General features: G+C 67.2%; 111 protein-coding genes and 2 tRNA genes (2 of these 113 cut by a window edge). 47 read left to right on the top strand and 66 right to left on the bottom strand.

Annotation, left to right across the window (positions count from 1 at the left end; all coding sequences use genetic code 11):
• Positions 1-2,134: the 5' portion of a methyl-accepting chemotaxis protein gene (locus CCR98_RS18705; protein ID WP_087923771.1), read on the bottom strand. It extends 404 nt beyond the left edge of the window; 2,134 of the gene's 2,538 nt are visible here — the first part of the coding sequence; it begins with the start codon at positions 2,132-2,134; its stop codon lies off the left edge, out of view.
• A gap of 202 nt (positions 2,135-2,336) precedes the next feature.
• Here CCR98_RS18705 and CCR98_RS18710 point away from each other — a divergent pair, with 202 nt between their 5' ends.
• A complete protein-coding gene (locus tag CCR98_RS18710; RefSeq protein ID WP_087923772.1) occupies positions 2,337-3,179 on the top strand; it encodes an arylamine N-acetyltransferase in 843 nt (280 codons plus the stop codon).
• Between the two features lie 19 nt (positions 3,180-3,198).
• Here CCR98_RS18710 and CCR98_RS18715 read toward each other — a convergent pair whose 3' ends face one another.
• On the bottom strand, positions 3,199-3,570 hold the full coding sequence (locus tag CCR98_RS18715) for a VOC family protein (protein WP_087923773.1): 372 nt from the start codon (positions 3,568-3,570) through the stop codon (positions 3,199-3,201).
• 82 nt (positions 3,571-3,652) lie between these two features.
• Here CCR98_RS18715 and CCR98_RS18720 point away from each other — a divergent pair, with 82 nt between their 5' ends.
• A complete protein-coding gene (locus CCR98_RS18720; RefSeq protein WP_087923774.1) occupies positions 3,653-4,369 on the top strand; it encodes a transporter substrate-binding domain-containing protein in 717 nt (238 codons plus the stop codon).
• Positions 4,370-4,403: 34 nt separating this feature from the next.
• On the opposite strand, the gene CCR98_RS18725 is transcribed toward CCR98_RS18720, so the two are convergent.
• Positions 4,404-5,303: a LysR substrate-binding domain-containing protein gene (locus CCR98_RS18725; RefSeq protein ID WP_087923775.1), complete on the bottom strand. Its 900-nt coding sequence runs from the start codon at positions 5,301-5,303 to the stop codon at positions 4,404-4,406.
• Positions 5,304-5,401: 98 nt separating this feature from the next.
• Between CCR98_RS18725 and CCR98_RS21220 the strand changes: the two genes are divergently transcribed.
• Complete coding sequence (locus CCR98_RS21220; RefSeq protein WP_198361034.1) at positions 5,402-5,545, top strand: hypothetical protein; 144 nt, start codon at positions 5,402-5,404, stop codon at positions 5,543-5,545.
• A gap of 7 nt (positions 5,546-5,552) precedes the next feature.
• Here the strand turns inward: CCR98_RS21220 and CCR98_RS18730 are convergent, their stop codons facing one another.
• Complete coding sequence (locus CCR98_RS18730; protein WP_087923776.1) at positions 5,553-6,119, bottom strand: GIY-YIG nuclease family protein; 567 nt, start codon at positions 6,117-6,119, stop codon at positions 5,553-5,555.
• 42 nt (positions 6,120-6,161) lie between these two features.
• Positions 6,162-7,715 carry an alkaline phosphatase gene (locus CCR98_RS18735; protein ID WP_087923777.1) on the bottom strand — a complete coding sequence of 518 codons (1,554 nt, stop codon included), beginning with the start codon at positions 7,713-7,715 and terminating at the stop codon, positions 6,162-6,164.
• A gap of 118 nt (positions 7,716-7,833) precedes the next feature.
• Here CCR98_RS18735 and CCR98_RS18740 point away from each other — a divergent pair, with 118 nt between their 5' ends.
• The gene (locus CCR98_RS18740; RefSeq protein ID WP_087923778.1) at positions 7,834-8,628 is read left to right on the top strand and encodes a D-alanyl-D-alanine carboxypeptidase family protein; all 795 of its coding nucleotides are present in this window, start codon (positions 7,834-7,836) and stop codon (positions 8,626-8,628) included.
• A 5-nt stretch (positions 8,629-8,633) separates the two neighbouring features.
• Here the strand turns inward: CCR98_RS18740 and CCR98_RS18745 are convergent, their stop codons facing one another.
• Both CCR98_RS18745 and CCR98_RS18750 read right to left on the bottom strand, forming a co-directional pair.
• On the bottom strand, positions 8,634-9,227 hold the full coding sequence (locus CCR98_RS18745) for a TetR/AcrR family transcriptional regulator (protein ID WP_087923779.1): 594 nt from the start codon (positions 9,225-9,227) through the stop codon (positions 8,634-8,636).
• Between the two features lie 16 nt (positions 9,228-9,243).
• The gene (locus tag CCR98_RS18750) at positions 9,244-9,840 is read right to left on the bottom strand and encodes an NAD(P)H-dependent oxidoreductase (RefSeq protein WP_087923780.1); all 597 of its coding nucleotides are present in this window, start codon (positions 9,838-9,840) and stop codon (positions 9,244-9,246) included.
• Between the two features lie 126 nt (positions 9,841-9,966).
• Between CCR98_RS18750 and CCR98_RS18755 the strand changes: the two genes are divergently transcribed.
• Positions 9,967-10,500, top strand: coding sequence for a hypothetical protein (locus CCR98_RS18755; RefSeq protein ID WP_087923781.1), 534 nt, complete (start codon positions 9,967-9,969; stop codon positions 10,498-10,500).
• A gap of 33 nt (positions 10,501-10,533) precedes the next feature.
• Here CCR98_RS18755 and CCR98_RS18760 read toward each other — a convergent pair whose 3' ends face one another.
• Positions 10,534-11,388 carry an isocitrate lyase/phosphoenolpyruvate mutase family protein gene (locus CCR98_RS18760; RefSeq protein ID WP_087923782.1) on the bottom strand — a complete coding sequence of 285 codons (855 nt, stop codon included), beginning with the start codon at positions 11,386-11,388 and terminating at the stop codon, positions 10,534-10,536.
• A gap of 166 nt (positions 11,389-11,554) precedes the next feature.
• Between CCR98_RS18760 and CCR98_RS18765 the strand changes: the two genes are divergently transcribed.
• From CCR98_RS18765 to accC, 5 genes are all read left to right on the top strand, one after another.
• The gene (locus tag CCR98_RS18765; RefSeq protein WP_087923783.1) at positions 11,555-12,277 is read left to right on the top strand and encodes a DOPA 4,5-dioxygenase family protein; all 723 of its coding nucleotides are present in this window, start codon (positions 11,555-11,557) and stop codon (positions 12,275-12,277) included.
• Between the two features lie 391 nt (positions 12,278-12,668).
• Entirely contained in the window at positions 12,669-13,118 is a 450-nt protein-coding gene (gene aroQ, locus CCR98_RS18770) for a type II 3-dehydroquinate dehydratase (RefSeq protein ID WP_087923784.1), read from the top strand.
• Complete coding sequence (locus CCR98_RS18775) at positions 13,115-13,540, top strand: lysozyme inhibitor LprI family protein (protein WP_087923785.1); 426 nt, start codon at positions 13,115-13,117, stop codon at positions 13,538-13,540. Before aroQ ends, CCR98_RS18775 begins: the two co-directional genes overlap by 4 nt.
• Positions 13,541-13,594: 54 nt before the next feature.
• Entirely contained in the window at positions 13,595-14,074 is a 480-nt protein-coding gene (gene accB, locus CCR98_RS18780; RefSeq protein WP_005411252.1) for an acetyl-CoA carboxylase biotin carboxyl carrier protein, read from the top strand.
• Between the two features lie 10 nt (positions 14,075-14,084).
• Positions 14,085-15,452 carry an acetyl-CoA carboxylase biotin carboxylase subunit gene (gene accC / locus CCR98_RS18785; protein ID WP_006473295.1) on the top strand — a complete coding sequence of 456 codons (1,368 nt, stop codon included), beginning with the start codon at positions 14,085-14,087 and terminating at the stop codon, positions 15,450-15,452.
• Between the two features lie 126 nt (positions 15,453-15,578).
• Here accC and CCR98_RS18790 read toward each other — a convergent pair whose 3' ends face one another.
• On the bottom strand, positions 15,579-15,953 hold the full coding sequence (locus CCR98_RS18790; protein ID WP_014038687.1) for a hypothetical protein: 375 nt from the start codon (positions 15,951-15,953) through the stop codon (positions 15,579-15,581).
• Positions 15,950-16,921, bottom strand: a complete 972-nt coding sequence (locus tag CCR98_RS18795; RefSeq protein WP_087923786.1) for a hypothetical protein — start codon at positions 16,919-16,921, stop codon at positions 15,950-15,952. The genes CCR98_RS18790 and CCR98_RS18795 overlap by 4 nt, the downstream gene beginning before the upstream one ends.
• Before the next feature lie 164 nt (positions 16,922-17,085).
• On the opposite strand from CCR98_RS18795, the gene prmA reads away from it, so the two are divergent.
• From prmA to fis, 3 genes are all read left to right on the top strand, one after another.
• Complete coding sequence (gene prmA, locus CCR98_RS18800) at positions 17,086-18,006, top strand: 50S ribosomal protein L11 methyltransferase (protein WP_087923787.1); 921 nt, start codon at positions 17,086-17,088, stop codon at positions 18,004-18,006.
• A 42-nt stretch (positions 18,007-18,048) separates the two neighbouring features.
• Positions 18,049-18,816: a DUF3426 domain-containing protein gene (locus CCR98_RS18805; protein WP_087923788.1), complete on the top strand. Its 768-nt coding sequence runs from the start codon at positions 18,049-18,051 to the stop codon at positions 18,814-18,816.
• Positions 18,817-18,931: 115 nt separating this feature from the next.
• Complete coding sequence (gene fis / locus CCR98_RS18810; protein ID WP_005419706.1) at positions 18,932-19,207, top strand: DNA-binding transcriptional regulator Fis; 276 nt, start codon at positions 18,932-18,934, stop codon at positions 19,205-19,207.
• A 98-nt stretch (positions 19,208-19,305) separates the two neighbouring features.
• Here fis and CCR98_RS18815 read toward each other — a convergent pair whose 3' ends face one another.
• The 6 genes from CCR98_RS18815 to CCR98_RS18840 are packed head-to-tail and all read right to left on the bottom strand — an operon-like array spanning position 19,306 to position 25,106.
• A complete protein-coding gene (locus CCR98_RS18815) occupies positions 19,306-20,301 on the bottom strand; it encodes a phosphatidate cytidylyltransferase (RefSeq protein ID WP_087923789.1) in 996 nt (331 codons plus the stop codon).
• Positions 20,298-20,927 carry a lysophospholipid acyltransferase family protein gene (locus tag CCR98_RS18820; RefSeq protein WP_087923790.1) on the bottom strand — a complete coding sequence of 210 codons (630 nt, stop codon included), beginning with the start codon at positions 20,925-20,927 and terminating at the stop codon, positions 20,298-20,300. The genes CCR98_RS18815 and CCR98_RS18820 overlap by 4 nt, the downstream gene beginning before the upstream one ends.
• 13 nt (positions 20,928-20,940) lie before the next feature.
• On the bottom strand, positions 20,941-21,378 hold the full coding sequence (locus CCR98_RS18825; protein WP_087923791.1) for a hypothetical protein: 438 nt from the start codon (positions 21,376-21,378) through the stop codon (positions 20,941-20,943).
• Entirely contained in the window at positions 21,375-22,703 is a 1,329-nt protein-coding gene (locus tag CCR98_RS18830; protein WP_087923792.1) for a phosphatase PAP2/dual specificity phosphatase family protein, read from the bottom strand. The genes CCR98_RS18825 and CCR98_RS18830 overlap by 4 nt, the downstream gene beginning before the upstream one ends.
• Entirely contained in the window at positions 22,703-24,454 is a 1,752-nt protein-coding gene (locus CCR98_RS18835) for a bifunctional alpha/beta hydrolase/class I SAM-dependent methyltransferase (protein WP_087923793.1), read from the bottom strand. The genes CCR98_RS18830 and CCR98_RS18835 overlap by 1 nt, the downstream gene beginning before the upstream one ends.
• 34 nt (positions 24,455-24,488) lie before the next feature.
• Positions 24,489-25,106: a CDP-alcohol phosphatidyltransferase family protein gene (locus CCR98_RS18840; RefSeq protein WP_087923794.1), complete on the bottom strand. Its 618-nt coding sequence runs from the start codon at positions 25,104-25,106 to the stop codon at positions 24,489-24,491.
• A gap of 209 nt (positions 25,107-25,315) precedes the next feature.
• Here CCR98_RS18840 and purH point away from each other — a divergent pair, with 209 nt between their 5' ends.
• Both purH and purD read left to right on the top strand, forming a co-directional pair.
• Entirely contained in the window at positions 25,316-26,899 is a 1,584-nt protein-coding gene (gene purH, locus CCR98_RS18845) for a bifunctional phosphoribosylaminoimidazolecarboxamide formyltransferase/IMP cyclohydrolase (protein ID WP_087923795.1), read from the top strand.
• Positions 26,900-26,960: 61 nt separating this feature from the next.
• Entirely contained in the window at positions 26,961-28,244 is a 1,284-nt protein-coding gene (purD, locus tag CCR98_RS18850; RefSeq protein WP_087923796.1) for a phosphoribosylamine--glycine ligase, read from the top strand.
• Between the two features lie 151 nt (positions 28,245-28,395).
• On the opposite strand, the gene rpoH is transcribed toward purD, so the two are convergent.
• From rpoH to rhlB, 7 genes are all read right to left on the bottom strand, one after another.
• A complete protein-coding gene (gene rpoH / locus CCR98_RS18855) occupies positions 28,396-29,271 on the bottom strand; it encodes an RNA polymerase sigma factor RpoH (protein ID WP_006473441.1) in 876 nt (291 codons plus the stop codon).
• Positions 29,272-29,549: 278 nt separating this feature from the next.
• On the bottom strand, positions 29,550-30,263 hold the full coding sequence (gene ung / locus CCR98_RS18860) for a uracil-DNA glycosylase (protein ID WP_087923797.1): 714 nt from the start codon (positions 30,261-30,263) through the stop codon (positions 29,550-29,552).
• A complete protein-coding gene (locus CCR98_RS18865; RefSeq protein WP_049424094.1) occupies positions 30,260-31,102 on the bottom strand; it encodes a response regulator in 843 nt (280 codons plus the stop codon). The genes ung and CCR98_RS18865 overlap by 4 nt, the downstream gene beginning before the upstream one ends.
• Positions 31,103-31,109: 7 nt before the next feature.
• On the bottom strand, positions 31,110-32,057 hold the full coding sequence (gene ftsX, locus CCR98_RS18870; protein ID WP_087923798.1) for a permease-like cell division protein FtsX: 948 nt from the start codon (positions 32,055-32,057) through the stop codon (positions 31,110-31,112).
• 3 nt (positions 32,058-32,060) lie between these two features.
• Positions 32,061-32,747 carry a cell division ATP-binding protein FtsE gene (gene ftsE, locus CCR98_RS18875; protein ID WP_014648630.1) on the bottom strand — a complete coding sequence of 229 codons (687 nt, stop codon included), beginning with the start codon at positions 32,745-32,747 and terminating at the stop codon, positions 32,061-32,063.
• A 47-nt stretch (positions 32,748-32,794) separates the two neighbouring features.
• Positions 32,795-33,538 (bottom strand): class I SAM-dependent methyltransferase, encoded by a 744-nt coding sequence (locus tag CCR98_RS18880; RefSeq protein ID WP_087923799.1) that lies wholly within the window; start codon positions 33,536-33,538, stop codon positions 32,795-32,797.
• A 238-nt stretch (positions 33,539-33,776) separates the two neighbouring features.
• Complete coding sequence (gene rhlB / locus CCR98_RS18885) at positions 33,777-35,498, bottom strand: ATP-dependent RNA helicase RhlB (RefSeq protein WP_087923800.1); 1,722 nt, start codon at positions 35,496-35,498, stop codon at positions 33,777-33,779.
• A gap of 509 nt (positions 35,499-36,007) precedes the next feature.
• On the opposite strand from rhlB, the gene trxA reads away from it, so the two are divergent.
• From trxA to CCR98_RS18905, 3 genes are all read left to right on the top strand, one after another.
• The gene (trxA, locus tag CCR98_RS18895) at positions 36,008-36,337 is read left to right on the top strand and encodes a thioredoxin (protein ID WP_005411275.1); all 330 of its coding nucleotides are present in this window, start codon (positions 36,008-36,010) and stop codon (positions 36,335-36,337) included.
• A 227-nt stretch (positions 36,338-36,564) separates the two neighbouring features.
• Complete coding sequence (gene rho / locus CCR98_RS18900; protein WP_087923801.1) at positions 36,565-38,316, top strand: transcription termination factor Rho; 1,752 nt, start codon at positions 36,565-36,567, stop codon at positions 38,314-38,316.
• A gap of 209 nt (positions 38,317-38,525) precedes the next feature.
• Positions 38,526-40,100: a sensor domain-containing diguanylate cyclase gene (locus CCR98_RS18905; protein ID WP_087923802.1), complete on the top strand. Its 1,575-nt coding sequence runs from the start codon at positions 38,526-38,528 to the stop codon at positions 40,098-40,100.
• 39 nt (positions 40,101-40,139) lie between these two features.
• Here CCR98_RS18905 and CCR98_RS18910 read toward each other — a convergent pair whose 3' ends face one another.
• On the bottom strand, positions 40,140-41,030 hold the full coding sequence (locus CCR98_RS18910) for an energy transducer TonB (protein WP_087923803.1): 891 nt from the start codon (positions 41,028-41,030) through the stop codon (positions 40,140-40,142).
• An 80-nt stretch (positions 41,031-41,110) separates the two neighbouring features.
• Positions 41,111-42,841 (bottom strand): bifunctional isocitrate dehydrogenase kinase/phosphatase, encoded by a 1,731-nt coding sequence (gene aceK / locus CCR98_RS18915; RefSeq protein WP_087923804.1) that lies wholly within the window; start codon positions 42,839-42,841, stop codon positions 41,111-41,113.
• A gap of 164 nt (positions 42,842-43,005) precedes the next feature.
• Here aceK and CCR98_RS18920 point away from each other — a divergent pair, with 164 nt between their 5' ends.
• A complete protein-coding gene (locus tag CCR98_RS18920) occupies positions 43,006-43,743 on the top strand; it encodes a KilA-N domain-containing protein (RefSeq protein ID WP_232463048.1) in 738 nt (245 codons plus the stop codon).
• Positions 43,744-43,818: 75 nt separating this feature from the next.
• Here the strand turns inward: CCR98_RS18920 and CCR98_RS18925 are convergent, their stop codons facing one another.
• The 12 genes from CCR98_RS18925 to CCR98_RS18975 form a co-directional block, all read right to left on the bottom strand.
• Positions 43,819-44,178, bottom strand: coding sequence for a hypothetical protein (locus CCR98_RS18925; protein ID WP_049440370.1), 360 nt, complete (start codon positions 44,176-44,178; stop codon positions 43,819-43,821).
• Between the two features lie 53 nt (positions 44,179-44,231).
• Positions 44,232-44,648, bottom strand: a complete 417-nt coding sequence (locus CCR98_RS18930) for a roadblock/LC7 domain-containing protein (RefSeq protein WP_087923806.1) — start codon at positions 44,646-44,648, stop codon at positions 44,232-44,234.
• Positions 44,641-45,189: an ATP/GTP-binding protein gene (locus CCR98_RS18935; RefSeq protein WP_087923807.1), complete on the bottom strand. Its 549-nt coding sequence runs from the start codon at positions 45,187-45,189 to the stop codon at positions 44,641-44,643. The genes CCR98_RS18930 and CCR98_RS18935 overlap by 8 nt, the downstream gene beginning before the upstream one ends.
• A complete protein-coding gene (locus tag CCR98_RS18940) occupies positions 45,182-46,147 on the bottom strand; it encodes a hypothetical protein (RefSeq protein WP_087923808.1) in 966 nt (321 codons plus the stop codon). Before CCR98_RS18940 ends, CCR98_RS18935 begins: the two co-directional genes overlap by 8 nt.
• A gap of 308 nt (positions 46,148-46,455) precedes the next feature.
• Entirely contained in the window at positions 46,456-48,678 is a 2,223-nt protein-coding gene (locus CCR98_RS18945; RefSeq protein WP_087923809.1) for an NADP-dependent isocitrate dehydrogenase, read from the bottom strand.
• Positions 48,679-48,907: 229 nt separating this feature from the next.
• Entirely contained in the window at positions 48,908-49,333 is a 426-nt protein-coding gene (locus CCR98_RS18950; RefSeq protein ID WP_232463049.1) for a hypothetical protein, read from the bottom strand.
• Positions 49,334-49,463: 130 nt separating this feature from the next.
• Positions 49,464-49,844 (bottom strand): hypothetical protein, encoded by a 381-nt coding sequence (locus CCR98_RS21145; protein WP_157721547.1) that lies wholly within the window; start codon positions 49,842-49,844, stop codon positions 49,464-49,466.
• The gene (locus CCR98_RS18955; protein ID WP_087923810.1) at positions 49,845-50,333 is read right to left on the bottom strand and encodes an RHS repeat-associated core domain-containing protein; all 489 of its coding nucleotides are present in this window, start codon (positions 50,331-50,333) and stop codon (positions 49,845-49,847) included.
• Between the two features lie 134 nt (positions 50,334-50,467).
• Positions 50,468-50,980: a hypothetical protein gene (locus tag CCR98_RS18960; protein WP_087923811.1), complete on the bottom strand. Its 513-nt coding sequence runs from the start codon at positions 50,978-50,980 to the stop codon at positions 50,468-50,470.
• A 45-nt stretch (positions 50,981-51,025) separates the two neighbouring features.
• Positions 51,026-51,319 carry a LysM peptidoglycan-binding domain-containing protein gene (locus CCR98_RS18965; protein ID WP_005419771.1) on the bottom strand — a complete coding sequence of 98 codons (294 nt, stop codon included), beginning with the start codon at positions 51,317-51,319 and terminating at the stop codon, positions 51,026-51,028.
• Between the two features lie 304 nt (positions 51,320-51,623).
• The gene (queF, locus tag CCR98_RS18970; RefSeq protein ID WP_087923812.1) at positions 51,624-52,442 is read right to left on the bottom strand and encodes an NADPH-dependent 7-cyano-7-deazaguanine reductase QueF; all 819 of its coding nucleotides are present in this window, start codon (positions 52,440-52,442) and stop codon (positions 51,624-51,626) included.
• 518 nt (positions 52,443-52,960) lie between these two features.
• Positions 52,961-54,280, bottom strand: a complete 1,320-nt coding sequence (locus CCR98_RS18975) for a M20 family metallopeptidase (RefSeq protein ID WP_087924239.1) — start codon at positions 54,278-54,280, stop codon at positions 52,961-52,963.
• Positions 54,281-54,466: 186 nt separating this feature from the next.
• On the opposite strand from CCR98_RS18975, the gene CCR98_RS18980 reads away from it, so the two are divergent.
• The 10 genes from CCR98_RS18980 to CCR98_RS19025 all read left to right on the top strand — a co-directional run bounded on the left by CCR98_RS18980 (position 54,467) and on the right by CCR98_RS19025 (position 71,011).
• Positions 54,467-55,708: an efflux RND transporter periplasmic adaptor subunit gene (locus CCR98_RS18980; RefSeq protein ID WP_087923813.1), complete on the top strand. Its 1,242-nt coding sequence runs from the start codon at positions 54,467-54,469 to the stop codon at positions 55,706-55,708.
• Between the two features lie 74 nt (positions 55,709-55,782).
• The gene (locus CCR98_RS18985; RefSeq protein ID WP_087923814.1) at positions 55,783-59,016 is read left to right on the top strand and encodes an efflux RND transporter permease subunit; all 3,234 of its coding nucleotides are present in this window, start codon (positions 55,783-55,785) and stop codon (positions 59,014-59,016) included.
• A 31-nt stretch (positions 59,017-59,047) separates the two neighbouring features.
• Positions 59,048-62,170 (top strand): efflux RND transporter permease subunit, encoded by a 3,123-nt coding sequence (locus tag CCR98_RS18990; RefSeq protein WP_087923815.1) that lies wholly within the window; start codon positions 59,048-59,050, stop codon positions 62,168-62,170.
• Positions 62,171-62,414: 244 nt separating this feature from the next.
• Positions 62,415-64,472, top strand: a complete 2,058-nt coding sequence (locus CCR98_RS18995; protein ID WP_087923816.1) for a TonB-dependent receptor — start codon at positions 62,415-62,417, stop codon at positions 64,470-64,472.
• A 136-nt stretch (positions 64,473-64,608) separates the two neighbouring features.
• Positions 64,609-66,786, top strand: coding sequence for a YccS family putative transporter (gene yccS / locus CCR98_RS19000; protein WP_087923817.1), 2,178 nt, complete (start codon positions 64,609-64,611; stop codon positions 66,784-66,786).
• A gap of 142 nt (positions 66,787-66,928) precedes the next feature.
• A complete protein-coding gene (locus CCR98_RS19005; RefSeq protein ID WP_087924240.1) occupies positions 66,929-67,723 on the top strand; it encodes an SDR family oxidoreductase in 795 nt (264 codons plus the stop codon).
• A 97-nt stretch (positions 67,724-67,820) separates the two neighbouring features.
• Entirely contained in the window at positions 67,821-69,710 is a 1,890-nt protein-coding gene (locus tag CCR98_RS19010; protein ID WP_087923818.1) for an MFS transporter, read from the top strand.
• 230 nt (positions 69,711-69,940) lie between these two features.
• Positions 69,941-70,228, top strand: a complete 288-nt coding sequence (locus tag CCR98_RS19015) for a CD225/dispanin family protein (protein ID WP_005419784.1) — start codon at positions 69,941-69,943, stop codon at positions 70,226-70,228.
• A gap of 34 nt (positions 70,229-70,262) precedes the next feature.
• Positions 70,263-70,541 carry a CD225/dispanin family protein gene (locus CCR98_RS19020; protein WP_087923819.1) on the top strand — a complete coding sequence of 93 codons (279 nt, stop codon included), beginning with the start codon at positions 70,263-70,265 and terminating at the stop codon, positions 70,539-70,541.
• Between the two features lie 44 nt (positions 70,542-70,585).
• Complete coding sequence (locus CCR98_RS19025; protein WP_087923820.1) at positions 70,586-71,011, top strand: DUF2752 domain-containing protein; 426 nt, start codon at positions 70,586-70,588, stop codon at positions 71,009-71,011.
• A 521-nt stretch (positions 71,012-71,532) separates the two neighbouring features.
• Here CCR98_RS19025 and ampE read toward each other — a convergent pair.
• The 5 genes from ampE to CCR98_RS19050 all read right to left on the bottom strand — a co-directional run bounded on the left by ampE (position 71,533) and on the right by CCR98_RS19050 (position 75,217).
• Complete coding sequence (ampE, locus tag CCR98_RS19030; protein ID WP_087923821.1) at positions 71,533-72,420, bottom strand: regulatory signaling modulator protein AmpE; 888 nt, start codon at positions 72,418-72,420, stop codon at positions 71,533-71,535.
• Between the two features lie 134 nt (positions 72,421-72,554).
• Positions 72,555-73,460 (bottom strand): NAD(+) diphosphatase, encoded by a 906-nt coding sequence (gene nudC / locus CCR98_RS19035; protein ID WP_087923822.1) that lies wholly within the window; start codon positions 73,458-73,460, stop codon positions 72,555-72,557.
• Positions 73,461-73,580: 120 nt separating this feature from the next.
• Positions 73,581-73,973, bottom strand: coding sequence for an iron-sulfur cluster insertion protein ErpA (gene erpA, locus CCR98_RS19040; RefSeq protein WP_087923823.1), 393 nt, complete (start codon positions 73,971-73,973; stop codon positions 73,581-73,583).
• Between the two features lie 31 nt (positions 73,974-74,004).
• Positions 74,005-74,469, bottom strand: a complete 465-nt coding sequence (locus tag CCR98_RS19045; RefSeq protein WP_014038728.1) for a polymer-forming cytoskeletal protein — start codon at positions 74,467-74,469, stop codon at positions 74,005-74,007.
• A gap of 4 nt (positions 74,470-74,473) precedes the next feature.
• Positions 74,474-75,217: a DUF6776 family protein gene (locus tag CCR98_RS19050; protein WP_087923824.1), complete on the bottom strand. Its 744-nt coding sequence runs from the start codon at positions 75,215-75,217 to the stop codon at positions 74,474-74,476.
• Positions 75,218-75,396: 179 nt separating this feature from the next.
• Between CCR98_RS19050 and CCR98_RS19055 the strand changes: the two genes are divergently transcribed.
• From CCR98_RS19055 to CCR98_RS19065, 3 genes are read left to right on the top strand one after another with little or no spacing between them, the layout of a single operon-like run.
• On the top strand, positions 75,397-76,014 hold the full coding sequence (locus tag CCR98_RS19055; RefSeq protein WP_005419792.1) for a DUF4126 domain-containing protein: 618 nt from the start codon (positions 75,397-75,399) through the stop codon (positions 76,012-76,014).
• Positions 76,015-76,058: 44 nt separating this feature from the next.
• Positions 76,059-77,948 (top strand): EAL domain-containing protein, encoded by a 1,890-nt coding sequence (locus CCR98_RS19060; protein ID WP_087923825.1) that lies wholly within the window; start codon positions 76,059-76,061, stop codon positions 77,946-77,948.
• A gap of 1 nt (position 77,949) precedes the next feature.
• Positions 77,950-80,169, top strand: coding sequence for an ATP-binding protein (locus CCR98_RS19065; RefSeq protein WP_087923826.1), 2,220 nt, complete (start codon positions 77,950-77,952; stop codon positions 80,167-80,169).
• Position 80,170: 1 nt separating this feature from the next.
• On the opposite strand, the gene bfr is transcribed toward CCR98_RS19065, so the two are convergent.
• The 3 genes from bfr to CCR98_RS19080 all read right to left on the bottom strand — a co-directional run bounded on the left by bfr (position 80,171) and on the right by CCR98_RS19080 (position 81,730).
• Positions 80,171-80,641 (bottom strand): bacterioferritin, encoded by a 471-nt coding sequence (gene bfr / locus CCR98_RS19070; RefSeq protein WP_005419804.1) that lies wholly within the window; start codon positions 80,639-80,641, stop codon positions 80,171-80,173.
• 142 nt (positions 80,642-80,783) lie between these two features.
• Positions 80,784-80,993: a bacterioferritin-associated ferredoxin gene (locus CCR98_RS19075; protein WP_087923827.1), complete on the bottom strand. Its 210-nt coding sequence runs from the start codon at positions 80,991-80,993 to the stop codon at positions 80,784-80,786.
• A gap of 116 nt (positions 80,994-81,109) precedes the next feature.
• Positions 81,110-81,730, bottom strand: coding sequence for an RNA pyrophosphohydrolase (locus CCR98_RS19080; protein WP_087923828.1), 621 nt, complete (start codon positions 81,728-81,730; stop codon positions 81,110-81,112).
• Between the two features lie 120 nt (positions 81,731-81,850).
• Here CCR98_RS19080 and CCR98_RS19085 point away from each other — a divergent pair.
• Positions 81,851-81,927: transfer RNA gene (locus tag CCR98_RS19085), tRNA-Met, on the top strand.
• 55 nt (positions 81,928-81,982) lie between these two features.
• Positions 81,983-82,057, top strand: a tRNA-Gln gene (locus CCR98_RS19090).
• Positions 82,058-82,368: 311 nt separating this feature from the next.
• On the opposite strand, the gene rpsI is transcribed toward CCR98_RS19090, so the two are convergent.
• Positions 82,369-82,761, bottom strand: a complete 393-nt coding sequence (gene rpsI / locus CCR98_RS19095) for a 30S ribosomal protein S9 (RefSeq protein WP_005411311.1) — start codon at positions 82,759-82,761, stop codon at positions 82,369-82,371.
• A 2-nt stretch (positions 82,762-82,763) separates the two neighbouring features.
• Positions 82,764-83,192, bottom strand: a complete 429-nt coding sequence (gene rplM / locus CCR98_RS19100) for a 50S ribosomal protein L13 (protein ID WP_005414692.1) — start codon at positions 83,190-83,192, stop codon at positions 82,764-82,766.
• Positions 83,193-83,388: 196 nt separating this feature from the next.
• Here rplM and coq7 point away from each other — a divergent pair, with 196 nt between their 5' ends.
• Entirely contained in the window at positions 83,389-84,033 is a 645-nt protein-coding gene (coq7, locus tag CCR98_RS19105; RefSeq protein WP_087923829.1) for a 2-polyprenyl-3-methyl-6-methoxy-1,4-benzoquinone monooxygenase, read from the top strand.
• Between the two features lie 92 nt (positions 84,034-84,125).
• Here coq7 and sugE read toward each other — a convergent pair whose 3' ends face one another.
• Positions 84,126-84,446, bottom strand: a complete 321-nt coding sequence (gene sugE, locus CCR98_RS19110) for a quaternary ammonium compound efflux SMR transporter SugE (RefSeq protein ID WP_005419816.1) — start codon at positions 84,444-84,446, stop codon at positions 84,126-84,128.
• Positions 84,447-84,612: 166 nt separating this feature from the next.
• A complete protein-coding gene (gene speD / locus CCR98_RS19115) occupies positions 84,613-85,407 on the bottom strand; it encodes an adenosylmethionine decarboxylase (protein ID WP_006473908.1) in 795 nt (264 codons plus the stop codon).
• Between the two features lie 149 nt (positions 85,408-85,556).
• Here speD and crp point away from each other — a divergent pair, with 149 nt between their 5' ends.
• The gene (crp, locus tag CCR98_RS19120; protein ID WP_010482649.1) at positions 85,557-86,246 is read left to right on the top strand and encodes a cAMP-activated global transcriptional regulator CRP; all 690 of its coding nucleotides are present in this window, start codon (positions 85,557-85,559) and stop codon (positions 86,244-86,246) included.
• Between the two features lie 62 nt (positions 86,247-86,308).
• On the top strand, positions 86,309-87,070 hold the full coding sequence (locus CCR98_RS19125; protein ID WP_087923830.1) for a sulfite exporter TauE/SafE family protein: 762 nt from the start codon (positions 86,309-86,311) through the stop codon (positions 87,068-87,070).
• Between the two features lie 86 nt (positions 87,071-87,156).
• Here CCR98_RS19125 and CCR98_RS19130 read toward each other — a convergent pair whose 3' ends face one another.
• From CCR98_RS19130 to CCR98_RS19175, 10 genes are all read right to left on the bottom strand, one after another.
• Positions 87,157-87,873 carry a haloacid dehalogenase-like hydrolase gene (locus CCR98_RS19130; RefSeq protein ID WP_087923831.1) on the bottom strand — a complete coding sequence of 239 codons (717 nt, stop codon included), beginning with the start codon at positions 87,871-87,873 and terminating at the stop codon, positions 87,157-87,159.
• Entirely contained in the window at positions 87,870-88,664 is a 795-nt protein-coding gene (gene trpC / locus CCR98_RS19135; protein WP_014038737.1) for an indole-3-glycerol phosphate synthase TrpC, read from the bottom strand. Before trpC ends, CCR98_RS19130 begins: the two co-directional genes overlap by 4 nt.
• 74 nt (positions 88,665-88,738) lie before the next feature.
• A complete protein-coding gene (gene trpD, locus CCR98_RS19140; protein WP_087923832.1) occupies positions 88,739-89,770 on the bottom strand; it encodes an anthranilate phosphoribosyltransferase in 1,032 nt (343 codons plus the stop codon).
• Between the two features lie 16 nt (positions 89,771-89,786).
• Complete coding sequence (locus CCR98_RS19145; RefSeq protein ID WP_087923833.1) at positions 89,787-90,374, bottom strand: aminodeoxychorismate/anthranilate synthase component II; 588 nt, start codon at positions 90,372-90,374, stop codon at positions 89,787-89,789.
• A gap of 2 nt (positions 90,375-90,376) precedes the next feature.
• The gene (locus CCR98_RS19150) at positions 90,377-91,156 is read right to left on the bottom strand and encodes an SIMPL domain-containing protein (protein WP_087923834.1); all 780 of its coding nucleotides are present in this window, start codon (positions 91,154-91,156) and stop codon (positions 90,377-90,379) included.
• Between the two features lie 67 nt (positions 91,157-91,223).
• A complete protein-coding gene (gene trpE, locus CCR98_RS19155; RefSeq protein ID WP_087923835.1) occupies positions 91,224-92,699 on the bottom strand; it encodes an anthranilate synthase component I in 1,476 nt (491 codons plus the stop codon).
• Between the two features lie 197 nt (positions 92,700-92,896).
• Positions 92,897-93,850, bottom strand: coding sequence for a lipid kinase YegS (gene yegS / locus CCR98_RS19160; RefSeq protein ID WP_087923836.1), 954 nt, complete (start codon positions 93,848-93,850; stop codon positions 92,897-92,899).
• 301 nt (positions 93,851-94,151) lie between these two features.
• Positions 94,152-94,634 carry a GNAT family N-acetyltransferase gene (locus CCR98_RS19165; protein ID WP_087924241.1) on the bottom strand — a complete coding sequence of 161 codons (483 nt, stop codon included), beginning with the start codon at positions 94,632-94,634 and terminating at the stop codon, positions 94,152-94,154.
• Positions 94,635-94,646: 12 nt separating this feature from the next.
• Entirely contained in the window at positions 94,647-95,324 is a 678-nt protein-coding gene (gene rpe, locus CCR98_RS19170; protein WP_087923837.1) for a ribulose-phosphate 3-epimerase, read from the bottom strand.
• A gap of 57 nt (positions 95,325-95,381) precedes the next feature.
• A complete protein-coding gene (locus CCR98_RS19175) occupies positions 95,382-95,711 on the bottom strand; it encodes a DnaJ domain-containing protein (protein ID WP_005411327.1) in 330 nt (109 codons plus the stop codon).
• Between the two features lie 144 nt (positions 95,712-95,855).
• Between CCR98_RS19175 and CCR98_RS19180 the strand changes: the two genes are divergently transcribed.
• The 8 genes from CCR98_RS19180 to CCR98_RS19215 all read left to right on the top strand — a co-directional run bounded on the left by CCR98_RS19180 (position 95,856) and on the right by CCR98_RS19215 (position 103,663).
• Entirely contained in the window at positions 95,856-96,782 is a 927-nt protein-coding gene (locus CCR98_RS19180; RefSeq protein WP_198361035.1) for a phosphoribosylaminoimidazolesuccinocarboxamide synthase, read from the top strand.
• Between the two features lie 140 nt (positions 96,783-96,922).
• The gene (locus tag CCR98_RS19185; protein WP_087923839.1) at positions 96,923-97,408 is read left to right on the top strand and encodes an Mpo1-like protein; all 486 of its coding nucleotides are present in this window, start codon (positions 96,923-96,925) and stop codon (positions 97,406-97,408) included.
• 332 nt (positions 97,409-97,740) lie between these two features.
• The gene (locus CCR98_RS19190) at positions 97,741-100,569 is read left to right on the top strand and encodes a monovalent cation/H+ antiporter subunit A (RefSeq protein WP_087923840.1); all 2,829 of its coding nucleotides are present in this window, start codon (positions 97,741-97,743) and stop codon (positions 100,567-100,569) included.
• Positions 100,569-100,961: a Na+/H+ antiporter subunit C gene (locus CCR98_RS19195; protein ID WP_049401674.1), complete on the top strand. Its 393-nt coding sequence runs from the start codon at positions 100,569-100,571 to the stop codon at positions 100,959-100,961. Before CCR98_RS19190 ends, CCR98_RS19195 begins: the two co-directional genes overlap by 1 nt.
• Positions 100,958-102,493, top strand: coding sequence for a monovalent cation/H+ antiporter subunit D (locus CCR98_RS19200; protein ID WP_087923841.1), 1,536 nt, complete (start codon positions 100,958-100,960; stop codon positions 102,491-102,493). The genes CCR98_RS19195 and CCR98_RS19200 overlap by 4 nt, the downstream gene beginning before the upstream one ends.
• On the top strand, positions 102,490-102,996 hold the full coding sequence (locus tag CCR98_RS19205; protein WP_014038751.1) for a Na+/H+ antiporter subunit E: 507 nt from the start codon (positions 102,490-102,492) through the stop codon (positions 102,994-102,996). Before CCR98_RS19200 ends, CCR98_RS19205 begins: the two co-directional genes overlap by 4 nt.
• Positions 102,993-103,277, top strand: coding sequence for a K+/H+ antiporter subunit F (locus tag CCR98_RS19210; RefSeq protein WP_006399171.1), 285 nt, complete (start codon positions 102,993-102,995; stop codon positions 103,275-103,277). The genes CCR98_RS19205 and CCR98_RS19210 overlap by 4 nt, the downstream gene beginning before the upstream one ends.
• Positions 103,274-103,663 (top strand): Na+/H+ antiporter subunit G, encoded by a 390-nt coding sequence (locus CCR98_RS19215; protein WP_049443927.1) that lies wholly within the window; start codon positions 103,274-103,276, stop codon positions 103,661-103,663. Before CCR98_RS19210 ends, CCR98_RS19215 begins: the two co-directional genes overlap by 4 nt.
• An 87-nt stretch (positions 103,664-103,750) precedes the next feature.
• On the opposite strand, the gene CCR98_RS19220 is transcribed toward CCR98_RS19215, so the two are convergent.
• Positions 103,751-104,716 (bottom strand): sodium:calcium antiporter, encoded by a 966-nt coding sequence (locus tag CCR98_RS19220; RefSeq protein ID WP_087923842.1) that lies wholly within the window; start codon positions 104,714-104,716, stop codon positions 103,751-103,753.
• Positions 104,717-104,789: 73 nt separating this feature from the next.
• Entirely contained in the window at positions 104,790-105,443 is a 654-nt protein-coding gene (locus tag CCR98_RS19225; protein ID WP_087923843.1) for a hypothetical protein, read from the bottom strand.
• Positions 105,444-105,568: 125 nt separating this feature from the next.
• Here CCR98_RS19225 and CCR98_RS19230 point away from each other — a divergent pair, with 125 nt between their 5' ends.
• Entirely contained in the window at positions 105,569-106,117 is a 549-nt protein-coding gene (locus tag CCR98_RS19230; protein WP_087923844.1) for a hypothetical protein, read from the top strand.
• 208 nt (positions 106,118-106,325) lie between these two features.
• Here CCR98_RS19230 and hmgA read toward each other — a convergent pair whose 3' ends face one another.
• Together hmgA and hppD are read right to left on the bottom strand one after the other, a co-directional pair.
• Positions 106,326-107,633 carry a homogentisate 1,2-dioxygenase gene (hmgA, locus tag CCR98_RS19235; RefSeq protein ID WP_087923845.1) on the bottom strand — a complete coding sequence of 436 codons (1,308 nt, stop codon included), beginning with the start codon at positions 107,631-107,633 and terminating at the stop codon, positions 106,326-106,328.
• Positions 107,634-107,736: 103 nt separating this feature from the next.
• Positions 107,737-108,849, bottom strand: a complete 1,113-nt coding sequence (gene hppD / locus CCR98_RS19240; RefSeq protein ID WP_014038757.1) for a 4-hydroxyphenylpyruvate dioxygenase — start codon at positions 108,847-108,849, stop codon at positions 107,737-107,739.
• Between the two features lie 129 nt (positions 108,850-108,978).
• Here hppD and CCR98_RS19245 point away from each other — a divergent pair, with 129 nt between their 5' ends.
• Positions 108,979-109,473, top strand: coding sequence for a MarR family winged helix-turn-helix transcriptional regulator (locus tag CCR98_RS19245; protein WP_042359011.1), 495 nt, complete (start codon positions 108,979-108,981; stop codon positions 109,471-109,473).
• An 81-nt stretch (positions 109,474-109,554) separates the two neighbouring features.
• On the opposite strand, the gene CCR98_RS19250 is transcribed toward CCR98_RS19245, so the two are convergent.
• From CCR98_RS19250 to CCR98_RS19260, 3 genes are all read right to left on the bottom strand, one after another.
• The gene (locus CCR98_RS19250; RefSeq protein WP_087923846.1) at positions 109,555-110,694 is read right to left on the bottom strand and encodes a hypothetical protein; all 1,140 of its coding nucleotides are present in this window, start codon (positions 110,692-110,694) and stop codon (positions 109,555-109,557) included.
• A gap of 222 nt (positions 110,695-110,916) precedes the next feature.
• A complete protein-coding gene (locus tag CCR98_RS19255; RefSeq protein ID WP_087923847.1) occupies positions 110,917-111,516 on the bottom strand; it encodes a thioredoxin family protein in 600 nt (199 codons plus the stop codon).
• A 19-nt stretch (positions 111,517-111,535) separates the two neighbouring features.
• Positions 111,536-112,560 carry the 3' portion of an oligopeptide:H+ symporter gene (locus tag CCR98_RS19260; protein ID WP_087923848.1) on the bottom strand. It continues 475 nt past the right edge of the window, so the window shows 1,025 of its 1,500 coding nt (coding positions 476-1,500); its start codon lies off the right edge, out of view; it ends in the stop codon at positions 111,536-111,538.

A 112,560-nucleotide genomic window follows, 5' to 3' on the forward strand; every position in this document is an offset into this window, starting at 1 on the left:
GGCCCTGCTCGCCGGCGCGCGCCGCTTCCACCGCCGCGTTGAGTGCGAGGATGTTGGTCTGGAAGGCGATGCCATCGATCAGCTGGGTGATGTCGCCGATCCGCCGCGAGGCCTCGCTGATGCCGTGCATGGTCGCGACCACCTGGCCAACAGCCTCGCCACCACGCTGGGCCACCGCTGCCGCGCCCTGCACCAGGGCATCGGCGCGACCTGCGGCATCGGCGTTGCGGCCAACGGTGTCGGTCAGCTCATGCATCGACGCTGCGGTCTCTTCCAGGTTGGCGGCCTGTTGCTCGGTGCGCTGCGACAGATCGTGATGGCCGGCAACGATCTCACCGACACCGGTATCGAGGCTGGACGTGGCCTGCTGGATGCGGGTGACGATGCGGCCCAGCTGCGCGACGGTGGCATTGGCATCGTCCCGCATGCGCGCGAACACGCCCTGCAGCTCCCCCTCCATGCGCACGCTGAGGTCGCCGCGGGCCAGCGCAGCCAGCAGTGCCTGCAGGTCACCGAGGTTGGTTTCAAAGGTGGCCAGCAGGCGATTGATGCTGGTCGACAACGTGCGCACGAAGCCCTGCTTGCCTTCCAGCGCGATGCGGCCATGCAGGTCACCGTGTGCCGCCGCATCGACCAGGGCAGCCACTTCGGTTTCCAGCAGGGTCTCCAGTGCACGACTGCGCCATTCCACCGCTACGCCGAGGAACTGCCCTTCGTCGATGATCGGGTTGGCAATCAGCTGGTAGCGCACACCGGCATGACCGATCTCGCGCTCCTCGCGCTGACGCGCGCCGGCCAGGCTGGCCAGCGCCGGATGCAGGCGCACTGCATCGCTGCCCACCAGGTCTTCGAGCTGGCGTTCGAGTTGCTGCAGCAGTGCCGGATTGACGTAGGCCACCTGGCCCTCGGCATCGATCACCATCAGCCCGGTCTGCGCGCTGTCCAATGCCTGGCGCACCCGGGTGTTGCCGCGCGCAACGGCACGCTCGGTCCCGATGCGCGCACGCAGGCGCTGCTGCATGTCGACCAGGCGCTGTGCCAGCTGGCCGATCTCATCATTGGCGTTGTGCACGCGCAGGGTAGTGTCGAGGCGATCGTCGGCGATGTCGCTGGCGAAGCGCAGGGTGTCCTGGATCGGCTGGCGCACCGCACGTAGCACCAGCACCAGGCTGGTGATCAACACGCCGGCGACCAGCAGCAGGGTCACTGCGAACAACACGCTCATGGTGCGTGCGCTGGCCTGCTGGCGCGCCTGTGCCTTGGCCAGCGCCGCCACCTGGGCCTGCTGGAAGGCGGACAGCGCCGGCGCCACGCCAGCGGCGGCATCCAGCAGCGATTGCGCCTCCACATCCAGGCCAACGCGGGCGGCGGTATAGCCCAGCAACGCGGCCTGATAGGCCTCCATGCCGTTGCGAAGGGCATCCTGCGCATCGGTCGGCAGGCCCACCAGCGCGAGATCGAACGGCAGCTTCTCTTCGCTCGCACGGTCGGCATGGGTGGAGTCGCCATCAAGCAGCAGCAGTGCCTCCTGTCGGCGCATCTTCTGCAGGGACAACGCCAACGAAGGCCGCTGCAGCGCATCCACCTGCGCCTGCAGGGTATCGGCGGCCTGCTGCAGCTGGGCGGCGAGGCCGGCATCGCCACGACCCATCTCGTCGACGCGTTCAAACAGGGCGGCCACCCCCTGCGAGAACGCGCCGGCGGCTTCGGTCAGCGCCTGCAGCGCCTTGCGCCGACCGGCATCCATCGGCATCGCGCGCAGGGCCTGAAGATCGGCCTGCAGCGCCTTCTGCGTCGCCAGCAGCTGGGCGCGGTCGGCGTCGTCGAAACTGCGTGCATACTGGGTCTGCAGACGTCGCGCCTCGGCCACCCGCGTGGCCAGGCTCGCGGCCAGATCGCTGCCGTGCTGGTAGCTGGCCTGGCTGCGCGCCGCCTGTGTGCTGGCATGGGCGGTCCAGGCGTAGACGGCGGCGATCGCGACCAGGCCCAGGCCACAGACCCACAGGGTCGCCTTGAGCTTGTTGGCCACGCTGAGCCGGTGCGGCTGCAGCCACAGCAGCAGGCCGGGGGACGCCGAGCGCAGCGCGGCAAGCCGCATGCGCAGGGACCGGAGGTGGGGGACGACGGCCGACATGACAGACTCCAGGCGGAAGGACGCACCTGTATCGGCTGGAAATGGAGCAACTTTAGGGCGTTCCTGCTTCAGTCCCACCGATTGCTGGCGGACGCGGCCTTTGTACCCGGCACAGGCGACGGGGGGATGACACCCGCGCCGCGCTTGACCTCAACCCCGGTTGGGGGAGCACAGTGGACGTCCCTCCCCCGCCCGGTGCCCCATGCCGACGCTCGATGTCCCCCGCTACCTGCAACGCCTGCAGCTGGATGCACCGCCACCGCTGACGCTGGCGGGCCTGACCCTGCTGCAGCAGCGCCACAACGCATTGCTGCCGTTCGAAACCCTCAGCTGCCTGCTGCGCGATGCGGTGCCGATCGACCTGGACAGCATCCAGCGCAAGCTGCTCGACGACCGCCGTGGCGGCTACTGCTTCGAACTCAACGGCGGCCTGCTGGCGCTGCTGCAGGCGCTGGGCTTCGATGCGCAGCCGTTGAGCGCGCGCGTGCTGCTGGCCGCCCAGGACGGCGAACTGACCGCACGGACCCACCTGCTGCTGCGCGTGCAGGTGGACGGCGACGACTGGCTGGTGGATGCCGGTTTCGGCAGCCTGACCCCGACCGTGCCGCTGCGGCTGCAGGATCCGCAGCCGCAGGCCACGCCTCACGAGCGCTTCCTGCTGCAGCGCCTGCCCGGCGAGGGGGATTTCGTGCTGTCCGCCGAGTCCGGCGACGGCTGGCGGGCGATGTATCGCTTCGACCTGCACACGCCGGCACCGATCGACAACGTGGTGGGCAACTGGTACGTGTGCACCCACCCCGATTCCAGCTTCCCCGGCCAGCTGCGCGCGTCACTGACCGGGCCGGACTGGCGACGCACCATCGGCAGCGGCAGCTACACCGAGTACCGCCCTGGCCAGGCACCGGACAAGCGCCTGCTGCATGATGCTGGCGACGTGCGCGAGGTATTGCAGCTGCGCTTCGGCATGCAGTTGCCGGACGACCCACGGCTGGATCCGGCGATCAACGACTGGCTGCAGCGCTCACGCGCCGCGACCCACGTCTAGCGTCGAGCCATGCTCGGCGCTACAGAACAGCGCGCGCCTGCAATGCGATCCGGTTGCCTTCGCTGTCGCGGATCTCGGCCACGCGCCAGTCGCCGGCATCGGCCGGGCCGAAGCGCAGCTCGGCCCCGGCCTGCAGCGCACACTCAAGGCTGGCATCCAGGTCATCGACACCGATATAGATGCGCGCGCCCTGTTCGGAGGGCCGGTAGTCCGCACCCTGCACCAGCGACATGCTGGCGCCGACGGCCTCATCGGCAAACGGCAGATACGCCATCGTGCAGTCGTGCAGCAGGATCGGTTCGTCCACCGCCACCCGCAGCCATTGCTGGTAGAAGGTGATGGCCCGGGCCAGGTCGGTGACCGGTATCTCAACGTGCAGGATGGGGTTCATGGCCGCAGGATAGCCGGATACTGACATTGCCTTGCAGGACGACACTGGCATGCTGGAGCACCCTTTCCCCACGGAGTCCTGCATGTCCCTGGCCGATCATCGAAGTGCGCTGGCACCGCTGGGCGTCCTGCGCGTGGCCATCAACCTGGGCAATCCGGTACTGGCGCAGGGTGACGCGCGCTCACCGCGCGGGCCGTCGCTGGAACTGGCCACGGCATTGGCGCAGCGCATGGGCGTGCAGGCACGCTTCACCTGCCACGACGCCGCGGCCTCAGTGGTCGCTGCAGCCAACGAGGATGCCTGGGACCTGGCCTTCCTGGCCATCGATCCGGCGCGCGCCGACCGCATCGCCTTCAGTGCCCCCTATGTGGAGATCGAAGGCACCTACCTGGTGCGCGAGGACAGCCCTGCGCAGCAGGTGGCCGACCTGGACCGCGATGGCCTGCGCATCGCGGTCGGTCGTGGCGCGGCCTACGACCTGTTCCTCAGCCGCGAACTGCGCCACGCCAAGATCGAGCGGGCCGAGACGTCGTCGGCGGCGATCACCCTGTTCGAGCAGCAGCGCCTGGATGCCGCCGCCGGCGTGCGCCAACCGTTGGTGGCATGGGCACAGGCCCATCCCGGCCACCGCGTACTGGCCGACCGCTTCACCGCGATCCAGCAGGCGGTCGCGGCGCCGGCCTCGCGCCCGGCCGATGCATTGCAGGCGCTGTTCGAGGACGTGGAGGCGATCAAGGCAGGCTCGTTGCTGGGCGAAGCCTTTGCCCGTGCCGGGCAGGCGGTTACGTTGGTACGGTGAATGCAGCGCACACGCAGTCGAGCATGGCTCGACGCTACGAATGCGCGTCTGCCATGTGCCGCACGTGCTCGGCGGCCTGGGCGTGCAGCCAGTCGCGGAAGGCCAGGAAGCCGCGATGGTGGGCCGAGCGCTGCGGGTAGACCAGCCAATGTGGCCAGGCGGTTTTCAGTCGCAGGCTGGACAGCGCGACCAGTTGGCCGGAATCCAGCAGCAGGCGCGCCCGCGTCACCCGTCCCAGCGCCACGCCTACCCCGTCCAGCGCCGCGCGGTGATGCGCCTCCGAATCATCCAGCACCGCCACGAAGCGTGGCGGCGGGTTCTGCCCGCTCAGCGCGAACCAGGCGCCCCACGCGCCGTCGGGATCACCCAACAGCGGCCACTGGTTCAGCGGCACGCGGCCGATCCCTCCCATGCGTTCGATCAGTGCCGGGCTGGCCATCGGCAGCAGCCACTCGTCGAACAGCGGCTCCACCACCAGGCCCGGCCACTGCCCGCTGCCCAGCCGCAGCGCGGCGTCGAACTGGCGCTGCCGCTCGAAATCAATCAGGCGCTCACTCGACTGCAGGTTGATCTCGATCTGCGGGTACTCGGCCACGAAGTGCCCCAGCCGCGGCACCAGCCACGCCGACGCCATCGACGGTACCGCGCTGATCGTCAGCACGTGCTCGGCGCGTGCGGCATAGGGCTGGAAGGCCTCGTTGATCGCATCCAGATGCGGGCCGACCTGGTCGAGCAGGCGCTGCCCTTCCGGGGTGAGGGTGACGCCACGCGGCTGGCGGACCAGCAGCGGCTGCCCCAGCCGCTCTTCCAGCTGGCGCATCTGATGGCTGAGCGCACTGACGGTCAGGTTCATCGACGCCGCTGCGCGTGACAGGTTGCCGAGCCGGGCGGCAGCCACGAAACCCTGCAGGGCATGAAGGGGCGGACGGGACATCAGGCTTGAATTCCTCTCAAGGCATGCTTGCGGAAATGTCGCTTTTTGCCCGTCCATGCTGCCCGTATCGTGCAATCCACTCAAGTGGAGGCACGCTCATGAACATCTACGGCAGCCTGTTGTTCCTGCACGGCCACGTGGCCAGCGTCGAGTTGGCACGTCAGCTGGCCAGTCCGTCCACACCTGCCCCGCAGTGCGCGCGGCAACCGGCTGCGCCGGTTCAGCCGCCGCGAGCCCGTTGAGCGCTCCTCAGCCTGCATACCAGCGCTGGACGTGTTCAGGCAGCCACGGCATCGGATCGATTTCCAAAGCCCGACAACCGTCGAGGGTGTCACGCAGCACGCCCTCGCCGGGGCCGCCGGGCATCCGCAGGCCTTCCTCTTCCGGAAGCTGCACCGCAGCCCAGTCGTGCAGCCGGTCCATGCGCAGGCGCAGGGCGGCCCGCAGCCACGCCTTCAGTGGATAACAGCGATAGCCTTGTTCGCCCAACGCGGCAATCGCAAGCGACAAGGCCTGGTTGGCACCACGTACCCATTCGGTGCGACCTCCAGCCTTGTCCGGGATCGTCATCGGCGCCGGTGCGCGGTGCGCCTTGAACGGCGAGCGCAGCTGCAGCTCAAGATCCCGCGCATCGCGCTCGCTTTCCGCTTCCACCAGTGCACCGGCGTCCAGGTCGAAGAACTCGAACCAACGCCGGTGCAATGCGCTGATGCGTCCGAGCGGATCACGCGAAAAACCGATCTTCGCGTAGTCTTCCCACGCACAGGGGAAGATGTAGGCGAAGACACGACCATCGATGCGGATATCCGACTGCATGTGCGCAGGCTGCCTCGACAACAGCCCGCGTGCAACCGGGCGTTACCGTGGACGCTGCAGCGCCTCCTGCACCGCCGCAGCCACGTCGGTGTTGTCGATGTAGCTGCCGTCATTCCAGCGCACGTGCTGGCGGTAGCCGGCATCGACACCCCGCACGCGCTTGCCAAGCAGCTCCGCACCTGCGCCCTTGGCCCACAGCGGCACCAGCGCATTGGAGTGGTTGCCGGTGGGCCGGAAGCTCATCCCCGGCAGGCGTCCGCGGCCGTTGTTGCGTACCGGCTCGAAGGCAACGTTCTGTGCATCCGGGCCCATCGGCATGCTGTTGTCGTGGTCGGTGGTGACGATCAGCAGGTTGCGCTCCCAACCACCGTTGCGCTCGATCCATTCAACCACAGCCGCCACTGCGTCGTTGAATTCCACGGTTTCCTCGATCAGGCGGCCGTACTGCGGCTGGTCGCTGCACTGGCCGTAGTGCCATTCGGTGCCGCAGGCGCTGGTATGCGCGGCCCAATCAGTGGCGCCGCCTTCCACCATCAGGAACAGGCCCTTGGCCGAGCGCTGCTGCAGGAACCGCAGCGCGCCACGCGTCATGGTCGCAAGATCGGGCACGCTGTCGATCTTCCTTACCCCGGAAGGCGTGGCCGCATCCTTGCCCAGCACCTGCAGCTGGCGCGCCTGCTGGAGCGTATTGGCCACGCGCGGTACACCGATCAGCGGCCGGTCGGCCGGCAACCGCCCCTGCGCCAGTGCAGTGAACGCTTCCTTGCTGCGGATCAGGCGCCACGGTCCCGTCGGATTGCCGGCAATGGTGCTGCCCGCTTCCAGCTGCTGCCAGTCCTGCTGCGATACCCATTCCCACGGGTTCGCGCAGCCCTCGGCCTTCGACGCTCCGGCACCCTCATCACAGGCGCGACCATCAACGCTGTAGCCGGGACCGCCGGTGCCCATCACCAGGTCCATGTGGCCCTGCGCCAGCATCTGGTGCGCAATGGCGTGATAGTTGTTGCGCGACTCGTTCTGCGCCGCGAACGCCGCCGGCGTGGCGTGCGCGAACGGCACTGAGGTCACCACACCGGTCGCCATGCCCAGCCGCTTGGCGCGCAGCGTATTGAACTCGACCGGATTGCCATCGTTGTTGTAATTGATGGCGTTGTTGTAGGTCTTGATGCCCGAGGACAACGCTGTGCCCGCTGCGGCGCTGTCGGTCGCGACCGCCGCCAGGTACTGGTAGCCGACGAACGGCAGGTCCTGCGCCGGTACCGGTTCGCTGTCCCAGGCCTTGCCCGCGTCGTAGCCCAGGGTCTGTGCGTTGTCGCGGGTCGGCCGGCTGCTGGCGTTCAACGGGAAGGTGCTGACCGCCAGGCGCTGCGGGAAATCCGCATATGGCGCGCCTTCGCGGCTGCCGTATTGCCAGTAGGCGGCGGCGTCCCAGGTGCCCCAGCCGGCACCGTCGTTGATCATCACGATCACGTTGTGCGGGCGCGCTTCGCGGGAAGCAACGGCCTCGGCGCGCAGGTTGGGCTGGCAGCCACCCAACGCGGCCAGCGCAAGCAGCAGCGAGGAAGGGAGCCATCGGCGTGGCATGCGTGCGGTCATCGGAGATCCCGTCGGGCCAACAGCGGCCCACAATTACGATACGTTATATCGTTTCAATATTGCAGCTTCATGCAGCCGCTGCGGGCTATCCTGCAGGCCCTCATCCATCGCCGCATCCATGCCGTCTCCTGCTCCTGCGCGCGCGCCGCTGTCCTCCATCACCATCGAAGCCAGCACCTTCGCGGTGATCCACCAGCACAACGCGGGCATCGCGCGGCAACCGGCCTCGCTGACCAAGCTGATGACCGCCTACGCCGCTTACGAATGTGTCGAAGAGAACGGAAGGGCGTGGGACGAAGCGGTCATCATCGCCGCCGAGGATGTGCATGCGGTGGCCGGCGATGAAACGCGCATGGGCCTGCTGCCCGGCGAAAGGGTCAGCCTGGCACGCCTGCTGGAAGGGTTGATGATCGTCTCCGGCAATGATGCGGCGCTGGCCATCGCGCGCCATCTGGACGGATCACAGCCTGCGTTCCTGGACCGCATGAACCGGCACGCGCACCAGCTTGGCCTGCGCAGCACGTGGTTCGCCAGCGTGTCCGGCATCACCACCCCGCACCATGCCTCCAGCGCGCGCGACATGGCGGTACTCGCCGCCTGCCTGCTGAACGACCATCCGCAGATCCTGGCGATCACCGCACAGCGCGCGTTCGCGCATGGCAGCTTCAGCCGCAGCAACCAGAACGCCCTGCTTGGCGAAAACGGCGTGGATGGATTGAAGACCGGCTACACCCAGGCAGCAGGCTTCTGCCTGGCCGCCACCGCATGCCGGTCAGTGCCCGGGCGTGATCAGCCGGTACGCCTGATCACCGTGGTCCTGGGTTCTGGAAGCCGCGACGCACGCGATGCCCTTGTGCGCGAGCGTCTGGCCGCCGGGTTCGCGGCGCTGGCCGGCAACACCGCCGACGCCTGAGCGGCTCAGCGCCGCTTGACCGTCGCCACGATCAAGCACTGCAGCTCGGCCTCGGCGTCGGCCTTGTCCAGCGCGCCCGCCGCCACGGCTTCGGACAGGGCTTCGGCCGCACCGAGAATCGCCCAGCGCCCGGCCAGTGGCACCGTGCCATCGGCCGCAAACGGGCCCAGCCAGGTGTCGCAGTTGTCGATGAAATCCTGCTGGTAGCGCCGCCTCACCTCGCGCAGTTCGGGTGCACCGACCAGCGCGGCAAGGATGCCCTGCACTTCACTGCCCTGGCTGAGGATGCAGTCGATGTAGCCGGAGGCGATGGCCGCCGCACGATCGGCCAGCTGCGCCCTGGCGCGACCGATGCGCTCGTTGAAGACCAGCGTCTGGCGGCCGTCGTAGTCATCGTAAAGCGCGGCCAGCAGCCCATTGCGGGTCACGAAGTGATCGTAGGCCACCGGCTTGGTCACACCCGCAGCCTCGGCCAGCCGCCCCAGCGTCAGCGCATCGGTACCTTCGTCGCCGACCAGCGCCCAGGCCACGTCCAGCAACTGGCGGGCGCGTTGCTCGCGGGTCAATCGGCGGCGCGTGGGTGCGGCGTTGGCAGGCATCGGTGGAGCACGTCGGTCAGCGCATCGGAGTACCGATTTTACGGCCGATCGCCAGCGCGGTCTGCAGATGCGCTTCGGCTGCACCGGAATCGGCGTCCAGCAGCAGGTCGGACGACAGCACGCGTGCGCCGCAGTAGTCGAAGATGCCCATGTCGATCTGGGTCTTCATCGCCGCACCGTAGCCGCGCCGTTCGATCATGTCCGCGCCGGCCCCGCCGACGCCGACCAGGTGCACGCGCAACCACTGCAGCTTTTTCTGCACCTTGCCATCGGCACCGTCCTGGTAGGCCCAGCCCTGGGTGAACACTCGATCGATCCATCCCTTCAGCAGCGCGGGGAACGACCACCAGTACAGCGGGTAGACCAGTACCAGCGTATCGGCAACCTCCAGCCGCGCCTGCTCTGCGGCGACATCGGCCGGCGTTGCGCCGGTGCCACGGAACAGCGCCTGGTCCTGCATGTTGAAGCGCGGATCGAAGCCTTCGGCCACCAGATCGGCGTGGGTCACGCGGTTGGCGGCATCCGACGCGGTGATGGCTTGGCCGATGCGCCTGGCGATGGCATGGGTCAACGCGCCGGATTCAGGATGGGCGGTAACGATGAGGGTGTGCATGGGGGAGTTCCGGAATTCACTAACTACTAATAGTAAGTAGTGACGCCGGGGATACCAGCACCATGCGTGGGATGCTGTTTCCGCATCCACCGTATAGTGCGGCGGTTCCCGCTGAGGTACCCGACGATGCACCGATATCTGCTTTCCCTTCTGCTGGCGCTGCCGATGGCAATGGCCGTTGCGCCCGCGCTGGCCGGTGAACTCAGTCCGGAAGACTCGGCCGCATTGCGCAAGGAGGTGCAGGCGATGATGGACGCCTTCGCCCGGGGCGATACCGAGCTGATCATCGCGCGCACCCATCCCAGCCTGAAACAGCTGGCCGGCGGCGACGAGGCCTATGCGCGGGCGACCCGCAACACGGTGAAGGCGCTGCGCAAGGCCGGCGTCACCATCATCAGCGACGAAGCGGGCGTGCCGGGCCGCACCTATGCGGCCGGTGACGAGGAAGTCTGCTTCGTACCGCGCCAGTCACTGTTGCGCGTGCGCGAAGCGCCGATGCGCAGCACGTCATTCATGGTCGCTGTGCGGCGCGTCGGTACCACGCAATGGCGCTATCTGGATGGCGCCGCGCTGCCGGACAACCCCGGGCTGTTGCAGTTGCTGCTGCCCGACCTGGAGCCGGACGTGATCCTGCCGGAGAGTGAGACGCAAGCGCTGTAGGTGTAGGCGCATCCATCCACGCATGGCGTGGATCTACTGTCCCTGCCAGCCCAAGCCCGCACCGAGGAACAGCGCGTTCAACGCAGCCCCGGAAGCCGCCTGCTGCAGGCCATCGAAGCGACCGTCCTGCACGATCGGCTGGGTCGCCTGCATCAGCCCTCCCCATGCTGCGCGCGCCAGCGCACCGCCCAGGCTGACCCGGCGCACACCGAGTGCGGCGATGTCCTGCAGGCTCAGCGGTGTCGGACCACCTACCAGCAGGTTCACCGGCTTCGATCCCGCAGCGGCAACCACCGCACTGATCTGTTCGCGCGTGCTGATGCCCGGTGCATACAGCACATCGGCGCCGGCCTCGGCATAGGCACGCAGACGCTGCAGGGTGTCCTGCAGATCCGGGACGCCAACGAAGAAATTCTCGGCTCGCCCGACCAGCAGCACGTCGCCGCCCGCACGATCGATGGCTGTACGTGCCGCGCGCAATCGCTCGACCGCCTGCCCGATCGGCCGCAGCGGCGCATCGGCTACGCCACTGGCATCCTCGATCGACAACGCCGCGATGCCGGTGTCGATCGCCGCGGCCACCGCCTCCTGCACCGCCTGTGGGGTGGCACCGAAGCCATCACCGAAATCGGCGTTCAACGGCAGCGGTGTCGCTGCCGCCATCAGCCGCAGATGTTCCAGCGTGGCCTGCAGCGAAACCGCGCCATCCGGCCGCCCTTCACTCCAGGCGCAGCCGGCACTGGTCGTGGCCAGTGCCTGGAAGCCCTGCCGCTGCAGGTAGCGCGCACTGCCCACATCCCACGGATTGGGCAGCACGAAGCACCCGGCTGCATGCAGCTGGCGGAAGGCCGCGCGCTTGCGCGGGAGGTCGGCATCGAACGAGGTCATGGCGGGCTCCGGGGCGGCAGAGCTGCACCCTAGCCCGCCGTCCGGCCGCGCTCAATGGTGACGGAGGCGGCCATGCATAAGGTGATACCGGCTGCTTATTGGACACCACCGTGCGCGCTGCACGAGCGTGCTTGCCTGCCCACACAGTGCCGCCACGGAGCCCTCCATGCACCCGGACCCGCAGCCCCTCGTCGACGTCGGCGACGATGACGCCCACTGGGCCGATCTGCTCTCACCCACGCGCCGACGCCTGATCGCGTCGGCCGGACTGGCCGCCGGCGGCCTGGCCAGCGCCTCGACCGCAGCCGCGCGCAGCGATAACGCCTTGAACACCACCGAACCCGGGCGGCCCGGCTTCCGCGCCATCGTTCCGCCAGCGCCCGAGGGCCGCAGCCCCTGGGGCCAGGCCACGGCCAGCGAACCCACCCCGCGTCCGGCCAGCGTGCGCCCCGGCGAGGCCACGCTGCCCACCCGGCCACGTGCCTACACCGACATCAAGAGCTACCACGCGCACATCTACTTCGATGAGGACAGCTTCGAGAAGGCCGCGCTGCTGCGGCGCTGGGCCGCCGAGCGCTTCCCGGTGGAGCTGGGCAACTGGAACCTTGAGCCGCGCGGGCCACACGTCACCCCGTCGTTCTATTTCGGCTTCACCAACGACCTGCTGCCGGTGCTGGTGCCCTGGCTGCAGCTCAACAGCCTGGGCCTGACCATCCTGATCCACCCCAATACCGGCGATGGCCGCGCCGACCATCTGCATTACGCGTTGTGGGTGAACCGCGCGCAGCCGGTGAATGCCTACAACTGGCCGGCGCCGAAGCCGGGGGAACGGGAGCCACTGGAGGAGGTGTTCCCGAACGTGGTGCCGACGGTGCCGCTGGAGACCTGAGCGGGTGCGTGGCGGGGGCGGTGGGTGGCGTGCAGCGCACCTTAGGCTGCCCCTCGGTGGGTGCGTAGCGTGCTGCCCACCGAACGTCCTTCATCCACGCATGGCGTGGATCTACCGGCCGGCGGTCCGTCATCTACGCATGGCGGCGTGGCTAGCGCATCACGGCCCGTTGCGGCATCCGCCATCGCCCGGCGTTGCCGGCATCGTCGGCCTACGTGCCAGCATCCCCGGCCAGCACCACGTTCAGCGCGCCTTGATCCAGCGCCCGCCGTACGGCCACAAGCACTCCGGCCAATTTCAAACAATCGATTGAAACGATGCAAACTTCGCCGAACTGGACAGCATCCGCCGGTTCCGCCAGACTGCCGCCCTTTCCCGTCTTCCGGATCCCATGGCGAAGCTGCTGGTCCTGCACGGCCCCAACCTCAACCTGCTCGGCACCCGCGAGCCGGACGTCTACGGCCATACCACGCTGGCCGACATCGACCAGGCCATGGCCGCCCAGGCATCGGCCGCAGGGCATACGGTGGAAAGCCTGCAGTCCAATGCCGAGCATGTGCTGGTGGACCGCGTGCAGGCCGCGCGCAGTGACGGAACCGCTTTCATCCTGATCAACCCCGCCGCCTTCACCCACACCTCGGTCGCCCTGCGCGATGCGCTGGCGGCGGTGGCGGTGCCGTTCATCGAGATCCACCTGTCCAACCCGCATACCCGCGAGCCGTTCCGCCAGCACAGCTACTTCAGTGACAAGGCGGTGGGCGTGGTATGCGGCTTCGGTGCCGACAGCTACCGGTACGCGATGGACGCGGCACTGCTGCGCATGCAGGCGGCCCGCGCGTGAAGATGCTGCCGCGTGTGCTCGCCAGCCTCGCGCTGTGCGCCGGCCTGTGTGGCGTTGCCCATGCGGGCGACCGCAGTGCCGACGGCATCGACTGCGCGCAGGCCACCGGCGGCTACGAGCGCGACATGTGCGATTCCGATCGCCTGGACGATGTCGACCGCGAATTGAACGCCGTCTACGCGCAGGCACTCGACGAACTGAAGGCACAGGCGGCCGATGGCAGCTGCAGCCGCTGCGCGGCGGCCGAACAACAGCTGGTGAAGGCCCAGCGCATCTGGATCACCCTGCGCGATGCAGACTGCGAGGCGGTCTACGCCTTCAATGCAGACGGCACCTCGCGCAACCCTGCGAAGATGCAATGCCTGATCACCCAGACGCGCGACCGTACGCGGCAGCTGCGCGAGTTCTACGAACTGCTTTGACCCGAGTGCAACCGCACTCCCCACCACACTGACATCACGAGCAAAGAGGCCACCATGGATCTCCGCAAAATCAAGAAGCTGATCGACCTGCTGGAAGAGTCGAACCTGGCTGAAATCGAAATCAAGGAAGGCGAAGAGTCGGTGCGCCTGTCGCGCGCCCCGGTGGCCGGCTATGCCGCCCCGGTCGCCGCCCCGGTGTACGCCGCTCCGGCCGCTCCGGCGCCGCAGGCGATGCCGATGCAGTCGCCGACCGAAGCCTCCACCGGCGGCACCGCCAAGCCGGGCCCGGCGCTGCCGGAAGGCCACGTGCTGCGCTCGCCGATGGTCGGCACCTTCTACGCCTCGTCTGCCCCGGACAAGCCGGCCTTCGTCACCGTTGGCCAGCAGGTCAAGGAAGGCGAAACCCTGGCCATCATCGAAGCGATGAAGATGTTCAACCCGATCGAAGCCGACACGTCCGGCACCATCGTCGCCATCCTCGGCGAGAACGGCCAGCCGGTGGAATTCGACCAGCCGCTGTTCGTGATCGGCTGAGGGGCACGCCATGCTCGACAAAGTCGTCATCGCCAACCGAGGGGAGATCGCGCTGCGCATCCTGCGCGCGTGCCATACCCTCGGCATCCGCACGGTGGCCGTGCACTCCACGGTCGACCGCAACCTCAAGCACGTGGCCATGGCCGACGAGTCGGTCTGCATCGGTCCGGCGCCGTCGCCGCAGAGCTACCTCAACATCCCGGCACTGATCGCCGCGGCGGAAGTCACCGACGCCCAGGCCATCCACCCGGGTTACGGCTTCCTGTCGGAGAACGCCGACTTCGCCGAACGCGTGGAAGAGTCCGGCTTCATCTTCATCGGCCCCAAGGCCGACACCATCCGCATGATGGGTGACAAGGTCGAAGCCATCCGCGCGATGAAGTCCGCCGGCGTGCCGTGCGTGCCCGGCTCGGGCGGCCCGCTGGGCGAGGACATCGTCGCCAACACCAAGATCGCCCGTGAGATCGGTTACCCGGTCATCATCAAGGCGGCCGGTGGCGGCGGTGGCCGCGGCATGCGCGTGGTGCACGCCGAAGCCTCGCTGAAGACCTCGATCGAAACCACCAAGAGCGAGGCCAAGGCCGCGTTCGGCAATGGCGAGGTCTACATGGAGAAGTTCCTGGAGAATCCGCGCCACGTGGAGATCCAGGTGCTGGCCGACGGCCAGGGCAACGCCATCCACCTGGGTGAGCGCGACTGCTCGATGCAGCGCCGCCACCAGAAGGTGGTGGAAGAAGCACCGGCACCAGGCATCAGCGCCGAACAGCGCGAGCAGATCGGCAAGGTGTGCACCGAAGCCTGCGTGCGCATCGGTTACCGCGGTGCCGGCACGTTCGAGTTCCTGTACGAGGACGGCCGCTTCTACTTCATCGAAATGAACACCCGCATCCAGGTGGAGCATCCGGTCACCGAAATGGTCACCGGCATCGACCTGGTGGCCGAGCAGCTGAAGATCGCCGCCGGCCAGAAGCTGTCGATCAAGCAGAGCGACGTGGTGCTGACCGGCCATGCCATCGAATGCCGCATCAATGCCGAAGATGCCGAGACCTTCGTGCCGAGCCCGGGCACCATCACCGGCTTCCATCCGCCGGGTGGCCCCGGCGTGCGCGTGGATACCCATATCTACAGTGGCTACCGCGTGCCGTCGAACTACGACTCGATGATCGGCAAGCTGATCGTGCACGGCCCGGACCGCGAAACTGCCATCGCCCGCATGCGGGTGGCGCTGAGCGAAATGGTGGTCGATGGCATCAAGACCAACATCGCCCTGCAGCAGCGGATCATGCGTGACAAGGGCTTCCAGGCCGGTGGCCAGAACATCCACTACCTGGAAAAGCGCCTTGCCGAGCGCAAGAACAAGCCGATCGCACTGACCTGATCGGCGCCAGGTGCTGGACATGAAAAGGGCGGGGATCTCCCCGCCCTTTTCTGTTTCTGTAGCCGAGCCCATGCTCGGCTTGCCGGAAAGCACAGCCGGGGCCTGCCCGGCTCTACCCAGGCAGGCTCAGCGCGCGTCCGCCGCCGTCGCCGGGATCTGCGAGTTGGCCAGCGGCCGCACGCCATTGGGCGAGGTCGGGTCGACGATCACCATGGTTTCGGTGGAACCATCGGGCCACACCACCTGGAAGGTGCTGCCGGCCGGCAGTGAAGCGAATGGCATGCCACTCTGCGCGCGATAGACCGCAGCGACCTGGCTGGCACCGGCGCGGCGCACGTCTTCCTGCGCCTTCACCGTGGTCAGCTCCACCTTCGACAGATGCCGGTAGCGGTCCTCGTAGGTATCGATCATCAGCAGGCCGACCGCGCCGGCCGAGTAGGCCACGAACAGCGCCACCCAGAACCAGAACTTGGCCCCATGCAGGAATCGACGGTAATTCATCGCCCGTCCCTCTTTCCAACCAATCGCTTGATCCATTCCTTCATTTTCCCAGCACCTTGCCGCGATACCGCAGCGTCATACACGAAATCCCGGAAATCCTGCGCTCCATCCTGCGAACAGATCCCTCCGTTCGCACAAAAATTGTTGACCAGCACGCTGTCCGCTCCACAGGCTAGACCGAGTTCACAGGCCGCAAGCCGCCATGCAAGTTCACTGAGCTGCTCGCCCGCCACCAGCCCGTCAAGCGCGCGGTCACCGGCAGCACGCACGCCCATGCCCGGCGCGATGGCCATGTAGGCCTCCGGGTCACGCGAGATGCGCACGCGCTCGACCAGGTCGCGGCGGTATTCGGCACTGTCGTGCAGCGGCTCACCTTCGGCGAACAGCGCTGCTTCCGCGGCCAGGTTGCCCTGTGCGGCCGCTTTGCGGCGCTCGGAAAGCACCAGCGCCGCGCCTAGCTTGTCGCCCGGCACGAATCCTCCGCAGCGCTGCGCCACGCGCTCGCGCGCCTCGATCATCGCCGGCGCCGCCGTCAGGCCCAACCCGCTCAGTACGTTGTTGTCCAGGCGGTAGCCACCCGGATCGAGTGCGTACTGCGCGCAATAGTCATAGACGCGGCTGAGCATCCAGCGCGCCTCGTGATTGCCGTTGTCGGCCTGTGTGCGCAGGCGCTGGGCGTAGGCATACAGGTCGCTGGCGTCTTCGATGTCGGCGCGCAGGTCCAGCGGCAGGCCCGACGGCAGCGTGTTGCCGCGCTCGAAGGCCGCCAGCCGTCGCGCCAGTGCTTCCGGCACCACCGGCAGCGGCGCTCCGCTGTCACGGCTGGCCACGGCCAGCGGCAGGTCCGGCGACGCCGATGGCGACGCCACGCCCGCCGCATGGCCGCTGGCCCGATACCCGGCCACGCCCAGCACGGCTACCGCCGGCAGCACGAGCAACCAGGTTTTCAGGGTTGGAGCGAAGGCCATCGGCGGGTGCGAGCGTGCATGGCACACAGGAAAGCGCTGAGTTTAGCAAGGCCTGAGAGGCCTGTCTGAACTGCCCCCGTTCATCTCAAAGCGGCATCTCAGGCAATACGGAGACGCCCCAATGGTCTAGCATGGCCCCCTTTCCCGCGATTGCCCCCACCGCCATGCCGTTCCTGGAACTGACCCTGCGCTGCACCGAAGCCACCCAGCCCCGCTATGAAAATGCGCTGGAGGACGTCGGCGCACTGGCGGTGACCCTGCTCGATGCCGAAGCCGACACCAGCAACGAACAGGCCATCCTCGAACCGGGCGTGGGTGAAACGCCACTGTGGGACACCCTGGTGCTGAGCGCGCTGTTCCCCGCCGACAGCAACGCGCTGCTGCTGCTGGCCGCACTGGAATCGTTCGACCCGGAGCTGGACTGGAGCAATGGCAGCTTCCGTGCGGTCGAAGACGAAGACTGGGAACGCGCCTGGCTGGATCAGTTCCAGCCGATGGATTTCGGCAGCCGCACCTGGATCGTGCCGTGGAACCATGAACTGCCGGACGCTGCACAGGCCGACGATGCCGCCGTGGTGCGGCTGGACCCGGGCCTGGCGTTCGGCTCGGGCACCCACCCGACCACCGCCCTGTGCCTGCGCTGGCTGGACCAGCTGGCCGTGGACGGCCAACTGCAGGGCCAGCGCGTGCTCGACTTCGGCTGCGGCTCGGGCATCCTCGCACTGGCCGCGCTGAAGCTGGGCGCCGCCGAAGCGATCGGCGTGGACAACGATCCGCAGGCGCTGGTCGCCACCGCCGACAATGCCGAGCGCAATGGCGAGCAGGCCCGCATGCAGGTGTACCTGCCGCAGGACGAACCGGTCGCCACCTATCCGATCGTGGTCGCCAACATCCTTGCCTCGGCGCTGGATGCGCTGGCCGAGCTGCTGGCCGCACGCGTCGCCGCTGGCGGTCGCATCGCCCTGTCGGGCATCCTGCATGGCCAGGAAGGCGAACTGCTGCAGCGCTATGCCGCGTGGTTCGACGATCTGCAGGCCACCCAGGATGGCGACTGGATGCGCATCACCGGCGTGCGCCGCGCCTGATCGTGATTGAATGACCGCTGGATCCGAGCCCGCGCCCTGAGCATGTCCGAGCCGAACCCGCCGCGCCGCCCTTTGGCTACCTTCCTGCGCCCCGCGCCGGAAGGCGAGGCTGCACCTGCGACCGATGCGCGCACGCCCGATCCAGCGCTGCACGGCATCCCTGCCGCGGAGACCGGCGACCCGATCGACGCGGCGGTACCGCCGATGGCGGAGACGCGACAGAGCGATGACACCGTCATCCTCGACGAAGCGGCCGTGATCGAACCCGTCCTTGCCGCCCCGGCCGCGCAGGCCGTGGCGGGGGATGCGCCGAGCTTCCTGGGCACTTCACGGCCGCGCGCGCTGCCGACGCCGCACTGGCACTGGGTGCTGGTCGCCGGGCTGGCACTGCTGCTGGTACTGCAGAGCGTGCTGGCCGATCGTGCGCGACTGGCCGCCGATGCCAGCAACCGCGCCTGGCTGGGCGCGTTGTGCGGCGCACTGCGCTGCAGCCTGCCGGCCTGGCACGAGCCCACCGCGTTCACCATGACCAGTCGTGAGATCCGTCCGCTGGCGGGCCAACCCGGCGTACTGCAGGTGCAGGCCAGCATCCGCAACGATGCGCGCTGGGCACAGGCCTGGCCGGACCTGCGCCTGTCGCTGTCCGATGCCGATGGCCGGGTGATCGGCAGCGGCGTGTTCGCACCGGCACAGTACCTCGGCGAAGCCCCCGGCGCGGCCCTGCTGGAACCGGGCCAGAGTGCGCGCATCGCGTTCCGCGTGCAGGAGCCTGCCGCGTCCACCGTCGCATTCACCTTCGACTTCCTCTGACCAGGGTAGAGGCGACCAGCCGTGGCAGGTCGGGCACGCTCGCGCTAGACTGGCCGCCACCACCTCGTCCGGCCGCGCGCTCCGCGCGCACGGGCCAACCAGATCGGGAACCCCCTTGAACGCTGTCCTCTCTCGTCCTGACAACAGTCGTGGCGCTCCCCGGCCACCGCTGCGTGAACACGTCGCCCAGTCCGTGCGCCGCTACCTGCGTGACCTTGATGGCTGCGACGCGGACGATGTCTACGAGATCGTGCTGCGCGAGATGGAAATCCCGTTGTTCGTGGAAGTGCTCAACCACTGCGAAGGCAACCAGAGCCGCGCCGCGGCGATGCTGGGCATCCACCGCGCCACCTTGCGCAAGAAGCTGAAGGAATACGGCATCAGCGCCTGAGCGTGCGCGGGTAGTGCCGGCCGCTGGCCGGCAACCCCATGAACGATGGCAGGACCGGTAGATCCACGCCATGCGTGGATGCAGCCCCGGCGGCGGAATCAGCCGCCGCCGCCCGCCTTCCAGTAGTACCGCACCACATGGAAGAACACCGGCGCGGCGAAGCACACCGAATCGAGCCGGTCGAGCATGCCGCCATGGCCCTCGATCATGTGCCCCCAGTCCTTGATGCCGCGGTCGCGCTTGATCGCCGACATCACCAGGCCGCCCCAGAACCCCATCAGGTTGATCAGCAGCGACAGGCCGAACGCCTGCAGCGGCGTGAACGGGGTGATCCACCACAGCGCCGCCCCCAGCGCGCTGGCGCTCAGCACGCCACCCACGAAGCCCTCCACCGTCTTCGACGGCGACAGCTTCGGCGCGATCAGGTGCCTGCCCAGCAGCTTGCCCCAGATGTACTGCAGCACGTCCGAGGACTGCACCACGATCACCAGGAAGGCGAACAGCAGCACGTTGCGCGACGGGTCATGGCCGGGCACGTGCAGGTTCAGCAGCAGCGGCACGTGCGAGATGCAGAACACGCAGATCATCAACCCCCACTGCACCTTCGCCGTGCGCTCCAGGTAGTGCGTGGTATCGCCACCGATGGTCGACAGGATCGGCAGGAACAGGAACGCATAGACCGGGATCAGCAGCGTGTACATGCCGTACCAGTCGATCCACACCAGGTAGTACTGCCAGGGCAGCACGATGTAGAACGCGGCCAGCAGCGCGTAGTAGTCGCCCGAGCGGGTCGGCGCCAGGGTGATGAACTCGCGCAGCGCGAACAGCGAGATGATCGCGAACAGCACGATCACCCCGGCACGGCCGAAGAACAGCGCCAGCCCGACCACGATCGCCATCACCCACCACGCGCGGATACGCGACACCAGGTTGGCGATCACCGCACTGGGCCGCCCACGCTGGCGCCAGCGCAGGGTTTCGGCCACCAGCGTGGCCAGTACCAGCACCGCGCCGACACCGGCGAACAGCAGGCCGGTCTGCTGGCCGACGCTCTGCGTTGCCAGATCGCCAGATACATCCAACACGAAACTCATGCACGTCCCCCATTCGGCGCCAGGTCCAGCAGCGCCTGCCGGCTGCGCGCCAGGAACGCGGCCTTGTCCTCGTCGGCCTGCAGCCGCAGCGGGGTGCCGAAGGTGGCCGTGCACAGCAATGGCAACGGCAGGAACCGGCCCTTCGGCATCACCCGCTTCAGGTTGTCGATCCACACCGGCACGAACTCCAGCTCCGGCCGTTGTCGCGCCAGGTGGTAGATGCCGCTCTTGAACGGCAGCAGCGGCTCATCGCCCACATTGCGCGTGCCTTCCGGGAACAGGATCAGCGAACAGTCTTCGTCCACCGCATCGCGCAGTACCTGCAACGGGTCCTGCCGACGCTGGCCGGCCTCGCGCTCGACCAGCACACCGTTGAACACCGCATCGATCAGGTAGCGGCGCAGGCCGTCGCGCTGCCAGTACTCGGCTGCGGCAACCGGGCGCACCTGCCGCCGCAATGCCGGTGGCATCGACGACCAGATCAGTACGAAGTCACCATGGCTGGCGTGGTTGCCGTAGTACACGCGGCGCTCGCTGGACGGCGCGCAGCCGATCCACAGCGCGCGCGCACCGGTCACCACGTGGATCGCGCCACTGCAGGCGCGGGCAATCAGTTCGGCGAACATCGGCTCCTCCCGTTCACGTCTGCGGCCACACCACGGCCAGCACCAGCACCACCACCTGCACCCCTGTCAGCAGGTACTGGCGCAGCAGCAGGCGGCGCATGCCGGCCCAGCGCAGGTCCCAGCCGCGCAACGGCGCGTCGGGCGCTGCGCGGCGCAGGCCGCTGTCGTGCAGCAGCTGGTCGGTACGGCGCGCAGCGGCGTCACCCTCCAGGCCTTCATCGCGCAGCAGCTGCAGCAGGCTGGCATCCAGACCAACCCGCCATGCGTGGTAGGCCTGTGCGAGCCCAACGATGACGCTGACCAGCAGCAGGCCGGCAGCAACCATCGCCAGGCCCGGCTCGGTGCCGAGCAGCAGCAACGCCACCAGCAACAGGCCCAGCGACAGCAACGCCGGCCAACGGCCCTGCCGAAGCAGCAGCTGCATGGTCGCCAGATCGGGAACCGTACTCACGTGCGTACTCCCGCTGCGGCGGTGATGGCATGCAGATGCGCCGCGCCCAGCACGATGCCGGGACGTGCCGCGCGCACGATCGCCACCGCGGCATCGGTATCGGTGGCACGACCACTGCGCAACAGCCAGGCCGCCACACTGGCAGCACTGCGCGAATAGCCCAGCGCGCAACACACCAGCAGCGGCCCCTGCATGCGCAGGCGCTCGATGGCCTCGGCCGCCGCGCGCAGCTGTTCCGGCGTGGGCACCACCAGGTCCAGCATCGGCACGCTGGCATACGCCGCGCCCGGTGCACGACCGGACAGCTCGGCACAGGCATCGACCACGCCCACCAAGGGCGTTGGCAACGCAGTACGGGGAATGCGCCCCAGCCACACGCCATCCATCACCGCCACCGGCTGCGGCGCACGCCGCGTCCACAGCCGCGAATTGATCCAGGCAGCGCCCAGGTACGGCGCCAGCAACCAGCGCGCCGCCATGGTCAGCCGCCCATCGGCGCGCTTCTGGAACACCGCCGTGCCCAGCCCGGCATAGGCCAGTGCCACCAGCAGCAACGACACCACCGGCCACAGCAGCCACAACGCCGCGCCACGCAGAAGCACCACCGGTACCAGCAATACAGCGGCCCCCAGCAGGTACAGCGCTGCCAATCGCCAACGTTTGGCATCGCGCACGGTGCGCCAGGCGCGTAATGGCGGCGTGCCCTGCTCCGGCCACAGCCAGACGCACAGCCAGCCGGCCAGCAGGCCGGTCGGGATATCGATGAAGTGGTGCTGGAACGTGGTCAGCACCGAAACGCCGATCAGCAGCGCCCACACGTGCAACACCCAGCGCCACACGCCATGCAGGTATTGCGCGAACTTCACCCACAGCACGATCAGCAGCACGATGTGCAGTGACGGCGCCTGGTTGAACGGCTTGTCGAAGCCCAGCAACACGTCGAACAGCCAGCCGAACACACCGCCGATCTCCGGCCGCTCGAAGCTGAAGCGCAGCGGCCACAGCACGAAGCAGCTCACGGCGATCAGCTGTGCACTGAACAGCCGCAGCGCGTGCCGGTCCAGTTCCAGCTGACGCCTGCACAGGAAGAACGAGATCGCGTAGAACAGGTCGATCGACCAGTACGGCACGATCGTCCACGGCACGAACGGAATCTGCGTTTCCCATCCGAACGCCATCACCGGCAGTTCGGCATGGCGGCCGGCCATCCAGTTGGCGAAGCCATAGCTGGCGAAGAAGAACGGGCCCAGCAGGGCCAGCCACAACAGGGCGCGCCGCCAGGGGCGCCCTTCCGCGGCCAGCGGGGTTGCGGCGAGCGTCGCCATCACGCGGTCCGGCGCGCCAGCGACACGGTGAAGATGCCGAAGTCATCGATGCGCTGCGCCACCTTCTCGAACCCGGCCAGGCGCACCAGCTCGTCCATTTCCTGCTGGGTACGGCGGCGCATCACCCACGCTGCGCCACCCCGGTGGCTGGTCAGTGCGCGTGCGATGAATTCCAGCTGCGGGTGCCAGGGCTGGCCGGTGTAGGCCAGGTAGCCGCCTATCGGCACCGTCACGGCAATGCCCTGCAGCGAGCGCAGCACCGCATCGTTGTCGGGGAACAGTTCGTACAGGCCCGATACCACCGCCAGCGTCGGCGCCGGGTCCACCGTGGCCAACTGCGCCGGATCGAACGCATCGCCCTGTTCGAAGCGGGCGATGTCGGCCGCACCCAGGCGCTCGATCAAGGCCTGGCCCTGGGTCACGTTCAGATCACTGAAATCACGCAGCACGATGCGCTCGGCGCGTTGTTCGCCCTGGCCCAGTGCTTCCAGCACGTAGCGGCCATGGCCAGCGGCCACGTCCAGCACGCGAACCGGCGTGCCCTGCCCGCGCAGGCGCTGGGCAGCGTCGCGCAGCAGTTCCTGCAGGTGCTGGCCACGAATGCGGATGCCACGCCAGCCGATCGCATCCAGATAGTTGCGGTCGACCATGCGGCCCAGCGGGCCCTTGCCACGCGCTTCGTCGCGGTAGATGTAGTCCAGCGTGCTGCCCGAATCGAAACCGGTCTGCAGTCCCAGCGCGATACCTTCGGACAACGTTCCGCCGAAACGCAGGCCCCCACGTACCACCCGCCAGCGCAGGTCGGCCAGGCTGTTGCGCTCTGGTGGCCAGGCCAGAATCTCCGATTCCTCGAAGGTCGGCCCATGGCGGTGCGCGTCGCGCCGTGACAGCTCGCGCAGCGGCTCGGCGAAACGCGCCTGGATGAAACTGCGGATGCGTGCCAACGCCGGCGCCCGATCGCGCTCGCCCAGCGTGTCGTGGAAGAAACCCGGCAAGTGCACGCGCTCCTTGATCGGGCTGGACAGGCGCTCGTAGAAGCGGTCCTGCGGGCCACGGTGCACGACGAAGTCGGAGCCGGACACCAGCAGCTGCACCGGCACGCTTATCGCCTGCGCATCGGCCACGATGCGGTCGGCCGCTTCGTACAGGCCCAGCAGCACGCGCACCGAGATCGGCCGGGTGATCAGCGGATCGGTGCGGTAGCTTTCCACCCGCGCCGGGTCATGGGTCAGCCACTGCGGCTTGACGTAGCTGTTGACGAAGAAGTTGCCGCGCAGCTTCTGCATCAGCGCCAGGCCCGGGCGTGCGAACGGCACGTACAGTTTCACCTTGAACGCCGGCGAAGCCATCACCAGCGCGCGCAGGCGTGGTGCGTAGTCGTGCACCCAGGTCGCGGCGACCACCGCCCCCACGCTCTGCGCGATCACCACGATGTCCTGCACCGCGATGCCATGCTCGGCGCCGATGTGGGCGATGAAGCTGTCCAGGTCGCGCACCAGCGCCGGGAAGCCCGGTGCATCGCCGCGCGCGCCTGGCGAACGGCCATTGCCGCGCGCATCCCAGGCGAAGAAGGCGGTGTCGGGCAGGTCCAGCTCATCGACCAGGTGGGTGACGCGCCCGGAGTGCTCGTGGCCGCGGTGCAGCAGCACGATGGCCTTGGTGGCCGGCGTTGCGGTGGTGCCCGCCCAGTACCGGTAGAACAGCGGTACCTGGTCGAAGCTGTGGAATTCCCGTTCCTGCGCCTGACGCATGCAATCTCCTGATTGTCTTTTTGTATCTGCTTGATTAATTCGGCGAAACCGCCGCTTCCCGCAGTCCGCGACGGACGCGATTGATCATCGTCAGCATGCACAGCACCGCCATCGCAGCGGCCACACCGCTGACCGTCATCGCAGCACCCCAGCCGAACGCCAGCAGCAGGCCCAGCACGCCGATCACGAACGCGCGGTCGCTCTTGCCCATCGGGCCGTCATAGCGGCGGCTGGCACCGACCATCAGCCCCAGCACCCCGGCGTACTCGCTCAGCGCCGCCGTCCAGGCCAGCAGCCACAGCGCTTCCGGGCGCACGCCCGGCACGCTGAGCAGGCTCAGGTACAGCGCCGCGTCAGCGATCACGTCACACAGCTCGTTCAGATAGGCGCCCAGCCGCGACTGCTGGCCGAACTCGCGGGCCAGCATGCCGTCCACGGCGTTGAGCGCCATGCGCAGCAGCATCCACAGTGGCAGCAGCAGGTACAGCAGGGGCTGGGCCGGCGCGCAGCACCAGACGGCGGCAGCCACCAGCAGCGAGACCACGGCGGCGGCCACGGTCACCGTATTGGCGGTGATCCCCATGCGGTACAGACCGCGTACGGCCGGACGCAACAGGTCCTGAAAACGTCCTTTCAATGCATAGATCGACACGATCCGAACCCGCTGATCCTTGGCAGTTCCGGCACAGCCTACCCGATTGGAGCAGCCGCCCCCATCGAATTGCTTGCGGCCCCCCCCCGGCCTGGTTGTGCTGAAGGCGGCCGCAGGGCCATCGGCGCGGGCCGATTTTCCCCGACGGCGCCCGCCACCGGCCCCCACCGCCTACAATATCGGCCCCGCTCCGCTGCCGATTCTGTCCCATGACTGCTGATCTGTTGCCCGTCCGCCGGGCCCTCCTCTCCGTTTCCGACAAGACCGGTCTGGTCGAGCTGGCCACTGCGCTGGCGGCACGCGGCGTGGAGCTGCTGTCCACCGGCGGCACCGCCAAGGCGATCCGCGATGCGGGCCTGGCCGTGAAGGACGTGGCCGACGTCACCGGCTTCCCGGAAATGATGGACGGCCGGGTCAAAACCCTGCACCCGATGGTGCACGGCGGCCTGCTGGGCCGTTCGGGCCTGGATGATGCAGTGATGGCCGAGCACGGCATCGGTGCCATCGACCTGCTGGTACTGAACCTGTACCCGTTCGAATCGGTCACCGCCAAAGCCGACTGCACCCTGGCCGACGCGGTCGAGAACATCGACATCGGCGGCCCGGCCATGCTGCGCTCGGCGGCCAAGAACTTCGCCCGCGTGGCGGTGGCCACCGATCCGTCGCAGTACGCCGAACTGCTGGCTTCGCTGGACGCCAACAACGGCCAGCTGTCGGCTGCCACCCGCTTCGCATTCTCGGTGGCCGCGTTCAACCGCGTCGCCCAGTACGATGCGGCGATCAGCAACTACCTGTCGGCGGTCACCGCCACCGACGCCACCGTGCCGGCGCGTACCGAGTACCCGGCACAGATGAACTCCACCTTCGTGAAGGTGATGGACCTGCGCTACGGCGAGAACCCGCACCAGAGCGGCGCGTTCTACCGCGATCTCTACCCGGTGCCGGGCACGCTGGCCACCTTCCAGCAGCTGCAGGGCAAGGAACTGAGCTACAACAACCTGGCCGATGCCGATGCAGCGTGGGAATGCGTGCGCCAGTTCGACGCGCCGGCCTGCGTCATCGTCAAGCACGCCAACCCGTGCGGCGTGGCCGTCGGCGCCGGCAACGGCGATGCCTACGAGCTGGCCTACGCCACCGACCCGACCAGCGCCTTCGGCGGCATCATCGCCTTCAACAAACCGCTGGACGCGGCCACCGCCAAGGTGATCCTGGACCGCCAGTTCGTCGAAGTGCTGATTGCCCCGGACTACGAGCCGGCCGCGCTGGAATACGCGCAGAAGAAGGCCAACGTGCGCGTGCTGCGCATCCCGCACGGCGACGGCCTGAACAACTTCGACAGCAAGCGCGTCGGCTCTGGCCTGCTGCTGCAGTCCTCGGACAACCGCGGCATGACCCGCGACGAACTGAAGGTGGTCAGCAAGCTGGCGCCGACCGACAAGCAGTTCACCGACCTGCTGTTCGCCTGGAAGGTCGCCAAGTTCGTGAAGTCCAACGCGATCGTCTATGCCAAGGACAACCGCACCATCGGTGTCGGTGCCGGCCAGATGAGCCGCGTGTACTCGGCCCGCATCGCTGGCATCAAGGCCGCCGATGCGAACCTGGTGGTCGAGGGCTCGGTGATGGCCTCCGATGCGTTCTTCCCGTTCCGCGACGGCATCGATGCCGCTGCCGCCGCCGGCATCAAGGCGGTCATCCAGCCGGGCGGTTCAATGCGCGATGCCGAAGTGATCGCCGCCGCCGACGAACATGGCCTGGCCATGGTGTTCACCGGCGTGCGCCACTTCCGCCATTGATCCGCATTACGAAGCCGGGCCCTGCCCGGCTTTTCTTTTCCGCACCCGAGAACCCTGTCCCATGAAGATCCTCGTCATCGGCTCTGGCGGCCGCGAACACGCCCTGGCATGGAAGCTGGCCCAGTCCTCCCGTGTCACCGAAGTGATCGTGGCGCCCGGCAACGCCGGCACTGCCAGCGAAGACAAGTGCCGCAACGTGGCGGTGAAGGTGACCGATATCGACGGCCTGCTGGCGTTGGCGCAGGCCGAAGGCGTAGCGCTGACCGTGGTCGGCCCGGAAGTACCGCTGGTGGCCGGCGTGGTCGACCGCTTCCGCGCCGCCGGCCTGCGCATCTTCGGGCCGACCGCCGCTGCCGCGCAGCTGGAAGGCAGCAAGGCCTACGCCAAGGACTTCCTGGCCCGCCACAACATCCCCACCGCGTTCTACGCCGTGCACAGCGACGTGGACGCTGCGCTGGCCTACGTGCGCGAGAAGGGCGCACCGATCGTGGTCAAGGCCGATGGCCTGGCCGCCGGCAAGGGCGTGATCGTCGCAATGTCCCTGGCCGAAGCCGAAGACGCGGTGCGTGACATGCTCTCCGGCAACGCGTTCGGCGATGCCGGCGCACGCGTGGTGATCGAGGAATTCCTCGACGGCGAGGAAGCCAGCTTCATTTCGATGGTGGACGGCGTGCATGCGCTGCCGATGGCCACCTCGCAGGACCACAAGCGCGTCGGCGACGGCGATACCGGCCCGAACACCGGCGGCATGGGCGCCTATTCGCCGGCCCCGGTGGTGACCCCGGAGGTGCATGCACGGGTGATGCGCGAGGTGGTGAACCCCACCGTGCAGGGCATGATCGCCGACGGCATCCCGTTCACCGGCTTCCTTTACGCCGGCCTGATGATCGATGCCAGCGGCGCGCCGAAGGTGATCGAATTCAACGTGCGCTTCGGCGATCCGGAAACCCAGCCGGTGATGCTGCGCCTGCAGTCGGACCTGGTGGAGCTGGTGGAAGCCGCCATCGACGGCCGCCTGGACCAGGTGGAAGCGCACTGGGACGCACGCCCGTCGCTGGGCGTGGTGCTGGCCGCCAGGCCATACCCGGAATCGCCGATCACCGGCGACGTGATTTCCGGCCTGGACGATGTGCCGGCCAGTGCCAAGGTGTTCCATGCCGGTACGGCATTGGATACGCAGGGCCAGGTGCTCAGTGCCGGCGGCCGCGTGCTGTGCGTGGCGGCGCTGGGCGACAGCGTGCGCGATGCGCAGGCCAACGCCTATGCCGGCGTGGCCAAGATCAGCTGGGCCAACGAATTCCACCGCAACGACATCGGCTGGCGCGCGATCGCACGCGAGGGCTGAGGCAGGTGCGGTACCAGGGCATCCACGCATGGCGTGGATCTACTGGTATTGCACAGCTTGGGTGGATCCACGCCATGCGTGGATGAGAACGCCACCAAAAAGAAAAAGCCCGGCAATGCCGGGCCTTTTCATTGCTTCAACGCCCTCCCGCTTACGCGGTGAACAGCGCCTTCATCTTCTTCAGCGCATTCGCTTCAACCTGGCGGATGCGCTCGGCCGACACGCCGTACTCGTCGGCCAGCTCCTGCAGCGTCACCTTGCTGTCCGCGTCCAGCCAGCGGCGGCGGATGATGTCGCGCGAGCGGGCGTCCAGCTCGGCCAAGCCTTCGCGCAGCAGCTGCATCTGGTTGTCTTCGCTGTCGGCACGTTCGTAGGCCATCGACGGGTCTTCGTCGTTGGCGACCAGGAACGCGGCCGGCGACGGCGGCGCGTGCTCGTTGTCCTCGTCGGTCGGCGCATCGAAACCGATATCGCGACCGGACAGCCGCGACTCCATTTCCATGACCTCACGCTCGGACACGTTCAGGTCCTTGGCCACCGCGCTCACCTCAGCCGCGTTCATCCAGCCCAGGCGCGTCTTCGACTTGCGCAGGTTGAAGAACAGCTTGCGCTGTGCCTTGGTGGTGGCGACCTTCACGATGCGCCAGTTCTTCAGGATGAACTCGTGCATCTCGGCACGGATCCAGTGCACGGCAAAGGAGACCAGGCGCACGCCCATGTCCGGGTCGAAGCGCTTGACCGCCTTCATCAGGCCGATGTTGCCTTCCTGGATCAGGTCGCCCAGGGCAAGGCCGTAGCCGTTGTAGCCGCGGGCCACATGCACCACAAAGCGCAGGTGCGAATGCACCAGCTCGCGGGCAGCGTCCAGATCGTTGCCGTCGCGGAAGCGACGGGCCAGGTCCTGTTCGTCATCGACCGACAGCACCGGGATCTGGTGCACGGCACCGATGTAGGCGTCCAGCGAACCGAGCGCACTGGGAATCGGGAGATTGTTTGCCACAAGGGCAGTAGAGGTGTTCTGGCTCATAGGCACCCATCTTAGCAGTCCGGCATTTGGACTGCTAAAGGAGGAAAAAGTTCCAGCGTCCCATTGATGCAACACTGGTCCCAAACAGTGCCCTACCGTAGCGCGATTTGATGACAGTGGCGAGCACGCTTTTCGGGATTCACAATCCCTTGGAATTCAAACAATTACCTACTGGAAACCGGCCGATTCCGGTCAAGCGGAGCTGAACGGGCCGTTCGCAGGACCCATTCAGGTCCGGGGACGTTGCCGGGTGTTCAGGCCCGGTCACCCGCCAGGGCTCAGAGCGCCGAACGCGGCGGCAGCGACCAGTCGATCGGGACCTGGCTGCGGCGCTGCAGGTACTCGTTGGCCATCGAGAAATGCCGGCAGCCGAGGAAGCCACGGTGGGCCGACAGCGGCGACGGATGCGGCGACTTCAGCACGCGGTGGCGGCGGGTATCGATGACCTTGCCCTTCTGCTGCGCATAGGCGCCCCAGAGCATGAACACCAGCCCTTCGCGCTCGCGGTTGAGCACGTCCACCACGTGGTCAGTAAAGCCTTCCCAGCCGCGCCCCTGGTGCGCACCGGCCTTGCCCTCCTCCACCGTCAGCACCGCATTGAGCAGCAGCACGCCACGCTGCGCCCATGGAATCAGGCAGCCATGGTCCGGACGCGGGATACCGAGATCGCTCTCGATCTCCTTGTAGATGTTCAGCAGCGACGGCGGCACCGGCACGCCCGGCGGCACCGAGAAACTCAGGCCGTGCGCCTGGCCACGGCCGTGGTACGGGTCCTGCCCGAGGATCACCACCTTCACCTGCTCGAACGGCGTGGCGTCGAACGCGGCGAAGATCTGCGGGCCGGGCGGGAACACCGCCGCGCCACCGGCCTTGCGCTGGCGCAGGAAGCTGGACAGCTCGCGCATCTGCGGCTGCAACAGGTAATCGCCGACATGCAGCTTCCAGCTCGGTTCCAGCTGGATCGTCGGGGTGTCGGCTACTTCATCCATCATCGCAACAGGGGTCCATCGTTCAATCGGGCCAGCCGCAGCTGGAACAGCACCTTGGTGACCAGCAGCCGTTCTTCGATCGGCTTCAACACCAGGTCGTTGGCACCGGACTGCAGCAGCCCGGTCTGGTTGTGCGGATTGCCGTCGCCGGTCATCACCAGCACCGGCAGGCGGCGCTTGCCGTAGCCGAAGTCCACGCGCACACGCTGCACCACGTCGCGACCGCTCAGTTCGCCCTTCAGGGTGACGTCGGTCAGCACCAGGTCGATGCGATGGCGACTGCGGCCCAGCGACTCGGCGGTGAGCAGGGTGAACGCTTCTTCGGCGCTGACCACGTGCAGCACGTTCAACTGCTGGCGTTCCAGCATGCGCTTGGTGGCCTCGGCCACCACGCGGCTGTCCTCGATGTAGAGGATGGTGGCGCCGGGAATGGTCTGCGGCTGCACGTAGCCGCGGATGAAGGTCGCCAGTGCCTCATGGCCCAGCGCCTTGTCGAAATAGTCGGTGACGTACTCGGTGAAGCGGCGCTGCTCCAGGTGCTGCTGGGCATCGCCGGAAACCACGATCACCGGCACATAGGCCTGGCCGGCCGCTTCGCGCACCATCCGCGCCAGCGCCAGGCCGTCGCCATCGCGCAGGGTCAGCGAGGTCGTCACCAGGTCCACCGGGCCCTGCGCCAGCGCCTGCTGCGCATCCTCGATGCTGTCGCAGCCGATCACCTCCACGCCCGGCAGGTCGCGCTGCAGGACGTCGGCGATCAGCTTGCGCACCAGCTTCGAACCATCGACCACCATCACCCGCGTCGCGGGCCCTTCAAGGTGCTTCAGCGCTTGCGGTTGCATGCCGGTCTCAGGTGTCGGTCGGGCGGGTCTGGCGGAGGAAGTGGCCGGTGACCAGCCAGGCGCCCAGCCAACCCAGCAGCAGCGTGCCGAGCAGGACCAAGCCGCCGTGCAGCAGGTCCAGGCCGTGCAGCACGAACGGGCTGCCGTAGCTTCGCGAGAGTTCGGCCAGCGGCACGCGCAGGGCGGCACCGGCGGCGCCGATCAGGGCCAGCGCCACCGCGCCGGCGCCCAGGCCATACCAGGCGCCCAGGTACAGGAACGGGCGGCGGATGAAGCCATCGCTGGCGCCGAGCAGCTGCAGCACGCCGATCTCTTCACGGCGGGCCTGGATGTCCAGTCGCACGGTGTTGCCGACCACCAGCGCAGCACCGACGCCGAGCAGCACCGACAGCACCTGCACCAGCCGCGCGCCGAAGGCCAGCCAGGCATCCAGGCGCTGGCGCCACAGCGCATCGTGCTGCACCAGGTCGGCTTCGGGCAGGCTTTCCAGCGCGCGCGCCAGGCGTGCGTCATCCTTGCCCTGGCCGGGGGTGATCACCAGCAGCGAGGGCAGCGGATTGTCGTTGAGTGCGTCGATCGCCTCACCGAGGCCCGCATCGCGCAGTTCCTGCAGGCCCTGCTCGGGCGTGCGCACGTTCACTTCGGCCACATCGTCGCGGTCGCGCAGCTGCCCGGCCAGGCGCAGCGCGCCGGGCCCATCCACGTTGCCCTTCAGGAACACGTTGATGTCGCGCGACTGCTGCACGCTGCCGGCGAACTGCTTGAGGTTGTCCAGGGCGATCGACAGCCCCAGCGGCAACGCCAGCGCCAATGCCATGACCATCACCGTCAGCAGGGTCGCCCACGGCTTGCGGCATGCGCGGCCCAGGCTGAACACCACGCTGTGCACGTGGTGCTGGAACCAGACGCCCACGCGCGAGGGGGCGGCGGCTTCGCTGTTTTCGTTCTTCGCCATCGGTTACTCCGCCAGGTCCTGCGGCGAGATGTCATCCACCAGCCGGCCGTGGTCGAGGATCAGCACGCGCTTGCGCATGCGGCGCAGCAGCGGCAGGTCATGGCTGACCACCAGCACGCTGGTGCCACGCGAGGGCAGCTCGGCGAACAGCGCCATGATCTCCGCCGCCAGGGTCGGGTCGAGGTTGCCGGTCGGCTCATCGGCCACCAGCAGCTTGGGCTCACCGACAATGGCGCGGGCGATGCCGACGCGCTGCTGCTCGCCGGCCGACAGCTGCGAGGGCAGCGCCTTTTCGCGATGGCCCAGGCCCATCCGTTCCAGCACCGAGCGCACGCGCTTGCTGATGTCGCCACGGCGGGTGCCGCGCAGAATCAGCGGCAGCGCCACGTTCTCGGCGATCGAGCGGTCCATCAGCAGGCGGTGGTCCTGGTAGACCGCCCCCACCGCGCGTCGGTGGCGGGGCACGTCGCCACCGCGCACTTTCAGCAGGTTGCGCTCGTCGAACACCACCGCGCCGCGGCTGGGCCGCTCATCGAGGTGGATCAACTTGAGCAGGGTGCTCTTGCCCGCACCGGAATGGCCGGTGACGAACAGCATCTCGCCCGGCGCGACCTCGAAGCTGACATCGATCAGCGCCTCGTGGCCACCGGCGTACTGTTTGCTGACATTGTCGAAGCGCAGGACACTCATGCCCCGATTATGCAGGAGCGGCGCCACCGATCGGTAGCGCCCGGGCGCTACCCTTCCCTGCGGGCGTGCAGGACCACCAGCGCGTTGTTGTCGCGGTATTCATCCCAGAAGCCGGCAGGCCGACCCTCGCACTCCGCCGCTGTCGGCGCCGGCACCTGCCACTGCAGCCCGGGCAGTCCCGCGCGGGCGGCCGCCTGCTCGTGCTGGTCCGCGCGCCATTGATGGTCGGTGACGCGGGCCTCGGCGGCATCGGCGAACGCGACCTCCACCAGGTGATGATCCTCCAGCGCCTGCTGCCGGACGATGCGTGCGCCGTAGCGCGAGAAGTCGCCCCGGGCCAAGCGGAAGGCCGGATGGGTGACGATGCCCAGCAGCCGTCCGCCCGGCCTGAGGACACGGGCTGCCGCCCGGTACATGCGCTCCAGTTCCTGCAGCGTATCGGCGTGGTTGAACAGCCAGACCGCCACGGCAATATCGAAGCGGGCCGGCAGGTCCAGGCGGGTCGCGTCGCCCTGCAGGAACTGCATGGCGTCACCGCCTTGCCCGGAAAGCCGGCGCGCCTGCTCGATCATCGCGGCGGACAGATCGACACCGAGGGCACTACGTGCCCCGTGCAACAGAAGGTGGCGGCCGAAATCGCCGGAGCCGCAGGCCAGATCGATGACATCCCGCCCCTGCAGTGGACCGGCCAGCTCCAGCAGTGTCCGGCGTTCCAGCGGACGCGATGCAGAAGCCGCCACGTGCTGCGCGTAATGCAGATCGAATGCGTCGTAACAGGGTACGGATGCCATCACGTGACGCCTCCAGATGCGGGAGGCGCCAGCTTGGCTGGAGGCCGCGAGGCGCGGCCAGAGTCAGATGCGACAGGGTTGCGTGGCCGGCGGCTGCGCGGCATGCCGGCCAGCGGCCGGCACTACCCTTCAAAGCCACCCGACCGACGGTCGGGTGCTACCGGTCCGGCTTGGTGGGTGCCGACCGTTGGTCGGCACACCCCTGATGTCGCCCGACCAACGGTCGGGCGCTACCGGCTCAGTTGCCCGACAGCATCCGACGGATCTTGCGGCCGATGCGGGTCAGGAACGAATCGCCAGTATCGGCCGCCGTGCGCACCGGCTTGGCCACCACCTGCACCGGGGTCACCGGGCTGGCGCCATTGCCGGCGCTGGCCTGCACGCCCTCGCCACCCTCGACCGGACGGCCATGGCGACGACGACGGCGCTTGCGCGGCTTGCGCTCGCCATCCACGGCACCTTCCGGTGCCCCCTCGGCACGCGGCGGGCGCGGCGGACGCGGGGCCTGGGCGACGGCGGCTTGAGCACCTTCAGCCGGGGCAGCTGCGGCCTGCTCGCCTTCCACGCGCGGCTTGCGCGGGCCACGCGAACGGCGCTCGCCGCCGCGCTCGCCGTCGCGACGCTCGCCACGGCCGCCGCCGGAGCGGCCACCACTGCGACCACCACCACGACGCTCTTCTTCGGCGGCACGTGCTTCGCGCGCTTCACGGAAGATCTGGCCGACGCTCTCGTTCTCCTCACCTTCCTCGCCAGCGGCCGGTGCCGGGCGTTCCGGGCGCGGCAGCGGGGTCAGCAGTTCCTTGGTGACCGGCTCGGACGGGATCTTCTGCTCGATGTAGGCCTCGATGTCCGGCAGGCCCATGGCGTAGCGTTCGCAGGCGAAGCTGATCGCATCACCCTCTTCGCCCAGGCGCGCGGTACGACCGATGCGGTGCACGTAGTCTTCGGCGTCGAACGGCAGGTCGTAGTTGTAGACGTACTTGATGCCGTCGATATGCAGGCCGCGCGCGGCCACGTCGGTGGCCACCAGGATCTCCAGCTGGCCCTTCTGGAAGCGGTTGAGCAGGCTCTCGCGCTTCTTCTGCGGCACGTCGCCGGACAGCACGCCGACACGGTAGCCGGCCTTTTCCAGCGAACGGGCGACGCGCTCGACGAACACCTTGGTATTGACGAACACCATGGTGCGCGCGCCTTCGCTGCGCGACAGCAGGCCCAGCAGCAGCGGGATCTTCTCGTCGTCGGCCGGGAAGTAGATGCGCTGGCGCACGCGCGCGGCGGTGATGGTCTCGGCTTCGACCACCAGCTTCTGCGGCTCGTTCATGTGCTCGTAGGCCAGCTCCAGCACGCGATGGCTGAGGGTGGCGCTGAACAGCAGGGTCTGGCGGATGGTGCGTTCCGGCATGCGGCGCAGCAGGAAGCGGATGTCCTTGATGAAGCCCAGATCGAACATGCGATCGGCTTCGTCCAGCACGCAGATCTCGCAGGCGTGCAGCGAAACCACCTTGTGCTGCTTGACGTAGTCGATCAGGCGGCCCGGGGTGGCGATGATCACGTCCACGCCCTGCTGCAGCAGCTCGCGCTGCTTGTCATAGTCGACGCCGCCGTAGACCAGCGCGAAACGCAGGCCCAGGTCGGAACCGAACTTCACCGCATCCTTGTGGATCTGGATGGCCAGTTCGCGGGTCGGGGCAAGGATCAGCGCGCGCGGATCTTCCGGCTTGCGGTCGGCCAGGGCCGGGCGGGTCAGCAGGCGGTTCACGACAGCGACCAGGAAGGCCAGGGTCTTGCCGGTGCCGGTCTGGGCCTGGCCGGCAACATCACCACCGGGCAGCGCGACCGGCAGGGTCAGCGCCTGGATCGGGGTGCAGCGGGTGAATCCGGCTCCTTCAAGGCCGGCCTGCAGGGCCGGATGCAACTCGAAGGAGGAGAAGGTCAAATCGGTCAGCGGTTTGTCGCTCATGAGTCCGTCTTGGTATGGCCGCCGGCCCGTGGGGCGGCTGGCACTTCATCGTCTAGGGGCACCGTCGCAAACTGCGGCCCCTGCGGCGGGTTGGCAGGCTGGGACCACCCGGTCCGCGCGCCGCACAATGCCCCAGTTTACCGCACTCGGGCAGGCAAACCGGAATGCGGCGTCTCACAACCTGCGGAGACGCCGCCTTCACCCAGCCACACCGGACTTGAACGGCCTGCCCGGGGTCGCTGGTGTCGCCCACTGCCAGCCCCATGTACAGGAAGACAGTGAAATCCGACACATACCGGCCATCGAAGCGATCACGATACGCTGGGTTCCAGCCGGCGCCTGTCCCTGCCCTGCGATAGGGGTACACTGCCGGCCGTGAGCGTCCAGGCATCCCGCCGAACGCACCGCGGCAGTGCGCCGCGAGGCAACGACGAGGGTCGCGCCACCGGGCATGGCCCAGTTCACCCACCTCCGGCATGGCCGGGTGCAATCCAAGACGAGAAACCAAGATGAGCGACAAGGTTGTACATGTCGGCGACGCCGACTTTGATAGCGCAGTGCTGAATTCCAAGGAACCGGTGCTGGTCGATTTCTGGGCCGAGTGGTGTGGCCCCTGCAAGATGATTGCCCCGGCGCTGGACGAACTGGCCGATGCCTACCAGGGCCGCGCCAAGATCGCCAAGGTCAACGTCGACCACAACCGCGCGCTGGCCGCCAAGTACCACGTGCGTTCGATTCCGTACCTGGTCGTGTTCAAGGACGGCGAGAAGGTCGGCGAGCAGATCGGTGCGGTGGGCAAGGCCCAGCTGGCCGGCCTGCTGGACAAGGCCCTGGCCTGATCCTGCTGTTCCCGGCAGCCGCCGCCCGCGGCTGCCGGCGGGCGCCCCGCGTCCATCATGAATGCTGTTCCCGGCGACCCTTGCAAGCCGCCGCAGGCCGATGATAGTGTCGGCATATCCGGCCGCGTTCGCGTGCCGCACCCTCTGGACGCAGTTTCTTCCAGACCCATTCCCAACGTTCGCCGCCCCAGCCGGGCGCTCGCACCTTCAAGCGAGGAATAACGCTCTTGTCCGATAACACTTCCGAAACCGGCAGCGCCGATGCGCCCGCCGAAAAGCGCGTGCGCAAGCCCCGCGTGAGCAAGGCCGCCGCTCCGGCAGCCGCCGAAACCAGCGCCGCTCCGGCGCAGCCGACCCTGCCGCTGGCAGCCGCGCCCGAAGCGCCGGCACCGGCTGCAGCCGCCCCCGCGCCGAGCGCGCCTGCCGCTGAAGCCCCCGCCTCCGGCGGCGGTGAGGGTGGCGAAGGCCGCGAATCCGGACAGCGCCAGCAGAACCACCAGGGCGGTGGCCAGAACCAGAACCAGGGCCAGGGTCAGAACAACAACCCGTACAACCAGAACGGCCAGCAGGGCCAGGGCAATCGCCGCGACCGTTTCCGCAACCGTCGCGACCGTGACCGCAACCGCGGTGGCCGTGATGACGGCATGCCGCAGGACGGTGGCGATCAGCAGCCCTTCGTGCCGCGTCCGCACGCCAATGTGCCGGAAGGCTTCCCGGTCTACTCGCTGAGCGACCTCAAGCGCATGCCGGCACAGAAGCTGCTGGAAATCGCCGAGCAGCTGCAGATCTCCGAAGGCGTGGCCCGTGCCCGCAAGCAGGACGTGATCTTCGCCCTGCTGAAGGTGCTGACCCGCCACGGCGACGGCGTTGCCGCCGATGGCGTGCTGGAAATCCTGCCGGACGGCTTCGGCTTCCTGCGCGCGGCCGAAGCCAGCTACCTGGCCGGCCCGGACGACACCTACATCTCGCCCAGCCAGATCCGCCGCTTCAACCTGCGCACCGGCGACCACATCTCCGGCCGCATCCGCTTCCCGAAGGATGGCGAGCGCTACTTCGCGCTGAACATCGTCGACACCATCAACGGCGAGCCGATCGAAGCGTCGAAGAACAAGGTGCTGTTCGAGAACCTGACCGCGCTGTTCCCGCGCCGCCGCTTCACCCTGGAGCGTGGCAACGGTTCGTCGGAAGACATTACCGGCCGCATCCTCGATCTGATGGCGCCGCAGGGCAAGGGCCAGCGTTCGCTCATCGTGTCCCAGCCGAAGGCGGGCAAGACGATGATGATGCAGCAGGTCGCCACGGCCATCACCACCAACCATCCGGACGTGCACCTGATCGTGCTGCTGATCGATGAGCGCCCGGAAGAAGTGACCGAAATGCAGCGCACCGTGCGCGGCGAGGTCATCAGCTCGACCTTCGACGAGCCGGCCGCGCGCCACGTGCAGGTGGCCGAAATGGTCATCGAGCGCGCCAAGCGCCTGGTCGAGCACAAGAAGGACGTGGTGATCCTGCTCGACTCGATCACCCGCCTGGCCCGCGCCTACAACAACGTGGTGCCGAGCTCGGGCAAGGTGCTGACCGGTGGTGTGGACGCCAACGCCCTGCATCGCCCGAAGCGCTTCTTCGGTGCCGCGCGCAACGTGGAAGAAGGCGGCAGCCTGACCATCATCGCCACCGCGCTGGTCGACACCGGCTCGAAGATGGACGAGGTGATCTACGAAGAGTTCAAGGGCACCGGCAACAGCGAAGTGCACCTGAGCCGTCGTATCGCTGAAAAGCGTGTGTTCCCGGCCATCGACATCAACCGTTCCGGCACCCGCCGCGAAGACCTGCTGATCGAGCCGGAGCTGCTGCAGAAGATCTGGATCCTGCGCAAGCTGCTGCATCCGATGGATGAGATGGCCGCGATGGAGTTCCTGCTGGACAAGATGAAGAACACCAAGTCCAACGACGAGTTCTTCGGATCGATGAAGCGCTGATCCACTGCGTTGCATCGAAAAGGACCTGCCGCTCGCTGCGGCAGGTTTTTTTTTGCCTGCAGGGCGACCCACTTCACTTTGCCGCCGCCCGCTTTTGGCGATAATTCGCCCGATACCCTGCCCGGCCCTGCGGGCGTGGGCACCGATTCCCGCTGTCGCCCCTTCCGGAGAACCGGTCGGGTCCAGCCTCCTGCCGGATCCGTCGACGCATGCCAACGCTGTCTCCCCGCCTCAACCTGGGCAAGCTGATCCTCGCCCTGGCCCTGCTCAGCGCCATCATCGCCCTGGCCAATACCCTGCTGGCCAGCTACCGCGTGCAGCGCGACCAGCTGGTCGGCAATACCCTGGAAGCCAACCGCGTCTATGCCACCAAGCTGGCCGAGACCACCCAGAACTTCCTGCTGGCCGCGCAACAGGAGCTGGCCTACGCCGCCACCCGGCTCGGCCAGAGCGACCTGGATCCGAAGCAGGCCCAGGATGAAGCCAGCCGCCTGCAGCTGCAGACCAACAGCTTCAACTCCTCGCTGGTAGTGGACGCCGATGGCCTGGTGATCGCCACCTCGCCGCAGACCCTGCAGCTGCAGGGCGAGATCCTGCACAGCGTCGGCAACAACGCCGCACTGGCCGCGCGCCAGCCGATGATCAGTGACCCGTACCAGTCGGCCACGGGCAAGCTGCTGGTCTCGCTGTCGCACCCGATCTTCGATCGTCAGGGCCGCTACCGCGGCTACGTCAGCGGCACCCTGTACCTGCGCCAGCGCAGCGCGCTGCATACACTGCTGGGCAAGCACTACTATCGCGACGGCTCCTACCTGTACGTGGTCGACCGCCATGGCCGTCTGCTGTACCACGCCGACGGCAAGCGGGTGGGCGACTACGTGGTCGGCAACCCGGCGGTGAAGGCGGTGGTGCGCGGCGAACGCGGCGCACAGCAGGTCCGCAACAACCTGGGCGTGTCGATGCTGGCCGGCTATGCACCGGTACCGGCCACGGGCTGGGGCATCATCGCCCAGCGGCCGACCGAGGCCACGTTGCAGCCGTTGTCGCGGTTGATGACCGCAGTGATCTGGAACGCGATCCCGCTCGGCCTGCTGTCACTGCTGATCACCTGGTGGTTCGCCCGGCGCATCTCGATGCCGCTGTGGCAGCTGGCGCGCAACGTGCAGGGTGGCGAGGACACCGGCAACGCGATCAACCACGTCAGCGGCATCCGCGCGTGGTACTTCGAGGTTGCCCAGCTCAAGCAGGCGGTACTGCACAGCTTCAACGCCCTGCAGGACCGCATCGGCACGCTCAACCGCGCCAGCCGCACCGATCCGCTCACCGGCCTGCTCAACCGCCGTGGCCTGCAGCAGGCGCTGGATGCACTGCAGGTGCAGGGCATTCCTTTCGCGATCCTGGCGCTGGACATCGATCGCTTCAAATCGATCAACGACAGCCACGGCCACGACGTCGGTGACGCCGCCATCGTCCATATCGCCGACCAGATGCGCCGCTACTCACGCGACAGCGACATCCTCTGCCGTGCCGGTGGCGAGGAATTCCTGCTGCTGTTGCCGGGCATCAGCACCGACTCGGCGCGCCAGGCCGGCGAGCGCCTGCGCCAGCACATTGCAGATCATCCGTTCGAGCCGGTGGGCGCTATCACCGTCTCGCTGGGCGTGGCCCACTTCCCCAGCTTCCATGTCGATGCCGAACAGGCGCTGCGGCTGGCCGACAAGGCCCTGTACATGGCCAAGGAACAGGGCCGCAACCGGGTGGTGGTCTACCCGTACGCGGACTGAGAAGCAGCCGGCCAGGCCGGCCGCTTCACCGCGCCGGTCTCAGCGCTGGGCCAGCGGCGTCAGCAGGCGCAGGCCGCGCTGGGTGCCATCGACCATGTACACACCGCCGGCCGGCAGCAGATCACTGCCCACCTGTCCGGCGGTATCCGGCTTGCGCCACGGTGCGGCCTGGCGCGGGCCGGGGATGAAGGCACGCCAGCGGCCATAGCGTTCCGGCTGGCCGTTGTCGCTGTTGTTCAGGGCGAAGGTGACCGGCACGCGCACGGTCCAGGAGTCCAGCGTGCTCTCCTCGCCGGTGGTCGGCGGCACGAAGGTCCACTTGCGGGCCGCACTGATGCTGGCCTTGGCGAGGATGTCACGCATCCTGGCCATGGTCCGTTCCGGTGCGACCACCGTCATGTTCACCTGTTCGGCAACGACATCGGCGACGGTGCCGTCGCGCGCAACCTGGACCAGCAGCAGTACGTCACCCTGCCCACCATTGCGGAAGGCATCCTCGGGGTAGCGCGGTGGCGGCATGCGCTTCTGGGTGACCGAGTCGGTAGCCTTCGGATCATAGTCACTGAAGTCGACACTGGTCATGCTGACCTGGTAGCTGCCGTCGTCCTGCTCCTTGCCACGCAGGCGTACCCGCAACGGCGCGTGGACGGCCACCGGCTTGCCGTCGTGCAGCGTCGGTTCGAACTGCCAGCCGCGGATGGTGCCTTCCACGAACGATGCGATGCCTGGTGCGAGCATCGCCTGCTGGTCCAGCACCAGCTTGCTGACCGACCCGTCGGCCGCCACATCGATGCTGCCCGACAGCGCCATGCTCATCTCGGCAGTGGCGCGCACCGCGCGCGCGTTCTGGGCAGCGGCGTCGGCCGGCAGCAGCGGAGCACCGGCGGTGAACGCCAGGGCCAGCGCAAGGAACAGAGGGGAACGCATCATTGCCGGATCCATGGTGATGAGGTGAACCCCGAGCGTACCCCAGTCTGGACGGGACCGGCAGGCGGTTCACGCCAATCCGCTCAGGCCAGGCGATGGGCCACCGCGTAGGGCGGCGTATCCGGATAGTCACCGCCGGCGAAGCGCGCCTGCAGGCCCTGCCACCACGCGGGGTCGAACAGGTGCCGGTAATGTTCGCGCACCGCGGCCAGCTCGCCCGCCGGCAGGCCCATGAACGGGCCGAAGCGTTCGGGAAACACGTCGCGTGGCCCGACATGGAACCAGGGTTCGTCGGCCATGGCTTCCTCCGGCGTACGCGGCTGCGGCCAGGCGCGGAACACGCAGTCGCTGACCAGGCACAGCTCGTCATAGTCGTAGAAGACTGCCCGGCCATGCCGCGATACGCCGAAGTTCTTCGGCAGCATGTCGCCCGGGAAGATGTTGTTGCGCGCCATGTCGGTAATCGCCTGCGCGTAGTCGAGGACCGCTGCGCGTACCGCCTCACCGCCCTGCTCGCGCAGGTACAGGTTCAAGGGACGGAAGCGACGCTGCACGTAGCACAGTGCGACTTCCACCTGATCGCCATCGACGCGCACGCTCTGCGCGCACTGCGCCAGCAGCTCTTCCAGCAAGGCCGGTGCGAAGCGGTCGCGCGGGAAACGCAGGTGGCGATACGGCTGCGCATCGAGCAGGCGACCGACGCGGTCCAGGTTGAACACCAGCGCATACTTCTCTTCCACCTGCTGGCGCGACATCGACTTCGGCCAGGCGAAGCGGTCGCGGATCAGCTTGAATACCAGCGGATAGCTGGGCAGGGTGAACACCGCCATGACCATGCCCGGCGTGCCTTCGGCAGGCACCAGCCGCTCCTGCGGATGTTCGTTGAAGTGGCGGAAGAAGGTGCGGTAGCGCTCGGTCTTGCCTTGCTTGGCACGGCCCAGAACGGTGTAGATCTCATCGATGGGCTTGCCTGGCAGCAGGCTGCGCAGGAACACCACCGCATCGCCAACCGTGGCGAGGTCGGCCTGGAAATAACTGCGCGACACGCCGAACAGGTGGGCGACATCGCGGCGCCGGGTCAGCACCGCATCGGCACGCAGGCCCTGCCCATCGTTGACCAGTGCGATCACGCACGGTGAAAAGCGGTGCTCGCCGAACACGCGACCCACCAGATAGGCGCGGCGTTCGCGATAGAACACGGTGTCGAGCAGCTCGATGCTGCGCACCGGCGTATCGCCCCAGTGGGCAAGATCATCCTGCAGGCGCACGGCGATGGCCGCCGCGCAGCGCAGCTGGTGCGCATACGGAATGTCGAAGCGGTAATCGGCCAGCACGCGCTGGAGAGCCTCCACCGGACGCGTCGGTGAGACCGCATAGGTATGCCGTGCGACCGGGTGAGTAATCGCATCGGATGGCTCGACATCGAAGGCGATGAACTCCAGTGCCGGGTCCACGCCACGGGTGGAGAACAAGCGCCGCGACAGCGTGTTGTAGAACGTCTTGTACAGTTCGGCGTCGATCAGCCCCCGCAGCAGCGCGCTGTAGCGCGCATGCACCTGCAGCCACAGCGCGCGCTCCCCGATCGCTTCGCCGGCAAGGCGGCGCAGCGCATCCATCTGTTCGGCGATGCACAGGTCGTACAACGCGATGCGCTCGACTGCATCCTGGCGCGCGCCCGCCCAGTCGCGCCGCTCGAACCGCTGCCGCGCATGGGCGGTGATCGCCGCGAAGCGGGCGTGGTATTGCTCGAAGCCGGCGTGGATGGCGCCGGCGATGCGCGTTGCCAGCTCGGCAACGATGTCAGGCTCGGACATGCAGGGCTCACCCGGGAGGACCGGCCTCACCATACGCTGGCATGGGGTGGCTTGTGTAGCACCACTGCGTGCCGCGACAAACGCAACGATTCCTACAGACCTGGTGCCTCCCCGCTGCCTACCCTTTCAGGCCCAACAACGGCACGAGGTGACGCATGCAGCAAATGACCTTTATCCCACGCGTGGAGGAAGGCAACGTCATCCCGCAGCGCGCCCGCGACGGCTACATCAGTGCCACCGCCCTGTGCCAGTCCGTCGGCAAGCGCTGGTCCGACTACCGGGCGCTGAAATCGACGGAGGAGTTCCTGCAGGAGCTCATGGCGCAGACGACGCTGGGCGAGAATGAACTGATCCACGTGGTATCCGGTGGGAACCCGGCGATGCAGGGCACCTGGATCCATCCGTACCTCGCCATCAACCTCGGCCAGTGGCTGTCGCGCAAGTTCGCAGTGAAGGTCTCGCAGTGGGTGGTGGAATGGCAGCAGGGTCGCGCCAATGCACTGCTGCCCGTGCACATCGATCGCTACATGCAGAACCGTGCCAAGGTGCCGTACACCCATTTCTCGATGCTCAACGAGCTGACGTTGAACCTGATCGCACCGCTGGAGCAGGCGGGCTACACGCTCCCGCAGGCGCTGGTGCCGGACATCTCCGAAGGCCGCCTGTTCTGCAAATGGCTGAGGGATCATCGCGGCGTCAACACCGATGCACTGCCCACGTATGACCACACCTACCCGGACGGCCGCACGGTGCAGGCCAAGCTGTATCCCAACGAGTTCTACGAAGACTTCCGCCGCCATTTCAACGAAGTGTGGCTGCCCCAGAAGGCGCACACCTACTTCGCCGAGCGCGACAGCAAAGCGCTTTCGTTCGTGACCAAGCTGCTGCTTCCACCGCAGTGAGCGTAGCGCCGGACGTGCTCGGCTGCTTCGGCTGAAAGCAGCCGGGCATGGCCCGGCTCTACAGAGGCCGGCCGCTCAGATCGCCAGTTCGGTCTCCACGTCCTGCACCTTGCGCCGGGCCAATGCCAGGTTGGACTTGGTACGGTCCAGCACGATGTAGAAGAACAGGCCCTTCTTCTTCGCCACCGGACGCATGATGTGGTACGCCTTGCCCAGCGAGATCAGGATGTCCTCGATGCTGTCGTTGAGGTTCAACGACGCGGCGGTCTTCATCTTGGCGCGGATCACTTCGGTGTTGCCGGCGGCGGCCACTTCCATGTCCATGCCGGCACCAGCTTCGCCCAGCAGCATGCCGCTTTCATAATCGACCAGCGCCACTGCTTGCGCGCCGTCGATGCCCATCAGTGCATTCAATGATTCATTCAATCCAGCCACGTCGCACCCCTTGTCGATGTTGGTTCGAGCCCCTCGTTCCCCTGCGGCCGGGCTCACGATCCGCCGAGTTCGGCCAGGATCGCCTGGCCACATTCCCTGCTCTGCCACAGCACCTGGCCGATCACGCTGCGCTGGTCGCAGGCCGCCATCAGCAGCAGCGGTGCGCGCCCTTCGGCCTGGATCGCCAGCATCAGCACCTTGCCGCCCGCCGCTTCCAGCATCAGTGTCTGCAGATCGCCCAGCAGCAGTTCGCGCCCGACCGCCGCGGCCAGCGCCAGCATCGCGCTGGTCATCGCCGCCAGCCGTTCACCGCGCCCTTCGGCCCCGGCACTGACCAGGGCGAAGCCATCGACACTGGCCAGCACCACCGTGCGCACGCCTTCGACCCGCTGCTGCAGGTCCTGCAGCAGGGGTTGCAGGCGCTCACGCTGACCGGCATCGGGCAGTACCGTCACCTGCCCGTCAGCCATGCGCAGCCACCAGTGCGTGCGCTTCCATTTCGCTCATCAACACATCCATCAGCAGCAGTCCCTGTTCGCGGTCACGGGCATCTACGGCCAGCAGCGGCAGCGGCTGCTCGTCAAGGAAGGCACGGACGGCCCAGTCATCCAGTGCGGCCTGTGGTGCCTGGTCCAGGTGGGTGACCGCCACCACCAGCGCCAAGGATGATGCGAACGGCTGCAGCACCTGCAGGTAGCCCTCCAGCTCGGTGGCCATGCCGGCACGACGCGCATCCAGCAGCAGCACCGCGCCACGTGCGCCCTGCAGCAGGATCGGCCAGAGGAAATCGAAGCGCTGCTGGCCAGGTGTGCCGTAGAGACGCAGGCGTTCGCCGTTGGGCAGGTCGATGTCTGCGTAGTCCAGCGCCACGGTGGTGGACGCCTTGTCGGCGCCGAGGCGGTCACTGTTGGCCACATCGGTGTCGATCACCGCGCCCGCTGCGATGCTGCGCACCAGGGTCGACTTGCCGCTGCCCATGCCGCCCAGCACGACCACCTTGTGCTCACGCATTGCGCTCACTCCCGCGCAGGTGCCGCCACAGCCGGGCAAGCAATCCGTTGTCGGTGCGGGTGCCACCTGTCGCCATCATCGGCGTCGTAGGCGCGGCCTGCAGCTGCGCGTAGCCACACAGGTAGGCGGCATGGATGAAATCGCGAACGGCCGCCGCCGGCAGTTCGAGCAGAATCGCGCATTCTTCAACCGTGCACGCACGCTTGAGCAGCAACGAGCACAGGCGGAAGCCATCGTGGTCGTGGCCCAGCACGCGGAAATCCGGCCAGCGCAGCAGCTTCACCGAGGCGCCGCGCAGGCGCTCGTCCAGCGCCTGCCAATGGCGGCTGCGTTGCGCCCATTGCCAGAGCAGCGGCCGCAGCGGCTGGCGTGGCCGCTCGCCGGCCAGGGCCTGCAGGCGCGCGGGTGTCAGCGCGTCCAGCTGCAGGCGTTCGAAGGCATCGGCCAGGCGCTCCACCAGCGCGCTCGCGGGCTCCTGCAACAGCACGGCCTGATCATGCTCCAGGTCCATCAGCAGCAATGGCTCGCCTGCATCACTCAACAATGCCTGCCCTTGCCTCAAAGGCAGCCGCTTGCGCAGCAGGCGGGTGATGGCGTGCGCGCCATCGGCCAGACGGATCGGTGCGGGTGCGTGCATGGCCATGGACTCCGGTGCCAACTGCATGCGGCGCAGCGCGCGGCCGATGGCACCATCGTCAAGCACATCCTGGTGCCCGTCGCCGTCACGCAGCTGGCCGCCGATATCCTCGATCCAGCACTGCAATCGCGGGCGTTGCTGGCGCATGCGCTGGGCCGCGTTGCGCAGTGCCGGGGTATCGCGGATGACCAGCAGGTCGCAATCGTCCAGATCCTGGCTGCGGCGGACCTGGCCATCCGGCAGTGCCGAGGCCAGGCGCAGCCGTTGCAGCAGGGCCTGCTCGCCCTGGATGTCGGTTCCCACTACCAGCACGCGTGCCATCCGTGTTCCCCGTGCGGCCACCTCCCCGGTGGCCTCGTGTCGCCAAGGCTAGGGCATCGTCGGCGGCAGCCGTCGTGATCTATTGCTCAGATCGCGGGCGGTCGCAGACTCACTCTTATCTGTTCTGCGACGGCCATCGCAGGCAAGTTTCATGCCCCTTTGACGGCATTCCGACTGCCGACGGATGTCACGCTTCTGAATCCCAGTAGATCCACGCCATGCGTGGATGAAGGGCGGCAGCAATCCTGTCCAAAAAAGAAACCCGCGCCGAAGCGCGGGTTCCGGTGTCACGGCCGAGCGGCGATGGATCAGTCGCGCAGCTGCTCCAGCGCGGCGTTGAAGGTCGCGCTCGGGCGCATCGCCTTGCTGGCCTTGGCCACGTCCGGGCGGTAGTAACCGCCGATGTCCACGGCCTTGCCCTGCACCGCGATCAGCTCTTCGACGATCTTCTGCTCGTTGTCGGTCAGCGCCTTGGCCAGCGGGGCGAAGCGTGCCTTCAGCGCGGCATCTTCATTCTGCGCGGCCAGGGCCTGGGCCCAGTACAGCGCGATGTAGAAGTGGCTGCCGCGGTTGTCGATGCCACCCAGCTTGCGCGACGGCGACTTGTCGTTGTCCAGGAACTGGCCGTTGGCTTCGTCCAGTGCCTTGGCCAGCACGCGGGCTGCGGCGTTGTCGTAGCGGTTGCCCAGGTGTTCCAGCGACGCCGCCAGGGCCAGGAATTCGCCCAGCGAATCCCAGCGCAGGTAGTCCTCTTCGACGAACTGCTGCACGTGCTTCGGGGCCGAACCACCGGCGCCGGTCTCGAACAGGCCGCCACCGGCCATCAGCGGCACGATCGACAGCATCTTGGCGCTGGTGCCCAGCTCCATGATCGGGAACAGGTCGGTGAGGTAATCGCGCAGCACGTTGCCGGTCACCGAGATGGTGTCCTCGCCCTTGCGGATGCGGTCCAGCGAAAACGCGGTGGCTTCCACCGGCGGCAGGATGCGGATATCCAAGCCGTTGGTGTCGTGGTTCTTCAGGTAGGTTTCGACCTTGGCGATGACCTGCGCGTCGTGGGCGCGGGCGGCATCCAGCCAGAACACGGCCGGGGTGCTGCTGAGGCGGGCGCGTTCGACGGCCAGCTTGACCCAGTCCTGGATCGGCGCGTCCTTGGTCTGGCACATGCGCCAGATGTCACCGGCTTCCACGGCGTGCTCGAACACCACGGTGCCGGCATCGTCGGTGACCTTGACCACGCCATCGGAGGCGATCTGGAAGGTCTTGTCGTGCGAGCCGTACTCTTCGGCCTTCTGCGCCATCAGGCCGACATTCGGCACCGAACCCATGGTGGCCGGGTCGAAGGCGCCGTGCGCCTTGCAGTCGTCGATGACGGCCTGGTACACACCGGCGTAACAGCGGTCCGGAATGACCGCCTTGGTGTCCTGCAGCTTGCCTTCGGCGTTCCACATCTTGCCGGAGTCGCGGATCATCGCCGGCATCGAGGCGTCGACGATGACGTCGCTCGGCACGTGCAGGTTGGTGATGCCCTTGTCCGAGTTGACCATGGCCACGCCCGGACGCTGTGCGTACTCGGCAGCCAGGTCGGCTTCGATCGCGGCGCGGGTGGCGTCGGGCAGCGACGGCAGGCGCGCAGCCAGGTCACCGATGCCGTTGTTGGCATCGAAACCCGCCTGCTTGAGCACGTCGGCGTGCTTGGCCAGCACGTCCTTGTAGAACTCGTTGACCGCCACGCCGAACATGATCGGGTCGGAGACCTTCATCATGGTCGCCTTCAGGTGCAGCGAGAACAGCACGCCCTGGGCCTTGGCGTCGGCGATCTGCTCACCAATGAACGCGGCCAGTGCCTTGCGGCTCATGACGGCGGCGTCGACGATTTCGCCGGCCTTGACCACGGTCTTTTCCTTCAGCACGACGGTGCTGCCGTCGTTGCCGTGGAAGGTGATCTTCAGCGCACCAGCGTTGGCCAGGGTGGCCGACTTTTCGCTGCCGTAGAAATCACCAGCCGCCATGTGCGCGACGTGCGACTTCGAATCCGACGCCCAGGCGCCCATGCGGTGCGGGTGCTTGCGGGCATAGTTCTTCACCGACAGCGGTGCGCGGCGGTCGGAGTTGCCTTCGCGCAGCACCGGGTTCACCGCGCTGCCCTTGACCTTGTCATAGCGCGCCTTGTAGTCACGCTGCTGGTCGTCGGCCGGGGTTTCCGGGTAATCCGGCAGCGGATAGCCCTGGCCCTGCAGTTCCTTGATGGCCGCCTTCAGCTGCGGCACCGAGGCGGAGATGTTCGGCAGCTTGATGATGTTGGCGTCCGGGGTGGTCGCCAGCTGGCCCAGCTCGGCCAGGTCGTCGCTGACCTTCTGCGCATCGGCCAGCAGTTCCGGGAACTGCGAGAGGATGCGGCCGGACAGCGAGATGTCACGGGTTTCCACCACGATGCCGGCAGTGGCGGTGTAGGCATCGACGATCGGCAGCAGCGACTGGGTGGCCAGGAACGGGGCTTCGTCGGTCAGCGTGTAGAGGATCTTGGACATGGGGGACTTGGACTCTGTAGCAGTGCTCAGGGGAAGGCCGGCGCCAGCGCCGGGCCACGTGCAACCGTGTCGCTTTCCCCCGTCGCCGTCAGGGTGGGCGCGCGGCGGGGAAACCCCTGCATTGTCGCGTTTTCAGCCGCGCGGGGCAAAGCCGTGCCATACGCGGCGGTACTGGACCGCTGTGTTTCGTCGTTGGCTCGCTTCCGGTCAGGAAGCTGAGGCTTGATGGCTAATTCGACTTCTCGCTCGTTGAGGCACGCATGACCCACTCCGACAATCGCTGCCCCCACTCGGCACGCCTTGGACAGATCAATGTCTGCGAGCGCTTGCTTTGCTGGAAGTTGCAGATTCGGAATCCCCCAACGACGGCGGCCAGGCTGGCGAGTTCATCAGCCGTCGCTGCAGAGCCTCGGATATGCAGCGAACCGGCGCCAGATGATCCGGGTCGAACGTAGACGTCGTACCGGGTGGAAGGTCCTTCCGTCCTTGCATACCCCGACACGACATATCCGCCATCCGTGATGCGCAGATCCGGCGTGCTTCCTGGCACAGGCTTTTCGGGGGCATCGCCCTCGTAGATCAAGGCGACTTCCCTACCATCACGCCTGATGCGGTGCAGACCAAAGTCAACAGGTGCTTCGTAGGTCACGGACATGTCTGTCGGCACCCGTACACAGGCGCCGTATAGGAAGTGGTCGCAACTGTAGCTCCACAGGCTAGATTCCTGGGCCCACGAAGTGAGCGGGAATAAGAAAGCGAAGAAAACCAAAATGCGTGCAAGCATCTCAACGCTCCCGTTTCTGGACTGCCGAATCGCCGTCCACAATTCCACCGATGGCATGGCTGTCAACCAAACCGGGAACCCTATTCATGATTCCGTCGCCGCGTGCAGGATTGGGCAGCCCCGTTGTCTTGTCATAGAGATCATCCACACCGCCAAGATGTGACACTTCATGAGGAACAACACCCTTGTCAAATCTATCCAGGACATTGATCTCGCCCTTCTTTCCGCCCAACTCCGCAAAACTCCGTCCGCTGCGGTGGGAGGTTTCCCCGTTGACAAGCTTTATCTCATTACGGGCGGCCCGCGGGGTACTTTTTTCAATGTCAGTGACCTCGACCGTCACGCGCGTCTCCTTCCCGCCAATATCATAGGTTCCTGACATTTACGCCACCTGCTCTTTGAAGGTCGCTATGTTCTTGGGTGTCGCGCCATCCCCTGAAAACTTTGTTGGGAAGCTGATTTTCACCGACCCGTCCTTCATCCGCGTAACTACAGGAACTCTGCCGTCCGGATCGACAAAGTTGTAAGGACTGCTATTGGCGTATCGGTACCTGTTGAAGAGGGAAGACTTCCCACCATAGGCAGCGACGGGATCTACACTGAGAAAGGCACCTATTTCGGGAGAGTAATATCGTTGCTGCATGTAATTGAGACCTGTCGTGGAATCAAAAACATGGCCTGAGTAACCAGGACCATCTGCCGCGGCGATTCCAACGACAGAGCCATAAGGCTCGTATGCGAATCTCTCGATCACCTTCCCGTTTGAGTCCGTAATAGCCACCGGGCTCCCGAGTGCATCCGTATGAACATAGGTGACTACTTCACCGTCCGTCGACGCCATTGCCAGCGTGAGAACAATCCAGTTGAGCATCCCATCTCTCCCACCTTTCCATATTCCGTTCAGCGTACCCGAGATTCTCCTCGATCGAGTATCGCCCAATAAAAAAGGACGCAGCCTCGCGGCTGCGTCCATCGTGAGCCCTGCCGGGAGAGAGTCGGCAGGACTTACTTGACCTCGAACTCCTGCGGCGTTCCGGCCGCCTTGCCATCGACGGTGACTTCGGCGCGGTACTTGCCGGCCGGCCAGCCCTTTGCATTCTTGAACGTGACGTTGGTGGTTTCCGCACCGCTGGTGTTCAGGGTGGCGTTCTGTTCGCCGGCCACCTGGCCGTCCTGGTAGGTCAGCTTCGCGCCAACGGTGACGTTGTTGGCAGCACCGTCGGTCTTGACCGAGACGATGACGTCATCCTTCGGTGCGAACAATGCCGTCGTCGCAACCGACTTGTCGGCGGCTGCGGTCTTGCCGACGGTGACCGAGGAGACGCTGACCGCAGCGGCTTCGGCCATCGGCGGCGGTGCGCCGGTCATCGGCGCGGGAGCTGCAGGTTCGGCCGGGGCGGTCGCTGCCGGAGCGGCGTTGCTGTCGGTCGACTCTTCCTTCTTCTTGCAACCGACCAGGGCAACGCTGCCCAGCAGGGCGGCGATCAGGGCGGTCTGGAGCGGGGTGGTCTTGATCATTCGGGGTTCCTCCCAGGGATTGTCGGACGGCGTTCGATCGCCGGCTTACTTCGGCGGCAGTTTCAGGGTCTGGCCCGGGAAGATCTTGTCCGGGTCGTCGAGCACATCGCGGTTGGCTTCGAAGATCTTCTTCCAGGCATTGGCATCGCCCAGGTGCTGCTTGGCGATCTTCGACAGCGAGTCACCCTTCTGCACGGTGTAGGTGCCGCCGCTCACAACGTCGGCGGTGCTGTCCACCGAAGCGCTGACGCCGGAGAAGTCCGCCTTCGGTACCTGCTCGGCGGTACTGTCGACGCTGCCACTGACGCCGGAGAAATCGGCTTTCTTCTCGGTACTCATCCACAACTCCCGTTTGCATGACTACGTGGTTCGCACGTTGCCATGGTGGTTGTTAAATGGGGATGGTGCAGATGTGAAGCCGCCACCGGGGGAGGCTGAACAATCGGGTCTCAAGCGGTAGCGCCGGGCCATGCCCGGCGGCTTTGGCTCTGGCCGCTGCGCTCGCCGGGCATGGCCCGGCGCTACCCGTGACAGAGCGGCCCCCCGGTAGTGCCGGCCGCTGGCCGGCTTGCCCTGGCCCTCGACGCGGGTTCCTTGCAGTTGCCGGCCAGCGGCCGGCACTAGCCGTAACCGCCTGCGGCCGTTACTGCCGCAGTTCGCGGTAGGTCGCAGCCGGAGCCGCGATGCCGGGGCTGGCCCGCCAGGGATTGATATCCAGGCCACCACGGCGGGTGTAGTGGGCCTCCACTTCCAGCCACTGCGGCTGGCAGCGCGCGGACACCTCGCTGAAGATCCGTTCAACGCACTGCTCGTGGAACTCGGCGTGCTCGCGGTAGCTGACCAGGTAGCGCAGCAGGCCCGCGCGGTCGATCTTCGGCCCGCGGTAACGCAGGCTGACCGTCGCCCAGTCCGGCTGGCCGGTCACCGGGCAGTTGGACTTCAGCAGCGCCGAGACCAGCGTCTCCTCCACCACCTCGCCCGCGTCGGCAGTCAGAAAGTCCGCCTGCGGCGGGCCGTAGCAGTCGATCTCCACGTCCAGCCCGTCGATGGATTCACCGAGCGGCGTCTCGCGCAGGCCCGGCAAACCGAACGCGACCTGGACCGGCGCACCGGCGCAGGCTGACAGGTCAGCCACCAGGCGCTCGCGCATTGCCTCGGCGCTGTCGATACGCGTGCTGTTGAGGGAGTTCAGATACAGCTTGAACGACTTCGACTCGATCAGCCGCGGCGAGGTGCACGGCACCTGCACGGTGGCGACGGCGACCTGCGGCTTGCCACGCGGGTCGAGCCAGCTCAGCTCGAATGCATGCCAGCGGTCATGGCCGACGAACGGCAGCGCAGCGTCATCGAGGCCGATCTCGGCGCGGGCGCCGCTGCGCGGGATGGGAAACAGCAGGCCGGGATCGTACTGCGACGGGTAACTGACCTCGCGACCGAGGCTGGAATCCTGTGGGGTGTTCATGGGGGTCATTGTATCGCGCCCAGGGCGGGCCTTCGGCCGGGCCGGCCAACGGCGGAGCCCCTCCGTGGTGGTTCAGGGCACGATCTCGGGATCGGCCGGGAGGGTGGGTTGGCTGGGGGCCGCTGCAAGTACGTCCATGTAAGCTCGGTCGCCGCATCCATGCGGCTCACGCCCCCAGCCAACCCACCCTCCCGGCCACGGACAATTTCCCGCGCCACCACGGGAAAGATCAGGAAAATCAAAATCAAAAGCCAATCCTTCAGACATTCCGGATGTCTGCCCGTGTCGACCAAGGTCGACACCTAGCAACAGCCGCGTGAACCTGTCTGGGGCGGGGCGGTGTGGGCCTGCAGGACCGTTGGCGCCATGGATGGCGCCATCGAGCCCCCATGGACGGGTTTACGGCGTGTCCTGCAGGCCCACACCGCCCCGCCCAATCAACAGAAATCCAGCACCGCTCTTACCGTTGACGTTGCCGTTGCTTCGGCGGGTGCAGGGCGCAGCCCTGCCTGAAACCCTCAGCCAGCAGGAGTGCCTGCACCGTGCAGGTAATCCAGACTCACCTGCAGCAGCGCGCGGAATCCAACATCCAACGCCTTCTCATCCAGCAGGAACTTCGGCGAATGGTTGGCCGGCGCCGTCGCCGGGTCGATGCCCACGCTGGTCGAACCCACGAAGAAGAACATGCCCGGCACCTCCTTCGCGTACAGCGAGAAATCCTCCGCACCCATCTGCAGCGGCGGCTCGTACACGTTGTCCTTGCCCACCACCGCCTGCAGGCTCGGCAACATCTTCGCGGTCAGCGCCGGGTCGTTCACCGTGGCTGGGTTGCCTTCCGACTCGTAGATGTCGGTCACCGCCTTGGCACCGTGCGCGGCGGCGGTGTGCTCGGCCACATTGCGCAGGTCGGCGAAGATCTGCTGGCGCATGCCTTCGTCGAAGGTGCGGATGGTGCCGACCATCTCCACTTCATCGGGAATGATGTTGTAGCGGATGCCACCGTTGATCGCGCCGAAGGTCAGCACCGCCGGCTGCTTGGACAGGTTGGCGCGGCGGCTGACGATGGTCTGCGCGGTGCCGACCAGATCAGCGGTGGCGACGATCGGATCGACACCGTTCCACGGCGCCGAACCGTGCGTCTGGCGCCCGATCACCTTGATCCCGAACCGGTCCGAGGCGGCCATCAACGGGCCACCGCGCACCGCGATCTGCCCTACCTGCACGCTGGAGAACACATGCAGGCCGAACACTGCTTCCGGCTTGAAATCAGCGAACAGGCCTTCCTTCAGCATCAGCGCGGCACCACCCTCTTCCGGCGGCGGTGCGCCCTCCTCGGCCGGCTGGAAGATCAGCATCACCTGGCCGGGCAGATCTTTCTTCATCGCGACCAGTGCTTCGGCCACGCCGAGCAGGGTGGCGGTATGCGCGTCATGGCCGCAGGCATGCATCACGCCCACGGTCTGACCGCGGTACTGGTCAGTGGCCTTCGAGGCGAACGGCAGGCTGGTCTGCTCGGTCACCGGCAACGCGTCCATGTCGGCGCGCAGCGCGATCTTCGGGCCTGGCTTGCCGCCTTCGATGATCGCCACCACGCCGTGATGGGCGATGCCGGTCTTCGGCTTCAGGCCCATCGCACGCAGGCGCTTGGCGACCTCGGCCGAGGTGCGTGCCTCGCGGTTGGACAACTCCGGATGCTGGTGAAAGTCGCGGCGCCATTCGACCACCTTGGCCTGCAGCCGCTGCGCGACGGCGGTCACCTCCGGGCGCTGCCCGTCCTGGGCGTGGGCAAGGGCCGGCAGGGCCAGCAGCAGGGCGGACAGCAGCAGCGAACGGCGCATCGCAATCTCCACAGCAGAAGGGTTCCAGCTGAATGTAGGGCAACACCGCCGCCACGGGAACCTCCGGCGCTGGATCCGGTCATAGCGCCCGTCCCATCCGTCATGCAGGAAACGTGATGTGGCACAGGTATGCTTTGCGCATTGCCCCGGCGTCCCGCCTGGTCCAGCCCTCTCGGAGTCCTCGTAATGTCACGTGTTTGGAAGATCGTGCTGCTGGTCGTGGCAGTGCTGGTGCTGGCCGTGGTCGGCCTGCGCGTCATGGGCGGAGGCAAGGACAAGGCCGGTGGTCCAGCTGCGGGGGCGCGCCAGGGCGGCGAGGATCCGAATGCCGGCCCGGTGCCGGTGACCGTGGTGGATGCCACGCGCCAGGACGTGCCGGTGTATGCCAGCGCGCTGGGTACGGTGACCGCGATGAACACCGTTACCGTCAGCCCGCAGGTCGGCGGCCAGCTGATGAGCCTGAATTTCCGCGAAGGCCAGGAAGTGAAGCAGGGCGATGTGCTGGCGGTGATCGATCCGCGCACGGCCCAGGCCAGCTACGACCAGGCCGCTGCGGCCAAGCGCCAGAACGAAGCCCTGCTGGCCACCGCGCGCTCCAACTTCCAGCGCTCGAACGCGCCTGAGTATCGCCAATACGTCGCCAAGACCGATCTGGATACACAGCGAAACCAAGTGGCACAGTACGAAAGCGCAGTCGCAGCGAACGAGGCCAGCATGCGTTCGGCACAGGTGCAGCTGCAGTACACCAAGGTCACCGCACCGATCTCCGGCATCGCCGGCATCCGCGCGGTCGATGCTGGAAACGTGGTCAACGCAGGTACCGCGCTGGTCACGCTGACCCAGATCCACCCGATCCACGTGCTGTTCAACCTGCCCGAGCGCCAGCTCGGCGACGTGCGCCAGGCGCAGGCCGCCGGCACGGTGCCGGTGGCCGCGCTGGACCGTGCCGATTCGCACGTGTTGTCCGGCGACGGCAAGCTCGACGTGGTCGACAACCTGATCAGTGCCGACAGCGGCACGTTCAAGGCGCGCGCCCTGTTCGACAACGCCGACAACGGCCTGTGGCCGGGCCAGTTCGTCAACGTGCGCATGCAGCTGCGCACGATCGCCGGCGGCGTGGTCATCCCCACCCAGGCGGTGCTGCGTGGCCCGGACGGCGAGTACGTCTACATCGTGCAGGGCGACAACACGGTAAAGATGCAGACCGTGCGCAGCGGCGTGGAAGTGGGCGACAGCCAGGTGCAGATCGCTGAAGGCCTGAAGGGCGGCGAGCGGGTAGTCAGTGAAGGCCAGTTCCGCCTGAAGCCGGGCAGCAAGGTCACCGCGCTGAAGCCGGGCGAGACCCCCGCCGCACCGACCGAGGCCGAGCTGAAGGCCGCCGAGCAGAAGAACGGCGGCAGTGGCCGTCGCGGTGGTGGCCCGCGCTGAGCGCAGGCTACTGACCTCCCTCGCGCCGGCGAACCTGCCGGCGCCGACATTGAAGTGCCAGCAAGGATCAGTCCGTGGGCTTTTCGACGATCTTCATCCGCCGCCCGATCGCCACCTCGCTGTTGATGGCGGGCCTGTTGCTGCTGGGCATCCTCGGTTATCGCAAGCTGCCGGTGTCGGCGCTGCCGGAAATTGATGCGCCCAGCCTGGTGGTCACCACCCAGTACCCCGGCGCCAACGCCACCACCATGGCTTCGCTGGTCACCACCCCGCTGGAGCGCCAGTTCGGGCAGATCTCCGGGCTGGAACTGATGACCTCCGACTCGTCGGCGGGTCTGTCGACGATCATCCTGCAGTTCTCGATGGACCGCGACATCGACATCGCCGCGCAGGACGTGCAGGCGGCGATCCGCCAGGCCACCCTGCCTTCGTCGCTGCCCTACCAGCCGGTCTACAACCGGGTGAACCCGGCCGACGCGGCCATCGTCACCCTGAAGCTGACCTCCGACACGCGTCCGCTGCGCGACGTCAATAATTACGCCGACTCCATCCTGGCCCAGCGCCTGTCGCAGGTGCAGGGCGTCGGTCTGGTTTCGATCGCCGGCAATGTGCGCCCGGCCGTGCGCATCCAGGTCAACCCGGCGCAGCTGTCGAACATGGGCCTGACCCTGGAGCAGCTGCGCAGCGCGCTGACCCAGGCCAACGTCAATGCGCCCAAGGGCTCGTTGAACGGCAAGACGCAGTCCTACAGCATCGGCACCAACGACCAGCTGGCCAGCGCCGCCGAGTACCGCGACACCATCATCAGCTACAAGAACGGCCGCCCGGTGCGGCTGTCGGACGTGGCCGAGGTGATCGATGGCGTGGAGAACGACCAGCTTGCCGCCTGGGCCGACGGCAAGCCGGCGGTGCTGCTGGAAGTGCGCCGCCAGCCCGGTGCCAACATCGTGCAGACCGTTGAGCGCATCCGCGCGATCCTGCCGCAGCTGCAGGGCGTGCTGCCGGCCGACGTGCACCTGGAGATATTCAACGACCGCACCGAGACCATCCGCGCCTCGGTGCATGAAGTGCAGTTCACCCTGATCCTGACCATCGGCTTGGTGGTAGCGGTGATCTTCGTGTTCCTGCGCCGGTTGTGGGCCACGATCATTCCGTCGGTGGCGGTACCGCTGTCACTGGCCGGCACCTTCGCGGTGATGGCCTTCGCCGGCATGTCGCTGGACAACCTCTCGCTGATGGCGCTGGTGGTGGCCACCGGCTTCGTGGTCGACGATGCGATCGTGATGATCGAGAACATCGTGCGCTACATCGAGCAGGGCAAGAGTGGCAAGGAAGCGGCCGAGATCGGTGCGCGCCAGATCGGCTTCACCGTGCTGTCGCTGACCGTTTCGCTGGTGGCGGTGTTCCTGCCGCTGCTGCTGATGCCCGGCGTCACCGGCCGCCTGTTCCACGAGTTCGCGTGGGTGCTGAGCATCGCGGTGGTGCTGTCGATGCTGATCTCGCTGACACTCACCCCGATGATGTGCGCCTACCTGCTCAAGCCCGATGCCCTGCCCGAGGGCGAGGACGCGCATGAGCGCGCGGCGGCCGCCGGCAAGCAGAACCTGTGGACGCGCACCGTCGGCCTGTACGAACACAGCCTGGACTGGGTGCTTGGACACCAGCGCCTGACCCTGGCTGTGGCCGGCGGCGCGCTGGTGCTGACCGTGCTGCTGTACCTGCTGATTCCCAAGGGCCTGCTGCCCGAGCAGGACACCGGCCTGATCACCGGCGTGGTACAGGCCGACCAGAACATCGCCTTCCCGCAGATGGAACAGCGCACCAAGCAGGTGGCCGAGGCACTGCGGCACGATCCGGATGTGACCGGCGTGTCGGCGTTCATCGGTGCCGGCAGCATGAACCCCACGCTCAACCAGGGCCAGCTGTCGATCGTGCTGAAGGAGCGCAGCCAGCGCGATGGCCTGGACGAGATCCTGCCGCGCCTGCAGAAGGCGGTGGCCGGCATTCCGGGCGTGGCGCTGTACCTGAAGCCGGTGCAGGACGTGACCCTGGATACCCGCGTGGCCGCCACCGAGTACCAGTACTCGCTGTCGGACGTGGATTCGGCGACGGTGGCCAGCCAGGCCACGCGCCTGACCGAAGCGCTGCGCAAGCGTCCGGAACTGGCTGACGTCGACAACAACCTGTCCAACCAGGGCCGCGCCCTGGAGCTGAACATCGACCGCGACAAGGCCAGCGTGCTGGGCGTGCCGATGCAGACCATCGACGACACGCTCTACGATGCATTCGGCCAGCGCCAGATCTCGACCATCTTCACAGAGCTCAACCAGTACCGCGTCGTGCTGGAAGTGGCGCCGGAGTTCCGCACCAGCACCGCGCTGATGGAGCAGCTGGCCGTGGCCTCCAACGGTGCCGGCGCATTGACCGGCACCAATGCCACCAGCTTCGGCCAGGTCACCTCGTCGAACTCGTCGACCGCCACCGGCATCGGCGCGCAGAACACCGGCATCACCGTCGGCGCCGGCAACATCATCCCGCTGTCGGCACTGGCCGAAGGCAAGGTCAGCAGTGCGCCGCTGCTGGTCAGCCACCAGCAGCAGCTGCCGGCGGTGACGGTCTCGTTCAACGTCGCGCCCGGTTATTCGCTGTCCGATGCGGTACGTGCCATCCAGGAAACCAAGGACAGCCTGGACATGCCGGCCCATCTGCATGCCGAATTCATCGGCAAGGCCGCCGAGTTCACCGGCAGCCAGACCGATGTGGTGTGGCTGCTGCTGGCCTCGCTGGTGGTGATCTACATCGTGCTGGGCGTGCTGTACGAGAGCTACATCCATCCGATCACGATCATCTCCACGCTGCCGCCAGCTGGTGTAGGCGCGCTGCTGGCGCTGATGCTGTGTGGCCTGAGCCTGTCGGTGGACGGCATCGTCGGCATCGTGCTGCTGATCGGCATCGTCAAGAAGAACGGCATCATGATGGTCGACTTCGCGATCGAGGCGCGCCGCGCTGGTGCCAACGCGCACGAGGCGATCCGCCGTGCCTGCCTGCTGCGCTTCCGCCCGATCATGATGACCACCGCCGCGGCCATGCTCGGTGCGCTGCCGCTGGCACTGGGTACCGGCATCGGCTCGGAGCTGCGCCGCCCGCTGGGCATCGCCATCGTCGGTGGCCTGCTGCTGTCGCAGCTGGTGACCCTGTACACCACGCCGGTGATCTACCTGTACATGGAGCGCTTCTCCGAGTGGCTTGCGCGCCGGCGCGAGCAGCGTGCGCTGCGCAACGGCTCGCTGCAGGAGCCGCAGGCATGATCCTCGCCCCGCTGTTGCGGGGGGCCGCACGATGAACCTGTCCGGCCCCTTCATCCGCCGCCCGATCGGCACCGCGCTGCTGGCCATCGGCCTGTTCATGGTCGGCCTGATCTGCTATCTGCGGCTGGGTGTCTCGGCACTGCCGAACATCGAGATCCCGGTGATCTTCGTGCATGCCAGCCAGTCCGGCGCCGACGCGGCGACCATGGCCTCCACGGTCACCGCGCCGCTGGAACGCCATCTCGGCCAGCTGCCGGGCATCGACCGCATGCGCTCATCGAGTTCGGAAGGCAGCTCGCTGGTGTTCATGATCTTCCAGAGCGGCCACAACATCGATTCGGCGGCACTGGACGTGCAGACGGCGATCAACTCGGCTCAGGCCGACCTGCCCTCGGGCATGGGCTCGCCGATGTACCAGAAGGCGAACCCGAACGACGATCCGGTGATCGCCATCGCGCTGACCTCGCAGACGCAGTCGGCCGATGAGCTGTACAACGTCGCCGACTCGCTGCTGGCGCAGCGCATCCGCCAGATCAGCGGCGTCGCCTCGGTCGACATCGCTGGCGCTTCGACGCCGGCGGTGCGCGTGGACGTCAACCTGCGCCTGATGAACGCGCTGGGCCTGACCGCCGATGACCTGCGCAACGCGGTGCGTGCAGCCAATGTGACCTCGCCCACCGGCTTCCTCAGCGATGGCAACACCACCACCGCGATCATCGCCAACGATTCGGTCGCACGCGCCGCCGACTTCGCCGACCTGGTGGTGAAGACCCAGGGCGATGGCCGGGTGATCCGCCTGAAGGACATCGCCAACGTCTACGACGGCCAGCAGGATGCCTACCAGGCCGCGTGGTTCGATCACAAACCGGCGGTGGTGATGTACGTGTTCACCCGTGCCGGCGCGAACATCGTGGAGACCGTGGACCGGGTCAAGGCGCAGATCCCAACCCTGCGCGACTACCTGCAGCCCGGCACCACGATGACACCGTACTTCGACCGTACGCCGACCATCCGCTCGTCGCTGCATGAAGTGCAGATCACCCTGCTGATCAGCCTGGCGATGGTGGTGCTGACCATGGCGCTGTTCCTGCGCCGGCTGGCACCGACGCTGATCGCCGCGGTGACCGTGCCGCTGTCGCTGGCCGGTGCCGCGCTGGTGATGTACGTGATGGGCTTCACCCTGAACAACCTGAGCCTGCTGGCGCTGGTGATCGCGATCGGCTTCGTGGTGGACGATGCGATCGTGGTGATCGAGAACATCATGCGCCATCTCGACGAGGGCATGCCGCGCATGCAGGCGGCGCTGACCGGGGCGCGCGAGATCGGCTTCACCATCGTCTCGATCACCGCCTCGCTGGTGGCGGTGTTCATCCCGCTGCTGTTCGCCAGCGGCATGATGGGCGCGTTCTTCCGCGAATTCACCGTCACCCTGGTCGCGGCCATCGTGGTCTCGATGATCGTCTCGCTGACACTGACCCCGGCGCTGTGCAGCCGCTTCCTCAGCGCCCACGATCATGCTGCACCGCCGTCGCGCTTCGGCCGCTGGCTGGATGCCGGCCACGAGCGGATGCTGCGCGTCTACACCGTGTTCCTCGACTTCTCGCTGCGCCACGCGCTGCTGCTGTCGCTGACGCCGCTGATCCTGATCGGCGTCACCATCTTCCTGTTCGGCGCGGTGAAGAAGGGCGCGTTCCCACCGCAGGACACCGGCCTGATCTGGGGCCGCGCCAACTCCAGTGCCACCGTCTCCTTCGAGGACATGGTCGCCCGCCAACGCCGCATCACCGACATGCTGATGGCCGACCCGGCGGTGAAGACCGTGGGTGTGCGCCTGGGCAGCGGCCGCCAAGGCTCGAGCGCACAGTTCAACATCGAGCTGAAGTCGCGCAGCGACGGCCGCCGCGAAACCACGGCACATGCGTTGGCGCGACTCAGTGCCAAGGCCGACCGCTATCCGGACCTGCAACTGCGCCTGCGCGCGATCCAGGACCTGCCCAGCAACGATGGCGGCGGTTCCAGCCAGGGCGCGCAGTACCGCATATCCCTGCAGGGCAATGACCTCGCCGCACTGCAGGAATGGCTGCCCAAGCTGCAGGCGGAACTGAAGAAGAACCCGAAGCTGCGCGATGTCGGCACCGACGTGGACAATGCCGGCCTGCGCCAGAACATCCAGATCGACCGTGCCAAGGCCGCGCGCCTGGGCATCACCGTGGGTGCCATCGACGGCGCGCTGTACGGTGCGTTCGGCCAGCGCCAGATCTCCACCATCTATTCGGACATCAACCAGTACAGCGTGGTGGTCAATGCGCTGCCCTCGCAGACCGCCACCCCGGCGGCACTGGATGAGGTGTACGTGCGTGCGCGCAACGGCGACATGGTACCGATCACCGCGGTGGCCACCCAGATGCCCGGCCTGGCACCCTCGCAGATCACCCACGAAAACCAGTACACGACGATGGACCTCAGCTACAACCTGGCGCCGAACGTGAGCATGGGTGAGGCCAAGGCGATCATCGATGCGACCGTAGCCGGCATGCGCATGCCCGGCGACATCCGCCTGGCCGACGATGCGGGCTTCGGCTTCAATTCCGATCCCAGCGACATGCTGATCCTGGTACTGGCCGCCATCCTGACCGTGTACCTGGTGCTGGGCATGCTCTACGAGAGCCTGATCCACCCGGTCACCATCCTGTCCACGCTGCCGGCGGCGGGCGTCGGTGCGCTGCTGGCGTTGTTCGGCACCAACACCGAACTGTCGGTGATCTCGATGATCGCGCTGGTACTGCTGATCGGCATCGTCAAGAAGAACGCGATCATGATGATCGACTTCGCACTGGTGGCGCAGCGCGAGCATGGGTTGGCACCGCGCGACGCCGCGCGCGAGGCCAGCATCGTGCGCTTCCGCCCGATCATGATGACCACGATGGTGGCCATCCTGGCGGCGGTGCCGCTGGCGATCGGCCTGGGGGAAGGGTCCGAACTGCGCCGCCCGCTGGGCATCGCGATGATCGGCGGCCTGCTGTTCTCGCAGAGCCTGACCCTGCTCAGCACGCCGGCGCTGTACGTGATCTTCTCCTGCCTGGCCGAACGCTGGCGGGCACGCCGCGCACGCAAGCGCGAAGCGAAGCTGCTCAAGCGCGCGCAGCGGGCCTGATCGGATCCGCCGGCCAGCGGCCGGCGCTACCGTGGGTGCGGATGGTGGGTGCGGATCGTTGGTCCGCACGCCTCCGGGTTTGACGCGCCGTAACGAAAAGAGAACAATTCTCATCCAGCCATGGTCCTGCGCCCGTTCGCGGCGCCCCGCTGCCATCTCCGGCCAGCCTGCGTGATCCCAGCCACTGCACATTCCCCCACCCGTGGGCGGATGGCCCGTGGCCGTCCGTCGAGGACCACCATCGATGCTGCCTTCCCGTTCTCCCCGCCTGGCCCTGCTGGCCGTAGCCCTGTCCGCCGCCTGTACCGCCCACGCCGAAGCGCCGGCCGGCAGTCGTAGCGCCACCGATCTGGATACGGTGAAAGTCACCGCCGAACGCACCCATACCGACGCCGGCGCACTGGGCGACCGTGCGCTGCGCGATACCCCGTTTGCGATTACCGCCGTTGGCCGCGAGCAGATCGAGCAGCGCCAGGTGGTCTCGCTGGGTGAAGCCTTCCTGCTCGACCCCTCGGTCAGCACCCAGGTCAGCGCCTATGCCAGTGGCTGGAGCTCGCCCATCCGCAACCGCGGCCTGGAGCTGAACTACGACAGCTACCGGGTCAATGGCCTGCAGGTCTCTTCCTGGGGCACCGAATGGCCGCTGGAAGTGATGGAACAGGTCGATCTGCTGAAAGGCCCGGGCGGATTCCTGTATGGCTTCGGCACCCCTGGCGGCATCGTCAACTACATCACCAGGAAGCCGACCGACACGCCCACCTTCTCCGCCCAGCTGGGCTGGCGCGAACAGGGCGTCGTCAGCGGCGGCATCGACGTTGGCGGCCGCTTCGGCAACGAGCAGATGTTCGGCTACCGCTTCAACGCCTTCCAGGAAAAGGGCGAGACCTTCAACGGCGGGCATGTCGATCGCAAGGTGGGCGCGCTGTCGCTGGACGCGCGCCTGAGTGATGCACTCACCTGGACCTTCGACGGTGTGTTCCAGTCGCGCGACCTGCGCGAGGAATCGCCGCAGTACTACTTCCGTGGCCTGACCTCGTTGCCGCGGCCGATCGCCGGAGATACCGACAACAGCGTACCCGGCACCTACTACGACACCCGATCCAGCCTGCTGTCGACCGGCTTGAACTGGCAGATCAACAGTGACTGGAAGGCCAGCCTGAGTTATGGCGTCACCACCTCATGGAATGACGTCAACAAGATTTTCGCCTACATCGACGATCTCAACGGCGACTACGACGTCAACGTCTACGAACTGGGGGGCAAGAGCGAGTGGAAGCTGGCCCAGGCCATGCTGCAGGGCAGCTTCCGCACCGGTCCGCTGCAGCATCAGGTGGTGGCGGGCATCAGCCACCAGACCGGGCTGGGCTGGGACCGTCCCTACGAGTGGAACCTGATCGGCCGCGCCAACCTGTACCAGCGCCATGCCATCCGCCACGACGCCGTCGGTTCGCGGGTGATGACCCGTGGTAACGAGACGGTGCAGCAGGCGGTGTTCGCAAGCGATACGGTGAACCTCGGCAGCGGCTGGTCGGTGCTGGCAGGCTGGCGCTACAACGACTTCGAAACCAAGGGGCGATACCACACCTACCCGGTCACCCCGACCTACGCCGTGATGTTCAAGCCCAGCGAAGCGGTCACCCTGTATGCCAGCTACATCGAATCGCTGGAAGCAGGCAGCCGCGTAGGCAACAGCTACATCAATGCCGGCGACGTGCTCGATCCCACCATCAGCAAGCAGTACGAGATCGGTGCGAAGGTCGAGGCGGCACGCTGGAATGCGAACCTTGCGGCGTTCCGGCTGGAGCGTGGCGCCAACATCGATGCGCTCACGCCGGCCGGCAAGCGCCTGGTACAGGACGGCATCACGCTGTACGAAGGCATCGAGGCCAGTGCCGACCTGCACCTTACCGATGCACTGAACATCGGCGGTGGCGTCACCTGGCTGGACCCGACCTACGACAAGCTGTCCTCGGCCAGCGCCGCACAGGAAGGCAACCGTACCGCGGGTGCTGCGCGCTGGAGCGCGGTACTGCATGCCACCTACCAGCTGCCATGGGTGGATGGGCTGGAGACCTACGCCGCCGTGCGCTACTACGGCGATGTCTGGTATGACGCCGACAACACCCTGAAGCTGCCCGACTACACACTGGTCAATGCCGGCATCGGCTATCGCCTGCTCGCCTCCGGCCACCCGGTGACCGTGCGCGCCAGCGTCGAGAACCTGGCCAACCGGAAGTACTGGTCCAACGCCGGCGCCGGCCTGCCGCGCACGTTCGCTGTGAGCGTGCGGTTCGAAATGTAACGGGCCTCGGTAGCGCCGGGCCATGCCCGGCGGCTGCGTTTCACGCCGCGCTGCGCGCTCGCCGCGCATGGCGCGGCGCTACCGGATTTCACGCAAGGCCCGCAATAATGGTGGAAGACCCTTCCACCGAGCCTGCATGTCCGCCCGACAATCCCGCCTCAGCCGCCTGTGGGCCCACGAAAAGGCCAGTTACGGCCTGCGGGTGTTCATCGCCCTGACCGCGGCGCTGGCGGTGTGCTGGCAGCTGGATGCGCTTACGGCCCTGCCCGGCGTGTTCCTCGGCATCATCGCCAGCGCCATCGCCGAGACCGACGACAACTGGTGGGGCCGGACCAAGGCCGTGGCGCTGTCGCTGCTGTGCTTCTGCATCGCTGCGGCCTCGGTGATCTGGCTGTTCCCGTGGCCGTGGATCTTCATCGGCGCGCTGGCGCTGTCCACCTTCGGCCTGACCCTGCTCGGTGCGCTCGGCGAGCGCTATGCGTCCATCGCCCAGGCCACGGTGACGCTGGCGATCTACACCATGATCGGCCTCGAACAGCACGGCGCCAGCGACCTTCACAGTGCGCTGGAGGCGGTCAGCCACCTGCTGGCCGGTGCGGTCTGGTACGGCCTGCTGTCGATCCTGTGGACCGCGCTGTTCGCCAACCGACCGGTGCGCGAACGGGTGGCGCGCCTGTATGTGGAACTGGGCCGCTACCTGCAGTTGAAGGCCGCGCTGTTCGAACCGGTGCGCGAGGCCGACCTTCAGCGTCGCCAGCTGGACCTGGCCGAACAGAACCGGCGCGTGGTCGGCGCGCTGAACGAGGCCAAGACCGCAATCCTGGCCCGCTTCGGCCGCTCCGGCCGGCCGGGCGTCAATTCCGGCCTGTATCTGCGCCTGTACTACATGGCGCAGGATTTCCACGAGCGCGCCAGTTCCTCGCATTACCCGTACGGCGCGCTGGTCGATGCGTTCTTCCACAGCGACGTGCTGTACCGCTGCCAGCGCCTGCTCGACCTGCAGGGACAGGCCTGTGCCCGCCTGGGCGAGGCGATCCGCCTGCGCCGTCCGTTCGTATACGGCGAAAGCAACCAGCAGGCCGGGCGCGACCTGGCCGATGCGCTGGCCTACCTGCGCGACCAGCAGCGGCCGCAATGGCAGCGCCTGCTGGGCTCGCTGGACCTGCTGGTGCACAACCTGCGCAGCATCGAGCGCCGGCTGCTGGACGCCGAGCGCTCCGAGGCCAGCCTGGACAACGTCGATACCCGCCTGCGCGACAGCAACCCGCACACCCTGCGCGAGATGGGCGTGCGCATCCGCCAGCAGCTTACGCCCGGCTCGGTGCTGTTCCGCCACGGACTGCGCATGGCGCTGGCGCTGATCGCCGGCTTTGCAGCGATCCGCCTGTTCAATGCACAGAACGGCTCGTGGGTGCTGCTGACCATCGTGTTCGTGTGCCGGCCCAACTTCGGCGCCACCCGCCAGCGCCTGGCGCAGCGCATCGTCGGCACGCTGGCCGGCCTGGTGCTGACCTGGGCGCTGCTGCAGCTGTTCCCGCAGCTGCACGTGCAGCTGCTGATCGCCCTGTTCTCTGCGCTGCTGTTCTTCTTCACCCGCACCGACCGCTACCTGGTGGCGTCGGCGGCGATCACGGTGATGGCACTGACCTGCTTCAACCTGATCGGCGATGGCTTCGTGCTGATCGTGCCGCGCATGGTCGATACGGTGCTGGGTTGCGCGATCGCAGCGGCGGCCGCATTCCTGATCCTGCCTGACTGGCAGGGCCGGCAGCTGCATCTCGTCCTGGCACGCGTGCTGGACACTGCGGCTCGCTACCTGGATTCGGTGCTGGGCCAGTACCGCAGCGGCATGCGCGACGACCTGGCCTACCGCATCGCGCGGCGCGACATGCACAACGCCGATGCCGCGCTGTCCACCGCACTGTCGAACATGCTGCGCGAACCCGGCCATGTGCGCCGCAATCTGGATGCCGGCTTCCATTTCCTGGCGCTGTCCAACACGCTGCTCGGCCATCTGTCGGCGCTGGGCGCGCATCGCGACCAGGTGGACAGCTATGCTGGCGACCCGCTGGCATTGGCAGCCGGTGAGCGCGTGCGCAAGGCGCTGCAGCAGCTGGCGATGGCCCTGACCGCGCGGCAACCGGTCAGCGAGGACGACAACGACGCTGACCGTGCGGTAGCCGCCGAGCTGGAGCAGATCGACGAGGCGATGCCGCCGAAGCTGCAGTTGATCCGCACGCAGATGGCGCTGGTGCTGCGGCTGCTGCCGAAGGTGCGGGCAGCGGCCAATGAAGCGGTGACCAGCCTGGCCTGATCCCTCACCGCTGAATCTGGCACGCCATCCGTGCATGGCGTGGATCCGCTGCACCGTGTGCAACGGCGCGTTGCATCCAGCGCTGCAGTTCGATCACGCGGCCACGCGGATACTGGGCAATCCCCCGCTCCGGATCATCGCCATGAAAATCGAACTCAGCGGCCGTGCCGCGCTGGTCACCGCCTCCACCGCCGGCATCGGCCTTGCGATTGCCCAGGGCCTGGCCGCCGCAGGTGCGCGCGTCATTCTCAACGGCCGCAGCACCGACAGCGTCGAGCGCGCCCGGCGCCACCTGCTCGCCACCGTGCCGGGTGCCGACGTGCTGGGTGTCGCTGCCGATCTTTCCGATGCAGCAGGTGTCGAAACACTGCTGGCCGGCCTGCCCAAGGTCGACATCCTGGTCAACAACGCCGGCATCTTCGGCCCACAGGATTTCTTCGAAACCGATGACGCGACCTGGGAGCGCTACTGGCAGACCAACGTGATGTCCGGCGTGCGCCTGTCGCGTGCGCTGCTGCCGGCGATGGTCAATGCCGGCTGGGGCCGCGTGCTGTTCATTTCCTCCGAGTCGGCGCGCAACATCCCCGCCGACATGATCCATTACGGGGTCAGCAAGACCGCGCAGCTGTCGTTGTCGCGCGGCCTGGCCAAGCGCGTGGCCGGCAGTGGCGTCACCGTCAACGCGGTACTTCCCGGCCCGACCCTGTCCGATGGATTCGCGGCGATGTTCGAGGATGAACGCCGGCGCAGTGGCAAGCCGCTGGAGCAGATCGGCCGCGAGTTCGTGATGGCGCACCGGCCGTCCTCGGTGATCCAGCGTACTGCCACGGTCGAGGAAGTGGCCAACATGGTGGTGTACCTGGCCTCGACGCAGGCCTCGGCGACCTCGGGTGCAGCGCTGCGCGTGGATGGCGGCGTGGTCGACGATATCGTCTGACACCTTTCAAAGTGTGCGGACCAACGGTCCGCACCCACAGGTCCGCACCCACAGCGGATAGGCAGGAATGCTAGGCTGCGCCGGTCAAGGAGGTTCCATGTCCGGTCACAACCAGTTCGCCCTGCTGCGCCAGCGCCGTTTCCTGCCGTTCTTCGTGGTCCAGGCGCTCGGTGCCTTCAACGACAACGTGTACCGGCAGGCGATCATCAGCATGTTGCTGTTCATGGCCGTGCCGGAGGAGGAACTGGGGCTGTACGCCACGCTGGCGCCGGCCATCTTCATCCTGCCGTATTTCCTGTTCTCGGCGCTGGCCGGGCAGATCGCCGACAAACTGGAGAAATCGCGGCTGATCGTGATCACCACCAGCATGGAGATCGTGATCATGTCGCTGGCGGCCACCGGCTTCCTCACCCAGAGCCTGCCGGTGCTGCTGGTCGCACTGTTCTGTACCGGCATGCAGTCGACCCTGTTCGGCCCGGTGAAGTATTCGGTGCTGCCGTCGGTGCTCAGGCCCGAAGAGCTGACCGGTGGCAATGGCCTGGTCGAGATGGGCACCTCGATGTCGATCCTCTCCGGCATGATCGTCGGCGGCCTGGTGTTCACCGTGGCCGGCAGCCACGGCACGGTGGTGGCTGCGTGCGCGATCATCGCCCTGGCGATCTGCGGCAACATCGCCGCCCGCCTGATCCCCAAGGTCGATGCCGGCGACCCGAACCTGAAGATCAACTGGAACCCGTTGCCGGAATCGCTGGCGGTACTGCGCATGGCGCGCCAGCAGAAGGCCGTACGCAACTCGATCCTGGGCGTGTCCTGGTTCTGGTTCGTCGGCACCGTGCTGACCTCGCAGCTGCCGGCCTACGCGGTGACCAACCTGGGCGGCCAGCCGACCCTGTACATCTTCGCGCTGGCCCTGTTCTCGGTCGGCACCGGCGTCGGCTCGCTGTTGTGCGAGAAGCTGTCAGCCCGTACGGTGGAAATCGGCCTGGTACCGCTGGGCGCGTTCGGCATGACCGCATTCCTGCTCGACCTGTACTTCGCCCGCAGCGGCGAAGCGACGGTGCACGGCCTGACCATCGGGCCGTTCCTGCAGCAGCCCGGCAGCCTCCGCATCGTCATCGACCTGATCGGCATCGGCCTGTTCACCGGCATCTTCGTGGTACCGCTGTTCGCACTGATCCAGAGCCGCACGCCGAAGGCGCAGATGTCGCGCGTGTTCGCCGCACTGAACATCCAGAACTCGGGCTTCATCGTCGCTGCGGCGCTGCTGTCGCTGGCCGCGCACAAGCTGCTGCACTGGACCATTCCCCAGCAGTTCCTGGCGCTGGCCATCGCCAACGCACTGGTGGCGATCTACATCTTCACCATCGTCCCCGAATTCCTGATGCGCTTCCTCAGCTGGCTGATGGTGCGCACCCTGTACCGGCTGCGCCCGCACGGCATCGAGGCCAACGTGCCGGACGAAGGCGCCGCATTGCTGGTCTGCAACCACGTCAGCTACATGGACGCGCTGATCCTGTCGGCGACCATCCCGCGCCCGGTGCGCTTCGTCATGTACTACAAGATCTTCAATATCCCGGTGATGCGCTGGATCTTCCGGACCGCCAAGGCGATCCCGATTGCCGGGGCGCGCGAAGACCCGGCGCTGATGCAACGCGCGTTCGATGAGATCGACGCCGCGTTGGCCGAAGGCGAACTGGTCTGCATCTTCCCCGAGGGCGCGCTGACCCGCGACGGGCAGATGGCGCCGTTCAAGTCCGGCGTCGAGAAGATCCTCGAGCGGCGGCCGGTTCCGGTGGTGCCGATGGCGCTGCGCGGCATGTGGTCGAGCATGTGGAGCCGCCGCGACAGCCGCCTTGGCCGCATGCGCGTGCCGCGCCGTTTCCGCGCCACGGTCGAGGTGGTGGCAGCGCCGGCCGTGGATGGCCACACCACCAGCGCCCCGGTGCTGGAGGCCCAGGTGCGGGTCCTGCGTGGTGATCACGCCTGATCGACCGCAGGGCCGCGGGTAAAGCGTCCAAACGACAGCCCCATCCCCCTGGGAAGACGGCCTCTGTTTCATCACACAGGCCTGTCAGATGCGTCAAATCAATGGCCATACACGCCAGTATCTGGCTGTAACCGCATACATGCAGCGCGGGTTGAGGTAGATTACGCACCCACAGGGGGGAGGTTCGGCCAATGCACCAGGGGCCGGCCACCAAGGAACGGAGTCTCGCTTTGAATCAACCGCCACCGCTCAGCCGTCCGGTCTACATTCCCAACCATCTGGTCTGGGCGATCCTGACGACGCTGTTCTGCTGCCTGCCGTTGGGCGTGGTGTCGATCGTCTATGCCTCCCAGGTCGATGGCCGCCGCGCCGCCGGCGACCTGCCGGGGGCCTACAGCGCGTCGCGCAAGGCAGGCTGGTGGGCGGTGGCTTCGGCCGTGGCCCTGCCGGTCCTGTTGCTGTTGTGGTTCGGGCTGTTCGGCGGCTTGGCCGTACTGGGCGCTCTTTCCGACCAATGATTCACCACCACCACCCATCAAGGAGCTTGAACCCATGAACACCGCCACTCCGCAGGTCCCGAACAATCTGGTCTGGGCCATCCTGAGCACCCTGTTCTGCTGCCTGCCGGCAGGCATCGTGTCGATCGTCTATGCCGCCCAGGTCAACGGCAAGCTGGCCGCTGGCGACATCGCCGGTGCCCAGGACTCCGCCGCCAAGGCCAAGAAGTGGGCGATCTGGTCGGCCATCGCCGCCGTCGTGGTCGGCGTGCTGTACGGCATCCTGATCGTCGCTCTCGGCGGCATGGGTGCGATGAGCAACGGCGGCTACTGATCCGCGTGGACGGATCCGGCGTCCGCGCCGGATCCGTTGCTGCAATGTCCGCACTTCCCGCCCGCTCCCGACTCGCCCGCTGGGCACCGCTGCTGGCCGCCACCGGCCTGGCCGCAGGTGCCGCGGTGGTGCTGCGCAACGTCAATCCGTATGTCGCCGGCAATCCTTTGCCGAGCTGCCCGCTGTACGCGCTGACCGGCCTGTACTGCCCGGGCTGCGGCAGCACCCGCTGCCTCTATTCACTGGTCCATTTCGACCTGCCCGGCGCGATGGCGATGAACCCGCTGCTGGTCATCAGCGTGCCCTTCCTGCTGCTGATGCTGCTGAACGTCGCCGGCATCCGGCCGCGCGTGCTCGACCCGCTGATGCGGGTGCTGGCCAATCCCACGTTCTGGCTCTGGGTGCTGCCCGGGTATGCGCTGCTGCGCAACCTGCCGTGGGCACCGTTCACCGCACTGGCACCGATCTAGGTTTCCAGCCAACGGCGCAGCCCCTCGTGGTGGGCGAGTGCATTGATACGGGATCTGGCCGGGCGGTGTGGGCTGCGCAGGGGACGCCGTAAACCCATCCATGGGGGCTTGTCCGCGGCATCCATGCCGCAGACACCCCTGCACAGCCCACACCGCCCGGCCACGGACAGTTTCCGTGTGCGTCCACCACGGAAAAGAAAAAGAAGATCAAAAGCGAAAGCGGATCGCTTCGCTCCGCATCCACGCATGGCGTGGATCTACCGTGTCGACCAAGGTCGACACCCACCGGCAGTCGCAGTTGACCCACCGTCACCGGGAACTGTCGGGGGTGGGGCGGTGTGGGGCTGCAGGACCGTTGGCGCCATGGATGGCGCCATCGAGCCCCCAGGGACGGGTTTACGGCGTGTCCTGCAGCCCCACACCGCCCCGCCCAACCCTCAGCAACCCAGAGCCGCTTTGGCTTTGGCTTTGGCTTTGGCGTTGGCCTCTGCAGGTGCAGGGCTGCAAGCCCTGCAAAGCAACTACGTCACCCAGCCTGCAATCACCAGCAGGGCGAGGATCGCCAGCCACAGCAGCAGCATCCGCCACACCAGGCTCATCGCATCACGCAGGTCCGGCAGCCGCTGCCACACCGGCAGCAACCCGGCCTCGGTGTAATCGTGCGCATCCTCGCGCAGCTCAGCGTTGACACTGGCCCGCGCCACCGCGCCGAGGAAACCGATGCCGCCCGCCAGGCGTTCGCCATGGGCCTGGCGCCAGGCCTTCCACGCCGTATCGAAGTTGCCCACCAGCGCCATCGAAAACGCCATCAGCTGCGCCACCGGCCACTCGATCCATCCCAACAGGCGCTGCGCCAACGCCAGCGGCTCCACCGGCACGCGTGCACGCATCGGGCTCTCCGCCATCAGCGCCAGCAGCCGGTAACCCAGCGCACCGGCCGGGCCCAGCAGCAGGAACCAGAACAGCACCGCGAACCAGCGGCGCAGCGCATTGAGCACAGTCGCCTCGACCAGCGACGGCACATCCTCGCGCAGGCTGCCACCGGCGGCCTGCAGGTTGCGCGCGGCGGCCTGCCGCGTCGCGGCGTCGTCCGCGTCGATGATCGCTTCGATATCACGATCCAGGTCGCGTGGCCCCCAGCACCAGGCCAGCACCGCCACGCCCAGCAGCAGCGATGGCAGGCCGAACAGCACTCCGCGCAGCAGCCACGCCACCACGCCCATCAGCAGCAACGGCGGCAACAGCGCCAGCGCGACGCCTGCCACGCCCTGCCAGGCCCTGCCGCCATGCGCGTCCAGCCAGCCCAGCCATCGCCGGAAACCGTCGAAACGGCGCAGCGAGGCCGCAGCGGCCGGGGCAACGTGGCCCAGGGCCAGTGCCACCAGCACGGCAGCCAGAGTGGTGAACATGGCAGGTCTCCCTACGAAACAGAACGCTCGGCGCCGCTACCTTACCTGTCGCAGCGGCGCCCTCCGCGATGAGCCGCACTGTAACCCGGGCCGTGTTCAGGTGGCGGCAATACAGGCGCCGCAGCCGGCCGGGTTCAGCCCTTGTGCTGGCGGTACCAGTGTTCGATCAGGCCCCGCGAAATCGAGATCGGCGGCGACAGGCGGATGCCCTGGCCATCGTCCTCCACATCGCGTGCCAGCGCAGCGCCGACCTCTTCAGCACTGAACCAGCGCGCATCCTCCAGCTCGCCATCCACGGTCGGCAGGTCGTCCTGCGCCTGTGCACGGAACCCGACCATCAACGCGCCGGGAAACGGCCACGGCTGCGAGCCGAGGTACTGGCAGGCGGTCACCCGCACTTTGCTTTCCTCATGGACTTCGCGCACCACGGTCTGCTCGAAGGTCTCGCCAGGTTCGACGAAGCCGGCCAGCACCGAGTAGCGGCGCGGCGCCCAGTTCGACTGCCGGCCCAGCAGCAAGCGGCCCTGGTTCTCCACTGCCACGATAACCGCCGGGTCGACACGCGGGTAATGCTCGGTGGCGCACTGCCCGCAGCGGCCGACGAAGCCACCACGGGCAAACGCCACGGCACCGCCGCACACGCCGCAGAAGCGGGTACGCGAGTGCCAGTACGACATGCCGCGGGCATAGCTGAAAGCGGTCGCATCGGCCATCGACCACAGCAATGCGGCCTGGCGCAGATCAAGCCGGCGTGGTGCGCTGATGGTGACGTTGGCGGCTTCAACCGAGAACCACGCCTGCTCCCCGCGCAGGCCGAGGAAGATCGCGGCACCCGGGCCGCCACCGATGTCGGCGCCGGTCAGTGCCAGCGGCTGATCGTCATCGCTGGTGAAGGCGCTGCCGTCCTGATCCAGCACGAGAATACGCGCGCCCGGCCACAGGCGCGCCAGTGCATCGGCATCTTCGCGCAGGGCATCGGCGCGCTCCAGCGGTTCGCCAACGAAGGCGAAACCGGAAAGCGGCGAAGGAGTATTGGGCATCCGGCAAGCGTGCCGTCAATCGATGCGGGTGGCAAGCCGCAGACTTTGCGCAAACCAGCTATGGGGGTGGAGCTTGCTCCACACACCTTGTCGCGCAGGGGGGCGGGCCCCGCGCCCTGCCTACATGCTGAAGCTGCTGCCGCAGCCGCAGGTGGTCTTCGCGTTCGGGTTGCGGATCACGAACTGGGCACCGGTCAGGCTTTCGGTGTAATCCACCTCGGCGCCCATCAGGTACTGCAGGCTCAGCGGGTCGACCAGCAGGGTCACCCCGCTGGTCTGTACCGCCAGGTCGTCTTCGGCACGGTTCTCGTCGAACTCGAACCCATACTGGAAGCCCGAACAGCCACCTCCCTCGATGTACACGCGCAGGGCCAGGTCGGGGTTGCCCTCTTCCTGGATCAGGGATTTGACCTTGGCGGCCGCTGACTCGGTGAAGTTCAGCGGGCGCTCCAGCGACTGGTAATCGGGCGCGGCAACCTGGGTGGCGCCGGGCAGGGAGACTAGCGTGCTCATGGTGTCAGCATGGGGGTGCCGGCGATGGCTTTCAAGCCATCGCCTCGGCCAGCTTGCGGCGTGCGGCGGTGTCGCCCTTGCCATCATTGGCGTCGTCGCCTTCCGGCGCCGGCAGGGCCGCCATCGGCGCGCTCGCGTGGATCAGGCGGCCGTTCAGCTGGGCGCCCGCATTCATCTCCACCACCTGGTAATGGACGTTGCCATTGACCCGTGCGCTCGGGGTCAGCTCGACCTTCTCGGTGGCGTGCACATCGCCGTCCAGGCGGCCACTGATGACCACCACCTGGGCGCGGATCTCACCCTCGATCACGCCATGCTCGGCGACCGTCAGGGTCGCGCCACTGGCGCCTTCGGCGGCGATCACCTTGCCGTGGATGCGGCCTTCCACATACAGGCCCCCGCTGAATTCCACATCACCGCGGATCACCACCTGGTTGCCGATCAGGGCATCCACCACCAGCTGGCCTTCACGGTTGGATTTGCTGCTTCCGAACATCTGCCTACTCCCCTTTGCTGGCCGGCGCACCGGCCTGTTTCCAGTCGAATACCTGGGTGGTACCCCCCGTACCACTCCCCAATGTCACCCGCACGCGTTGCGGGGTGAAGTCAGCCGGCAGCATCACGCTGCCGGTGAGCTGCTGGAAGTACCGGAACGAGTAATCCTGTCCCGGCACCTTGCTGCGCTGGTGCAGATCATCCCAGCTGATCGTGGCCAGCTTGCCGTTCTTCACACCTTCCACGGTGAAGCGCATCTGCCCCTGGCTGATGGCACCGCGGTTGAGGTTCTGGGTCAGCACGGCGGTGTACTGCCAGGTGCCGGCTGCTCCCGGGCTGAACTCGATCGAGTGGGTATTCAGGCCCTTGCGCTGGCTGGTCGAACCGACCAGGCGCTCATAGAAGGCGACGTCGGCGCGCAGGCCGGCGATTTCCTCATCGCGCTCGGCCAGCGAGGATTGCACCTCGGTGTTGGCGGCGCGGCTGATGCGGTCGGAGGCTTCCAGCGTGGCCTGCTTCTGGCGCAGTTCGGTCAGCTGCGCCTGCAGCGTCTCGGCACGCTTCTCGGCGGCCTGCAGGCGCTGGCCCTGGGCATCGCGCGGCGTGGCCATCCAGCAGCCGCCGAGCACCGCCAGCACCAGGCTCAGCAGCCAGATGCCGCCGAGCACCAGCAGGCGGCGGCGGTCGGCAGGCGGTTGCGGCGAGCCGGGCAGGCGAACCTGCACGCGCATGGGAGGACGGTTGGTCATGGGTGGTTTCCGGGGTATCGCAAGGGCGACACCGGTACGGCCCCTGTGGCAAACGACGGGCTAGTGTATGACAGGACGGGTGGGTTTCCTGCGCAGTGGCCGGCCACGGTCTGTGGCGTTCAGGCACGCCATCGTCGATAGTGTGGCCCCCTGCACAGTTCCGTCGCCGGAGCACCGCCATGACCGAAGCCCACCTGTTCGTGATCGGCATCCTGCTGGCCTGGCTGGCCGGCATCCGCGTCTACCTCACCGTGTTCGGTGTCGGCCTGGCCGGCCTGCTCGGCTGGGTCGACCTGCCCCCCGCCCTGCAGGCCACTGAATCATGGTGGGTGCTGGGCACATCGGCGGCGCTGGCCGTCGCCGAGTTCTTCGCCGACAAGATCCCCGGCGTGGACTCGGTCTGGGACCTTGTGCAGACGCTCGCGCGCGTACCCGCCGGCGCATTCCTCGCGGCGGCCACGCTGTCGCCGGATGGCCAGCTGGGCACCGGTGCGCTCGCCGCCGGTGCCGGCGTCGCCCTGGCCAGCCATGGCCTGAAGGCCGGTACCCGCGCCCTGCTCAACACCTCGCCGGAACCGGCCAGCAACTGGGTCGCCTCTGCGGCCGAAGACACCGTGGTGATCGGTGGACTGGCGCTGGCGCTGGCGCACCCGTGGATCGCCCTGATCGTGGTGCTTGCCTGCAGCCTGGCCGGCGCACTGCTGGTATGGCTGGTCTGGCGCGCACTGTGGAAGGGCGTGCGCTGGCTGGCGCGCGGTGCATCGGCAGCACCGCCGGGGCACACCGGTACCGGTTGAGCACCGGGCTTGTCGCATAATGGACGCGAACACCAGGAGCACCGATGGCCGCAAACGAATCCCCCGCGGGCGCCCGCCCGGGACGCGCTGAAACCCCTCCGGCCGATCATTGGCAGCGCTGGGCGCCCGAGGCGGCAAGCCCCGCTGTGGCCGCACCGACGGTTGCGACCCCGCCGCCCATCGCGACCGATGCCCCGGCGCCGGGCAACGGCGCACCGCCGCCGCTGCCCGGCCCGATCGCACTGGCCGAAGCCGGCAACAACGATCTGGCCCCACCGCCATCGGACTCGCCCTACCGCGTGCTGATCGTGGAAGACGATCGCGCCCAGGCGCTGTTCGCGCAGAGCGTGCTGCACGGCGCCGGCATGCAGGCGATCGTGCACAGCGATGCCGATGCCGCGCTGCAGGCGATCAAGGAGCACCGCCCCGACCTGATCCTGATGGACCTGCACCTGCCGGGGCTGGATGGCATGCGCCTGACCGCGCTGATCCGCCAGCAGCCTGGCCTGCAGCTGCTGCCGATCGTGTTCCTCAGTGGCGATCCGGATCCGGAACGGCAGTTCGAGGTGCTCGACAGCGGCGCCGACGACTACCTGAGCAAGCCGATCCGGCCCCGCCACCTGATCGCAGCGGTGGCCAACCGCATCCGCCGTGCACGTGCGCAGGCCGCGACCCTGCCGGGCGCCACCGGCGCACCGGCCACCAGCAATCCGGAAACCGGCCTGCCGACGCGCCACCACGTGCTGCAGCAGCTCAACACCGCACTCGCCCACCGCGATCACGGCGGGGTGTTCTTCATCGAAGTGGCCAGTGCGCTGGGCCTGCGCGAACGCTATGGCTACGCCGCGTTTGAACGGCTGATGGTGCAGGCCGGCCAGCGCCTGGCCGAGGCCGGCCATCCGCACCTGCTTGCGCGCCTGAACGACAACAGCTTCCTGCTGCTGGCCCGCAACGCCGACGAAGACGCCCTCGAAGGCATCGCCGCCACCCTGCGCGAGCAGCTGTCGGCACGCGCCTTCGTGATCCGCGACGACGAATCCGTGCACCTGCGCGGCGTGGTCGGCTATGCGCCGCTGTCGCCCGGTTTCGAGGATGCCAACAGTGCGCTGGAAGCGGTTGAGCGCACCACCCTGCAGGCACGCCTGCTCAGCGCCGGCGTGGCGGGCCACGTGCATCGCCAGGCGGTCACCGAACAGGAACACCTGGCGCTGCTGGAAGGCCAGCTGGAACTGGCCTACCAGCCGATCGTCGCCGTGGCAGGGGGCAACACCGCGCAGTACCAGCTGCTGCTGCGCCTGCGCCAGACCGATGGCACGGTGCTGGCGGCTGGCCAGGTGATCCCGGCTGCGGAAGCCGCCGGGCGCATCGCCGACCTCGACCAGCAGGTGATGGACCACGCACTGGGCCTGCTGGATCTGTACCGGCACGCGACGCAGCCGCTGAACCTGTTCGTCTCGCAGTCGCTGCGTACCCTGCAGCGCGATGCCTTCGCCGACTGGCTGCTGGAATCACTGCAGCAGCGTGACCTGCCCGGCGGCGCCCTGGTGATCGACGTGCGCCTGCCCGACGCACTGATCCACACCGTGCCGCTGCAGCAGTTCTGCCAGCGCATGGCCAGTGCCGGGGTCCGCTTCTGCCTGAGCCAGTTCGAACCCAGCGGCGAGGCCGATGCACTGCTGACCCAGCTGCCGCTGTCGTTCGTGCGCATGGCCGCGCGCTTCTCCAGCAGCCATGCCAATCCGTCCACGCGCGAGGAACTGCGCAAGGCGATCGAACAGGCCCATGCCGCCGGGCTGCAGATCATCGGCCAGCAGATCGAGGATCCGCAGGCTGCAGCAGCGATGTGGGTCGGCGGCGTCGACTACATCCAGGGCAACATGGTGCAGTCGGCCGGCAGCGATCTGAACTTCGACTTCCACAACGCGGTGCTCTGACGTGCCGCTGTGGGGCGTGCTGCTGGTTGCCCTTGCTGCGGCCGCCATCGCGTTGCTGCTGGGACTGCGCCTGCGCGCGCGCAACCTTGCGCTGGCGCAGCTGCAGCGCACTTACAGTGCGCTGGCCGCCGAACGCGACCAGCTTCGCCATACCACCGAACGCCAGGGGCAGCTGGAACAACAGCTGCTGCAGGCCAAGCAGGCCGCCGAGGCGGCCGTACTGGCCAAGGGCGAGTTCCTGGCCACGATGAGCCACGAGATCCGCACCCCGCTCAACGGCATCCTGCCCATGCTGGAGCTGATCGCGCGCGGACCGCTGGGCGAAGACCAGCGGCAGATGCTGGCTACCGCCTCGGCCAGCTCGCAGCAGCTGCTGCGCATCGTCGACGACATCCTCGACTACTCCCGGCTGGAAGCGCAGGCGCTGGAACTGGAGATCACCAGCTTCAACCTGCGCGACCTGCTCGATGGCGTGGTGCAGCTGATGCAGCGGGCCGCAGACGCCAAGGGCCTGGCCCTGGGCCTGCAACTGGATCCATCGGTGCGCCTGCCGGTGCGCGGCGACCCGGTGCGCCTGCGCCAGGTGCTGAGCAACCTGCTGGCCAACGCCATCAAGTTCACCGCCCGCGGCCAGGTGCAGCTGCGCGTGCTGCGCCTGGGCGAAGGTGCCGCGCAGCACCAGCTGCGCTTCGAGATCATCGATACCGGCATCGGCATCGACGACGCGCTGCAGGCGCGCCTGTTCCAGTCCTTCAGCCAGGCCGACGCATCCACCACCCGCATCTATGGCGGCACCGGTCTGGGCCTGGCCATCTGCAAGCGCATCATCGACCTGATGCACGGGCATATCGGCGTGCAGTCCACGCCCGGCCAGGGCGCGACATTCTGGTTCGAGATCCCGCTGCTGAAGGTCCCTGGCGACCTGCCGGCGATGGCGCGCGCGCCGGCGCCGCTGCTGCTGTTCAGTGCCGATGCAACGCTGCAGGCACGCATCGAGCGCATCGCCGCCCACCATGGGCTGCAGGTGCAGGTGCTGGCGCAGCTGGATGCCGTGGTCGAGCGCCTGCGCGCTCCTGCGCGGCCCGGACAACCGGCACCGGCATGGTTGCTGGTCGATGCCCGCGCACGCCGCAACGGTGAGGCTACGCTGCAGCTGGCGCTGGGTGATCGCGGTGACGACGATGCACTGCAGGTGCTCTGGCTGCAGGAGGGCGCACTTCCGCAACGCCCGCGCCAGCGCCAGCTGCCCCCGCACTTCGACGATGCGGCCCTGCATGCACTGCTGGCTGCACCGGTTGCCCACGCCCGCCCCGCTGCGCTGCTGGCCAGCGCGGACAACGAGCAACCGGCTGCCACGCTGCCACCGTTGCATCTGCGTGTGCTGCTGGTGGAGGACAATACGGTCAACAGGATGGTGGCCGAACAGCTGCTGCGGGTGTTCCAGTGCGAGGTGCGCAACGCCGCCGATGGCGAGCAGGCACTGACCGCGCTCCGCGAAGGCGACGTGGACATCGTGTTGATGGATTGCCAGATGCCAGTGCTGGACGGCTACGCCGCCACGCGCCGTTGGCGCGCCGAAGAAGCGGAGACCGGGCGTGCGCGCCTGCCGATCATCGCAATGACCGCCAATGCCATGGCCGGTGACCGCGAGCGCTGCCTGCAGGCGGGCATGGACGATTACCTGTCCAAGCCGATCGCGCGCGCCACGCTGCATGCGCTGCTGCAGCGTTGGGTGCAGCGATCGCGCGTTGTCGCAGCATCGAGCATGCTCGATGGCGACACACACGTGGCCCGTCGGGTCCTGCCAACCGAGCAGGGCTCGGCGCTACAAGGCGATGACAGCCGCGTCGGGGCTCTGCCGAAACCGGTGCTCGACCGCGACGTGCTGGATGAACTGCACGGGGTGATCGGCGACGCTGCCACCCAGATCGTCATGGTCTTTCTTGAAGATGCGCCGGCGATGGTGCAGCAGTTGCAGCTGGCCGCGCAGAACGGCGATGAGCCGCGCTTGCAGGCCGTTGCGCACAGCCTGAAATCATCGAGTGCGAACGTGGGCGCGTCGTCGCTGTCGGCGATCGCGCAGCGGATCGAGCATGAAGCCCGCAGCGGCAGCCTGCAGCGCCCCGCCGTGGCAGTGGCGCTGCTGGTTGCGGAATTTGCCCGCGCGCGCGTGGCGCTGACGGGCTACCTGGCACAGCATCGCGCCGGCCAGGGCAGCTGACTCACTCTTCCAGCTTGCTGAGCAGGTACTTCGGCTCGCCGATGCGCTCGATCAGGTCCAGCTGGGTTTCCAGCCAGTCGATGTGCTCTTCTTCCGAGTCGAGGATCTTCACGAACAGCTGGCGGCTGACGTAGTCGCCAACCGAATCGGAATAGGCCACGGCCTCGCGCAGGGTGACCACGCCATCGCGTTCCAGCGACAGGTCGCACTGCAGGATCTCGGTCGGGTTCTCGCCGATGCGCAGCTTGCCCAGCGCCTGGAAGTTCGGCAGGCCTTCAAGGAACAGGATGCGGTCGGCAAGCATGTCGGCATGCTTCATCTCGTCGATCGATTCCTTGTACTCGTGTTCGGCCAGCTCCTTGATGCCCCAGTTCTTCAGCATCTTGGCGTGCAGGAAGTACTGGTTGATCGCGGTCAGCTCGTTGTAGAGGACCTTGTTGAGGAATTCGATGACCTTGGTGTCGCCCTTCATGGGGGTGCTCCTGCACGCTGAAAACGCAGGCACTTTAACGCCTTGCGTGCGGTCGTGAAGGAACGCGAATCGTGCGCATTGGCCTGCGCGGCCGCACATGAAGGATGCGAAAGCGCGGCGTCAACGCGCCGCGAAAAGGCGATCAGGCAACCTGGGCCAGGCCCAATACCGGCAGCGGCAGATCGTGGGTCGCACGTGCCTTGGCCAGCAGGTCGCCGGCCATGTCCAGGCAGGAACCGCAGGTGGCACCACAGCCTGTACGCATGGTCAGTTCGGCCACCGTGCTGACGCCGTGGGTGGCGGCTTCGCGGATCTGGTGGTCGGTGACTCCGTTGCAGATGCAGACGTACACAGGCGGGAACCGGGCTGACAGGCCAGAAGCGGCCTGTTGGCTATTCCAATGGAAACGAGAATGGTTGTCAATCAGAGACCTGAACCATTCTCGATACCGTTCAGCCGGTCAGCCGGTCAGCTGGTCGGGCCGTCGCCCGTGGCCTTCTTCGGCCAGTAGCCCCGGGTGCGCGGGCGCTTGCGCGGGCGGTCGTGCCCGGCCGTGTGCCCCGGCATCCAGGCCTCGGCGGCGCTCTTGGGCATGGCGGTGACGCCCTGTCCGGCCACGCCGCGCGCCAGTGGCGCCAGGTGTCGCAGGGCACGCGCATAGACGCCGCGTTTGAACATCACCACGTGCTCCACCGGGTACCAGAAGTCCACCCAGCGCCAGTGGTCGAACTCGGGCGAGTCGGTGTGGTCCAGCGTCACGTGGGATTCGTCGCCGGTCAGGCGCAGCAGGAACCAGACCTGCTTCTGGCCGATGCAGACCTGCCGCTCGTTGCGGCGGATGGCCCGCGCCGGCAGCTTGTAGCGCAACCAACCGGGCGTCGCCCCGAGCACTTCCACATGCTCAGGCAGCAGGCCGGTCTCTTCCTGCAGTTCACGATACATGGCCTCGACAGGCGTCTCGTCGGTATTCATGCCACCCTGCGGGAACTGCCAGCCATCCCGGCGCACGCGTCGTGCCCAGAACACCTGACCATCCTGCCGCATCAGCACGATGCCGACGTTCGGTCGATAGCCGTCCGGATCGATCACGATGCGGACTCCTAAAAAATCTACTGGTCGGGACTATCCCATGCCCTCTGTCGGCCCACAAGCACGGCACAAAAGTGTTGACAGGGGCGATACACATCCGCAGAATAGCGGGCTCACCAAGGCTATGTAGCTCAGCCGGTTAGAGCACAGCACTCATAATGCTGGGGTCGGTGGTTCGAGTCCACCCATAGCCACCACACTGAAAATCAAGTTGTTTTTCAGTGTGAAAAGTGAGAAAATAGTTGCACGTTTTGCCCCGTCGCCAAGCGGTAAGGCACCTGACTCTGACTCAGGCATTCGGTGGTTCGAATCCATCCGGGGCAGCCAAATTAAAAGCAAAAGGCCAGGTCGAAAGATCTGGCCTTTTGCTTTTAATTTGGTCGCGCATTCCACCTTATCCCCGCGCCTGTCGGCGCGCCCCCTTGAGCAACAAGGGGGCTCTTCTCCAGAGAGGAGCCCGGGGTCGGATCCTTTTCTGCACGATCCCACCCTGCTGACATGCGACGCCCCGGGTAGTGCCGTCCGCTGGCCGGCAACCTGGAAATGCATGACCCCGAAACGACAAAAGCCCGGCCAAAGCCGGGCTTTTGCTTTTCCAACCAGCGGGCTCCCGGAGGAGCCCAACCAGGCGCGGTAAATCAGCGCTTGGAGAACTGGGTGGCGCGGCGGGCCTTGTGCAGACCGACCTTCTTACGCTCGACTTCACGGGCGTCACGGGTCATGAAGCCAGCCTTGCGCAGCTCGGACTTCAGGGTTTCGTCGTACTCGACCAGAGCACGGGCGATGCCCAGACGGATCGCACCGGCCTGGCCGGTGGTGCCGCCGCCAGCGGCGGTGACCAGGATGTCGAAGCTTTCGGTGTTCTTGGTCAGCTCGAGCGGCTGGCGCACGATCATGCGCGCGGTCTCACGACCGAAGAACTCGTCCAGCGGACGACCATTGACGGTGATGTTGCCCGAACCCTTGCGCAGGAACACGCGAGCGGTGGAGGACTTGCGGCGGCCAGTGCCGTAGTTTTGAGTGATAGCCATGATTAGATATCCAGAACCTGCGGCTGCTGTGCGGCGTGCGGATGCTCAGTGCCGGCGTAGACCTTGAGCTTGCGGTACATCTGGCGACCCAGCGGGCCCTTCGGCAGCATGCCCTTGACGGCGATCTCGATCACGCGCTCCGGGTGGCGCTCCAGCGCCTGGGCCAGGGACTCGGTCTTCAGGTTGCCGATGTAGCCGGTGAAACGGTGATACATCTTGTCCTGCAGCTTCTTGCCGGTGACGGCAATCTTTTCTGCATTGATGACGACCAGGTAGTCGCCGGTATCAACGTGGGGGGTGTAGACCGGCTTGTGCTTGCCGCGCAGACGGCGGGCCAGCTCGGTGGCGAGACGGCCCAGGGTCTTGCCCTCGGCGTCGACGAGGTACCAGTCGCGCTGGACGGTCTCGTTCTTGGCAGTGAAAGTGCTCATGAAGAACTCTAGGTTAGGTCGGGCTCATTGCGGCGAACGACTCGCCGGAACTCTGCCACGCGTTGTGAAAGGTGAAGCGTAAGAGGCGGGATTGTACGCAGGTCAAGCCCCCGGTGCAAGCTGGCCCTGCCCCGGGTTGGCAGGGGGACGGGGGCGGGCGAGAATCGGCGGGTCTTCCGCCCCGCCACGTACCGCCATGACCGTGCTCCGCCAGACCACCCCGCTGGACCACCTGCTGACCGAAGCGCAGCGCGCCCTGGACACGGTGTTCGGCAACCCACCGGCGGCCCGCCCCTACCCGGCTGCGGACACCGGCGAGCCGGGCATGGACAACGCCGAGCGCCGACATGCGGCGGGCCTCATGCGGATCAACCATGTCGGCGAGGTCTGCGCACAGGGCCTGTACTTCGGCCAGGCGGCCGTGGCCCGCGACCCGGCCACCCGTGAACACCTGCTGGAGGCGGCCCAGGAAGAGACCGATCACCTGGCCTGGTGCGCGACCCGGCTGGGTGAACTGGACAGCCGCCCCAGCCTGTTCAATCCGCTGTGGTACGCGGGCAGCTACACCATCGGCACCCTGGCCGGGCTGCGCGGCGACGGCTGGAACCTGGGCTTCGTGGTCGAAACCGAGCGCCAGGTGGAAGCCCACCTGGACGAGCATCTGGTCGATCTGCCGGCCGGCGACCTGCGCAGCCGTGCGGTCATCGAGGTGATGAAGGAAGACGAAGCCCGCCATGCGGAGCACGCCGAGCAGGCCGGCGCACGCCGCCTGCCGTTCCCGATCCCGGGCGCGATGGCGCTGGCTTCCAAGGTGATGAAGGCCATCGCGTACCGCATTTGATGGGTTTGCCCGCACCAACGGTGCGGGCCTACCAGGAGGTGCGGTGGGGCCCGGTGGTGGGGTCCGACCGTTGGTCGGGCCGTCGGGCCGCCTTAGTTCGGCGAGACCAGCTTCAGGCCGATCACGCCGGCCACGATCAGGCCCACGCAGGCCAGGCGGGCCGGCGACGCACTGTCGTTGAACAGATAGATGCCCAGCACCGCCACGCCCATGGCGCCGATGCCGGTCCAGATCGCATAGGCGGTGCCGACCGGGATGCTCTTCATCGCCTGGCTCATCAGGTACAGGCTGATCAGGGCGGACACCACCGTGGCAACGGTGGGCAGGGGTTTGCTGAAGCCTTCGGAGTACTTCATTCCGAGGGCGAAACCGATCTCGAACAGGCCGGCCAGCAGCAGGTAAATCCAGGGCATGGGTGGGGGCTCCTTACCTTTTTTGAGAAAAACGAAACGGCCCGGTGTTTTCACACCGGGCCGTGGGTCGGTACATCACCGTGGAACCATATCGCGCGCGACACCAGTTCCACGGGGCGGGTCGTCCCGCCTGGGCGGCGATGCCTGCAGGCATCGCGCATGGGGCTTACTCGGACAGGTTCCGGCCGTGGAACAGCTCTTCGATCTCGCGCTTGAGCAGCGCTTCGATCTTCATGCGTTCCTTGAACGACAGGTTCTTGGCCTTTTCCTCGAACAGGTACTGGTCCAGGTCGAAGTCCTTCAGGTGCATCTTCGTGTGGAAGATGTTTTCCTGGTAGACGTTGACGTCGAACATCTCGTAACGCGACTTGATGTTCTTGGCCAGGAAGTTCTGGATCGAGTTGATCTTGTGATCGATATAGTGCTTCTTGCCCTTCACATCGCGGGTGAAGCCACGGACACGGTAGTCCATGATCACGATGTCCGATTCCAGGCTCTCGATCAGGTAGTTCAGGGCCTTCAGCGGCGAAATGACGCCACAGGTGGCCACGTCGATGTCCGCGCGGAACGTCGCGATGCCTTCCTGCGGATGGGTTTCCGGGTAGGTATGGACGGTGATGTGGCTCTTGTCCATGTGCGCGACCACGGCGTCGGAGATCAGCTCCTTGCCGGCCTGCTTCTTATCGATCACCGGTTCTTCGGAGATCAGGATGGTCACCGAGGCACCCTGCGGGTCGTAGTCCTGGCGGGCCACGTTCAGGATGTTGGCGCCGATGATCTCGGCGACATCGGTCAAGATTTGAGTCAGCCTGTCGGCGTTGTACTCTTCATCGATGTATTCAATGTAACGCTGACGCTCCTCTTCGGTGCGCGCGTAACACACGTCATAGATGTTGAAGCTCAGCGCCTTGGTGAGGTTGTTGAAACCCTGCAGCCTCAGGCGAGGCAACGGCTTGACCACGGCGGTCGATTCCTGTGTAAGAAGGGAAAGGAGGAATTATGGGGCAAACTGCCCTCGGGGGGAACGTGAAGACGCAAGAGTTCTGGCACACTGTTTGCCCTTAACAATTGCGCTGGTTAAGCTCCGCTATCGACCCCGTGAATCCGTTCATGCGCAGAGGGAGCGCCCCTATCGTGTCAACCGTGCGCCTAGCTAGCAGTCCACTGGCCCTGGATATCGCCACAATCGATCGTTTCCTGGCGCACAGCCACAGGCGGCGATATCCCACCCGTACCGACGTCTTCCGACCCGGTGACCCGGCGGGAACCCTGTATTACGTCATCAGCGGCTCGGTTTCGATCATGGCCGAGGAAGATGACGATCGCGAGCTTGTGCTGGGCTACTTCGGTGCCGGCGAGTTCGTCGGCGAGATGGGCCTGTTCGTTGAATCGGACCGCCGCGAGGTGATCCTGCGGACCCGTACCGCCTGCGAGCTGGCTGAAATCAGCTACGAGCGCCTGCACCAGCTGTTCCTCGGCCCGCTGTCGGCCGATGCCCCGCGCCTGCTGTACGCGCTGGGACAGCAGATCTCCAAGCGCCTGCTCGACACCAGCCGCAAGGCCAGCCGCCTGGCATTCCTGGACGTTACCGACCGGATCGTGCGCACCCTGCACGACCTGGCGCAGGAACCGGAGGCGATGAGCCATCCACAGGGCAGCCAGCTGCGCGTCTCCCGCCAGGAGCTGGCACGCCTGGTGGGCTGCTCGCGTGAAATGGCCGGCCGCGTGCTGAAGAAGCTGCAGACCGACGGCCTGCTGCATGCCCGCGGCAAGACCGTGGTGCTGTACGGCACCCGTTGACCGTTGAGCACCCGGTGGGTGCGGACCTTGGTCCGCACTCCTTCGCGCGCTAGGCTCGGTACATGGAACTGAGCAGCGCATTCTGGTGGTTCATCCTCATCGGCCTCGGCGCCCAGCTGGTCGACGGCGCACTGGGCATGGCGTTCGGCCTGGTGTCGTCGTCGGTGATGCTGGCCATGGGCATTCCGCCCGCGCAGGCCAGCGCCGCCATCCACACCGCCGAGGTCTTCACCACTGGCGCCTCCGGCGTGTCGCATCTGGTCGCCGGCAATGTCGATAAGCGCTTGTTCCTGCGCCTGGCGCTGCCCGGCGCAGTAGGCGGTGCCGTGGGTGCCTACGGCCTGACCCAGCTGCCCGGCGAGCTGATCCGCCCGCTCATCTATCTCTACCTGCTGGTGCTGGCCATCATCATCCTGGCACGTGCCGCCGGCCGCCTGATGCCCAAGGGCGAGGTCAAGCGGGTGCCCGTGCTGGGCTTCGTGGCCGGCTTCCTGGATGCCAGCGGCGGGGGCGGCTGGGGGCCGGTGGCCACCTCCACCCTGCTCGCACGCGGCGGCCAGGCACGCACCACCATCGGCACGGTGAATGCGGCCGAGTTCGTGGTCACCCTGACGGTTTCGGCAACGTTCCTGCTGTCGATGGGGCTGCATCACCTGCAGATCGTGGCCGGCCTGCTGATCGGCGGCATGATGGCCGCACCGGTGGCCGCACTGCTGGTGAAGCGCCTGAAGGAGCGCTGGGTGCTGGTGGCCGTCGGCGTGCTGGTACTGGGCATCAGCCTGTTCCAGATCGGCCATGCGGTGTACGGGTACCTGTACCGCTGACCGCTCGTCGGGCATGGCCCGGCGCTACCCTTTCCGCTCTGGTAGCGCCGGGCCATGCCCGGCGGATCGGTCATCGTGCGATGGGGTCAGGCCTTGTCGCCACCGCGGTCCACGCAACCCCAGTTGAGGATGCGGGTGCCGGCCGGCAGCACGCGGCGGAAGAAGTCCACCCGCCCCGGCTTCGGGTTCACCACCACTGGCGCCTTGGCGGCCAGCAGCAGCGGCAGATCGGCGGTGCTGTCGGAGTACGCGATGTCGATGTCGCCATAGCCGCGCTCGCGCAGCATGCGCATCTTCTCTTCGTTGTGGCAGTGGCGGGTCGGGCCGACACCGCCCAGCCGCGGGCCGACCTCGGTGCCGATCACCGGCACGTCCTGGTGGGCGACGAAAGCCAGGATCGCGCGCGCCAGCTCCGGCGGCGCACCGGTGGCAACCACCACACGGTCGCCCTTGGCGCGGTGCGCAGCGAACACCTGCAGCGCCTGCGGCAGCAGCTTGGCGCGCATCTGTGCCTCGTTGCGCAGCACATAGGCGTCAATCACCTTGTTGAAGTCACGCGCGCGATGCAGGCCGAAGCTGCCGATCCACACATAGACCGAAATGCCAGCACGACGGGTCGGCAGCATCGCCACCATCGGCCCGGCGATCGGCGTGACCAGCAGCGCCGCCAGCATGCGCAACGGATTGCGCTTGATCAGCGAGGCGAACAGATGGGTGCCCGAATCGCCGTCGTAGAGGGTGTGGTCGAAGTCGAAGACCACCAGCGGCGCATCCCCGCGCGGCGTTGGATAGTGCGTTGTCATGCCGCGAAGAATAGCTGACGCAGGCCCTCGCCCGGCTCTTCCACGCGCATGAAGGCTTCGCCGACCAGGAACGCATGGATGCCGGCGTCGCGCATCAGCGCCACGTCCTGCGGGCCGAGGATGCCGCTCTCGGTGACCAGCAGGCGGTCACGCGGCACGGCGTTCTGCATGTCCAGCGTGGTCTGCAGCGACACCTCGAAGGTGCGCAGGTTGCGGTTGTTGATGCCGATCATCGGCGCCGGCACCTGCAGTGCGCGCTCCAGCTCGTCGATGTCGTGCACTTCCACCAGCACGTCCATGCCCAGCGACAGCGCCAGTTCGGACAGCGTGGCCAGCTGGGTGTCGTCCAGCGCCGCCACGATCAGCAGGATGCAGTCGGCGCCCAGCACGCGTGCCTCGTACACCTGGTAGGCGTCGATGACGAAGTCCTTGCGCAGCACCGGCAGCGTGCAGGCTTCGCGCGCCTGCTGCAGGTAGGCGTCGGCGCCCTGGAAGAAGTCGACGTCGGTCAGCACCGACAGGCAGCTGGCGCCACCGAACTCATAGCTGACGGCAATGTCGGCCGGGCGAAAGTCCGGGCGGATGACGCCCTTGGAGGGGCTGGCCTTCTTCACCTCGGCGATCACCGCCGGGTCGCCGTTGGCCACCGCCGCCTGCAGCGCGCGCACGAAGCCACGTACCGGCGGGGCGCTGGCCAGAGCGGCCTGCAGCTCCTCGAGCGGGCGCTGGGCGCGGCGCTGGGCCACTTCTTCGGCCTTGCGGGCCAGGATCGTCTGCAGGATGTCGCTCATCGTCGTCGGTTCAATGCGGGGGCGGTGAGGACGGCCATTATCGGCCATCGAGGGGGTCAGTCTGAACCGCGCGCTCAGGCAACCAGCGCGCGGGTGGTCTCCACATACTGCTGCAGGCGCTGGCGGGCACTGCCATTGGCAATGGCGGCACGGGCGCGGGCCAGGCCGTCGCCGATGTCGCTGGCCACGCCGGCCACGTACAGGGCGGCGCCGGCATTGAGCGCCACGATGTCCAGCGCCGGGCCGGGCTCGTTGTCCAGCACCGCGCGCAGCATCGCGATGGACTGCTCCGGGCTCTCCACGCGCAGGTTGCGGCTGGCCGACATGGCGATGCCGAAGTCTTCCGGGTGGATCTCGTACTCGCGTACCTTGCCATCACGCAGCTCGCCTACCAGGGTGCCGGCACCCAGCGAGATCTCGTCCATGTTGTCGCGGCCCCAGACCACCATGGCGCGCTCGGTGCCCAGCTCGCGCAGCACCCGCGCCTGGATGCCCACCAGATCGGGATGGAACACGCCCATCAGCACCGACGGCGCGCTGGCCGGATTGGTCAGCGGGCCGAGGATGTTGAAGATGGTGCGCACGCCCATCTCGCGGCGTACCGGCGCGACCACCTTCATCGACGGGTGATGGATCGGCGCGAACATGAAGCCGATGCCGGTCTGTTCGATGGCCGCGGCCACCTGCGCCGGCTGCAGCTCGATGGCCGCGCCCAGCGCTTCGACTGCATCGGCGCTGCCGGACTTGGACGACACGCTGCGGTTGCCGTGCTTGGCCACGCGCGCACCGGCCGCGGCGGCGACGAACATCGCGCAGGTGGAGATGTTGAAGGTGTGCGAACCATCGCCACCGGTGCCGACGATGTCGACCAGGTGGGTGGTATCGGCCACCGGCACCGCCAGCGCGAATTCACGCATGACCGTGGCCGCAGCGGCAATCTCGTCGATGGTTTCCTTCTTCACGCGCAGGCCGGTGAGGATGGCGGCGGTCATCATCGGCGACACGTCGCCGCGCATGATCTGCCGCATCAGGTCGACCATCTCGTCGAAGAAGATTTCGCGGTGCTCGATGGTGCGTTGCAGGGCTTCCTGGGGGGAGAAGCTCATGGGAATGCTCCTTGGATCAGGCCGCCGGGCGCTGCAGGAAATTGCGCAGCAGGGCGTGGCCGTGTTCGGTGAGGATGGATTCGGGATGGAACTGCACGCCTTCCACCGGGAACTGGCGGTGGCGCAGGCCCATGATCTCTTCGATCGAGCCGTCGTCGTTCTCGGTCCAGGCGGTCACTTCCAGCGCGTCGGGCAGGCTGTTCTTGTCCACCACCAGCGAGTGGTAGCGGGTGGCCTGGTAGCGGTCCGGCAGGCCGGCGAACACGCCCTTGCCTTCATGGCGGATCGGCGAGGTCTTGCCGTGCATGATGTTGCCGGCACGGATGACCGTGCCGCCATAGACCTGGCCGATGCCCTGGTGGCCCAGGCACACGCCGAGGATCGGCGTGGTTGGGCCGAGGCGCTGGATAAGTTCCAGCGACACTCCCGCTTCGTTGGGCGTGCAGGGGCCAGGCGAGATGACGATGCGCTCGGGCTTCTGCGCGGCGATCTCGTCCACGCTCATCGCATCGTTGCGCACCACCTTCACCTCGGCGCCCAGCGTCTGCAAGTACTGCACGAGGTTGTAGGTGAAGCTGTCGTAGTTGTCGATCATCCACAACATGGTCAGGTTCCGTCGCTTATCAGGAAAATGGCGTATACGTTTTCGGTGTAGGTGATGGGGCCGGCTTCCACCGACTCGCGCAGGCGGGAGCCCGTGGTCTCGATGCTGTTCATCGGTGCCTCGGGCGCGGGCGGCGAGGGCGGCGTCACCAGATCCCCACTGCTGGGCCAACTGCCCGCCTGGATGCCATAGGCGAAGTTCGGCGCCACGTCGGAAATGCTGTACAGACCGCGCAGCTGGGTGCCGTAGGCCTTGGCCAGGCCCTGCGCGGAGTCGCGGGTCTGGGCTGCCGCCTCGCCCTTGAGCTCGCGGCGCAGTGCCACTTCACCCGAGTAGGTCGGGGCCACGCTGCTGACCTGCACGTTCTCGTTGGCCTTCAGCGCGCCCAGCACGTCCTGCATCGCCTTCACGCTGGCGAAACTGGCACGCAGCTGGCGCGACACGCGGGTGCCGATGAAGACCTGCCGGTTCTGCTCGTAGCGCGTCGCCGGGCCGATCCGCAGGTTGTCCGCACGCACGCTGCCCTCCACCGCCTTGTTCTGCTTGAACAGCGCCAGCGCGCGGGCAACGTTGTCCTGCACGCGGCGCCGCGCCGCGTCGGCGTCCATGTCGGTCTCTTCGATGTTCAACTGCAGGCCGAACCGGTCCGGCATCACCACGCGGCGCGCCTCCCCCTTCACCAGCAGATGCGGCTGCGAGGGAATGGTGTTGGCCTGCGCCCACGCAGACGGGGCCATCGTGGCCAGCAGTGACGACCACAGCAATGCGCTCAGCAGCTTCATGCGGTACTCCTTGTCTTGATTGGGAACAGCGGAGGGTGCCGCGGCGCAGGCCACGGCACGGGGAGAATCACAGGCCCTTGGCGGCCTGGGCGACGGCGCGGAACAGCGCGCGGCCCTTGTTCATCGTCTCGTCCCATTCCTTGTCCGGGTCCGAGTCGTAGACGATGCCGGCGCCGGCCTGCACATACAGGCGGCCATCCTTGATCACCGCGGTGCGGATCGCGATCGCGGTATCGGCATCGCCATGCCAGCCGATGTAGCCGATGCTGCCGGCGTAGACATTGCGCTTGATCGGTTCCAGCTCACGGATCACTTCCAGCGCGCGGATCTTCGGCGCGCCGCTGACCGTACCCGCCGGGAAGGTGGCACGCAGCACGTCGGCATAGCTCAGGCCCGGCTGCAGCTGCCCGCTCACTTCGCTGACGATGTGCATGACGTGGCTGTAACGTTCGATCACGAACTGCTCGCCCACTTCCACGGTGCCGGCCTTCGATACGCGGCCGGCGTCGTTGCGGCCGAGGTCGATCAGCATCAGGTGCTCGGCGCGTTCCTTCGGATCGGCCAGCAGTTCGGCTTCCAGCGCCTGATCCAGCTCGGGCGTGGCACCGCGCGGACGGGTGCCGGCGATCGGACGCACGGTGACTTCGCCGTCCTGCAAGCGCACCAGGATTTCCGGCGAGGAACCGACCACCTGCAGGTCGCCGACATCGAGGAAATACATGTAGGGCGACGGGTTCAGTGCACGCAGCGCACGGTACACATCCACCGGGCGCGCCTTGAACGGCACGCTCAGGCGCTGGCTGAGCACCACCTGGAAGATGTCGCCGGCACGGATGTATTCCTTGCTGCGCTGGACCGCATCGACGAAGCCTTCGCGGGTAAACCCGGAAACAAAATCGGACTCGTCCAGCACGTCACTGTTGAGCGGCGCCGGATAGCCGGCGCCCGGTGCACGCAGCTTCGCGGTCAGTGCATCCAGGCGCGCCTGCGCCTGTTCGAACGCACCCTCGACACGCGGGTCGGCATGCACGATCAGGTACAGCCGGCCCTTGAGGTTGTCGAACACCGCCAGCTCGTTGGAGTCCAGCAGCAGGATGTCCGGCGTGCCCAGTTCGTCGCGACCGGCCGGCGGTGCCAGGCGCGGTTCGATGTAGCCGATGCACTCGAAGCCGAACCAGCCGACCAGGCCGCCGGTGAAGCCCGGCAGGCCGTCCAGCTTGGGCACCGAGTGGGCGCTGCGCAGCGCCTCGACTTCGGCGAACGGGTCGGCCACCTCGCGGGTGTCCACCACCTGGCCGTCTTCGCGCACGGTCAGCGTGTGGCCATGGAAGGCGTACACGCGGCGCGCCGGCAGGCCAATGATCGAGTAACGACCAAAGCGCTCGCCGCCTTCGACGGATTCAAACAGGTAGGTATTGGGGCCGTCGGCGAGCTTCAGATAGACCGAAAGCGGCGTGTCCAGGTCGGACAGCACTTCACGGACGACGGGAATATGGGTGTGGCCTTCAGCGGCCTGCAGCAGAAACTGAGCGTGCGAGTTCAAGACGACTTTCCTTCCGGGACACAGCGTTATGGGGACGGACGACGGCAACAGGCCACCATCGCCACCAACGGCGTGCGGAAGAAAGGGTATGCGGGGTCGTCAGGCTGGACACCCCCTGACTGTATCGCAGCTTGGACGGGAGGGGAACCCTATGAAACTGAACCACAGGACGCCCGGGGCGTGCGCAGAGACCGGCGCTACGCCGGGGCGTTCGCAGCAGAGGCCCCGGCAAGCAACGGGCAGTCGGCCGGCAGATGCATCCTCACCCTGCCCGGCACGCACGCGATGCGGAACTGGTGGGCCTGCACCGGTTCACCGTCCAGGTTGAGCGTCAACGGGCGCTCGGATTCCACCTGCAGCCACGGCAGGCGCGCGCGCGTCGCCAGCTGTTCCAGCGCGGCCTGGGTGCCGGACTTCAGCATCTGGCCAAGCGTAGCGGTGACTTCACCCTCCAGCTCCGGAAGTACGGTTACATCCAGCAGCCCATCGTCGATCAGTGCCTGCGGGCACAACTGCTGGCCACCGCCGGCCTGCCGGCCATTGCCGATGCCGAGCGCGATGAAGTCGCCTTCCCACGCGAAATCCGGACCCGACAGGCGTGCATGGATCGGCTCGATCCGCCCCAGCTTGGCGATACCGGTGATCACGTAGGCCAGCCCGCCCAGCATCTTCTTCAAGCCGGCATCGGTCTCCACCGTCACCTGCGTGCCGAAGCCACCGCTGGCGAGATTCGCGCACCACCAGGGCGTGCCATCGGCATCCACGCGCAGCAGATCGATGGCATGCGGCGTGGCCTGTCCGATCAACGCAAAAGCGGCCTTCGGCTCGGTCGGAATACCCGCAGCCGTGGCGAAGTCGTTGGCGGTCCCCAGCGGGATCAGCGCCAGCGAGGGCAACGCATCCGCCGCTTCCTCGCGATGTGCCAGGGTTTCGGCCACCGCGCTGAGCGTGCCGTCACCACCGGCGGCAACGATCACGTCCACGCCGTGATCGATGGCCTCAGCGACGTAGCGCTCGGCGTCACCGTCCTCCCAGGTCACCCGCACCTCCAGCTGCACGCCCTGCCCGCGCCAATGGCCGACAGCCTCGCGCAGTTCCTCGTTGCCTGCGGATTTGCCATTGAGGATCAGGCGCCAGCGCGGTGCGGTCATGCGGAGCTTCCAGGAGGGGGCGGCACAGGCTAGCAATGCGCTGTTTGTCCGCAGTGAATGTCACGCAGGTGTCATTCAGCTGCTGGAGAATGGAAGGCCATAGCAGGGACGATGGATGGAGGCAGGATCAGCCTCCCACGCATGCAGCGAGGCCACGCCAGTGATTGGCGTGGCTTTTTTTTGGGGTGCGCTGGGAGTGCGAACCGAGGTTCGCACCCACCGGGTTGCGGTTCACACCCACTAGCCTGCGGTTCGCACCCACCCGGTGGGTAGATCCACGCCATGCGTGGATGCACTCGCCTCAACCGTTGGCGAAATCGTGCAGCGCCTGGCCCTGCAACCGATACACCGTCCACTCGTCCTGCGGCGTGGCGCCGGCGGCGGTGTAGAACTCGATGGCCGGGGTATTCCAGTCCAGCACCGACCATTCGAAACGACCGCAACCCTCGGCCACGGCCTGGCGTGCGATGTACTTCAGCAGCGCCTTGCCGGCGCCCACACCACGCTTTTCCTGGCTGACATACAGGTCTTCCAGGTAGATGCCCTTGCGGCCCAGCCAGGTCGAGTAGTTGTAGAAGTACACGGCGTAACCAATGGCCTGGCCGTCGGCTTCGCAGATCAGCGCGCGCGCCGTGGCATCGGCACCGAACAGGCTTTCGGCGATGCCGATCTCGTCGGTCTGCACCGAATGCTCGGCCCTCTCGTAGATGGCCAGCTCTCGGATGAAATGCAGGATCAGGCCGGCATCGGCAACGGTGGCCGGGCGGATGTTCAACACGGCCACCGTGCTCATGGCTCAGCCCCGCGCCGCAGCGACGTTGGCGCGCATCTGCGCGATCACGTCCTGGTAGCTGGTCTTGGCGTTGAAGATGGCCGAACCAGCGACGAAGGTGTCGGCGCCGGCGGCGGCGATCTCGCCGATGTTGTCGGCCTTCACGCCGCCGTCGATCTCCAGGCGGATGTCCTTGCCGCTGGCATCGATCATCTTGCGCACCACTTTCAGCTTGTCCAGCGCCGAGGGAATGAAGGCCTGGCCGCCGAAGCCCGGGTTTACCGACATCAGCAGCACCAGGTCCAGGTCATCCAGTACCCAGTCGAGGATGTCCACCGGGGTGGCCGGATTGAGCACGATGCCCGGCTTGCAGCCCAGCGAGCGGATCAGCTGGATGGTGCGGTGCACGTGGCGGCTCGCTTCCGGGTGGAAGCTGATGTAGGTGGCACCGGCCTCGGCGAAGTCCGGGATGATGCGGTCCACCGGCTCGACCATCAGGTGCACGTCGATCGGCGCGGTGACGCCGTGCTTGCGCAGCGCCTGGCAGACCATCGGGCCGATGGTCAGGTTCGGCACGTAGTGGTTGTCCATCACGTCGAAGTGGACCCAGTCCGCGCCGGCGGCAAGGACGTTGTCGACTTCCTCGCCGAGGCGGGCGAAGTTGGCGGACAGGATGGACGGGGCGATGAGGCAGTTGGACATGGCCGGGGCCTTCGGAACGGGGAAAAGGTTCTCCCGCCCGCAGGCGGGACTCTGGAATCAGCGCTTGCGCAGGGTCTTGATGCGGTCGTAGGCGGCATTGATCCGCCGCGACTTCTGCTCGGCCTGCTGCTGCAGCTCGGGGGCGGCGCCGCCGAGCTTGTCGGGGTGGTACTGCGAGATCAGCTTGCGGTAGGCGCGCTCGACCTCGGCATCGGTGGCTTCGGAGGTCAGCCCCAGCTCCCGGTACGGGTTCTCCTTGTTCAGGCGGAACCAGTCCGAGTCGAAGGCGTGGCCGATCAACAGGCCGACTACCGCGCCGAACAGCGGATTGGGCCGGAACAGCAGGGCGCCGGCGATGAATCCGAGCAGTTTTCCGTACCAGCGCATGGCGCTCCGGGGTCGACCGACGAAATGGACGCTCATTTTACGTCACAGCGGGCCCGGACCGCTTTACACTAGGCCGCCCGCTGGTCAGCGGGCCCGCCGGGTCCGTTGGGCAGCAGCCGTATCGACAACGCCCCAGGAGTGCCCGTGCCAACCACGCTGTTGCAATCCGATCTCCCCGGCCTGCCCTTGCGCCATCGCGGCAAGGTGCGTGATGTGTTCGATATCCCGCGCGAGCGGCTGCCAGCCGGAACCCCGCCGGGCGAGTACCTGCTGATGGTGGCCACCGATCGCCTGTCGGCGTTCGACGTGGTCCTGCCCGACCCGATCCCGGGCAAGGGCGAGATGCTCTGCCAGGTCTCCAACTTCTGGTTCGCCAAGACCGCGCACCTGATGCCCAACCACCTGACCGGCATCGACGTGGCCAGCGTGCTGCCCGAAGGCGTGGACCCGGCCCTGTACGCCAAGCGCGCAGTGGTCACCCGCAAGCTGAAGCCGGTGCCGGTGGAAGCGATCGCCCGCGGCTACCTGATCGGCAGCGGCTGGAAGGACTACCAGCGCACCGGCAAGGTCAGCGGCATCGACCTGCCCGACGGCCTGCGCCAGGCCGAACAGCTGCCCGAGCCGATCTTCACCCCCTCGACCAAGGCCGCCGTCGGCGACCATGACGAGAACATCGACTTCGATGCGATGGTGAAGCAGGTCGGCGCGGACCTGGCCGAGCGCGTGCGCGACGCCACCCTGCGCATCTACAAGTTCGCCGCAGACTACGCCCGCGAGCGCGGCATCATCCTGGCCGATACCAAGTTCGAGTTCGGTACCGACGCCGATGGCCGCCTGTACATCATGGACGAGATGCTGACGCCGGATTCCTCGCGTTACTGGCCGGCCGACGAGTACGAAGTGGGCACCAGCCCGCCGAGCTACGACAAGCAGTTCGTACGTGATTACCTGGAGACGCTGGACTGGGGCAAGACCGCCCCGGGCCCGGCCATCCCGGCCGAGATCATCGAGCGCACCCGCGCCAAGTACGCCGAGGCGCTGCAGCGCCTGGCCGGGATCAGCGTCGACTGATCCGCCTGCGCCCCCCGCCGGAAAGGCCGGGGGGCGTTCTGAATGCGGTAGTGCCGGCGGCTGGCCGGCAAAACCCCGCAAGCCTGCAGCCAGGCATGGCCTGGCTCTACTGACGGCTCCGGCGGGAGTATGCTGGCCGCATGCAGACCTCCACCGAGCTTGCGCGGCCGATCGACCGCTATTTCGCCAGCTACTCCGACGACCACCGCAATGTGATCAACCAGCGCATCCACGTGGTGGCGGTCCCGGCGATCCTGTGGTCGGTGGTGGCCCTGCTGTGGTGCCTGCCGCCGCTGATCACCTGGTTCCAGTACGGCATCTGGTCGGCGTTCGCGATGTTCAGCGCCTGGTGCTTCTACAACAAGCTGTCGCGCCCGCTGGGCATCGGCATGCTCATCCAGTTCTTCGTGTTCGGCTGCCTGTGCCGGCTGCTGGAGGCCGAGATCGGCATCCAAGCCCTGCGCTGGCTGGCAGTGGGCGTGTTCGTGGTGGCCTGGATCGCGCAGTTCATCGGCCACACGTTCGAGGGCCGCAAGCCCAGCTTCCTGACCGACCTGACCTACCTGCTGATCGGGCCGGCCTGGGTGATGGCCAAGTTCTACCGCAAGCTCGACTGGCGCTATTGACCTGTCGGGAGGCGACAGCGGTCGTCGTTTCCTGAACGGGCGGATTCCGTCACCCGTAGTCCACGGGAGCCCTGCCAGCCTGCGCCGGTGATCCGCTCCCCATCGCCCGCCCGTCGACGGCAGCCCCTGTGCGACAGGGCCTGCGGTCTCCCTGCGTGGGCGTAGGGTGTCCCCGAGGGCAACCCGGGAAGTGATGCAGGAAGGTAATGTTGCGCCGCAGAAAAAATGAATCAGCGAACGTTACATGCAATTGATCGCTGTTCGATGGGTTTCGGCGACATTTCGCAGCCTGTTATTCTCCCTGACCTGCTCGTGAATCATGGATTCCCTGCATGCTCCCCAGCCTGCCCCTGCTGCTGGCCCTGCCGTTCCTGATGGCAGCGGCTGTTGCGGCCTTCCCCCGTAGTTCGCGCTCGACTGCTGCCTGGCTGGCGGCGCTGGCGCCGTTGGGCGGGCTGGCCATCCTCGCTTGGCTGACCCCGTCGGTACTCGATGGCCAGGTGGTCCGCACCCTGGTGCCCTGGCTGCCGCAGATCGGCCTGGACTTCACCCTGCGCCTGGATGGGCTGGCCTGGATGTTCGCCGGGCTGGTGCTGGGCATCGGTGCGCTGGTGGTGCTGTATGCGCGCTACTACCTGAGCCAGCAGGACAACGCGCACCGCTTCTACTGCTACCTGCTGCTGTTCATGGGCGCCATGCTGGGCATGGTGCTGTCGGGCAACCTGCTGTTGCTGATGATCTTCTGGGAAATGACCAGCATCAGCTCGTTCCTGCTGATCGGCTTCTGGTCGCACCGCCAGGACGCCCGCGAAGGCGCTCGCATGGCGCTGGTCATCACCGGCGGCGGTGGCCTGGCCCTGCTCGGTGGCGTGCTGCTGATCGGCCGCATCGTCGGCAGCTTCGACCTGGACGTGGTACTGGCCGCCGGCGAGCAGATCCGCGCCAGCGCGCTGTACCCCTACGCCCTGTTCCTGGTGCTGGCCGGCATCTTCACCAAGAGCGCGCAGTTCCCGTTCCACTTCTGGCTGCCGCACGCGATGGCGGCGCCGACCCCGGTCTCGGCCTACCTGCACTCGGCCACCATGGTGAAGGCCGGCGTATTCCTGCTGGCGCGGCTGCATCCGGCACTGGCCGGCAGCGACCTGTTCTTCTACACGGTCAGCGGCGTCGGCGCGCTGACCCTGCTGATCGGTGCCTGGAATGCGATCTTCCAGCACGACCTGAAAGGCCTGCTGGCGTACTCGACCATTTCCCACCTGGGCCTGATCACCCTGCTGTTCGGCCTGTCCACGCCGATGGCGGTGGTGGCCGGCGTGTTCCACATCCTCAACCACGCCACCTTCAAGGCCTCGCTGTTCATGGCCGCCGGCATCATCGACCATGAGACCGGCACCCGTGACATGCGCAAGCTGGGCGGCCTGCGCAGGCTGATGCCGTTCACCAGCGCGCTGGCGATCATCGCCTCGCTGGCGATGGCCGGCATCCCGTTGCTCAACGGTTTCCTGTCCAAGGAAATGCTGTTCGCCGAAGCCATTACCGCGGGCGGCCCGGGCATCATGCGCGCAGCCGTATCGATCGCCGCGCTGCTGGCCGGTGTGTTCGGCGTGGCCTACAGCCTGCGCTTCGTGCACGACACCTTCTTCGGCCCCGGCCCGCACGAGCTCGACCGCGTGCCGCATGAGCCGCCGCGCTGGATGAAGGTGCCGGTGGAACTGCTGGTGGTGATCTGCATTGCGGTGGGCGTGGCGCCGGCGTTGACCGTGGCGCCGGTGCTGCATGCCGCCGCGGCCTCGATCCTCGGCAATGCCATGCCCGAGTACAGCCTGGCGGTATGGCACGGCTTCAACCTGCCGCTGGCGATGAGTGCGATCGGCGTGGTCGGGGGCGTGGCGCTGTACTTTGGGTTGCGCAAGCTGATCAACCTGCACGGCGTAACCAACGTCAGCACCGGCCGCAACGTCTTCCATGCGCAGCTGGATGCGGTTTCCGCGCTGGCCATGCGCCTGACCAACGGCATCGCCAATGGCAGCCTGCAGCGCATGCTGCTGGGCCTGGTGCTGGTGGCAATCGTGGTCGCCGCGGCGCCATTCGTGGCCAACCCGGCCTCCCCGAACTGGACCGCACCGCAGCCGATTCCGCTGCTGGGCTGGGCACTGTGGCTGGTGATGATGGCCTGCGCGGTCGCCACCCTGCGCGTCTACAAGCAGCGCCTGCTGGCGGTGCTGCTGGTCGGTGGCGTCGGCCTGATGGTGGCGCTGACCTTCGTGTTCCTGTCCGCGCCCGACCTGGCCCTGACCCAGCTGCTGGTGGAGATGGTGACCCTGGTGCTGATGCTGCTGGGCATGAACTACCTGCCCGCGCAGTCCGGGCCGGAACGGCCGCGCTGGCGCAAGCGCCGTGACGCGGTGATCGCGATCATCGCCGGCGCCGGGCTTGGCGCGCTGGCCTATTCCGCGATGACACTGCCGCCGAACACGATGGCCGGCGAGCTGCTCGCCCGCGCCCTGCCCGAGGCCTATGGCCAGAACGTGGTCAACGTGATCCTGGTCGACTTCCGCGGCTTCGATACCTTCGGCGAGATCACCGTGTTCGGCATCGCCGCGCTGGTGGTCCATGCCCTGCTGCGGCGCACGCGGATGGCACCGGAGCAGATCATGCCCGGCCCGCCGATCAAGCTGCCGGTGCCGGCCGACCTGGCGCAGATCATGTTCCCGCTGACCCTGACCGTGTCGATCTTCCTGTTCCTGCGCGGCCACAATGCGCCCGGCGGTGGCTTCATCGCCGGCCTGGTGCTGGCGGTGCCGCTGCTGATCCAGTACGTGATCCAGGGCACCGCATCGGTGGAATCGCGCTTCGGCTTCGACTACATCCGCTGCATCGGCATGGGCCTGCTGATCGCCATCCTCAGCGGCAGCGCTTCGATGCTGTTCGGCGTGCCGTTCCTGACCAGCGGCCACCTCGACCTGCACCTGCCGTTGATCGGCGACGTGCCGCTGGCCAGCGCGATCGGCTTCGATATCGGCGTCTATCTGGTGGTGTTCGGTGGCGCGATGCTGATGCTGTCGATGATGGCCACCGTGAAACCCTCTCGTACCCGCACCGCGCGCAAGGGCGAGATCGACCTGCAACGTCGTTCGGCACGCACCGGGGAGATGCACTGATGGAACTGGCCCTGGCTACCGCAATCGGCGTGCTGACCGCCATCGGCATCTACCTGCTGCTGCGTGCGCGCAGCTTCGATGTGATCCTCGGCATGACCTTCCTGTCCTACGCCACCAACCTGCTGATCTTCGCCGGCGGCCGCGTGGTGCTGGGCAAGGCGCCGGTGCTGCAGGAGGGCGTGGACAGCCACCTCGGCAACTACACCGATCCGCTGCCGCAGGCGCTGGTGCTGACCGCCATCGTGATCGCCTTCGCGATGACCGCCGTAAGCATCGTGCTGGCGATGCGCAGCCGCAGTGACAACCACAGCGACCACGTGGACGCCCACGAGCCGGATGACGACCTGCAGGATGAACGCATGCCGCCGCGCCAGGGCGAGGACCGCGCATGAACCACCTGGTGATCCTGCCGATCCTGATTCCGCTGCTGGGTGCCGCGCTGTCGCTGTTCGTCGAACACCGCCGCTATGGCCCCAGGGTGCAGCGCGCGGTGGCCTGGACCGCACTGTCGGCGCTGGCACTGGCAGTGGGCCTGCTGTTCGCGTCGACCGCAGGCGGTGACATCAACGTCTACCTGCTCGGCGACTGGCCGTCGCGGCTGGGCATCGCGCTGGTGGCCGACCGCCTGTCGGCATGGATGCTGCTGACCACCCTGCTGCTGGCCATTCCCTGCCTGCTGCATGCCTGCTCGGGCTGGGACCGCCGCGCACCGCACTTCCATGCGCTGTTCCAGTTCCAGCTGGTCGGCCTCAACGGTGCGTTCCTGACCGGCGACATCTTCAACCTGTTCGTGTTCTTCGAGGTGATGCTGATCGCCTCCTACGGCCTGCTGCTCAGTGGCGGCCGTGGCCTGCGCATGCGCATCGGCCTGCACTACGTGGTGTTCAACGTCACCGCCTCGACCCTGTTCCTGATCGCGCTGGGCCTGCTGTACGCGTCGCTGGGTTCGCTGAACATGGCCGAGTTGTCGCAGCGCATCGCCGAGGTGCCGCCGGCGCAGCTGACCCTGGTGAAGGCGACGATGGGCCTGTTGCTGCTGGTGTTCTGCGCCAAGGCTGCGCTGATGCCGCTGTACCTGTGGCTGCCGGAAGCCTATTCGCGTGCACCGGCGGCCGTGGCCGCGATGTTCGCGATCATGACCAAGGTCGGCCTGTATTCGGTGCTGCGCATCCAGATGCTGTGGTTCGGCGACGACGCGGGCGCGATGGCCGGCTACGGCCGCGACTGGCTGCTGTGGGCCGGCGTGGCCACGCTGGTGCTGGGTGGCCTCGGCGCCCTGGCCGCGACCCGCCTGCGCGTGCTGATCTCGTACCTGGTGATCGTGTCGGCGGCCACGCTGTTCATCGCCTTCTCGGTCGGCACGCCGAAGGTACTCTCGGCCGGCCTGTACTACCTGCCACACAGCAGCTTCGTCGCGGCGGCGCTGTTCCTGATTGCCGACCTGATCCGCCGCCGCCGTGGTGGCGCCAGCGACCGCAAGGAAGTGGTGGCACCGATGCCGGGCAAGGAAACGCCGGCGGTGCTGTTCCTGATCGGCGCGGTGTCGGTGGCTGGCCTGCCGCCGCTGTCCGGCTTCCTGGCCAAGGCCGCGCTGCTGGCGGGCATGCCGGCGCAGTACACCGGGCCGGTGTGGACCGCGGTGCTGGTCAGCAGCCTGCTGGTGATCATGGGCCTGACCCGCGGCGGCATCCGCCTGTTCTGGCGCGTGCCGCCTGTCGATCCGGAAGCGCCGATGCCGCGCAAGGCACGCCTGCGCCGGGTCGAGCTGTACGCCGCCTGCATCCTGCTGGCCTACGGTATCGCCATGACACTGGCCGCTGCACCGCTGACGCGCTACACCGACGCCACCGCTGCACAGCTGCTGCAACCCAGCGAGTACGTGCAGCAGCTGCGCGCGACCACGCCGGAGATCCGCCAGCCATGACCGCCCAGCGCTCCCTGTTCCGTCGCCTGATTCCCTCGCCGATGCTCAGCATCATGGTGGTGGCGTTCTGGCTGCTGATGTCCGACAGCTTCACCCTCGGCCAGATCGTGCTGGGCCTGCTGCTGGGCGTGGTGGTGCCGCTGTTCGCCGCGCGCCTGGACCGCGAGTTCGCCCGCATCGGCACGCTGCGCCCGTTGCCCAAGCTGCTGTGCGTGACCCTGTGGGACATCCTGATGTCCAACATCCGCGTGGCGATCCAGGTACTGGGCCCGGAGAAGAACATCCACCCCGGTTTCATCTGGCTGCCGCTGGACATCGCCAACATCCACGGCATCGCCGCGCTGACCAGCATGATCACCCTGACCCCGGGCACGGTCTCGGCCGCGCTCAGCGACGACCGCAAGTTCCTGCTGGTGCACGTGCTGCACCTGGAGGACCCACAGGACCTGATCGATACGATCAAGCGCCGCTACGAGGCGCCGTTGATGGAGATCTTCCCATGACTGGATTCCAGATCATCCAGACCACGCTGGTGGTGTGCATGCACGTGGTCGGCCTGGCCATGCTGCTGGCCACCTGGCGCCTGCTGCGCGGTCCGACCGTGCCCGACCGCATCCTCGCACTGGACACCCTGTCGGTGACCGCCATCGCCGAGCTGATGCTGTTCGGCATGTACCTCAACTCCGCGATCTACTTCGAAGCCGCACTGGTCATCGCCATGCTCGGCTTCGGCAGCACCGTGGTGCTGAGCAAGTTCGTGCTGCGCCGGGACATCGTCGAATGATCACCGCGATCCAGATCGGCCTGTCGATCCTGCTGCTGTTCGGCTGCTTCTTCATCCTGGTCGGCGCACTGGGGCTGGTGAAGCTGTCCACCTTCTTCAAGCGCCTGCATGCACCGACCAAGGCGAGCACGCTGGGCGTGGGCTGCGTGCTGGTGTGTTCGGTCTGCTACCACATCTTCCTGGGCCAGGACCCGCAGCCGCGCGAGCTGCTGATCACCGTGTTCCTGTTCATCACCGCGCCGATCAGCGCCCACATGATGGCCAAGGCCGCGCTGTCGCTGCTGATGGAAACCCGCCCCAGCCTGCCGGGCAACGAACCGGCCGCCGAAGAGCAGTTGCCGCCGCCGGAACCGGTGCGGGAAGAAGAGCACGCGCAGAATCGGTAGTGCCGGCCGCTGGCCGGCAGGGTGACGCCCGGTGGGTGCCGACCGTTGGTCGGCACGAAATCAACCGCATCCACGCATGGCGTGGATCTACAACGCCGGTGCGCCCACCAGCAGCAGTTCGAGCACGAACCAGCCGACGAACGCGACCAGCAGGATCCCGCCTTCGCTGCGGCTGATCTTCAGGTCGCCACGCAGCATCGGGTACAGCACCAGCGCGAAGGCCAGCAGCGCCGGCAGTTCCAGGCGCACGAACGAGGCCGGCAACGCCAACGGCTGCAGCATCGCCATCGCACCGATCACCAGCAGCAGGTTGACCACGCTGGAGCCCAGCACGTGGCCCAGCACCATATGGCCGTGACCGCGACGCGCGGCGGCGATGGCCGTCGCGACCTCGGGCAATGCGGTGCCGATCGCCACCGGCAGCAGGCCGACCAGCAGCGGCGTCCAGCCCAACGCGGCACCGAAGTCCGCTGCGGCACCCACCACCAGACGCGCGCCCCAGTACAGGGTCAGCGCAGCAATCAGCACCCGCAGCACGTTCAACGGCAGGCTGGTGCGGCTCAGCGCGGATTCGGCGATGGCCGCCTGCACCTCGACGCTCTCGACACGGCCGCGGCGCAGCAGCAGCACCTGCATGACGATGAAGCCCGCCACCAGTACGCCACCTTCCCAGCGCGCCAGGCGACCATCCAGCCCGAACAGGATCAGCAGGATGCCGGCCGCCAGCAGCGACCACCACAGCACCGCCTGCAGGCGCGCGCGCAGCAGCAGGGGCGCGGCAATCGCCGCCACCGCCAGGGTCAAGCCCAGGTTGACGATGCTGCTGCCGACCGCATTGCCCAGTGCGAGCTCCGGTTGGCCGACTGCCAGCGCGCGCGCGTTGACGGCAAGTTCTGGCAACGAGGTGGCCACCCCGAGCAGCAACAGCCCTGCAGTAAACGGGCTGGCCCCGAAGCGCTGGGCCAGGCCGGACACGGCCTTGACGATGGAGTCCCCACCCAGCGCCAGCAACAGCAGGCCGAGCAGGAACCAGGCAATGGCAATGGTGATCATCGAGCACTCCCCCAGCGGTCGTGGCGCGATTCTACGCTGGCCCCGCGCGCATGGCTGGGCCGTGGATCAAGGATCAGCCACAGCCTTCCACATAATCGACCTGCGGGGTCTGCCCGACGCGCCAGGCACCCACCCGGCCATCGGCACCGAGCGCGAAATCGATCACCGCCCCACCCTCCTGCGCCGGACGCACGCGCAGGTGCTGGGCCTTATCGTCGTACTTGTCGGGGCCGACATCACCGCGCTCGGGATACAGCACCTGCAGCTCGCCCAGGGTCATGCCGACCTTGCCGCCGCCCGGTGCGGCGATGGCGGCGCTGCGCACGTCGTAGCGCACCAGCTTGCGGCCCTCGATCATCAGGCGCGGGTCTTCGGCGTCCTGCGGGCGCAGGAAGTAGCAGCCGTCATTGCCGTCGTCGGCCCGCAGCGGCTTGCCGCTGGCGTCGGTGCCCAGCCCCTGCAACGGTGTGCCAAAGCCGCTGCGGACCTCGGCGATACCAGCGCCCAGCTTTGCACCGGCGAATCCATCCAGGCGCGCGGGACTGTCTTCGCGGCGGTCATTGGCTGGACGGGCTGCCAGATCAGGATCCGTCGACTGCGCGGGCCCCGTTGCCGAAGCGGTTTCGGCCGGGGTGTCGCTGCCACTGCCGGCTGCCCCCTGTTTGTCATGGCCGCCGCAGGCGGTGAGCGAAAGCAGCAACAGACCAGCAAGCGGAAGGTGCTTCATCGATGCGGTTCCCTGGCACGAAGGTGGCTGCACGCTAGCCCATCCCGTGTGCAGGCGCTGCATTGTCATCGCGGTTTCATCGCCTTCGTTCAGGCTCGGCGTGCACCGACTTGGCTGTCCCTTCCATGCAACCGCGCAAGACCGATCTCGCCCGAACCGCGCTGCAGGCCCACCGCGCGCCGCTGGACATGCGCCAGCGCCGGTTGCTGATCCTGTGCGACGGCCAACGCAGCATCGCCGACCTGACCGGGCTGCTCGGCCCCGAGGCTCCGGCGATGGTCATCCAGCTGGTGCAGGCCGGCTACCTGAGCACCGGTACCGCCGCCACGACCCCACCGCCGTCGCCGGCACCCGCGGCAGCGCCGGTTCCGCCCGCACCACCATCCGCGGCACCTGTGGCAACCCTGGCCACCGCAGTGGAGCGCCGCCGCTCGCTGGTAGCTGCGCGCATCTACGTGCTGGGCATACTGGAAATGCAGCGCCACCCGCAGGCGGCGGCGCTGTTCGGCGACCTGCAGCAGGCACGCGCCGAAAGTGAAGTACTGCAGGTGCTGCACTCGGCGATGCAGATGCTGCCCGGGCTGACCTCGGAGGGCTATTGCCAGCGCGTGCGCCAACGCCTGCTGGAAGCGCTGCCGCTGGAGCATTGCGACGCGTTCGCCGAAGTAGCGTAAGCGCAGGTTCCGGCGGGAATCATCCACGCATGGCGTGGATCTACGGCTCCACGTCCCGACCGCCCTTCGGTAGATCCACGCCATGCGTGGATACGATCAGAATCCGTGCCGACCAAGGTCGGCACCTACCAAGAGCGGCAACCGGTAGATCCACGCCATGCGTGGATACGGTCAGGATCCGTGCCGACCAAGGTCGGCACCTACCCCGCTAGCGGGACGACCGGTAGTTGTTGCGCAGGCCGTTCCAGCACTGCTGGTAATCGCCCTGGCGATGGCCGGCAGCCAGGGCCTGCGCGGTCGGGCGGATGACGGCGCGGGTCTCGAACATGAAGGCCATCGTGTCCTTGATCACGTCCGCCTTGGACAGGTCCGCATTGGAGGCCTTGTCGAAGGTGGGCGCGTCCGGGCCGTGGCCGCTCATGCAGTTGTGCAGCGACGCGCCGCCCGGCACGAAGCCTTCGGCTTTGGCATCGTAGGCGCCATGTACCAGGCCCATGAACTCGCTGGCGATGTTGCGGTGGAACCACGGCGGACGGAAGGTGTTCTGCGCCACCAGCCAGCGCGGCGGGAAGATCGCGAAGTCCATGTTGCTGGTGCCGGGCGTGTCGCTGGGCGAATGCAGCACCAGGAAGATCGACGGGTCCGGATGGTCGTAGCTGATCGAACCGATGGTGTTGAAGCGGCGCAGGTCATACCGGTATGGCGCGTAATTGCCGTGCCAGGCCACCACGTCCAGCGGCGAATGGTCGATCGGCGCACGCCACAGGCGGCCCTCGAACTTGGCGATCAGTTCGAAATCACCGTCGACGTCCTCGAACGCCGCATGCGGGGTCTCGAAGTCACGCGGATTGGCCAGGCCGTTGGAACCGATCGGGCCGAGGTCCGGCAGCTTCAGCAATGCCCCATAGTTCTCGCAGATGTAGCCGCGGCTCGGACCATCGGGCAGCTCGACGCGGAACCGCACGCCACGCGGGATCACCGCGATCTGCTGCGGCTCGATCTCGATCACGCCCAGCTCGGTCAGCAGGCGCAGCGCGCCCAGCTGCGGCACGATCAGCAGTTCGCCGTCGGCGTCGTAGAAGTAGCGGCCAACCATGTCGCGGTTGGCAGCGTAGAGGTGGATGCCCACGCCGGCATGCGCATCGGGTGAGCCGTTGCCACCCATCGTGTACAGGCCTTCGACGAAGTCAGTCGGCAGCGCCGGCAGCGGCAGCGGGCTCCAGCGCAGCTGGTTGGGCGAGGCCGGCTGTGCGCCGAAATCACACTGCAGTTGCGACTGCGCGAACGGGGTGAACTCACCATGGGTCACCGCCGGGCGGATCCGGTACAGCCAGCTGCGGCGATTGCTGCCACGCGGCGCGGTGAACGCGGTGCCGGTCAACTGTTCGGCGTACAGGCCGTGGGCCACCTTCTGTGGCGAGTTCTGCCCGACCGGCAGCGCGCCGGCGACGGCCTCGGTGGCGAATTCGTTGCCGAAACCGGACTGGTAGCCGCGGGCGGTGATGGCGGGGGACATGGGGGCTCCTGGGTACGGCGAGACCGGAACGGAAAGCAGCCGAGCATGGCTCGGCTCTACAAGATGGGCAGGCGCCGGGACTGGCCCGGCGCTACCGATGACCTTACAGCACGCCGCGGCGGATCTGGTCGCGCTCGATGCTTTCGAACAGCGCGGTGAAGTTGCCTTCACCGAAGCCTTCGTTGCCCTTGCGCTGGATGATCTCGAAGAAGATCGGGCCGATGCAGTTCTGGGTGAAGATCTGCAGCAGCTTGCGCTGGTGGGTTTCCGGATCGGCGTCGATCAGGATCTTGTTCTTCGCCAGGCGCGCCACGTCTTCGCCGTGGTTCGGCACGCGCTGGTCGATCACGTCGAAATAGGTTTCCGGCGTGTCGAGGAAGTCGACGCCCTGCGCGCGCATCGCTTCGACGGTCTCGTAGATGTTCTCGGTGAAGCAGGCGATGTGCTGGATGCCCTCGCCCTTGTACGCGTCCAGGTACTCGTTGATCTGGCTCTTCGGGTCGGACGATTCGTTCAGCGGGATGCGCACGATGCCGTCCGGCGCGGTCATCGCCTTGGACACCAGGCCGGTCTTCAGGCCCTTGATGTCGAAGTAGCGGATCTCGCGGAAGTTGAACAGACGCTCGTAGTAGTCCGACCACTGCTGCATGTTGCCGAAGTACAGGTTGTGGGTCAGGTGGTCGATGAAGGTCAGGCCGAAGCCTACCGGGTGCAGGTCGGCACCGGCGATCGGCTCGTAATCGCCGTCGAAGATGCTGCCCGCGCTGCCGTAGCGGTCGACCAGGTACAGCATGCAGTCGCCGATGCCCTTGATGACCGGCGCACTGACCGCCTTGCTGTCCGGCTTGAAGGCGATGGCTTCGGCGCCGTTGCCCAGCGCGGTCTGGTAGACCTCCGCGCCCGGCTTCTTGAAGCGGATGGCGAAGCCGCAGGCGCACGGGCCGTGCTTTTCGGCGAAGTCCGAGGCGAACGAATCGGGGTCTTCATTGACCAGGAAGTTGACGTCGCCCTGGCGATAGACGGTAATCGGACGTTGCTTGTGCTTGAGCACCGCGCTGAAGCCCATCTTCCGGAAGTACTCGTGCAGCTCCTGGCCACGGCCGGCCGGGGCGGCGAATTCGACGAACTCGAAGCCGTCGATGCCCATCGGGTTCTCGAAGGTGGTGACCTGCATGCCGGGGTTGGGATGCGAGGCGGTCGGGACTGCGGTATTCATGGCGTGGCTCCGAATCGGTACCGCATCGGTACAAACCAGGTGCGGGCAGGTAGGGACCCGGCGAGAATGCAGGGTCTGGACCCACCCCTTATAGTTACACTTGAAACCACCAGCAAGGTGCACCGCAACATGAGCCCCGCCGATCCCGTTTCGACCCGCCTGCGTGCCTCGCACGTCCTGCTCGACCTGGAACAGTTCCTGCCGTACCGGCTGAGCGTGCTGTCCAACCGGGTCAGCGGCAACATCGCCAAGCTGTACGGCGATCGTTACGGCCTGGCGATCCCCGAGTGGCGGGTGATCACCATCCTGGCGCTGTACCCGGGCTCCTCGGCCAGCGAGGTCTCCGACCGCACGGCGATGGACAAGGTGGCGGTCAGCCGCGCCGTGGCCCGCCTGCTGGAGCGCGGCTTCATCAAGCGCGAGACCCACGGCGACGACCGCCGCCGCTCGGTGCTGGCACTGTCGGCCGCCGGTTTCGAGGTGTACGAGACCATCGCGCCGATGGTGATCGAGATCACCCGCAAGCTGATGTCGGTGCTGAGCGACGAGGAAGAGCAGGTGCTGGAGAAGCTGATCCTGCGCCTGGCTGGCGAAGGCCTGGAGCGGATGGGCGAAGGGGTCTGAAAGAAAAAGGGGACGGAGGGGATTAAGTCGCAATCAGCACATGTGTGCGTGATACGACTTAATCCCCTCCGTCCCCTTTTTTCAGCTCAGGTGCTTGCGGCGTGCATGGATCCAGGGCACGGCCAGCGCGGCGATGGCACCGCCGGCGAAGCCGAGCGAGGCGGCAACCGTGGCCGCTTCGACCGCCCCCGGCAGCGCCAGCGCGGCAGCCACCAGCAGCAGCGACGGCAGGCCGACGAAGGTGCCCAGGAAGAAGTGCCAGCGCGGTGACCAGGTGTTGAGCTGCAGCAGGCTGACCGGTTGCCAGGCATCCGACGCGGCATCTTCGGCGATCTTCGCCACGACCTTGCCCAGGTCCACTTCCGGCAGCGCGCGTCCCAGGCGCGCGGTTGCCAGCAGCTCCGCAACCGCCTCCACCGGCGGGAAGCTGGATGGCCACGCGACGGGGGCCGGCACGCCGTAGGCGGTCAGCAGCGGCACGCTCAGCCACGGTGCCACCAGCGGGCGCATGCGGCGGCGACCCTGCACGCACCAGATCTGTGGCTGGCCGTGCGCGGTGACGCTGTACAGCGCCAGTTCGTTGGCCGGCGGGTAGCCGAGCATGGTCACCCGCGCGGCCAGACTGTCCTGGCCCATCGCACGCAGGAAGCCCGGGCGGCTGCGCCCTTCCTGCATCCACGCCAACCCCAATGCCCCCACCAGATAGGCCTCGGCCACGTCCTTGCTGCCGGCGGTGGCGCGTTCGTCACTGGCCAGATACCACGCCAGCGATTTCGGTTCGGCGACATCGTCCAAGCCCCAGCGGCTGTCGTCCCCCAGCACGTGGCGCACCGGCAGGCGGGCGGGCCCGGTCTCGCCACGCTCGCCCGGCTGCAGGAACGGCAACACGCCCTGGATGAAGGTGGAAAGTTCGATCGCGCGCACGCCATGGCCCTGCCATTCCGGCGGCAGCAACCCGGCCAGCTGGCCTTCGGCAGCCAACGCGTCCAATCGCGATTTCTGCTCGACCAGCTTCTGCACCGCGCCCTTCAGCACCACGTTGTCGGGCAGCGCGATCTGCGGCAGGCGGTGTCGTGGCGGTGCCAGTTCGACAGTCTCCTCGCCGGTACCGGCGTCATCCAGCAGCGCCTCCTGCGGCGGCAGGGTCACGCCCTCGCCTGCCCCAGCCTCTGCCAGGTTGCTGGCAGGTTCGGGCAATCGTTCGGCGTGGTCGCTGTGCATGGGCGTTCCGGTAGGTTGCGTCGACGGGGCGTCGACTGAGGTCCTTGCCGGTAACGGCGTGCTCACGGTGAAGTTGAGACGCCGATTCAGAGAGTGTGACGGCGCGCGCAGTAGAGCCACGCCATGCGTGGATGTGCCTCAGTGCCGACCAACGGTCGGCATCCACCAGAGCATGCTGACCAGCAGGTGGCACCCATCAGGGTTGCCGGCCAGCGGCCGGCACTACCGGTCAGGTGCCCACTGCTTGAGGAACGCGGTCACGCGTGCGGGCTGGAAAGCTTCGCCCCTGCGCAGCTCGCCGGTCGCCTGCGACACCAGCAGGCCACCATCGGCGTCGAGCACCAGCAGGTACGGGTAGTCGCGTTCCATCACCGGGTACTGGGCGAAGAAGGCGGCGTTGGGCTGTTCGTCGCTGGCGTTGACCTTCACCCACACATAGTGGGCATCGCGGAAGCGGCGCAGGTCGCCGTTGCCTTCCACCACTTCGTCCAGCGCCCGGCAGCGATCGCAGGCGGCGTTGCCGACCTCGAGCAGGATGCGCTTCTTGCCGCGCTGGGCTTCCACCTTGGCGGTGGCCAGATCGTCGGCGGGGTCGCGGGCCGGGTCGAACTGCGCGCCGAGCCCGGCGATGGCGGCGATGTCCGCCGCCACCGGGGTGTTGCCCGAGGCCACCGGTTCGCTGGGGTCAGCGACCGGTGGCTCGGTGGGTCGGGTATCCAGGGGTTGCGTAGGCTCGGCAGCGGCAGGCGGTTGCGGTTGGGAACAGGCGCCGATCAGCGCCGCACAGACCACCACTACCGCCGTACCGAGCTTGCTACGCATGCCTTCTACCCTCTCATCATCATTTGACGCCGTGCATCAGCTTGTTGATCAGCGGGGCGACCAGGAACAGCACCACGCCGGAGCCGATCAGGGCCCAGAACCCGAAGGTATACCCCTTCAGGGCCGACTCGACCGTCATGCCGCCTTCACCACTGACCACGCCAGCGAAGATGCCCGACAGGTTGTTGCCGATGCCGGTGGACAGGAACCAGCCCCCCATGCCGAAGCCGACCAGGCGCACCGGGGCCAGCTTGGTCACCATCGACAGGCCGATCGGCGACAGGCACAGCTCACCCACGGACTGGATGACGTAGACCATGAACAGGGTCCAGAACGGGATCTTGCCGTCCACGACCATCTGCGACAGGGCGAACATCAGCAGCGCGAAGGCGGCGCCGTTGAACAGCAGGCCCAGGCCGAACTTGCGCGGGATGGACGGATTGGCGCGGCCCATGGCCACCCAAATCCAGGCGATGATCGGCGCCAGGGTGATGATGGCCACCGAGTTGACCGACTGGAACCACGCGGTCGGGAAGGTCCAGTCACCGAACTGGCGGTTGACGATGTTCTCGGCCAGGAAGGTGAACGAGCTGCCAGCCTGTTCGAAGAACATCCAGAACATCACGTTGAAGGCGAAGATGATCAGCATGGCGATCACGCGGTCGCGCTGCACCTTGCCCTCGCGGACGCCCTCGACCAGCAGCAGGATGGCCAGGGCGGTGAACATCGCACCCAGGATCCATGCCAGCGCGGTGGCGCCGGTGGCCAGCAGGAAGTACGCAACCGGAATGGCGACCACGGCCCCGGCCAGCACCATGATGATGCGGCCGAAGCCTTCAGCGCCGGCCGGCGGTGCACCGATGCCCTTCAGGCCGGCACGACCGATGTAGAACCACACCAGCGAGATCAGCATGCCCACGCCCGAAGCGATGAACACGACCTTGTAGGACGGCATCGCATCGGTACCGAACACCTTGCGGGCCAGGTACTCGGTCAGCACCGGGGCGATCATCGCGCCGATGTTGATGCCCATGTAGAAGATGG

Source organism: Stenotrophomonas sp. WZN-1, from assembly GCF_002192255.1.
In the GTDB taxonomy this organism is placed as follows: domain Bacteria; phylum Pseudomonadota; class Gammaproteobacteria; order Xanthomonadales; family Xanthomonadaceae; genus Stenotrophomonas.

Bases quoted from the DNA above. Each gene is read 5' to 3' on its own strand.
- CCR98_RS19025 (WP_087923820.1), top strand. From the start codon at position 70,586: ATGTCCGCACTTCCCGCCCGCTCCCGACTCGCCCGCTGGGCACCGCTG.
- CCR98_RS18820 (WP_087923790.1), bottom strand. From the start codon at position 20,927: ATGTTCGCCGAACTGATTGCCCGCGCCTGCAGTGGCGCGATCCACGTG.
- CCR98_RS19250 (WP_087923846.1), bottom strand. From the start codon at position 110,694: ATGCACAGCGACCACGCCGAACGATTGCCCGAACCTGCCAGCAACCTG.
- trpD (WP_087923832.1), bottom strand. From the start codon at position 89,770: ATGAGCTTCTCCCCCCAGGAAGCCCTGCAACGCACCATCGAGCACCGC.
- CCR98_RS19210 (WP_006399171.1), top strand. From the start codon at position 102,993: ATGACTGGATTCCAGATCATCCAGACCACGCTGGTGGTGTGCATGCAC.
- erpA (WP_087923823.1), bottom strand. From the start codon at position 73,973: ATGAGCACGCTAGTCTCCCTGCCCGGCGCCACCCAGGTTGCCGCGCCC.
- CCR98_RS18720 (WP_087923774.1), top strand. From the start codon at position 3,653: ATGTCCCTGGCCGATCATCGAAGTGCGCTGGCACCGCTGGGCGTCCTG.
- hppD (WP_014038757.1), bottom strand. From the start codon at position 108,849: ATGAATACCGCAGTCCCGACCGCCTCGCATCCCAACCCCGGCATGCAG.
- CCR98_RS21145 (WP_157721547.1), bottom strand. From the start codon at position 49,844: ATGTCAGGAACCTATGATATTGGCGGGAAGGAGACGCGCGTGACGGTC.
- CCR98_RS18965 (WP_005419771.1), bottom strand. From the start codon at position 51,319: ATGAGTACCGAGAAGAAAGCCGATTTCTCCGGCGTCAGTGGCAGCGTC.
- CCR98_RS18740 (WP_087923778.1), top strand. From the start codon at position 7,834: ATGCCGTCTCCTGCTCCTGCGCGCGCGCCGCTGTCCTCCATCACCATC.
- CCR98_RS19190 (WP_087923840.1), top strand. From the start codon at position 97,741: ATGCTCCCCAGCCTGCCCCTGCTGCTGGCCCTGCCGTTCCTGATGGCA.
- CCR98_RS21220 (WP_198361034.1), top strand. From the start codon at position 5,402: ATGAACATCTACGGCAGCCTGTTGTTCCTGCACGGCCACGTGGCCAGC.
- ftsX (WP_087923798.1), bottom strand. From the start codon at position 32,057: ATGGCGAAGAACGAAAACAGCGAAGCCGCCGCCCCCTCGCGCGTGGGC.
- hmgA (WP_087923845.1), bottom strand. From the start codon at position 107,633: ATGTCCCCCGCCATCACCGCCCGCGGCTACCAGTCCGGTTTCGGCAAC.
- CCR98_RS18910 (WP_087923803.1), bottom strand. From the start codon at position 41,030: ATGATGCGTTCCCCTCTGTTCCTTGCGCTGGCCCTGGCGTTCACCGCC.
- CCR98_RS18955 (WP_087923810.1), bottom strand. From the start codon at position 50,333: ATGCTCAACTGGATTGTTCTCACGCTGGCAATGGCGTCGACGGACGGT.
- prmA (WP_087923787.1), top strand. From the start codon at position 17,086: ATGCCGTTCCTGGAACTGACCCTGCGCTGCACCGAAGCCACCCAGCCC.
- CCR98_RS18715 (WP_087923773.1), bottom strand. From the start codon at position 3,570: ATGAACCCCATCCTGCACGTTGAGATACCGGTCACCGACCTGGCCCGG.
- CCR98_RS19220 (WP_087923842.1), bottom strand. From the start codon at position 104,716: ATGATCACCATTGCCATTGCCTGGTTCCTGCTCGGCCTGCTGTTGCTG.
- CCR98_RS19230 (WP_087923844.1), top strand. From the start codon at position 105,569: ATGCAACCGCGCAAGACCGATCTCGCCCGAACCGCGCTGCAGGCCCAC.
- CCR98_RS18835 (WP_087923793.1), bottom strand. From the start codon at position 24,454: ATGCGTCAGGCGCAGGAACGGGAATTCCACAGCTTCGACCAGGTACCG.
- purD (WP_087923796.1), top strand. From the start codon at position 26,961: ATGAAGATCCTCGTCATCGGCTCTGGCGGCCGCGAACACGCCCTGGCA.
- CCR98_RS19195 (WP_049401674.1), top strand. From the start codon at position 100,569: ATGGAACTGGCCCTGGCTACCGCAATCGGCGTGCTGACCGCCATCGGC.
- CCR98_RS19145 (WP_087923833.1), bottom strand. From the start codon at position 90,374: ATGTTGTGGATGATCGACAACTACGACAGCTTCACCTACAACCTCGTG.
- yegS (WP_087923836.1), bottom strand. From the start codon at position 93,850: ATGACCGCACCGCGCTGGCGCCTGATCCTCAATGGCAAATCCGCAGGC.
- CCR98_RS18730 (WP_087923776.1), bottom strand. From the start codon at position 6,119: ATGCAGTCGGATATCCGCATCGATGGTCGTGTCTTCGCCTACATCTTC.
- CCR98_RS18980 (WP_087923813.1), top strand. From the start codon at position 54,467: ATGTCACGTGTTTGGAAGATCGTGCTGCTGGTCGTGGCAGTGCTGGTG.
- rpe (WP_087923837.1), bottom strand. From the start codon at position 95,324: ATGTCCAACTGCCTCATCGCCCCGTCCATCCTGTCCGCCAACTTCGCC.
- CCR98_RS19060 (WP_087923825.1), top strand. From the start codon at position 76,059: ATGGCCGCAAACGAATCCCCCGCGGGCGCCCGCCCGGGACGCGCTGAA.
- CCR98_RS19010 (WP_087923818.1), top strand. From the start codon at position 67,821: ATGTCCGGTCACAACCAGTTCGCCCTGCTGCGCCAGCGCCGTTTCCTG.
- crp (WP_010482649.1), top strand. From the start codon at position 85,557: ATGCGCAGAGGGAGCGCCCCTATCGTGTCAACCGTGCGCCTAGCTAGC.
- rpsI (WP_005411311.1), bottom strand. From the start codon at position 82,761: ATGGCTATCACTCAAAACTACGGCACTGGCCGCCGCAAGTCCTCCACC.
- CCR98_RS18735 (WP_087923777.1), bottom strand. From the start codon at position 7,715: ATGACCGCACGCATGCCACGCCGATGGCTCCCTTCCTCGCTGCTGCTT.
- CCR98_RS18750 (WP_087923780.1), bottom strand. From the start codon at position 9,840: ATGCACACCCTCATCGTTACCGCCCATCCTGAATCCGGCGCGTTGACC.
- CCR98_RS18990 (WP_087923815.1), top strand. From the start codon at position 59,048: ATGAACCTGTCCGGCCCCTTCATCCGCCGCCCGATCGGCACCGCGCTG.
- CCR98_RS18950 (WP_232463049.1), bottom strand. From the start codon at position 49,333: ATGTCCGTGACCTACGAAGCACCTGTTGACTTTGGTCTGCACCGCATC.
- CCR98_RS18755 (WP_087923781.1), top strand. From the start codon at position 9,967: ATGCACCGATATCTGCTTTCCCTTCTGCTGGCGCTGCCGATGGCAATG.
- CCR98_RS19255 (WP_087923847.1), bottom strand. From the start codon at position 111,516: ATGCGTAGCAAGCTCGGTACGGCGGTAGTGGTGGTCTGTGCGGCGCTG.
- CCR98_RS18995 (WP_087923816.1), top strand. From the start codon at position 62,415: ATGCTGCCTTCCCGTTCTCCCCGCCTGGCCCTGCTGGCCGTAGCCCTG.
- CCR98_RS18805 (WP_087923788.1), top strand. From the start codon at position 18,049: ATGTCCGAGCCGAACCCGCCGCGCCGCCCTTTGGCTACCTTCCTGCGC.
- CCR98_RS18920 (WP_232463048.1), top strand. From the start codon at position 43,006: ATGACCTTTATCCCACGCGTGGAGGAAGGCAACGTCATCCCGCAGCGC.
- aceK (WP_087923804.1), bottom strand. From the start codon at position 42,841: ATGTCCGAGCCTGACATCGTTGCCGAGCTGGCAACGCGCATCGCCGGC.
- rplM (WP_005414692.1), bottom strand. From the start codon at position 83,192: ATGAGCACTTTCACTGCCAAGAACGAGACCGTCCAGCGCGACTGGTAC.
- CCR98_RS18795 (WP_087923786.1), bottom strand. From the start codon at position 16,921: ATGGCCTTCGCTCCAACCCTGAAAACCTGGTTGCTCGTGCTGCCGGCG.
- queF (WP_087923812.1), bottom strand. From the start codon at position 52,442: ATGAACACCCCACAGGATTCCAGCCTCGGTCGCGAGGTCAGTTACCCG.
- coq7 (WP_087923829.1), top strand. From the start codon at position 83,389: ATGACCGTGCTCCGCCAGACCACCCCGCTGGACCACCTGCTGACCGAA.
- CCR98_RS18765 (WP_087923783.1), top strand. From the start codon at position 11,555: ATGCACCCGGACCCGCAGCCCCTCGTCGACGTCGGCGACGATGACGCC.
- CCR98_RS18760 (WP_087923782.1), bottom strand. From the start codon at position 11,388: ATGACCTCGTTCGATGCCGACCTCCCGCGCAAGCGCGCGGCCTTCCGC.
- CCR98_RS19130 (WP_087923831.1), bottom strand. From the start codon at position 87,873: ATGACAACGCACTATCCAACGCCGCGCGGGGATGCGCCGCTGGTGGTC.
- CCR98_RS18905 (WP_087923802.1), top strand. From the start codon at position 38,526: ATGCCAACGCTGTCTCCCCGCCTCAACCTGGGCAAGCTGATCCTCGCC.
- aroQ (WP_087923784.1), top strand. From the start codon at position 12,669: ATGGCGAAGCTGCTGGTCCTGCACGGCCCCAACCTCAACCTGCTCGGC.
- trpC (WP_014038737.1), bottom strand. From the start codon at position 88,664: ATGAGCGACATCCTGCAGACGATCCTGGCCCGCAAGGCCGAAGAAGTG.
- CCR98_RS18745 (WP_087923779.1), bottom strand. From the start codon at position 9,227: ATGCCTGCCAACGCCGCACCCACGCGCCGCCGATTGACCCGCGAGCAA.
- nudC (WP_087923822.1), bottom strand. From the start codon at position 73,460: ATGCCCAATACTCCTTCGCCGCTTTCCGGTTTCGCCTTCGTTGGCGAA.
- sugE (WP_005419816.1), bottom strand. From the start codon at position 84,446: ATGCCCTGGATTTACCTGCTGCTGGCCGGCCTGTTCGAGATCGGTTTC.
- ung (WP_087923797.1), bottom strand. From the start codon at position 30,263: ATGATGGATGAAGTAGCCGACACCCCGACGATCCAGCTGGAACCGAGC.
- CCR98_RS19045 (WP_014038728.1), bottom strand. From the start codon at position 74,469: ATGTTCGGAAGCAGCAAATCCAACCGTGAAGGCCAGCTGGTGGTGGAT.
- CCR98_RS19020 (WP_087923819.1), top strand. From the start codon at position 70,263: ATGAACACCGCCACTCCGCAGGTCCCGAACAATCTGGTCTGGGCCATC.
- CCR98_RS18710 (WP_087923772.1), top strand. From the start codon at position 2,337: ATGCCGACGCTCGATGTCCCCCGCTACCTGCAACGCCTGCAGCTGGAT.
- CCR98_RS18815 (WP_087923789.1), bottom strand. From the start codon at position 20,301: ATGAGTTTCGTGTTGGATGTATCTGGCGATCTGGCAACGCAGAGCGTC.
- accC (WP_006473295.1), top strand. From the start codon at position 14,085: ATGCTCGACAAAGTCGTCATCGCCAACCGAGGGGAGATCGCGCTGCGC.
- CCR98_RS19185 (WP_087923839.1), top strand. From the start codon at position 96,923: ATGCAGACCTCCACCGAGCTTGCGCGGCCGATCGACCGCTATTTCGCC.
- trxA (WP_005411275.1), top strand. From the start codon at position 36,008: ATGAGCGACAAGGTTGTACATGTCGGCGACGCCGACTTTGATAGCGCA.
- rpoH (WP_006473441.1), bottom strand. From the start codon at position 29,271: ATGAGCCAGAACACCTCTACTGCCCTTGTGGCAAACAATCTCCCGATT.
- CCR98_RS18940 (WP_087923808.1), bottom strand. From the start codon at position 46,147: ATGGCACGCGTGCTGGTAGTGGGAACCGACATCCAGGGCGAGCAGGCC.
- rhlB (WP_087923800.1), bottom strand. From the start codon at position 35,498: ATGAGCGACAAACCGCTGACCGATTTGACCTTCTCCTCCTTCGAGTTG.
- yccS (WP_087923817.1), top strand. From the start codon at position 64,609: ATGTCCGCCCGACAATCCCGCCTCAGCCGCCTGTGGGCCCACGAAAAG.
- accB (WP_005411252.1), top strand. From the start codon at position 13,595: ATGGATCTCCGCAAAATCAAGAAGCTGATCGACCTGCTGGAAGAGTCG.
- ampE (WP_087923821.1), bottom strand. From the start codon at position 72,420: ATGTTCACCACTCTGGCTGCCGTGCTGGTGGCACTGGCCCTGGGCCAC.
- CCR98_RS19200 (WP_087923841.1), top strand. From the start codon at position 100,958: ATGAACCACCTGGTGATCCTGCCGATCCTGATTCCGCTGCTGGGTGCC.
- CCR98_RS18865 (WP_049424094.1), bottom strand. From the start codon at position 31,102: ATGCAACCGCAAGCGCTGAAGCACCTTGAAGGGCCCGCGACGCGGGTG.
- CCR98_RS19175 (WP_005411327.1), bottom strand. From the start codon at position 95,711: ATGCGCTGGTACGGAAAACTGCTCGGATTCATCGCCGGCGCCCTGCTG.
- CCR98_RS19215 (WP_049443927.1), top strand. From the start codon at position 103,274: ATGATCACCGCGATCCAGATCGGCCTGTCGATCCTGCTGCTGTTCGGC.
- CCR98_RS19055 (WP_005419792.1), top strand. From the start codon at position 75,397: ATGACCGAAGCCCACCTGTTCGTGATCGGCATCCTGCTGGCCTGGCTG.
- CCR98_RS18830 (WP_087923792.1), bottom strand. From the start codon at position 22,703: ATGGCGACGCTCGCCGCAACCCCGCTGGCCGCGGAAGGGCGCCCCTGG.
- CCR98_RS19125 (WP_087923830.1), top strand. From the start codon at position 86,309: ATGGAACTGAGCAGCGCATTCTGGTGGTTCATCCTCATCGGCCTCGGC.
- CCR98_RS18725 (WP_087923775.1), bottom strand. From the start codon at position 5,303: ATGTCCCGTCCGCCCCTTCATGCCCTGCAGGGTTTCGTGGCTGCCGCC.
- CCR98_RS18935 (WP_087923807.1), bottom strand. From the start codon at position 45,189: ATGCGTGAGCACAAGGTGGTCGTGCTGGGCGGCATGGGCAGCGGCAAG.
- CCR98_RS19245 (WP_042359011.1), top strand. From the start codon at position 108,979: ATGAGCCCCGCCGATCCCGTTTCGACCCGCCTGCGTGCCTCGCACGTC.
- CCR98_RS19225 (WP_087923843.1), bottom strand. From the start codon at position 105,443: ATGAAGCACCTTCCGCTTGCTGGTCTGTTGCTGCTTTCGCTCACCGCC.
- CCR98_RS19005 (WP_087924240.1), top strand. From the start codon at position 66,929: ATGAAAATCGAACTCAGCGGCCGTGCCGCGCTGGTCACCGCCTCCACC.
- CCR98_RS18975 (WP_087924239.1), bottom strand. From the start codon at position 54,280: ATGCGCCGTTCGCTGCTGCTGTCCGCCCTGCTGCTGGCCCTGCCGGCC.
- CCR98_RS19150 (WP_087923834.1), bottom strand. From the start codon at position 91,156: ATGAAGCTGCTGAGCGCATTGCTGTGGTCGTCACTGCTGGCCACGATG.
- bfr (WP_005419804.1), bottom strand. From the start codon at position 80,641: ATGAAGGGCGACACCAAGGTCATCGAATTCCTCAACAAGGTCCTCTAC.
- CCR98_RS18945 (WP_087923809.1), bottom strand. From the start codon at position 48,678: ATGTCCAAGATCCTCTACACGCTGACCGACGAAGCCCCGTTCCTGGCC.
- purH (WP_087923795.1), top strand. From the start codon at position 25,316: ATGACTGCTGATCTGTTGCCCGTCCGCCGGGCCCTCCTCTCCGTTTCC.
- CCR98_RS18960 (WP_087923811.1), bottom strand. From the start codon at position 50,980: ATGATCAAGACCACCCCGCTCCAGACCGCCCTGATCGCCGCCCTGCTG.
- CCR98_RS18930 (WP_087923806.1), bottom strand. From the start codon at position 44,648: ATGGCTGACGGGCAGGTGACGGTACTGCCCGATGCCGGTCAGCGTGAG.
- ftsE (WP_014648630.1), bottom strand. From the start codon at position 32,747: ATGAGTGTCCTGCGCTTCGACAATGTCAGCAAACAGTACGCCGGTGGC.
- CCR98_RS19205 (WP_014038751.1), top strand. From the start codon at position 102,490: ATGACCGCCCAGCGCTCCCTGTTCCGTCGCCTGATTCCCTCGCCGATG.
- CCR98_RS19050 (WP_087923824.1), bottom strand. From the start codon at position 75,217: ATGACCAACCGTCCTCCCATGCGCGTGCAGGTTCGCCTGCCCGGCTCG.
- CCR98_RS18790 (WP_014038687.1), bottom strand. From the start codon at position 15,953: ATGAATTACCGTCGATTCCTGCATGGGGCCAAGTTCTGGTTCTGGGTG.
- CCR98_RS18880 (WP_087923799.1), bottom strand. From the start codon at position 33,538: ATGGCATCCGTACCCTGTTACGACGCATTCGATCTGCATTACGCGCAG.